The organism is Ruegeria atlantica (genome assembly GCF_013032455.1).
GTDB lineage: Bacteria > Pseudomonadota > Alphaproteobacteria > Rhodobacterales > Rhodobacteraceae > Ruegeria > Ruegeria atlantica_B.
In genome coordinates, this window is the sequence record NZ_WQCF01000001.1 from 740,683 (window position 1) to 828,921 (window position 88,239).

Consider the following 88,239-nt stretch of genomic DNA (forward strand, 5'->3'; position numbering starts at 1 on the left):
CGGTCAGCTTTTCGATGGCCAGACACCAGGCATGTTCCTGGTTCATCGGTGCCACATAATCCAGACGGTCGAAATACGGCAGGTTCTGCAGATACGTCCGGCTTTCCATCAGTTTTTCGGTGCCACGGTGCAGCAGGCCGATATGCGGGTCGCAGCGCTCGACAATCTCGCCGTCCAACTCCAACACCAGACGCAAAACCCCATGCGCCGCAGGGTGTTGCGGGCCAAAGTTGATGTTAAAGTTGCGGATCTTCTGTTCTCCGCTCAGCGCGTCTGTGCTGCCGTCATCGTATCTTGAGCCGTCCATCAACGCCCTCGTTTCTTCTTTTTCGCCTCGGCCCGTACCCGGACCTTTTCGGCTTCGGCTGCTTTGACAGCAGCCCCTGCAAGCAAGACGCCCAACGCGCCCAAAACGATCAGTTCGCCCATCATGTCAACGGCGCTCCATCTCTTGCAGCTTCATCGCCATCATCCACAGTAGGACAATCACAACCGGAGAGATGATGCATGCAAACGCCCAGTTCTTGTTGATCCCGAAATGCGGTAGCAGCTTGATCATCGGAACGACCGTTGCAACAACCAGAATTATCCAGATCAGGAACTCCATGATTACGTCTCCTGTTTCTCATCCCCTGGCAAAATGTAGTTCGCACCTTCCCATGGAGACATGAAATCAAACTGCCGGTATTCCTGCACCAGACTGACCGGTTCGTAGACCACGCGCTTCTGCGCTTCGTCATACCGAACCTCGGTATAACCGGTGGTTGGGAAATCCTTACGCAGCGGATGGCCGCGGAACCCATAGTCGGTCAGAATACGCCTCAGGTCCGGATGGCCCGAGAACAGGATGCCGAACATATCGAACACCTCACGCTCGAACCAGTTAGCCGAGGGGTGCACATCCACGATCGAAGGCACCATGTCCTCTTCACGAACCGATACCCGCAAGCGGATACGCTGATTCTGGTACATCGACAGCAAGTGGTAGACCACGTCGAACCGCTTGGCCCGCTCGGGGTAATCCACGCCTGTGATGTCTACGAGGGTCGAAAATCTGCAGTTCTGATCCGACTTCAGAAATTCCACAAACTCGACAAGGTTCGACGGGGCCACATCGATGTTCAGTTCTCCGTGGGTCACGTCCCAAGACAGAACGCAATCGACTCGTTTCAGTTCCAGTTGCGCGCCGAGTTCCTTGAGTGCTTCGCTCATCTGCCCTCTCCTCAGCGTACAATGGTGCCGGTACGGCGAATTTTGCGTTGCAGCTGCATCAGCCCGTACAACAGAGCCTCGGCAGTCGGGGGACAACCGGGCACATAAATATCAACCGGAACAATGCGGTCGCACCCGCGCACTACGGAATAGGAATAGTGATAATACCCGCCGCCATTCGCACATGACCCCATCGAGATCACATAGCGCGGCTCAGGCATCTGGTCGTACACCTTGCGCAGCGCGGGGGCCATTTTGTTGGTCAGCGTACCAGCCACGATCATAACATCGGACTGACGTGGAGAGGCGCGCGGAGCGATACCAAACCGCTCTGCATCGTAACGCGGCATCGAGGTGTGCATCATCTCAACCGCACAGCAGGCCAGACCAAATGTCATCCAGTGCAGCGAGCCGGTGCGCGCCCAGTTGATGATGTCCTCAGTCGAGGTCAGCAGGAACCCTTTGTCCTGCAGCTCGGCATTCAGGGCCTGAGTGGCGACTTCCTTGTCGACACCAGCGGTGTTTGCGCCCGTCATCACTCCCATTCCAGGGCCCCCTTCTTCCATTCATAGGCAAAGCCGATGGTCAGCACCGCCAGGAACACCATCATGGACCAGAAACCCACATCGCTGATGTCCTTGAAGCCCACGGCCCAAGGGAACAGAAAGGCGATTTCCAGATCGAAGATGATGAAGAGAATCGAGACGAGGTAAAATCGGACGTCGAATTTCATCCGCGCATCATCGAAGGCGTTGAAGCCACACTCATATGCGCTGACCTTTTCGGGGTCGGGATTGCGGACTGCCAGAACCACAGCCGCCAGAATCAGGACGATTCCAAGGCCGACAGCAACGGCCAGAAACACCAGGATCGGGAGATATTCCCGCAACAGGTCTTCCACGAATAGCTCCTTTCCCGCGCACCTCAAATCGGGAGCGCCGTCAATTGGCGTGTTGACTGGACATTCTCTATCCGCGCCGGGTCAGAGGGTCAACCGAACACAAACGCGCAGGGCTGAATATTCCGCTTGCCAAGGCTTGCCGAAAACTAAGGAGATTGGCGAATCTGTAGCGGGGTATCTTTGAATTAAACCTAACTATTCCATGCAGGTTTTCGCTTTTCGAAAAAGGCACTTATGCCTTCTTGCGCTTCTTCAGTTTCCCAGCGGTCGACCAGTGCCTGGATCGTTTGATCGATCACCTTATTGTCAATGGTCGGTCCCAGTGCCCGCACTAATCCCTTGGCCGTGCCCACGGCCCCCGGCGCGCAGGATAAATAGGGCAGAATTTCAGCTTCGATAGCCTCGTGCAGATCGGTGACCGGGACAGCTTTGGCCAACAGCCCAAGCTCGACCGCTTCGGCAGCTTCGAACACCCGCGCGGACATAAACACGCGCCTCGCACGGGCCTCGCCCATACGCGCGATAACATAGGGGCCTATGGTTGCTGGAATCAGGCCAAGCCGCGTTTCGGTCAGAGCCATCTTTATTCCGTCCACACCGATTGCCACGTCGCAGACCGCAGCCAGACCGACGCCGCCGCCGAAGGCATTGCCCTGTAAAGCTCCGATCAATGGACGGGGCATGGTGTTCAGCGCCTGCAACATTTCCGCCAGCTTGCGTGCTTCGGAGAACCGGGTATCGGGATCTGCGGCCATTTGGTCCTGCATCCAGCCCAGATCTCCGCCAGCGCAGAAACTCTTACCCGCGCCAGTCAACACAACGGCGCGAACCTTGTCATCGGCACCCAACCGGTGCGCTGCCTGTGTCAGTTCAGAGATCATCTGCGCCGACATCGCGTTGTGCTTTTCCGCCCGGTTCAGGGTAAGGGTTGCAACCCCACGCGCATTGGTAGTGACCGAAATCGTTTCAAACATGCCCATCCCTCACTCTGGCCTCATGGCCCGCGCCATCTGCGCAGCCTCGTCCACAATCCCCAGATCAAGCCCAGTTTGGTAGCCCAACCGCTCAAGATGGGCGGCCACGGCTTCGGTGGCGACATTCCCGGCGGCTCCGGGCGCATATGGACAGCCACCAAGACCACCTACGGCGGCATCAAAGGTCCGCACGCCCAGCGCCAGCGCGGCGTCGATATTGTCGATGGCTCGACCGTTTGTGTCGTGGTAATGACCGGCGAGGCGCGTCACTGGCACACGCTCACGCACCGCCAAAAGCATATGCGCGATGGTATCCGGCGTGCCCTGCCCAATCGTGTCGCCCAGCGAGATCTCATAACAACCAAGCGAGAATAGTTTGTCGGCCACCTCGGCCACCTTCTCGGGCGGCGTCGGGCCATCGTATGGGCAATCAGTAGCACAGGAGACATAGCCCCGTACCGGCAGGTCAATATGACGCGCGGCTTCAAGGATCGGCGTGAACCGTTCAATGGACTCTTCAATTGTCGCGTTGATATTTGCTTTTGAAAATCCCTCGGAGGCGGACGCAAAAACAGCGATTTCATCCGCTTTGGCCGCCAGGGCGTCCTCGTAGCCACGCATATTCGGTGTCAGCGCGGCATATCGCACCCCGTCTGCCCGCTTGATCCCGGCAAGCACCTCTGCGCTGCCTGCCATCTGCGGCACCCACTTGGGAGAAACGAAACTGGCCACCTCGATGCGGTTGAAACCGGCACGGCTGAGGCAATCGACCAGCGCCACCTTTTCGGCCACCGGAATCTCACGCTGCTCGTTCTGCAAGCCGTCGCGCGGCCCTACTTCGAAAATCTCGACCCGCTCGCCCATGGCTGCGCTCCTCCCGGTTTTGTCACGTTCTTCAAATGGATGACCTGACTGTGCCACGTGATGTTGCGCAGGAACAGGTTACTCTTCCTCCAACCTGATCAGGGCAGCTCCGGCTTCAACCTGAGCACCATCATCAGCCAGCACTTCGGCAACGATGCCATCACGGGCGGCTAGCAGAGAATGCTCCATCTTCATGGCTTCCAGAATGGCAAGCCGGTCGCCTTCCTGCACCGTCTGTCCCACGGTAGCAAACACAGCCTTGACCAGGCCTGGCATGGGTGCCTCGATCACATTGGTATCACCCGCGGCGCTGGTATCGCGGTCGAGTGGATCAACGACGTCAAACGCCTGCCCATAGTTTTCAAATACCGTGACCCGCCCGCCTGAAATCGCAACACGCGGCATCGGCGTCCCATCAATGGACCAGGTACCGCCATTACGCTCGGCAATGACGGTTTCTCCTCCCACCGTCCAAGTCTGACGGTTCGGACCTTCAACCTGCACATCCAGATCAATGACGTCCCCGGCCGCCAATTGGACCGCCCGGTGCAATGGAGCCCAGAGGTAAAAGCCGGTCTGTTCAGTTGTCTCGATAAGATCCAACGCCGTCATTGCAGCGGCCACGCTGGTCGCAGCCGAGACACGAGCGCCCCGCGTCAATGCCTCAAGATCGCGTCCGATCAGCCCGGTATCCACGTCACCTGTTGCAAATCCTGCATGCCGGGTCAGCGCACCCAGAAAGGCAAGGTTCGTGACGGTGCCCGCGACTTCGGTCTGATGCAAGACGCGGTGCAACTGCTCCAGCGCAACCGCGCGCGTGGGACCGTGGACGATAACCTTTGCGATCATTGGATCATACCACGGGCTGATCGTGTCCCCCGCACGTACACCACTGTCGGCGCGGCATGCTGGCGGAAACTGCAGATGGGTCAATGTCCCGGTCGCAGGCAGGAACCCCTTGGGTACATCCTCGGCGTAAAGCCGGGCTTCGAACGCATGGCCATTGATCGACAATTTATCCTGCGATTTCGGCAGCGTCTCACCCGAGGCGACCCGCAATTGCCACTCGACAAGATCGACGCCGGTGATCGCCTCGGTCACCGGATGTTCGACCTGCAGGCGGGTGTTCATCTCCATGAACCAGAACCGATCCGGGCGCAGACCGTCCGAGGCATCGACGATAAACTCAACCGTCCCTGCCCCTTTGTAGCCAATCGCCTCAGCCGCGCGCACGCCAGCCTGCCCCATCGCCTCGCGCATCTCGGCTGTCATACCGGGGGCTGGAGCTTCTTCGATCACTTTCTGATGGCGGCGCTGCAGCGAGCAATCGCGTTCAAACAGATGCACAGCATGGGTGCCGTCACCAAAAACCTGCACCTCGATATGGCGTGGTTTTGCGACGAATTTCTCGACCAGCACCGCATCATTACCAAAGGCAGTGCGCGCCTCACCTCGTGCACTGTCCAGCGCGGTGGCAAAATCTGCTGGGTCTTCGACAAGGCGCATCCCCTTACCGCCACCACCTGCAACCGCCTTGATCAGCACCGGATAGCCGATGGTATCTGCAGCACCGGCCAGATGCTCGGGATCCTGATTGTCTCCGTGATAGCCGGGCACCACGGGTACACCGGCCTGCTCCATCAGAGCCTTGGCGGCATCCTTCAGGCCCATCTTGCGGATCGCATTCGCCGAGGGGCCGATAAAGGTCAGACCCGCGACTTCGACCGCATCCACGAAGTCCGGGTTTTCGGATAAAAACCCGTAGCCTGGATGGATCGCCTGCGCACCAGTATCCAGCGCAGCCTGAATGATCACATCCCCCTTCAGATAACTTTCTGAGGGAGCCGCACCGCCGATATGGACAGCTTCATCGGCCATCAGTACGTGCTTAGCGGAAGCATCCGCATCCGAATAAACCGCGACGCAGGACACACCCATCTTCTGGGCGGTTTCCGTCACCCGACAAGCAATCTCGCCTCGGTTGGCAATCAGAATTTTGTTAAACATTTTTTTCATCCTTCCGCTGCCAGATCCTCGATCAGATGAAACCGCTCGCAGACCAGTTCCATCTTGGGGTCAAACCCGCCATTGCGTTCGAAATACCGGCGGTGCCCATCGCGCCAACCGTCCAGCGTGTCATTTTCACCCTCTGCCAACGCAAAATCCTCGGTCACGTCACAAAACCTGCGTATCGAAACATCCGCCGTTTCGATGACGAGAGCCGGTCGTCCATCCCACTCCAAAGCGATGTCGCGCCGACCGGGCTTAGGCATATCCGCACTGCCCTCGGGAAAATCCCTAAGAGCGCCACACGTGGCCGTCTTCGCCCCAGATCGAACCAATGTAAGCAATTCGTCACACAAGGTTTGACTGTCACCGAATTTGAATGTCTGAGCTTCGGGATAGCGCGCTATTATTCTGTCTAGTTCAGCGTTCATGCTACATCCTGAACACGCCGAAACGTGTCTCCTCTATCGGGGCGTTCAGTGCGGCGCTCAGCGACAGGGCCAACACGTCGCGGCTTTTGCGCGGGTCGATGATGCCGTCATCCCACAACCGCGCCGAAGCATAAAGCGGGTGCGACTGTTCCTCGAACATCTCCAGCGTCGGGCGTTTGAATTCGGCTTCTTCCTCGGCAGACCAAGTGCCGCCCTGCCGCTCGATCCCGTCACGTTTGACAGTGGCCAAAACGCCTGCGGCCTGCTCACCCCCCATCACGGAAATCCGCGAGTTCGGCCATGTCCACAGGAAGCGCGGCTGATAGGCGCGACCCGACATACCGTAGTTTCCGGCCCCGAATGAGCCTCCGACAAGCATTGTGATCTTGGGCACTGAGGTCGTGGCAACCGCCGTCACCATCTTGGCCCCGTGCCGCGCGATACCCTCGTTTTCGTATTTACGGCCCACCATGAACCCGGTGATGTTCTGCAGGAAGACCAGCGGGATGCGGCGCTGAGAACACAGCTCGACAAAATGCGCGCCCTTCTGCGCCGACTCGGAAAACAGCACACCGTTATTGGCGATGATCCCGACCGGACAGCCTTTGACATGGGCGAAACCGGTCACCAGAGTTTCGCCAAAGCGCGGTTTGAACTCATCGAACCGGGACCCATCGACCAACCGTGCGATGACTTCGCGAATGTCATACGGCGTGCGCAGGTCCGCCGGAACAACGCCGAGGATTTCATCGGGGTCATAGGCCGGGTCCTCGGGGCTGGCCCAGTCCACCGTCTGAGGTTTGCGCAAGTTCAGCGATCCCACCGCGCGGCGCGCCAAGGCCAGCGCGTGGGCATCATCCTCGGCCAGATAATCCGCGACGCCGGACAGGCGAGTGTGGACGTCGCCGCCGCCCAGATCCTCGGCGCTGACAACCTCTCCCGTCGCGGCCTTGACCAGAGGCGGCCCAGCCAGAAAGATCGTGCCCTGTTCTTTCACGATGATGGTCACGTCCGACATCGCGGGCACATAGGCCCCGCCTGCAGTACATGAGCCCATCACGACGGCGATCTGGGCGATCCCCTTGGCACTCATCCGCGCTTGGTTATAGAAAATTCGGCCAAAATGGTCGCGGTCAGGGAAAACCTCATCCTGATTGGGCAGGTTCGCACCGCCGCTATCCACCAGATAGATGCAGGGCAGATGGTTTTCCTCGGCAATCTCCTGCGCGCGGAGGTGTTTCTTGACGGTCATAGGATAATAGGTGCCGCCCTTCACGGTGGCGTCGTTGCAGACCACCATAACCTCACGCCCCTGCACCCGGCCAATGCCTGCGATAACCCCGGCACAAGGCGCAGCGTCCCCATACATCCCATGCGCCGCTGTCGCCCCGATTTCCAGAAACGGAGACCCCGGGTCCAACAGGTTCGCCACCCGCCGGCGCGGCAACATCTTGCCCCGCGATTCATGCCGCGCGCGAGATTTTTCACCGCCCCCCATACGGGCCGCTTCGGCAGCGGCTGAGATTTGCGCTAGCGCGTCCAGATGGGCGGCTCGGTTTGCCTTGAAGCCCTCAGAGGCGGGCATGGCTTTGGATGTGAGTTTCATGTCTAAGGCACCTGTTTTTCTTCAGCGCGTTCAGCCGCGCGTTGGAGCATTCTCAGCGTGAGCCAGCCAGCCATGGCATCCGCATAGCCACAAACAACCTGCTCAGAGACACCTTGGACTTGAACGTCTTCACAATCAGGTATCGCTGGTGCAAATTGGGCCAATAATTCATTGTCGAATATTCTCTTTGCATCTCTTGTTAACTCTTGCGCTGTAGGAGGGTCTTCGTGGCCAAAACGGTTTTTTTCTGGGATTTGAGACCACTCCGAAATCGTTTCGTTACGCATCCACTTTGACACCACCAAAACGCATCTTTCGGCCTCAGCACTTGGGTCCGCCAACTCACACATCCTGAGGCTTTGACTGATACATTCCACGTCCATAGGAAGCGCATAGTCGACATCTGGAACCAGATCAGTGCAAGCTCGCAAAAATGCGACTGTATCAAACCTGTCGGGGTCCGCTGCCTCGGTTTGCGTTGCTATGTTGATTGCACTCAGCACTGTCGCCAGAACAAATAAGCTTCTCAATTCGAATATCACTTGTTCAATTCCTCCGCCGCCCGCGCCTTTAATTCCTTGCGAATCACCTTGCCCGTCACCGTCATCGGCAATTCCTCCAGAAAGGCCACCTCACGTGGGTAGGAGTAACGCGCCAGACGGTCCTTGACCCAATCCTGCAACTCCTGCTCCGAAGCCTCGGTCCCCGGCTTCAACACCACATAGGCCTTCACAATCTCGGTTCGCAGCGGATCGGGCTTGCCGACCACGCCCACCGTCGCCACCGACGGATGGGTCAGCAGGCAATCCTCGATCTCGGCAGGGCCAATGCGGTATCCGGCCGAGGTGATCACGTCATCATCACGGCCGACGAAGCGCAGATAGTCGCCCTCCCACACGCCGCGGTCGCCTGTGATCAGCCAGTCGCTACGGAACTTCTCAGCCGTTGCCTCGGGCCGATTCCAGTATTCCAGCAGCATCGAGGCCGAGCCGCGCCGGATGGCCACATCGCCCTCCTCGTCGGTCGGGTTGCCATCCTCATCAATCACAGCCACCTCGTGCCCCGGCACCGGCTGACCGATACAACCGGGCCGCACCGGGAAATCCTCGGCGCAGGAGGAGACAACCATGTTGCATTCAGTCTGGCCGTAAAACTCGTTGATCGTCAGGCCAAACGCCTGTTCACCCCATGCCAGCATCTCTGCCCCCAATGGCTCACCACCCGAAGCCACCGAGCGCAAGCCAGGGATTGCTTGGTCCGCCGCCTTGAGCATCCGCAAAGCGGTCGGCGGAAAGAACACATTGCGCACCTCACCCCGCGCGATCACATCAGCGCAAGCTTTAGGCGAGAATTTCTCAAGACGCGCGGCGACCACAGGAATGCCCAGCGCCAAACCGGGCATCAACACATCGAACAACCCTCCGATCCAGGCCCAATCGGCGGGCGTCCAAAGGCAATCGCCATCGCGCAAATGATTATGGCTGATCGACACGCCCGGCAAGTGACCAGTCAGCACCCGGTGACCATGCAGAGCGCCTTTTGGTTTACCCGTCGTCCCCGAAGTATAGATCAACACTGCTGGGTCTTCCGGCCCTGTATCGACAAATGGCATCGGACTATCCGATGGCATGATCTGATCAACCAGCAACGAATGGGCGAGACCGCCCAGCAACGCGGCCCCCTCAGCATCCGTGACCACCAACTGCGCTCCCGCATCCCCGACGCGCGAAGCCAGTGCATCCCGTTTGAACAGCTTGAACAGCGGCACCGAGATCGCCCCCAGCTTCCAAATCGCTAGATGCGCTGCTGCGCACCAAGGCGACTGGCTTAGCAACACACCGATGCGGTCCCCAGCCCGAACCTGTGGCTGAAGTACACGCGCGAGCCCATCAGCCATGCGCGCCAACTGACCATAGGTGACACGCTCGGTTCCATCATTGGTCAGGTCAATGATCGCCACGCGCTCACCAGGATGCGCGAGACACTGCCGCGCCATGTTGAGCCTGTCTGAAATGGCCCAACCCCCGGAATTTCGCATACCGGGTATGCGCTTATCGGGACACATGGCGAGAAACCCTTGTTTTTATAAACTTAATCCGCACCGGAAGATCTCTTTCCCTTACAAGAACTTGATGCAGATCAGAGTTCCCGGCGGTCTTGCCTTGCAGAAGCGACCCATCAACAAATTCAAAGGCCATAAAATGACTAAAACACTCGCCGCTTTGACATTCTCGACCGCGCTTGTCGCGCTTGCCGCCCCTGCAATGGCCCAGAACCAAGGTGACTGGACCGTGGGTGTCGGTGTTGGCTACCTTGAGCCGAAATCCGACAACGGCACTCTGACCGGCGGCCTCGACGTCGAAGTGGATTCGGACACGCGCCCGATCTTTACCGTGGAATATTTCGTCCGCGACAACCTCGGCATCGAACTTCTGGCTGCTACCCCGTTCGAACACGACATCACTTTGAATGGCAGCATTGACGCGGGCAGCGTCAAGCACCTGCCGCCCACCCTGTCGCTGAACTACCACTTCCCGACCAACAGCGTTTGGAAGCCCTATGTCGGTGCAGGTCTGAACTACACAATTTTCTTCGACGAAGAGCTGCCCGGACTCGAGCTTGACAACTCCTTCGGCATCGCGCTGCAGGCTGGCCTGGACTACATGGTCACCGAAAAAGGTGCCGTACGTCTGAACGTCCGCTGGTTCGACATCGACTCGGACGTTTCGCTGGGCGGCACCGATATCGGCACCGCCGAAATCGATCCTTGGCTGGTCGGCGTATCCTACGTCCATAGCTTCTGATCCCTTTCAGGCCACGCCCCGCCATCCTATGGCGGGGCGTTTTCCTTTCAGACCATCTCGTTCATCATTTCCCGCCCGATCAGCATCCGGCGGATTTCACTGGTGCCTGCTCCGATCTCCATCAACTTGGCGTCTCGGAAAATCCGGCTGACAGCCGAATCTGACAGGAACCCGGCACCACCCATCGCCTGCACAGCCTGGTGCGCCTGCGTCATTGCCTGCTCCGAGGCATAAAGGCAGCACGCTGCCGCGTCCTGACGGGTCACGTCGCCCCGATCGCAGGCCTTGGCGACCTCATAGACATAGGCACGTGCTGAGTTCATCGCGGTGTACATATCCGCAATCTTGCCCTGCATAAGCTGAAAGCTACCGATCGGTTTGCCGAACTGCTTGCGTTCAGCCAGATAAGGCATGATTTCATCCAGACAGGCAGCCATGATCCCTGTGCCGATCCCGGCCAGCACCACGCGCTCATAGTCCAGTCCGGACATTAAAACCGCCACACCCCTGCCTTCTTCGCCCAGAACGTTCTCGAAGGGCACCTCGACATCTTCAAAGATCAACTCGGCCGTATTCGACCCACGCATCCCCAGCTTGTCGAAATGGGGCGAAGTCGAAAATCCCGCCATCTCCTTCTCAATCAGAAAGGCTGTAATCCCTTTCGAGCCCGCATCCGGATCCGTCTTGGCGTAAACAACCAGAGTATCCGCGTCCGGCCCATTTGTGATCCAATACTTATTGCCGTTCAGACGATAGTGATCGTTGCGCTTTTCCGCGCGCAGCTTCATCGAAACCACATCAGACCCAGCCGATGCCTCGGACATTGCCAATGCGCCGACATGCTCACCCGAAATCAAACGCGGCAGGTACTTCGCCTTCTGTTCGTCGGTTCCGTTCAACTTGATTTGATTGACGCACAGATTTGAATGCGCCCCGTAAGACAGAGAAACCGAGGCCGAGGCCCGCGCGACCTCTTCCACCGCGACTGTGTGGGCAAGATAAGACATGCCAGCGCCGCCATACTCCTCGGGTACGGTTATGCCAAGCATCCCGAGATCACCCATCTCTTTCCAAAGCTCATTGGGAAATGCGTTGGATTTGTCGACCTCGGCAGCCATCGGCTTGACCCGCTCCTGCGCCCAGCGATGCACCATTTCACGCAGGGCATTCACGTCTTCGCCCAGATCAAATTGCATTGTAGCTGTGAACACGTCGCGGCCTCCTCACCAACTTAATGAACACTTGTTCAATAAGTTGGTAGCAGCGAATCCCCTACAGGTCAATGCGCAGGTAGCGGGCACAAAAAATGCCGCCCTGCACAGGGCGGCATTTCACAGGAAACGAGCGTGCGCCATCGGCGCACACCTTTGGATCACGCTTGGAACACAGCCCCGACCTCGGCCCGAATGATCCGTGCGATCAATCGGCAATCGTCCAGTGAGAAAGTCAGCGGCACGCGCATATCCATCACCCCAGCTAGGATGCGATCACTGGCAGGCAAAGGCTCGCTGTCGGCATAGCGCCAACTGTCATAACGCGAGGTGAACCCGGTCGGTTCAGCACCCCCGAACCATTTCAGTTCAACCCCCCGCGCAGCGCAACGCCGGATAACCTCGGCAATACGCTCGGGCGACCAACCCAGCAGCAAGAATTGGATCGACGAGCCGACATAGGTCTCTTCTTCGGGGCGCTCCACAATAGTTAAGCCGGGTGTGTCTAGCAAACCGGCTGCGATCTCGTCATAACGCTCATTCCACCGCTGCACCTGCTGGTCCAGATCGCGCAGTTGCGGGCGCAGGATCGCCGCACGCAGGTTGTCCATGCGACCAGACACGTTGGGGGTTGTGTATTTGATCTTTTCGAACACCTCTGGCCCCGGCGCAGCAAGGTGACGTTCATACAGCATATACGACCCCGACAGCATCGTGGCCTTGGCCGCAAGTTCTTCATCATCGGTGATCAGCAACCCACCCTCACCGGAATTGACGTGTTTGTAAGTCTGGCAGGAATAGCACCCTATCGCCCCCTGACGCCCCGACAACAGGCCGCGCCACGCGGCCCCCATCGTGTGGGCGCAATCCTCGATCACCGTAACGCCCGCCGCGTCGCACATCTGCATCAGACGATCCATGTCGCAGAGATGCCCTCGCATATGACTCAGCATCAGAACACGAGCCTGATCCAACTTGGCTGCCAGATCATCCAGATCAATCGTCAGGTTTTCGGTCACACCCACGAAAATCGGCCTTGCCCCGACCGAGGCGATCGCCCCCGGTACTGGTGCCAGAGTAAACGCGTTGGTCAAGACCGGATCACCCGGCTTTACCCCGACCGCTCGCAACGATGTCGCCAATGCATATCCACCAGAAGACACCGCTAAGCAGTATTTCGCCCCCATCTGCGCCGCGAATTCCTGTTCCAGCAGAGCAGTTTCGCCCAACTCACCGGGCACCACGTTATAGCGATGCAGGCGCCCATGGCGCAGAACGGCCATCGCGGCCTCTATCGCATCGTCGGGAAGGGGTTCTTGTTGGGTGAAACTACCAGTGAATATCTCGCTCATAGGCTCGTTCTGATCCTACTTTAGGTTGGGGTCAAGAGATCACGCCGCCGCGCCGATCAGGCCAGTGACCAGCTCGGGCAAATCATCGAAGTGATGCAACAGCGCTTCGGGCTCCAACGCTGCCATGTCTTCGCCGGACGGGCCGAATGTCACCAGCACCGAAGGCACACCCGCCGCCCGCGCCGTGTTGCGGTCGGTGTCTGAATCGCCAATCAGAACGCATAGCTCGGGATGCCCACCCGCCCGACGCGCGGCTTCGCGCAGGGGCTCAGGGTCGGGCTTGCGCACTGGCAGGGTATCTGCCCCGACCAGAGATGCGAATTGATCCCGCACTCCCATCTGGATCAGCAACTGTTCAGCCAGTGCCTCGGGCTTGTTGGTGCAGATACCCACACCGTAACCTGCCAATTTCAACATTTCGACGGCCTCAAGTGCGCCGGGATAGAACTGCGTGTGGGTATCGATGGCTTGCGAATAGGCCCTGAGCAACGTCGGATAGTAGGCATGAACCGTATCTTCATCATAGGCCCCAAGCCGCTTGAGCCCATGAGTCAGCATCATTCGCCCACCCCGTAGTGCAACGGCTGCATCCTGCTCGTGGATCAGCACATCCCCATGCCCCATCTCACGGAAGCAATGGTTGGCAGCGGCCAGCAGATCACCCGATGTATCGGCCAAAGTTCCGTCCAGATCGAAGATAACCGTGCGCATTGTGTCTCCTGTCTCGGCGGGTTTTTGCCGCGTCATGTTGCAAACGGCAATCTTGTTTGATGGCTGAACCGCTTGCGCCTTTGTCCTCAGCGGATAAAACGGACCGCAACAAAACACAAAGAGAAATCGGTTTCATGAGCACTGCCCTTGTCATCCTTGCCGCTGGAAAAGGCACCAGGATGCATTCGGATACCCCCAAAGTTCTGCACCCCATCGCCCAGGCCCCCATGCTGATTCACGCCATGCGCGCGGGTGCCGTGCTGTCGCCCGAGCGCACCGTGATCGTCACCGGACATGGGGCCGAGGCCGTGGCAAAGGTTGCCACTGCCGAAGATGAAGGCGCACAGATCGCGGTTCAGGAAGAACAGTTGGGAACAGCCCACGCCGTCGCACAGGCCCGCGACGCCTTGGACGGATTCATGGGTGATGTCGTGGTTCTATATGGTGATACACCATTTATTTCGCCCGACACACTAGAACGCATGATCGCTGCACGGGCGGAAAATGATCTGGTCATTCTGGGGTTCGAGGCCGCTGATCCCGCGCGCTATGGCCGCTTGGTCATGAAAGGCGACAATTTGGAACGGATCGTCGAATATAAAGACGCATCGGATGAAGAACGTGAAATAACCTTCTGTAACTCAGGTCTTTTAGCATGCAATGCACAGACGCTGTTTTCGCTGATCGACGCGGTCGACAATAACAATGCTTCGGAAGAATACTACCTGACTGATGTTGTCGAAATCGCCCGCGAGCGTGGATTGCGGGTGACGGCAGTGGCCTGTGATGAAACACAAACAATGGGCGTCAACTCGCGCACTGATTTGGCCGCAGCAGATGCCGTGTTTCAGGCCAGTGCGCGCGCCGAACTGCTGGATCTTGGTGTGACCCTTATGGCCCCGGATACCGTCTATCTGGCCGCCGACACCATTATCGGCCGTGATACGGTGATCGAACCTAACGTTGTCTTCGGCCCCGGTGTCACCGTCGAAAGCGGTGCAACGATACGAGCATTTTCGCATCTGGAAGGCTGCCATGTCAGTCGCGGCGCCGTTGTTGGCCCCTACGCCCGCCTGCGCCCCGGAGCGGAGCTGGCGGAAAACACCCGCATCGGCAACTTTGTCGAGATCAAGAACGCGGAAATCGCCGAAGGCGCCAAGGTCAATCACCTCAGCTATATCGGCGATGCTTCGGTCGGTGCGGCTTCGAATATCGGCGCGGGTACAATTACCTGCAACTATGATGGGGTGATGAAGCACCGCACCACGATTGGTGAGAATGTATTTGTCGGCTCGAATACCATGCTGGTTGCTCCGGTGACTCTGGGCAACGGCGCGATGACGGCGACCGGCACAGTGGTAACGCGTGATGTTGACCCGGATGCGCTGGCCGTGGCTCGCGCCAAGCAGGACAACAAGCCCGGCTACGCACGTAAATTATTTGAAATGTTGAAGGCGAAGAAGGCTCGCCGCGACAAAGGAGCCTGATCCATGTGTGGAATCGTAGGTGTACTGGGCGAGCACGAGGCCGCCCCCATTCTAGTCGAAGCCCTGAAGCGGCTGGAGTATCGCGGATATGACAGTGCGGGCATCGCCACGGTCAATAACGGCGCGCTTGGTCGCCGCCGCGCGGTGGGCAAGCTGGTCAACCTTAGCGATTTGCTGGTGCATGATCCGCTGCCCGGCAAATCCGGTATCGGGCACACCCGTTGGGCCACCCACGGTGCGCCCTCTGTCACCAACGCGCACCCGCATCAGGCGGGGCCGGTCGCCGTCGTACACAATGGCATCGTCGAAAACTACCGCGAATTGCGGGCCGAACTTGCCGAGCATGGTGTAAAATTCGTCACTGAAACGGACACTGAAACGGTGGCCCTGATGGCCGCGCACTACCTCGACAGCGGCCTTTCCCCTGTCGACGCTGCATTCAAGACCATCAACCGCCTTCAGGGCGCCTTTGCACTGGCCTTTTTGTTTGACGGCGAGGACGACCTGATCGTCGCCGCGCGCAAGGGCTCGCCACTCGCAATCGGGCACGGAACTGGCGAGATGTTCGTCGGCTCGGACGCGATTGCCCTGGCTCCACTGACCGACCGCATCACTTATCTGGAAGAAGGCGATCGAGCGGTGTTGACCCGCACTTCGCTGGAAATTCGCGACGAGGCCGGAGAACTGGCCAACCGCGAGACCCGAAAAATTAAACTGGATCAAACGCGTGCGGACAAGGCTGGCCACAAGCACTTTATGGCCAAGGAAATCGCCGAGCAACCCGTTGTGGTTGCCGAAGCAATTCGATCCTACCTGCCAACTGGCGGGGATGAGGTCGTCCTGCCCGGTGATCTGGACTTCACCAAGCTGGACCGTCTGACCATGGTTGCCTGCGGCACAGCGTTCTACGCCTGCCTGACCGCAAAATACTGGTTCGAACAGTTGGCGAAGATACCCGTCGAAGTCGATATCGCCAGCGAGTTCCGCTATCGCGAGCCTCCGATTCCTGGCCGCACGGCGGCTCTGTTTGTCAGTCAATCGGGCGAAACTGCAGATACGTTGGCCGCGTTGCGGTATTGCGAGGGCAAGGCCGACAAGATCGTGTCGGTGGTCAATGTCCCCGAAAGCTCAATCGCGCGGGAAAGCGATATCGCACTCCCCATCTATGCTGGGGTCGAGATTGGCGTGGCCTCGACCAAGGCTTTCACCTGCCAGCTAAGTGTGCTGCTGATGCTGGCGCTCAAGGCTGCTGCGGATCGCGGAACGCTGAGTGACGAAGAACTGGCAGATCACGCTGCAGCCCTTCGCGGGTTACCCACGGCTTTGAACACAGCCCTGGATCAGAACCGCGCCATTAAGAAATCCGCTCAGCGCCTGTCCGAGGCCCGCGATGTGCTGTTTCTGGGCCGCGGACTGATGTATCCTCTAGCGATGGAAGGTGCACTGAAGCTCAAGGAAATCAGCTACATCCACGCCGAAGGTTACGCATCCGGCGAACTGAAGCATGGCCCGATCGCCCTGATCGACAAGCACATGCCGGTGGTTGTCATGGCCCCCCGCGATGCGGTGTTCGACAAGAGCGTCTCAAATATGCAGGAAGTCATGGCGCGCAAAGGCAAGGTCATTCTGGTCTCGGATGACGACGGCATCGCCGAGGCCGAGGACGGCGTCTGGAGCATCATTCGCATGCCCCATATCCACCCCAGCCTGGCACCGATCCTCTATTCGGTACCGGCACAGTTGCTTGCCTATCACACAGCGGTTGCCAAAGGGACGGATGTGGACCAACCTCGTAATCTGGCAAAATCCGTTACGGTAGAGTGAGACATGTCCAAGAAATTCCCGGAACTGGACGCCAACCAGCGCAAGTTCATCGAAGAGCAGCACATCTTTTTCGTTGGCACTGCAGCGTCCGAGGGGCAGGTAAATATCTCGCCAAAGGGCATGGATTCCTTGCGTGTTCTGGGGCCGAACCGGATTGTCTGGATGAACCTGACAGGAAGTGGCAACGAAACCGCCGGGCATTTGCTCGAGGCCAACCGCATGACGCTGATGTGGTGTTCTTTCACCACGCGTCCGCTGATCCTGCGTACCTACGGGACGGCGCACACATTTCATGTCGGCGACGAAGGCTGGGACGAACTGGCCAGTCTGTTCCCTGTTCACCGCAGCGCACGTCAGATTTATGATCTGAAGGTTGATCTGGTCCAGACCTCCTGCGGCTATGCAGTGCCCTTCATGGATTACCATTCCGACCGCGACACCATGCAAAAATGGGTAGACGGCAAGTCGGATGACGACATCCGCGCCTATTGGGTAGAAAAAAACCAGCAAACCATCGACGGCAAGCCCACCCGCCCCGCCGACTGAACCGTAGATGCTGAATACCTATCTCGACCAGATCAAGGCGCACGCCGAACCCGAGCGCGCCAAACAGATGTTGGCCTATCACAAGGTTGACCGCCCCTATCTGGGCGTCGCAAATCCTGTTCTGAACGACCTGACCAAAGCCTGGCGTCAGGAACTGGACATACCCTTGCGCGTGAATCTGGCGGACGCTCTTTGGCAGACCAATATCCATGAGGGTCGTGTAGCGGCGGCAAAGTTGCTCACGCAGGCGCGCATTCGGCCCGACGAAACGGTTTGGCAGTTGCTGCAAAGCTGGCTACCCGATTTCGACGGGTGGGCCGTGGCCGATCACACGTGTATCGCGATCCAAAAACGGCTTTCGGCCGACCCGACCCGGCTGGACCAGGTGGAAACCTGGACAAATTCCGACCATATGTGGACCCGGCGTGCGGCACTGGTGGCCACCCTGCCATGGACCAAACAAAACCACCCCAAGCCCGATGATCTGGCGCGGCGCGACCGTATCCTGAGTTGGACAGCGGGCTATGTGCCCGACCGCGACTGGTTCATCCAAAAGGCCATCGCCTGGTGGCTGCGTGAACTGTCGAAACACGACGCCCCAAGAGTAATCGCGTTTCTTGATAAGCACGGCGATGCAATGAAACCCTTTGCCCGTCGAGAAGCCGGAAAATACCTGAAAGGTCAGTTGGAATAGACCTGTAGTTCGACCAATTCGTCGAACGGCAGCAGCAGTTCTCGCATCGCGTCCAGCGACAAACGGCTGCCTCCGCTTTCTGGCCCCGGCGCTGGCACAAGGGTGATATAGGCCTGCGCGCCAGTTCTGGGCACAACCACGCGTCCTGTAAATTCCGTATCGACCAGCGGCGTCTCTAACCAGCGCCCCGGTGTCGTTGGATCACCCAATGCAGCAATCGTGGTCTTTGCACCAACCCAACTGGCAGCAGTGGCTGCTACGGGCTCTGGCTCGAAAACCTCTTCTGTCACGACCTGTTCTTGCTCGGCGGCTACGTCGTCCTTTCCAAAAACGCGATCCGTCGTCGACCGCACGGTGTCGCAACCCGCAATAAGAACACACAAAGCCAAAAGCATATATCTCATGCCTAAAGCCTACCGTCCTGCGCGCATCTGTACCAGCGCAAAGGAAACTTCGCCCTTGTCGGAGGTAGGTCCCGGCTTTACCTATGTCGCATGACTGCTCCGCTTATCGACCCGTTCGCCCGTGCGATTACCTATCTCCGCGTCTCCGTCACGGACCGCTGCGATTTCCGCTGTGTGTACTGCATGTCCGAGGACATGAAGTTCCTACCCAAAAAGGATCTGCTCACGCTGGAAGAGTTGGATCGCATGTGCTCAACCTTTGTAAAGATGGGGGTTGAAAAGCTGCGGATCACCGGGGGCGAACCGCTGGTGCGCCGCAATATCATGACATTTTTCAACAGCATGACCCGGCATCTGGACAGCGGCGCATTGAAAGAGCTGACGCTGACCACCAATGGATCTCAGCTGCATCGCTTTGCTGACGATCTCTATACCGCAGGTGTGCGCCGGGTGAACGTATCTCTGGACACGCTGGATGAGGACAAATTCGCCCAGATCACCCGCTGGGGTCGCCTGAAACAGGTGCTGAACGGAATTGATGCGGCCCAAAAGGCCGGACTGCGGATAAAGATCAACGCGGTGGCCCTGAAGGGATTTAATGAAGAAGAGCTGCCCACCATCACAAACTGGTGTGCTGAGCGCGACATGGACCTGACCTGGATTGAGGTCATGCCGATGGGGGATATCGGCAACGAAGATCGGCTGGACCAGTACTGGTCACTGAAAGACGTGCGCAAAGAATACGAAAACCACTATACCGTCACCGACCTTGCTGAACGAACCGGTGGGCCAGCGCGCTATGTGCGGCTCGAGGAGACCGGGCAAAAGATCGGCTTCATCACGCCGCTATCTCATAACTTCTGCGAAAGCTGCAACCGGGTGCGCCTGACCTGCACTGGTGAGCTTTACATGTGCCTCGGTCAGGAGGACATGGCTGACCTGCGCGGCGCTCTGCGCGACCATCCTGACACCGAGCAACCGCTCGAAGACGCAATCCGCGCGGCGATCAACCTCAAACCCAAGGGCCATGATTTCGATTATTCCCGCCAAGCGGTCGACGGAAAGATGAGCCGTCATATGAGCCACACCGGCGGCTGATATGCCGAATCAAACTGGTCGAGCGACGCTGCTTTATCACCTGTATTGCGGTCTGACTGCCGTAGCAGGCCCATTGGTCTGGCGAACAGTTAGGAAGAAATTGCAGGCAGCTGGTGTCTCCGCGGACCGTCAACGTGAACGCTTGGGCCATGCCAGCCTGCCCCGCCCCGACGGTCAGCTAATCTGGTTTCATGCAGCCAGCGTAGGCGAAACGCTATCGGTCATCAGCCTAATCACGCGGCTGGGTAAGCGGCTGCCTCAGGCCGAGTTCCTGATCACCTCCGGCACGCCCACCTCTGCCGCCTTGATCGAAAAACGCATGCCACCGCGTGCGCGTCACCAGTACCCGCCGTTGGACACCTCCGGCCCCGTGCGCCGTTTTCTGGATCATTGGCAGCCAGACGCCGCCATCTTTGTCGAAAGCGAACTCTGGCCTCGTCTGATTGTCGAAGGTGCCGCGCGCGGCATTCCTTTAACCTTACTGAACGCGCGTCTGTCGGACAGGTCGGTTGAAGGCTGGAAGAAACGACCCAACACGGCGCGGTTCATACTGGATCATTTCCGCCTGTTTCTGACTCAGAATGACAAGACGGCGCAAAACCTTATCGACATGGGCGCGCGCGCCGAGCGCGTGCAGCCCGGTACGAACCTCAAAGCCATGTCCGACCCTCTGCCGGTGGATCAGATCACGCTGTCTGATATTCGTGCACAGATCGAAAACCGCCCCATCTGGATCGCCAGCTCAACACACGCGGGCGAAGAGGAAACCGTACTGGCCGCACATACCGAGCTTCTCAAACGCTGGCCAGACCTGCTGTTGTTGCTGATCCCGCGCCACCCGGAACGCCGGTCCGAGGTCGCAGCCTTGGTAGAACGCGCCGCGCAGGCCGTGGCCATCCGATCCGATGGTGATAAAATCACTAAAGAAACACAGGTCTACATTGCCGATACGCTGGGTGAAACCGGCACATGGTACGCGCTCTGCCCCATCGTGTTTCTGGGTGGTTCATTAAAAGAAATCGGCGGCCATAACCCTTTCGAACCCGCACAAGCGGGCGCAGCAGTGATCACCGGCCCCGGTTATTTCAACTTCGCCGAAACCTTCGCCCCGCTGATCGAAACCGGCGGCGCACTGCAAGTCCAAACTGCCCCCGAACTGGCCAAGGCTGTTGCAACCTGGCTATCAGATCAATCCGCTTTGGACACAGCGCGCATGGCGGCGAAATCCTGCGTAAACACCCAAAAATCGGCACTGGATGCAATCGTCGAAACGCTCTGTGCCCAACTCGACCTGACAGACCCGGATCCAGCTTCATCTGGCTAAAAATATCTCGGGGGTGCGGGGGCAGAGCCCCCGCCCTTTCCATCAAGCAGCCGGCATACGCTGTTCGACAATCTCAGCCCACCAACTGCACCCAGCCGGAATAGCTTCGTCGTTAAAATTATACTCCGGATGATGCACTGCGGCCGTATCGCCATTACCGACCAGAATATACGCTCCCGGCCGCTCTTCGAGCATAAAGGCGAAATCTTCACCACCCATGATCAAAGGCGCCTCATCACAGTTACCCGAAACAGACCGGGCAACATCGGCGGCGAAATCGGTCTGCTCATCGCTGTTTACCATCACAGGATAACCCCGGTAGTAAGTCACCTCGGCAGCCCCGCCGAATGTCGCAGCAACACCCTCGCAGATTTCCTTGATGCGTTTCTCCGCCAGATCCCGCATCGCTGTACTCATCGTGCGGACGGTGCCTTTGATCTGCACCCGTTGCGGGATCACATTGAAGGCCGTAGACGACGTCTCAAATGACGTGACCGAAACTACGACCTGATCTACCGGATCGGCATTGCGCGACGCGACCGTCTGCAGCGCCAGAACCGCCTGCGCCGCCATCACGGTCGTATCCACAGTTTCATGCGGTTTGGCAGCGTGGCCGCCCTTCCCTTCGAATGTAACGTCGAACTGGTCCGTGGCCGCAAAAAACGCACCGGGACGAATGGCAAAACTGCCTACGGGACGTCCGGGCCAGTTGTGCATGCCGTAGACTTCCTGAATGCCCCAGCGATCCATCATTCCGTCTTCGCACATCTCGCGGCCGCCACCGCCGCCCTCTTCGGCGGGCTGAAAAATCACAACAACTGTGCCGTCAAAGTTCCGGGTTTCCGAGAGGTATTTCGCCGCCCCAAGCAACATCGCCGTATGCCCATCATGACCACAGGCATGCATCGCCCCATCCGTCTTTGAAGCATAGTCCAACCCCGTGGCCTCATGTATCGGCAGAGCATCCATATCGGCCCGCAAACCGATCACCTTGCCGCGTGTATCAACCTTGCCCCTGATCACCCCAACAACCCCGGTGCGGCCGATACCGGTGACCACCTCATCGCAGCCAAACTCCTTCAGCTTCTCGGCAACCAGAGCGCTGGTTCGATGCGTTTCGAACAGGATCTCCGGGTTTTCATGAATGTCACGCCGCCATTCAGTGATTTCACCCTGCAATTCAGCGAACCGGTTTTTGATCGGCATTGTTTTCTCCCATTTTATTTTGTTGCTCGGGGTACTGCCCCGATGAGCAATCGTAATTTCAATTTGCCGACGCAGGCCGCAGCGCTCCAGACAGAAGGACAATCAGTACGGCCAACGGCAACAAAGCTGCAAACGCCAAGCGCAATGTAAGCATTTCGGCCAGAAACCCAATAAGCGGTGGGCCGATCAGCAACCCTCCATAGCCCAGCGTCGCCACACTGGCGATCGCCTGACCCGGCGGTACATGCGGGTCATTGGCAGCCCGGCTAAAGGCCAACGGCATGATCACCGCATAGCCGATGCCCATCAAGGCGAAGCCCGCCAGCGCAATCTCGGCCTCCGCAGCAGAGACCACAGCGAGCACACCCAATGCGGCGCAAACACCCCCGAAACGCGCAGTGGCAGCGGGTCCGAACCGAGCAATGACCAAACCACCCGCCAGCCGGAAAACCACCATCGCCACCGAGAACACAGCATAGCCCAACGCCGCGACGCTTTCTGCTGCCCCGGTCTCGTCGCGCATGAAAATCGCGCTCCAGTCCGCCACAGCCCCCTCTCCCAACGCTCCGCAAAGCGCGGTGAAACCAACAAGGATCAGTGCACCCGAAGGCAAGGCAAAGACGGCACCGCCTGCAGATACAGCCTTGCGAGATGTCCAGTGTACCCAAGACAGAGCCAACGCCGAGATCACGACAAGCCCTCCTGCCAGCAGGAAATGCTGCATCACCGTCAACCCTGCTTGCACCGCTCCGTACCCGCTGAACGCACCCAACCCGGCCCCAAGGCTCCACATCGCGTGAAACGAGGACATGACGGGCTTTTCATAGGCTTGCTCAACTTCCGCCGCCCAGGCGTTCATGGCAACGTCCATCGAGCCGTGAAAAGCACCGAAAACAAACAGAAAGGCCGCCAAGGACCAAAACCCATCGGCCATGGCCAGCAGGATCAAAGACAACGTGTAAACCACAGCAATGACGCGAGTGATCGTTACTGCGCCGAACCAGTCTGTCAGCCGACCTGTAACCGGAAAAGAACACACAGCCCCCGCTGCCATGAACAGCAAGCCATAACCCAAAGCTTCATGCGATAGGTCCAACCTGTCCCGCACGGCGGGGATACGAGATGCCCAGATGCCAAACAGCGCACCATTCAGGATGAACATGGCCGCAACGGCCCGCCAAGCGGCCAACAATCCGATCAAAAGGCATCCTTCGCAACTAGCGCCAAACGCGCCTGTTTTACAGGCTTTCAACGCATTGGCAAAGACGCCTATTCCAACCGCTTGCGTATTCGGCGAATGGCCAGCCAAACACAAAAAACAACCGGAATTGTTACCGCTGAAGTCAGCATTCCTTTGCTTAGCTGGTCCTCAGCAAACGGGTGCAAAAGATCGCGAACCAGCGAGACTGCATAGTAGCTGATCGCAACGACCGACAGCCCCTCGACGGTGTATTGCAACCGCAACGCAATATCAGCGCGACGGTCCATGCTCTCCAGCAGTGCTTGGTTTTGGGCGCTCCGCTCGACATCCACCCGCGTTCGCAGCAACTCGCCCGCGCGAATGGCGCGGTCAGACAACGCCTGCAAACGGCGCTCCGTCGATTTCACCGTACGAATGGCCGGGTCATAGCGGCGCATCATGAAATCAGCAAAGCTCTGACCGCCTTCGAAACGCTCTTCCCGCAAGACCTCGATCCGCTGATTTACGATAGCCTCATAAGCGCCTGTTGCTCCGAAGCGGAAAGAACACTGGGCTGAAAGTGTCTCAAGTTCGGTCGAGATCGACAACAAATCAGGCAGCAACTCGTCGGGATGGGCCGTATTATCGGTCATTTGACCCATCAGCTCTGTCAGTTTCGCATCCAGCTCGCCAATCCTGGGGGTCAGTTTCTTGACGCGAGCAAAGCCTAGCATCGACATGGCTTTGTAGGTCTCGATTTCACAAAGACGTTGGATAATACGTCCCGTTCTGCGCCGTCCGGCACCTTTGGAAACGAAAAGCGCAAAACGCATATGCCCCGCCGGGTCGATGCGAAAATCGCTGGCGCAAACCGCAGCATCGTCTAACACACGAGCTGCTGCCAGGCTTTCAGGCTCGAACCAATCAAGCAGCGAAGCTTTGACTGCATCATCCTCTTGCCGCTCAACCACCCGGATCATGGCCGAGGTGATACGCTGACCTTCGCTGGCCTTCAGCCAATCAGGGGGGAACACCTCAAAATCCGCCGGGTTGAAGGGGCGGTCGCTCACGTTCTTCGTAATTGCTGTAAAGGTCACGAATTCGGTGTGCTGTTCCCATTTCAGCCAATGACGCCCAATCTGGCCAGCATAGTGTGTGGCCTGAGGTTGCGGATGTTGCGCCCCGTGACGATCCAACAGATTTATCAAATGCGCCAGATCCTTGTCCCGATCCCGAGCTACAGCGGCCACCGGCTTTTTGATCGCCAAAAAGGTTACAGTGCAAGGCGTATCAGCCACAGGAAATGGGCGCGCGTGCAGTTCATTGGCCAGAGAATAGCGCAAAGGATGATCGTCGATGGTCGTCATAAGGGGCTCCGGTTCGTCCACCGCACTATACGGCACACCAAGAATACATCAATTATCTTTTTATTTCATGCACTTACAAGGATACAACGGTATACATTCCAGCTATCCTATTGATTTGGTTGCCACAGCTCGACGGGATTTCCTTCGGGGTCGTGAATGCGGGCGAATTTTCCAACCTCACTGTCCCATTCGGCACGAGTTTCAACCGGAATCCCCGCTGCTTCTAACTGAAAGATCATGGCCTCCAGATCATCGACACGAAAGTTGATCATCCATTGCCGATTAGTCGGCCCAAAATACGTCGTGTCCTGCGCGAAAGGGGCAAACACAGTGTACCCTTCGCGCTGCTTCCACGGAACAGACCCGCAGGGATCAACTCCAAGATTTTCTTCATACCAAGCGCTCAAGGCTTTAGGATCATTGGCCCGAAAGAACACGCCGCCTATGCCGTTCACCTTCTGCATTGCCGTCCCCCAGTTGTACTCAGGTTGAACATAACACACCCCGCCCGCTTCATCTGGCCGCAAATATCTTGGGGCGACGCCTTTTGATGCACCATTGGTTCAAGCATCCAATGGCGGCGAGCAAAGCCCCCTACCAAAACGAAAAAAGAAAAGGGCGCCCGCAGGCGCCCTTTGCAATTTGATAAACCTTAACGATCAGTCGATCATCGGCAGAAGCTTGTCCAGCGACTCCTTGGCGTCGCCATAGAACATGCGGGTGTTCTCTTTGAAGAACAGCGGGTTTTCGATGCCCGAGTATCCAGTGCCCTGTCCACGCTTGGACACGAACACCTGCTTGGACTTCCAGCATTCCAGAACCGGCATCCCGGCGATGGGGCTGTTGGGGTCTTCCTGCGCTGCAGGGTTCACGATGTCGTTCGAACCGATGACGATGGCCACATCCGTCTCAGGGAAGTCCTCGTTGATTTCGTCCATTTCCAGAACGATATCGTAAGGAACCTTCGCCTCAGCCAGCAGCACGTTCATGTGGCCCGGCAGACGACCGGCAACGGGGTGGATCGCGAAACGCACCTCTTTGCCCTTGGCGCGCAGCTTGCGGACCAGTTCGGAAACCGACTGCTGTGCCTGCGCAACGGCCATACCGTAACCCGGGATGATGATAATGCTGTCAGCGTCGTTCAGAGCTGCGGCAACACCATCGGCGTCGATGGCCACCTGCTCACCTTCGACCTCCATCTGCGGCCCCGAAGTGCCGCCAAAGCCACCCAGGATCACGCTGACAAAGTGGCGGTTCATTGCTTTACACATGATGTAGGACAGGATCGCACCCGACGAGCCCACCAGCGCTCCGACCACGATCAGCAGATCGTTGCCAAGGCTGAAGCCGATCGCAGCAGCCGCCCAGCCCGAGTAGCTGTTCAGCATCGACACAACCACCGGCATGTCGGCGCCGCCGATGCCCATGATCAGGTGATAGCCGATGAACAGAGCAGCCAGCGTCATCAGGATCAGCGGCAGCAGACCACCGGATGCGGTGTACCAGACCAGGCAGATCAGCGAGAGACCCGCAGCAGCTGCGTTCAGCGCATGGCCACCGGGCAGCTTGGTCGCCGCCGAAGTCACCTTGCCTGCCAGCTTGCCATAGGCCACGACCGAACCGGTAAAGGTGATCGCACCGATGAAGATGCCCAGGAACAATTCCACATGCAGGATTGCCAGTTCCGCCGAGGATTTCTTGGCGATCAGTGCAGCGAAGGTTCCAAAACCTTCCTTGGCCAGTTTCGCATCAGCAGAAGCAAGCGCCTGCGCCACGTTTCCGATCTCGAAATGCGCATTGAAGCCGACGAAAACAGCCGCCAGACCAACCAACGAGTGCATTGCGGCCACCAGCTGCGGCATCTCGGTCATCTGGACACGCTGCGCCACATACTGACCGATCAGACCACCGCCGATGATCAGCAGCAGCGACAGTAGCCAATAACCCGAACCAGGGCCAACCAGCGTGGCAAAAACCGCCAGCGCCATACCGACAATGCCGTACCAGACCGCGCGCTTAGCGCTTTCCTGGTTCGACAGACCGCCGAGCGAAAGGATGAAGAGAACAGCCGCAACAACATAGGCGGCAGTAGTGAAGCCAAATTCCATCTACCCGGCCTCCTTAAGATTTCTGGAACATGGCGAGCATGCGCCGGGTGACAAGAAAACCGCCGAAGATATTGATCCCGGCCATGAAAACGGACAGCGCCGCCAGCAGAATAACAAGGAACGAGCCCGATCCGATCTGCATAAGCGCCCCGACGATGATGATCGACGAGATCGCGTTGGTGATCGCCATCAGCGGCGTATGCAGGCTGTGCGCAACATTCCAGATCACCTGGAAGCCAACAAAGATAGCCAGCACAAAGACGATGAAGTGCTGCATGAAGCTGGCCGGAGCGATCAGCCCCACCAGCAGCATCAGCGCACCGCCGACACCCAGCAGGGTGAACTGCTGCTTGGTCTGCGCCTTGAAGGCCGCGATCTCCTGCGCCTTTTTCTCTTCCGGGGTCAGTTCCTTGACCTCAGGCTTTTTCTGCGCCGCGATCGCCTGAATTTTAGGCGGCGGCGGCGGGAAGGTGATCTCTCCCTCATGGGTCACGGTTGCGCCGCGGATCACGTCATCTTCCATGTTGTGATTGATCTGACCGTCCTTCTCGGGTGTCAGGTCAGTCATCATGTGACGGATGTTGGTCGCATAGAGCGAAGAGGATTGTGCCGCCATCCGGCTGGGGAAGTCGGTGTAGCCGATGATGGTCACGCCATTGTCAGTTACGATCTTCTCATCCGCCACGGTCAGCTTGCAGTTGCCGCCCTTTTCCGCAGCAAGGTCAACGATAACCGAGCCGGGCTTCATGCTTTCGACCATATCCTTGGTCCAAAGCTCAGGAGCCTCACGGTTCGGGATCAGCGCCGTGGTAATGACGATGTCCATCTCGGGCGCCAGCTCGCGGAACTTGGCCAGCTGCGCGTTACGGAATTCTTCAGACTGAACCGAAGCATAACCACCGGTCGCCGCGCCGTCCTGCTGGTCTTCTTCAAAATCCAGATAGACGAACTCGGCCCCCATCGATTCGACCTGCTCGGCCACTTCAGGGCGCACGTCGAATGCATAGGTGATCGCACCCAGAGAGGTCGAGGTCCCGATCGCTGCCAGACCAGCCACACCAGCACCGACAATCAGCACTTTCGCAGGCGGTACTTTACCGGCAGCCGTCACCTGACCGGTGAAGAAACGGCCAAAGTTGTTACCGGCCTCGATCACCGCGCGGTAACCGGCGATGTTCGCCATCGACGACAGCGCGTCCATCTTCTGCGCGCGCGAAATACGCGGCACCATTTCCATGGCGATAACGTTGGCACCTTTGGACTTGGCCAACTCCATGCCTTCTTCATTGCCTGCAGGGTTAAAGAAGGAAATCAGTGTCTTACCAGCAGACAACCGCTTCAGCTCGGCCTCGTCGGGCTGGCGAACCTTGGCGATGATATCCGCAGTTTTCCACAGCGATGCAGCCGTCTTGACGACTTCAACACCTACGGCTTCATAAGCTGCATCAGAAAAGCCCGCAGCTGCGCCAGCGCCCTTTTCGATCAGGCATTCATAGCCCAGTTTCTGTAACTGAACCGCAGAGTCAGGCGTCATCGCGACCCGGTTCTCTCCGTCCAGTATTTCCTTTGGTGTGCCTATCTTCACTGGCAGATCCCCCTAATTTTCACTCAGACTGAGCGGGTGGTCGGTATTGTTTGTTAAGCGAACGTGTATCCTGCGCAACATTATTTCGCAAGCGCAGCATTTGCTGCGTTGCATCATGGTCACGGTTCCTTCATATCCAGCGCCGCGTCCGGCGTTCATAGCGGGCGAAATCAGCGCGAAAAGCGCGACGCAAACGATCCTCTTCCGGCAGGATGAAACGGCGCTCAAGCACCCACACAAACATGGGTACGAGCACCAGAGACAGGACCGCATCGAACCGTAGAACCAAACCTGCAAGGATTAGGACGTCACCAAGATAGATTGGATTGCGGCTACGCTTATATATGCCCGATTGCACCATGGCAGTTGGCGTTTCATGCGGAATTACTGTTGTTTTGTGGCGGCGAAACTCAACAATAGCCAATACCGCAACCAGGATACCAGCGCCGATCAGAAGTCCGCTGAGCAGATCGGTCAGCCCGCTATCCAGCGACAACCCTAGCGGAAAATGACGCGCCTGCAGCCAAGCCAGCAATGCAAATCCAATCAGCCATACGGGCGGTATGTCGATCCAGCGCATGCGCACTCTCCGCAAGTGGCGCCACGCAAAGCACGTGTCGCTTCTGACCGATGTCCTACCGCTTTCAGACCCAAATGGCAAAGCTTCGGTTGTCGCATCAATGGACAGGCATAAATGGATCGGATAGGCCGAATCAAAGCACTGACCCAGATCAAAAGATTGTGAGCCCCCGATGACCGATTTTGCCGCGACAAAAGCCATGTTCGACCTGCCAGATGGCGTCATCTATCTGGACGGAAATTCACTGGGTCCGCTGCCCAAGGCAGCAGGAGACCGGGTAAACGACATGATGGTCAAGGAATGGGGGCAAATGTTGATCACCGGCTGGAACAAGGCCGGGTGGATGGCTTTGCCGACAGGGTTGGGCGACCGCATTGGCCGCCTTGTCGGAGCGGAACCTGGTACTGTGGTGACCGGGGATACACTCTCGATCAAGGTCTATCAGGCCGTGGCCTCGGCCCTTGAGCTGCGCCCGGATCGCAAGGTTGTGCTGTCGGACAACGGCAATTTCCCTTCGGACCTTTATATGGTGGACGGTCTGTTGCGCTCTCTGGGCCCAGATTACGAACTGCGCGTCGTTGCACCTGAAGAGGTCGCCGCAAGCATCACCGAAGATGTCGCTGTTCTGATGCTGACCGAAGTCGACTATCGCAGCGGAAGAATGCACGACATGAAGGCGTTGACCGAGTTGGCTCATGCGAATCGGGTGGTCACTGTCTGGGATCTGGCCCACTCTGCCGGAGCTGTTCCAGTGGATCTGTCCGCCTGCAACGCAGATTTCGCGGTTGGCTGTACATATAAGTACTTAAACGGCGGCCCCGGTGCGCCTGCCTTTATTTATGTCGCGCCGCGTCTGGCCGACCGCGCGCGCCCTGCCCTGTCTGGCTGGCTGGGACACGATGCCCCCTTTGCCTTCGATCTGGATTACCGCCCCGGCAGTGGGATCGAGAGAATGCGTGTCGGCACCCCTCCGATCATCCAGATGACCGCCCTCTCTGCTGCAATGGACATCTGGGACATGGCCAACATGACCGACGTGCGCGCCAAGTCCATCGAACTAACCGAGTTGTTCATCTCCCGCTTGGAAGCGACCTGCCCCGAGTTAGAACTGGCCAGCCCGCGCGACCCAAACCAGCGCGGCAGTCAGGTCTCTTTCCGGTTTACTGAGGGCTACGCGGCTATGCAGGCGCTGATCGCGCGCGGTGTGATCGGAGATTTCCGCGCGCCTGATATCATGCGGTTTGGTTTCACGCCGCTTTATATCGACGAGCAGGACGTAGAACGTGCAGCCGGCATCATGGCCGACATCATGGGCAACCGCTTGTGGGACACGCCAGAATACAAGGTGCGGCAGCGGGTTACTTAACCTCAAGCCCTGCGCTGATCAGCGCCGCGATCTGCGCGACCTGCTGTTCATAAACATCAGCCCCCGCGCCGATCAGCTTAAGACCTTTCAGCGTGGCCGTGATCGTCCGGCCGGTCTCGGCCGCACTCGTCAGCAGACGCACGCGCCCCAACCGTTCCTGCTGCGACAGCCACTCGGCATAGACGCCCGCCAACCCGGCTTCTCCCTCTGCAATGATTTCAGAGGACATGGACTTGGTGTTATCCAGCATCTCAAGCCCGTGAGGCGACGCCAGTATCTTTGCGATCCCTGCCGTCTGGGTCTGAATAGCATGGGTCAGAACCTCGGCCACTGAACCCTGCGTCGCTAGCGCTGCGGCAACTGCTGCCGTTTTTTCAACGTAGTAAAACTCAGTCAGTTTGCTGACGATCGCCTCTTTGTTCTTGAAATGCAGATACAGCGCTGGCCGGGACATCCCCGCCCCGCGCGCTATGTCATCCATCGAGGTCTTTCGATACCCATAAGTAGAAAAGGCCTGAAACGCCGAGTTCAGGATCGCCTTTTGCCGTGAATCGTCAACTGCTTCCACCATACCTGAACTCGTGACATTTTTTGTTTGTATTGTCAATTGACACGCTGACACTTTTCGACAATTATGTCAGCAACAAGCCACAGATAAATGAGGTGCGCAATGGCGACCGCTCTGAAGATCAACGGAAAGCAACATCAGATTGACTTGCCCGATGACGTCCCCCTGCTTTGGGTACTGAGGGATGAGGTCGGGTTGACCGGAACCAAGTTTGGCTGCGGCGTCGCCGCCTGCGGCGCGTGCACCGTGCATATTGATGGCGAGGCCGTACGTTCGTGTCAGGTGGCCTTGTCAGATGTTTGGGGTGATGTGACCACGATTGAAGGCATCGGAACACCAGACGCTATGGCTGCAATCCAACAAGCCTGGGTCGATCATCAGGTGGCACAGTGCGGATACTGTCAATCGGGCCAGATCATGCAGGCCGCCGCATTGCTGGCAGAAAACCCCGCACCATCGGACGCGGACATAGACGAAGCGATGCAAGGCAACCTGTGTCGCTGTGGCACCTACCCCCGTATTCGCGCTGCGATCCACGACGCAGCCGGCAAATTGAAGGAGGCCTAATCAATGGCTTCTGTTGGAAAAATCCTCCGTCGCACTTTTCTGATCGGGTCCGCCGCAATTGTCGGCGGCGTGGCTTTTGGTGCCTATTACGTGAACCGCCCCGCCGCAAACCCGCTGAAACCCACCGAAGGTCAGACAGCACTGAACCCATTTGTTCTGATCGACCAGAACGGCGTGACCCTCTTTGCCCCCCGCGCCGAGATGGGACAGGGGGTGAAAACAACATGGGCTGCGCTTATTGCCGAGGAACTGGACGTTGATCTGGACCAGATCAACGTTCTGCACGGCCCGGCGGCAGCTGCCTACTACAACTCGGCGCTGATGAGGGAAAGCCTGCCCAACAAGGGTTATGACATCTCGAACTTCCAGCACAATCTGGGTGAAGCGCTTGGGGTGCTTGGCAAGGTGCTGAGCCTGCAAGTCACCGGTGGCTCGACCTCGATGAAGGACGGGTTCGAGCGTATGCGTCAGGCCGGAGCCTCGGCTCGTGAGACGCTGAAACGCGCGGCGGCCAATCGTCTGGGCGTCGACCCGTCCGAGCTAAAGACCGCTTCGGGGCACGTGATTTCCCCGAGTGGCGATAAGATCGCCTACACTGATCTGGCTGTAGATGCGGCGGGGCTTGAACCGGTCGAGGTGCCGCTGCGCGATCCGTCCGAATGGCGCTATCTGGGCCAGACCCAACCGAGACTGGACATGGTCGAAAAGGTGACAGGTACGGCCGGGTTCGGTGTCGACGTACGCTTGCCGGGCATGAAATTCGCCGCCGTCCGGATGAACCCAAAACTCGGCGGTGCGATGAACGGTTTTGACGACAGTGCCGCCAAAGCCATGCCCGGGGTCGAGAAAATTGTCGATCTGGGCACTGGTGTCGCGGTTATCGCAAACAACACTTGGCTCGCCAATCAGGCAGTTGAGGCAATAGATGTGGATTGGGGCGACGCCCCCTACCCACCCGACACCGCGGGCATCTTTGCCAAAATTGCTGAAGCTTTCGACGACGCTCCGAACTCGACCATGCGCGACGATGGCGATGTGAGCGTCACGCCCGATGGCGCAACCGAGATCACGGCGGAATATCAGGTGCCCTATCTGGCCCACGCCACGATGGAGCCAATGAACACAACCGCACTTTACACAGGCGACGCGTTGGATTTGTGGTGCGGCAATCAGGCCCCGACGCTGATCCGGTTCCGCGTAGCCAACACAGCCGGTCTGGACACCGAGGCAGTGCAGATCCACACCACATATCTGGGCGGCGGATTTGGCCGACGCGGTGAGCTGGATTTCGGCGAGATCGCCACCAAGGTCGCCATGGCCATGCCCGGCACTCCGGTTCAGACAACTTGGAGCCGCGAAGAAGACATGCGCCACGACTATTTCCGCCCAGGTGCCATCGCCCGGCTGCGCGGAGCGGTTCAGGATGGCAAAGCGGTGCTGATCGACGGTAGCGTCGCATCCCAATCCAGCACTCAGCAAGCCGTTACACGCTATACTGGTCTGCCCGGTTCAGGCCCAGACAAGGTGCTGGTCGAAGGGTTCTTCAACCAACCCTACGCGGTGCCGAATTACAGGGTAAGCGGACACATCGCTGAACTTGATGTTCCCGTCGGGTTCTGGCGCTCAGTCGGTAACAGCCATAACGGCTTTTTTCATGAAACCTTCATGGATGAGATGGCCCATGCCGCAGGCCGCGACCCGCTGGAGTTCCGACTGGAGTTGATGAAGGACGAACACGCGCCGTCGGCAGGTTGCCTTGAAGCTGTGAAAGAGATGTCGGGCTGGACAGGTCAGACACCCGAGGGTGTTGGGCGCGGCGTGGCCTTCACCTACAGCTTCGGCACTCCGGTTGCGCAGGTGATCGAAGTGGTCGATGAAGACGGCACCATCCGCATCAACAAGGCATGGATCGCCTGTGATATGGGGCTGGCTTTGGACCCGGAAAACGTCAAGGCGCAGATGTTCGGCGGCATGATGTACGGGTTGTCGGCGGCCTGCTATGGCGAGATCACCTTTGCCGACGGCGAGGTCGAACAGTACAACTTCCCTGACTATGATGCGCTGCGCATGCACACTGCCCCGCAGGTCGAGGTGCGCGTGCTGGAAACCAACCGTCATATGGGCGGCGCAGGCGAGCCGGGAACACCTCCGTCAATGCCCGCGCTCGGTAATGCTCTGTTCGATTTGACCGGAGAACGCGCCCGCACCCTCCCCCTGATCAATCAGTTTAACTTGCTGGTCTGATCGCAACGCGCCGGTCCGGTCCCCCTCTTGCGGATCGGCGCGAAATTCACGCTGTCTGCTGTATCAGGCTGACATCCGATCCGGTCGCCCATGCGCGTACAGCCGCGCCGAACGCTTCGAATAAAGGTCGGGAAACAGGATCGTTGATCGCATCCCATTCCGGGTGCCATTGCACCGACAACGTAAACCCGGGTGCATCCTTGACATAAATTGCCTCGGGCGTGCCATCCGGCGCGTGTCCGTCTATAACCACGCGATCACCGACTGTCTTGATACCCTGCCCGTGAAGGGTGTTCGTCATCACCTCAGGCGCGCCGAATAGTTGGTGAAACACGCCGCCCTCGTCCAATGTTACCACATGGCGCAAAGCGAATTTCTCTTCCAGCGTGCCGTCCGGCGGCATGCGGTGGTTCATTCGCCCCGGTAGATCACGAATTTCGGGGTAAAGCGTCCCCCCCATGGCAACGTTCACTTCTTGGAACCCACGGCAGATCCCCATGAACGGCTGCCCTCGCTCAACGCAAGCCCGAACCAGAGGCAGCGTGATAGCATCCCGTGCCCGGTCGAACTCGCCATGGGCGTCAGTGGCGTCTTCGCCATATTCCTCGGGGTGTACATTTGGACGCCCGCCAGTCAGCAGGAACCCGTCGCAGACCTCCAGCAATTCTTCGACCGTGACATATCGCGGGTCAGATGGGATCAAAAGCGGCAGGCAGTGGGAAACATTTGCCACGGCGTCCGAATTCATCGTTCCGCCCGCATGGGTCGGATATTCATCGTTCATGAGATAAGAGTTGCCGATGATACCGACGACAGGTCGAGACATTCCGCTTTCCTTACTGGTTCCCTGATTAAAAAGAAAGCTATCCGCAGCGAGGAGAACGTGCAACAGAGCACGCCCTGCATGACAGCGCAAGGACGTGTTCAGTTCTGCACGCATCTTTCAGCGTAAGTTAGAGAAAATCAGATTTCTCCGGTCAGGCCCGCCGCCTCAATCCCGGCCATGCCTGCAACCGCGTCATTGTCCGACGTATCGCCGGTAACACCCACGGCACCAATCACGGCACCTTTGCGATCCCGCAACAAGATACCGCCCGGAACCGGAACGACCTGACCACCATAAACACCATTCACCGCGGCCATGAAATAAGCTTGCGCCTCGGCCCGCTGCATCTGCGCAGTGCCCGCCATGCCCAGCATGACCGATCCATACGCCTTGCCATGCGCGATCGGGAACCGACCCGGTGCCGCGCCATCTTCACGCTCAAATGCGATGACGTGGCCTCCGGCATCCAGCACAACAACCGAGAGAGGCTTCAGTTCCATCTCGCGCCCCTTCTCAAGGGTTTTCCGGATGATAGTGCGAGCTTTGCGCAGATTGACTGCCATGTTGTGTCCTCTCGTTCCTTGGGATTAAAGGCTGGCTTTCAGTTCCAGACGGCGGGCATGCAGAACCGGCTCGGTATAGCCCGAGGGCTGAATGCGCCCCTTGAAAACCAGATCGCAGGCCGCCTGAAACGCGATGCCGTCGAATCCCGGCGCCATAGGTGAATAAGTCGGGTCGTCTTCATTCTGGCGATCCACTACAGCGGCCATCTTCCGCATTGCTGCCATCACCTGGTCTTCGCTGACAACGTCGTGGTGCAACCAATTGGCCAGCGCCTGTGACGATATCCGGCAGGTTGCCCGGTCTTCCATCAGGCCAATATCATTGATGTCTGGCACTTTCGAGCACCCCACCCCCTGATCGACCCAACGCACCACATAGCCCAGAATGCCCTGCGCGTTGTTTTCGATCTCGCGCGCGATTTCATCTTCGCTGAGGTTACGGCCACCCAGCAGTGGAATGGTCAGCAAGTCGTTCAGCGTACCGCGCGCGCCACCGGCAGCCAGTTCGTCCTGACGGGCCAGCACGTCGACCTTGTGATAGTGCGTCGCGTGCAAAGTCGCGGCAGTTGGCGACGGCACCCAAGCGCAAGTGGCACCCGATTGCGGATGGCCGATCTTGGCCTCCAACATATCGCCCATCCGGTCGGGCATCGCCCACATACCTTTGCCGATTTGCGCCTTGCCCTTCAGACCGCAAGCCAGACCGATATCAACGTTGCGATCCTCATAAGACGCAATCCACGGCGTGTTCTTGATGTCACCCTTCGGCAGCATCGGGCCTGCTTCCATGGAGGTATGGATCTCATCCCCCGTCCGATCGAGGAACCCGGTGTTGATGAAAGCCACACGCGATTTAGCAGCGCGGATACATTCCTTGAGGTTCACCGAGGTGCGGCGCTCCTCATCCATGATGCCCAGCTTCACGGTGTTGCGCGGCAGGCCCAGAACGTCTTCGACCATGTCGAAAATCTCGACCGAGAACGCAACTTCTTCCGGCCCGTGCATCTTGGGCTTCACGACATAAACCGAGCCTTCGACCGAGTTGCCCCCATCGCGCTTGAGGTCGTGCATGGCGATCAGCGTGGTGCAGAGCGCGTCCATCAGGCCCTCACCGATCTCGTTGCCGTCGCCGTCCAGCACCGCGGGGTTGGTCATCAGGTGGCCCACGTTGCGCACCAGCATCAGCGAACGGCCTTTCAACGTGGCCTGTTCGCCGTCAGCGGTGGTGTATTCCACGTCACCCGCCAGTTTTCGAGTGAAGGTTTTGCCGCCCTTGGAGACCTCTTCAGTCAGATCGCCTTTCATTAGGCCCAGCCAGTTACCATAGGCCACAACCTTGTCAGCAGCATCGACGCAGGCGACCGAGTCCTCGCAGTCCATGATCGTGGACAGGGCCGATTCCAGTCGCACATCCGCGATACCTGCCGGATCGGAGGACCCGATATTGCTGCTCGGGTCGATCATGATCTGCACGTGCAGGCCGTTGTTTTTCAGCAGTACAAAGTCGGGCTTGTCCGCAGCACCGCCAAAGCCCGCGAAAGCCGCGGGATCAGCGAGCGCTGGAACCAGCGCGCCGTCCTCGACGCGCAGGCCGGTGACGTCCGCCCACGACCCTTCGGCCAACGGCGCGGTGTCATCCAGAAACGCTTTGGCCCACGCGATTACACGCGCGCCACGCTCAGCGTTATAAACACCCGCCGGAGGCAGATCGCCCATCGCGTCGGTGCCATAAAGCGCATCATACAGGCTACCCCAGCGCGCATTGGCGGCGTTCAGCGCAAAGCGGGCGTTGGTGATCGGCACCACCAATTGCGGGCCGGGCGTCAGCGCGATCTCCGGGTCGACATTGGCGGTTTCGATCTGGAACGCCTCGCCTTCTTCGACAAGATAGCCGATCTCACGCAGGAAGGCCTGATAAGCGGCGGCGTCATGGTCCTGACCCTTGTTGGCCAGATGCCAGCCGTCGACCAGGCCCTGAATCTCGGTGCGTTTGGCTAGCAGAGATTTGTTCTTTGGCCCCAGTTCTTCAACCATGCGGGACAGACCGGACCAGAAAGTTCGGGACGAAACGCCAGTTCCCGGCAGCGCCTGATTCTCGATGAAATCCGCCAGCTCAACGGCAATCTGCAAGCCGTTCCGGGTTTCTCTGCTGCTCATGTTCGACCTCTCCCGCATTTGTACGCCACTGTATGCAGCCTCCAATTAGGGTGGATGTTTCCGATAGGCAACTCTTCTTGGCTCATTTCACTGCCAATCCGCACGCCACCACGGAAATCATCACGTATCCGATGCTGCACCCCTGCTTGCAGGCGGGCGCCGCACCTCATAACGTCGCGCCAGACATCTACCGTTACGAGGCCCCCGATGCGCGACGCTGCCCCTACCACGATCTACCTCAAAGACTACACGCCCTTTGGCTATCTGGTGGACAGTGTGCATTTGACCTTTGATTTGGCCGATCACGCCACCCGCGTCACCTCGCGCATTGCCTTCCGACCGAACCCCGATGCAACCGACCGCACGTTTTTCCTGCATGGTGAAGAGTTAACCCTGATCCGCGCGGTCATCGACGGGGTCGAGATCACGCCAGAGGTCACCGAAAAAGGCCTGACCGCAAATGTTCCCAACGCCCCCTTCATCTGGGAAGCCGTGGTCGAGATCGACCCCGGCAACAACACCGCGCTTGAGGGGCTATACATGTCGAATGGCATGTACTGCACCCAATGCGAGGCCGAAGGGTTTCGCAAGATCACCTATTACCCGGATCGTCCCGACGTGATGTCCACCTTCACCGTGCGCATCAATGGCGACCTGCCGGTGCTGCTGTCCAACGGCAACCCTTCGGGCAAGGGAGACGGTTGGGCGGAATGGACTGATCCGTGGCCCAAACCGGCTTACCTGTTTGCATTGGTGGCCGGAAACCTGATCGCCCATCCCGACCAGTTCACCACCATGTCCGGTCGCGATGTGGAACTGAACCTCTGGTTCCGCCCTGGCGACGAGGGAAAATGCGCCTTTGGCATGGAGGCGCTGAAGAAGTCGATGAAATGGGACGAAGACGTTTATGGCCGTGAATACGATCTGGACGTGTTCAACATCGTGGCCGTCGATGACTTCAACATGGGCGCGATGGAAAACAAGGGGCTGAACATCTTCAACTCCTCCGCCGTTCTGGCCAGTCCCGAAACCTCGACCGATGCCAATTTCGAACGAATCGAAGCAATCATCGCGCATGAGTATTTCCACAACTGGACCGGCAATCGGATCACCTGCCGCGACTGGTTTCAGCTATGCCTCAAAGAAGGGCTGACTGTCTTCCGCGATGCGCAGTTTACATCCGACATGCGCTCGGCCCCGGTCAAACGCATACACGACGCGATCGATCTGCGCGCACGGCAGTTTCCCGAGGATAACGGGCCGCTGTCGCACCCTGTCCGGCCTGAGAGCTTTCAGGAAATCAACAATTTCTACACCGCGACCGTCTACGAGAAAGGCGCCGAGGTCATCGGCATGTTGAAGCAGTTGGTGGGCGATGAGGCTTACTCCAAGGCACTCGATCTATATTTCGACCGCCATGACGGGCAGGCCTGCACCATCGAAGACTGGATCAAAGTTTTCGAGGATACGACCGGCCGCGATCTGACCCAGTTCAAACGTTGGTATAGCCAGTCCGGTACACCTCGCGTTTCGGTCACCGATGATTGGCAGGACGGCACCTATACCCTGACTCTATCACAGCGCACCGAACCCACCCCCGGACAAACGGAAAAGCTGCCGCAAGTAATCCCGGTCGCCGTCGGCCTACTGGGTCCAAACGGCGACGAAGTGCGCGCGACTGAGGTTCTGGAACTGACCGAGGCCGAACAGCGCTTTGAGTTTACCGGGCTGGCGGCCAAGCCTGTGCCCTCGATCCTGCGGAATTTCTCGGCTCCGGTCATTCTGGAACATGATCACACGGATGCCGAGCGCGCGTTCCTTCTGGCTCATGACACCGATCCGTTCAATCGCTGGCAGGCCGGGCGCTCGCTGGCGCAAGATACGTTGCTGCGCATGATCCGCGAGGACACAGCACCCAGCTCCGACTACCTGGACGGTATTCTTGCCGTGTTGCGGGATGGCGATCTGGATCCGGCCTATCGCTCTTTGATGCTGGGCCTGCCAACGCAAGCCGAACTCGCAGCAGCCCTATTTGAAGCCGGGGACACACCCGACCCGATGGCGATCTGGACCGCAGTTGAAACCCTGCGTCAGGCGACAGCGCAGCATGTGCAGGATTTGCTGCCCCGGCTACACAGTGAAACGCTGATCGAAGCGCCATTCAACCCTGACGCCGAACAGGCAGGAAAGCGCGCGCTTGGCGGCGCGGCTTTGGCCCTGACATCGCGCCTGGACGGTGGCGCAAAGGCAGCCGAGGACTATGCCGCTGCAGACAACATGACGCTGCAACTGACCGCATTGTCCTGCCTGCTGCGTGCTGGCAAAGGACAAACGGAACTGAGCGCCTTTTACGACCAGTGGCAGCACGATCGTCTGGTGATGGATAAATGGTTTGGCCTGCAGGTCTCAATGTCCACCCCCGAAGCGACCGCCGACACCGCCCGCGACCTGACGGAACACGCTGACTTCAACTGGAAGAACCCGAACCGGTTCCGCGCAGTTATGGGTGCATTGGCGATGAACCATGCGGGTTTCCATCGTGCGGACGGTGCTGGTTACGCGCTGTTGGCAGATTGGCTAATCCGGCTGGATCCGGTGAACCCGCAGACTACGGCGCGGATGTGCTCGGCCTTCCAGACATGGAAGCGTTACGACGCAGATCGCCAGTCGCTTATGCAGGCTCAAATGACCCGTATCGCCGACACGCCGAACCTGTCCCGCGACACCACGGAAATGGTGTCTCGTATCCTTGACGCATGACCCCATTCCGCTTTACACGCCACAACAGAACGCCACGCACGATCCTGATCCTGCTCGCCGTCTACGTGGCGCTGGTGGCCCTGCAGGTTATGTTTGATGCGGCTTGGTGGCTCGTCGGCCTGTTGGCGTTAACCACTCTTCCCGCGCTTTGGGACATCGCACGCGACACCCGCGCCGGGATATCCGTGGACCACGACGAGGTACGCTGGTTCTCGGGAAATCGCGAAGGCCACGTCGATTTAGCGGATATTGACTATGCGCGGTTTGACACACGCTGGGACTTTTCGGTGCGCATTTCGTTGGTGCTGAAGTCTGGCAAGCGGATTCGGTTGCCCGATGAATCCACGCCCCCCAGCAAGGATTTGGAAGAGGTCTTTCAGCAGGCCGAGCTGCGTGTTGAACGCCACCATTTTAGCATTTTGTGAAACAATCAACACGGGTGTGGTCCATTGCGCCACATCCGCGCTCAAATTCTTATGCAAAGCTTGAGTTGGAGGATCGTTTCAGTAAAATTTAAGACCACCTGTTTGTTACGGTTTCGAGTGTTACCATGTTTCGGTTTTTCAAGGCGCGTCACGCCCAGTCTTCTCTGCCCTATCCTCATCCCGCGCAAGAATTGTGCGCTTTGGATGGGTCTGCAACGGCGACTTTGCCGGATAAAGGGCAACTGAATATTCCTCTTGGCGATATCCGGGCCGAAGACCTAGCTGCACACGAAACCATTGAACATGGTCGCAAGCTGGCAAGGCAGGATCAGTGGTCCGAACTGTCCCAACTGATGCGAAAGGCTGATGAAGCGCGCGAGACGGCACCAGATGGTACGCCAATCGCGGACTTGCTGGCCTTTGGCGCCAGATCCGACGTTGTTCTCGCGGTTGAGCATGCGCTGGCTGACGTAAATGCTCTACGCGAATACGACCTGCTGAGCGGCATTTCCGAGCTTGAAGATGAAATGCGCGCGCATCCGGAGGATCCGATGATTACTCTGGTCGTTGCCTTGGCGCATATCGACCTGGCTTGGGCTTGGCGTGGGACAGCAACGAAGGCGACATTGCCGCCGCTGCACCAATCGCGCTGCGCAGCGCATTTTGACCGGGCCGCGGCACTTTTGCCGAAATGCCGTGCGGTTGCTCCGAACAGCCCCATGGTCGCTGCAGCAGGATGTGCCCTGCTGGCGGGCCAGCGGAAATCCAACCTGCGTGTTGCGGACGAATACGAACGGCTGATCACGCTGGACCCGCAAAACCAGCGCCACATGCGGGCAATGGGCACGCATCTATTGCCGCGCTGCTTCGGCAGCTATGAAGAACTTGAGGTTCAGGCCCTGCGCAACGCCGCGCGCACCCAGGATATCTGGGGAGCCGGTGGATATACCTGGGTTCAGTTTGACGCCATCGCACTGGATGAAGAGGCCTGCGCACGGCTGGATGTGGAATACTTTCTGGAAGGCCTGCACGACATCCTGCATCGCCGACCAGACCAGCCGACCGTCAACATGCTGTCGGCCTATTGCGCCATCACGATTCAAAACGGGTTGGGCTTGAACGACAAGGCCGATCAGGTGCGTGCAGAAATTCATGAGGCGGCCAATTGGCTGATCCGTGATCATTTGACCGAATTGCACCCGCTCCTCTGGGCTCATGCTGCAAACGGGTTCAACAACAGCGCCCGTATCAACTCGCCAGAGCGATTCGCGGCTCGAGGCCATCGCGACGCGCTGCGGGCCATCGGTGATCTGTTTCGGGAAGAGCTGCGCAGCGGCATGGACGTGACGTTTACTCCGTCGGGGCTGCGCCTGTCTCAGCACTGATTCCCCCTTGCCCCTTTGGCGCGGCACGCCTAATACGCAGGCTTAAACTTCTGCGGAAATGAGGCGCGCCATGCTCGACCTGACATACGAAATGCCCAAACCCAAGACCATTGCCGGGGCCAAGCACGACTGGGAACTGGTGATCGGGATGGAGGTGCATGCTCAGGTCTCATCCAATGCCAAGCTGTTCTCGGGCGCGTCGACCCAATTCGGGGCCGAACCGAACTCGAACGTGGCTTTCGTGGACGCGGCGATGCCCGGCATGTTGCCCGTAATTAACGAGTTTTGCGTTGAGCAGGCCGTACGCACTGGTCTGGGCCTGAAAGCGGATATCAACCTGAAATCGGCGTTTGACCGCAAGAATTACTTCTACCCCGACCTGCCGCAAGGCTATCAGATCTCCCAGCTGTACCACCCCATCGTGGGTGAAGGCGAAGTGCTGGTCGAGATGGGTGACGGCACCGCGCGTATGGTTCGCATCGAACGCATTCACATGGAACAGGACGCGGGCAAATCGATTCACGACATGGACCCGCATATGTCTTTCGTGGACCTGAACCGGACCGGCGTTTGCCTGATGGAGATCGTCAGCCGCCCCGATATTCGTGGCCCGGAAGAGGCCGCCGCTTATATCGCCAAGCTACGCCAGATCATGCGGTATCTGGGCACCTGTGATGGCAACATGCAGAACGGCAACCTGCGCGCGGACGTGAACGTCTCGATCTGCCTGCCGGGCGCATATGAGAAGTATCAGGATACACAGGATTTCTCGCATCTGGGTACACGTTGTGAGATCAAAAATATGAACTCGATGCGCTTTATCCAGCAAGCGATCGAGGTCGAGGCCCGTCGTCAGATCGCCATCGTCGAGGCTGGTGGCAAGATCGATCAGGAAACCCGCCTGTATGACCCGGACAAAGGCGAGACCCGCTCGATGCGGTCCAAGGAAGAAGCACATGATTATCGCTATTTCCCCGACCCCGACCTGCTGCCGCTGGAGATCGAGCAGGCGTGGGTTGACGACATCGCAAACAACCTGCCTGAGTTGCCGGACGACAAGAAAGCCCGCTTTATCAGCGAGTTTGGCCTGACCGACTATGACGCTTCGGTACTGACTGCCGAGGTGGAATCTGCCGCATATTTCGAAGAGGTCGCACAGGGCCGCAACGGCAAACTGGCCGCGAACTGGGTGATCAACGAACTGTTCGGTCGCCTGAAGAAAGAAGATCATGACATCACCGAGTCGCCGGTTTCTCCGGCACAGTTGGGTGGGATCATTGACTTGATTTCATCCGATGCAATCTCGGGCAAGATCGCCAAGGATCTGTTCGAGATCGTCTATACCGAAGGCGGCGACCCGGCGCAGATCGTCGAAGAGCGTGGCATGAAACAGGTGACCGATACCGGAGCCATCGAATCCGCTCTGGATGAGATTATCGCCGCCAATCCAGCGCAGGTTGAAAAGGCCAAGGTGAACCCGAAACTGGCGGGCTGGTTTGTAGGGCAAGTAATGAAAGCCACCGGCGGCAAGGCCAACCCAAAGGCCGTGAACGAGCTGGTGAGCAAAAAGCTGGGTTCTTAAGTCGATCAGAATTTACGTCATGGGCGGCAGGGGTTGCGAAAACCTCTGCCGTTTTTGTCTGTGAATTGCATTTCAACGGCAGTTCCGGCGGAATTCGGCATGTTTGTGATGATGACTTTCCCAAAATCCTCAACATGTTAGATTGTCAGGTATCGGCAACCGGGAATATCTGATGCAGCGCTACGAATACAAAGTGATCCCCGCCCCTCAAAAAGGCACCAAAGCCAAGGCGGCGAAAAACGCCGAGGATCGGTTTGCGGCTTCGATTGAGCACGTGCTGAACCAGATGGGAGAAGACGGATGGGAATATCAGCGCGCAGAATTACTGCCTAGCGAAGAACGCTCGGGCCTGACCAGTTCGACGGTGAACTGGCGCAATGTTCTGGTCTTCCGGCGGAAAGTTGAAGTTACGTTTGCGACTACCCGAAGTCCATCAGAAACGCCCGAGGGCGTGGCTCTGGCGCAACCGGTGCCGGGCCCAGAGTCTGTTGTCGCCCCGGCTCCTATTTCGCAAGCGGTCAAAGAACCGCCACTGTCGCTGAAAGGTTCCGAGGCCAATATAGACCCTGAGGAAAAACCCTAAAGCCCAAGCAGGCCACAAAGATTCACGTGCAGCAGGATTTACCTTCTTGAATCGGGGGGCATGGCACAGTGCCAAAAGAACAATAAACGCAACAATCGCCTTCCAATGGTTTCAGAACCGCATGGCACGACTTGCATTCGTAAAACCACTGGCACGCATCCGTTGGCATCACTTCAATCTCAACATGACCACACAATGGGCAGGTCAAAGCGGATTCTAATGTGATGGCATGTTTTTCTTCTGCCATTGCTTCCCTCTAACCCTATATTCCGCCTGTATATTTCAAGGATGTCAGCCGCCGATATCCAGCGCCAGGGCGTGTATTCGCGGAACGATGTCGCCCAGCGCCTTGTGCACTGCGCGGTGGCGAGCTACGCGAGATTGGCCCTCGAACGCGCTGGCACGAATGAAAACGTTGAAATGGCTCTCACCACCATCTTGGTATCCTGCGTGACCGCGATGGCTCTCGCTATCGTCAACCACCTTCAACTCGCGCGGATTGAATGCCGCATCAAGGGCTTTATGGATTTCATCGGCCACGGTCATTTTTTCGCTCAGCGGTAAAAAATTTACCGCTCCCCCTCTTCTACTTTCGGCTACTTAGACTAAACTGCTGCCTCCGAGTCGAAAAGATACCTTCGAGAGGTTCAGAGCATGGTGAAGTCAGACCCCTTCGGATTCGATATGTCCGTTTCCAGCGCCAAGAAAAAGAACCCGCGCGGGCGCCGGGGCATGTCGGGTGCGTCGGAAACCTCGGTGCGAATCTGTGACCACGAGGGCTGTGAAGAGGCCGGAAAGTTCCGTGCGCCCAAAGCACCCGACGTTCTGGATGATTTTTTCTGGTTCTGCCAGCAGCACGTGCGCGAATATAACCAGAAATGGAATTTCTTCGACGGCACGACCGAAGCAGAGTTGAATGCGCAGCGATCCAAAGACAAAGTCTGGGAACGTGAGACAAAGCCCATGGGTGATCCCGAGGCACGTGCCTGGGCCCGTTTGGGCATCGAAGATCCGCATCAGGTATTGGGCGAGAACGCAACCAAAAACCCCGGCCGCGCCAATTCAGGTGGTCGCCGCCTGCCCCCGACCGAACGCCGCGCAATCGAAATTCTCGAAGCTCAGGACAGCTGGTCCAAGGCCGAGGTGCGTAAGGCCTACAAAAAACTGATCAAGGTGTTGCACCCGGACATGAACGGGGGCGACCGCTCGCAGGAAGAACAGTTACAAGAGGTTGTCTGGGCCTGGGATCAGATCAAGGATAGCCGGAACTTCAAATAAGCTTCGCTTTAATGTTGAAGCATGTCCTGCAGCGCTTGCGCTTCGGGACGTTTCAAGCAGCGCAAACTGGTTTGCGGCATTGGTGCGCCACTGCTCAACTCGGGAAAAAGCGCGTGCAGTTCGTCAAGGTATTCCCGGCCAAACGATCTTACCGCTCTATCGCCAAGATACAGGCTTTCGCTCTGCAAGCCATGTGATGTCAGAATGGCGTGCCGTTCACAGGCAATGTGATAGTACGTAACGGCTTCGTCCTTCTGCAATTGGCGGATCGTATCATTATTGACCAAGTGAATCGCGGCAGAAAAAACCATCGGTTCGCCAAACAGCAACTCGGCACGCCAACCTTCAATAACGATCCGATGTTGCGGGGACACGTACAGATCACGATCCGGCAAGCCTTTGCCCAGCGCGTCACGCGTGATCAATACGGGCCGGAATTTTGACTGGAGGCGTAAAGTCTGAGCACTGAGCGTTCGGTTACCAATCCAGATTATCGGCAGTGTCTGGCCGTTGGACACACAAACCCTGTCGCCAACCTCCAATTCTTCGACTGGTCGCGGGCCTGTGTCAGTTTCGATCAAAGTACCAGCGACAAAACACGGTGGGTTATCCGGGTTGAGGTCACCCTCGGTAATCTGCCAATTCCCGGTGCTCATCGAACTAGTGGGATCTTCTGTATTCCAAGCGTAAGTCTGCCCGCCTACCCGTATGAAATCCCCGGATTCGCTTGACCCCGACCTGAAACCTTGCCCAAGGAATTCATATTCCTCAAACGTCAGCCCCCCATCAAACGAGATCATGTCACCATCAATAATGGCTGGCTGTGTCTCACCCTGAACAACCAAGTCGCCCGGGCCAGTTACATTTACAGTGTGGAGAAGGACATCAAACGCCATCACACGCACCGTGGATAATTGCGGCAATCAAAATAGGCATACCATATTGTAGGGATGGCGCGAGCATACTCTTGCAGTAAGTTCTATTCTTCATCGCCCTCTCGCACAAACTCACTCACACAGAACCAATAGGGATAGTTTACGAGAACTCAGGTGAACCCAAAATTAATATTTTTACTATCGCATCCATGAACTCAAAAAAGTCGGCATCGCTGTCACCCAATGCCAGCGACTGGCTGTTTCGCTACAGCCTGATGCAGGTCCGCGATGCAATTCTCGACTGACCCGCACACGATAAGGCCAGTTTCAAAGAAAGACTTGCCGACTTCATAACCTGCGCGGCTTTCCCTTGCCCTTGCCCGCAATATGTTGCACCACACACAGGTTCAAACCCGGCAATGCGGGCCATAGGATAAGGACAAGGCGAATGGCTGACGGATCGATCGATATCAACGCAAAACCCACCGAGGAAATCTCGGTCCGTGACGTGTTCGGCATTGATACCAACATGGCTGTCAAAGGCTTCGCCGAACGCAGTGACCGGGTTCCGGCCATTGACCCGACCTACAAGTTCGACCCGGAAACAACATTGGCTATTCTGGCTGGTTTTTCTCATAACCGCCGCGTGATGATTCAAGGCTACCACGGCACTGGTAAGTCTACACATATCGAACAGGTTGCCGCCCGTCTGAACTGGCCCGCCGTACGTGTGAACCTGGACAGCCATATCAGCCGGATCGACCTTATCGGTAAGGACGCAATCAAGTTGCGCGATGGCAAGCAAGTCACCGAGTTCCACGAAGGCATCCTGCCATGGGCGCTGCGCAACCCCGTTGCCATCGTGTTCGATGAATATGACGCGGGCCGCGCAGACGTGATGTTCGTGATCCAGCGCGTGCTTGAGCATGACGGGAAACTGACTCTGCTGGACCAGAATGAAATCATCACGCCGAACCCAAATTTCCGCCTGTTTGCCACCGCAAACACAGTCGGCCTGGGCGACACCACCGGCCTGTATCACGGTACGCAGCAAATCAACCAGGCGCAGATGGACCGCTGGTCTCTGGTCTCAACGCTGAACTACCTTAGCCACGATGCTGAGACGATGATCGTCCTGTCCAAGGCGCCGCATTACAACACCGCAGAAGGCCGCAAGAAAGTCAGCCAGATGGTAACAGTCGCCGATCTGACCCGGACTGCCTTTATGAACGGTGACCTTTCGACCGTGATGAGCCCCCGGACCGTGATCAACTGGGCCCAGAATGCCGAAATTTTCCGCGACGTGGGCTATGCCTTCCGCCTGTCCTTCTTGAATAAATGTGACGAACTGGAGCGCCAGACTGTCGCCGAGTTCTATCAGCGCTGCTTTGACGAAGAACTGCCGGAAAGCGCGGCGAGCGTGAGCTTGGGGTAACCCGCAGAATTGCGCCCGTGCCGGGCGCAATGCCTCCGGCGGGGATATTTTTAGCCAGATGAAGGCGGATCCGGTTTCACGGTTGTTGAAATTTGGGGCCGCGATGTGAAAGGCTTGGGGACATGGCACAGAAGAACGACAACCCTGCTGATCCGTTTAAGAAGGCTCTGGCTGAGGCCACAAAAGTTATGGCCGACGACCCGGATCTGTCGGTTAGCTATACCGTCGACCCTTCGGGCTTGTCTGGCGAGTCGATGCGTTTGCCTCAGGTCTCACGCCGGATGACCCGTGAAGAAGTGCTGCTGGCACGTGGAACAGCGGACGCACTGGCATTGCAGCGCAAGTACCACGACGATGCGACGCATGCGCGCTATATCCCGCCGGGCGATATGGCACGAGATCTATATGAAGCGATGGAAGTTGCCCGTTGTGAGGCGATGGGCGCGCGGGATATGCCCGGCACCGCCTCAAATATCGACGTCAAGATCGGGCACGAAGCGATCCGGCGCGGCTATGATCAGTGTAAGCAGCCCGCAGATGCACCGCTTGCGGTTGCTGCCGGTTATCTGATCCGCCACTTGGCAACAGGGCGCGATCTGCCACCTGCTGCTGATAATATAATGAATCTGTGGCGCGGCTTCATTGAGGAACAGGCTGGCGGGACGCTGGAAAACCTTGATGAGATCCTCTCGGATCAGGCTGAGTTTGCCAAGTTCGCACGCCAGGTGATCAAGGATCTGGGCTATGGCGACCAGCTGGGCGAAGACCCGGATGAGCTGGACCAGGAACAGGAAGATCAGGCCGAGGACGACGCTGAGGAACAGCCGGACCCCGACAGCACCGGCCAGGATGATCAGGATGAACAGGACGCTGACGCCACGCCTGAGCAGACACAGGAAGAGCAACAGGACCAGTCTCAGGCGCAGGTCTCAATGGATGAGATGGCCGAGGACGAGATGGGCGATGAGGCAGAGATGCCTGACGGGGAAGCTCCTCTGGAACCCCCTGCCCCACAGCCTGCATCTGAGGCCGACCCGGACTATAAGGTCTATCTGGACACGCATGACGAAGAGATTGCGGCCGAGGATCTGGCCGAGCCTGCCGAGCTGGAGCGCCTTCGCGCCTATCTGGACCAGCAATTGGAGCCATTGAAGGGCGCTGTGAGCCGTCTGGCCAACAAGTTGCAGCGTCGTTTGCAGGCACAACAGAACCGCAGTTGGGAGTTCGACCGCGAAGAAGGTATTCTGGATGCGGGCCGTCTGGCGCGTGTGGTTGCCAACCCGACCACTCCGCTGAGCTTCAAGGTCGAGAAAGACACCGAGTTCCGCGATACCGTGGTGACATTGCTGCTGGACAATTCCGGTTCGATGCGCGGGCGACCGATTTCCATTGCGGCCATCTGTGCGGATGTTCTGGCGCGGACGCTGGAGCGCTGCAATGTGAAGGTCGAGATTCTGGGCTTTACCACCCGTGCGTGGAAAGGCGGACTGGCGCGTGAGGCGTGGCTGAATGATGGCCGCCCGCAGCAGCCGGGACGTTTGAACGATCTACGCCACATCATCTACAAAGGCGCTGATGCGCCGTGGCGACGGGCGCGGCCAAACCTGGGTCTGATGATGAAAGAGGGCCTGCTGAAGGAAAACATCGACGGTGAGGCGCTTGAATGGGCGCATCGCCGGATGCTGGCGCGGCGCGAGCAGCGCAAAATCCTGATGGTGATTTCCGATGGCGCCCCGGTCGATGATTCAACTCTGAGCGTTAACCCGGCCAATTATCTGGAAAAACATCTGCGTGATGTGATCGCGATGGTGGAAAAGCGCAAGATGGTGGAGTTGCTGGCGATTGGTATCGGCCATGACGTGACGCGCTATTACGACCGTGCGGTAACGATCACGGATGTGGAACAACTGGCAGGCGCCATGACCGAGCAGCTGGCGGCGCTGTTTGACAGCGATCCACGTGCGCGGGCCCGCGTGATGGGCATGAAAAAGGCCAGCTAAGGCTGGCCTTGCCTCCGGCGGGAGTATTTTCAAAAAGATGAAGGGGTAAACCCCGCATAGGAGAGGTCCGAGATGTTTCAATCCTTTGAGGTAACCGCACGCCCGGAACAAGGGCCGCCACGGCTGGTCGCTCTGCGGAGCGAGATGGTGAAAGAAGGGTTGGATGGTTTCCTGATCCCGCGCGCTGATGTGCATCAGGGTGAATACGTGGCGCCCAGGGATGAACGGCTGGCGTGGTTGACGGGATTTACCGGCTCGGCCGGGTTTTGTGCAGCGCTTGCAAATGTGGCCGGTGTTTTCGTCGATGGCCGCTATCGGACACAGGTCAAGGCACAGGTCGCGGCTGATTTCACCCCAGTTCCATGGCCAGAAGTCAGTCTGAGCGCATGGTTAAAAGAGCAACTACACGGCGGAGGCAAGGTGGGGTTTGACCCATGGCTACATGCTGCGGGTCAAATCGCCAGCGCGCAGAAAGACTTGGCAGACAGCGGTATCGAATTGGTGCGCGTTGAAAATCTGGTCGACCGGGTCTGGCAAGATCAACCCGCGCCGCCAATGAACCCGGTCAAGGCGCATCCGATTGAGTTTGCCGGTGAAGCGGCGAGCAGCAAAATCACGCGTCTCGCAAAAGTTCTGCAAGAGGCAGGTTGCACTGCAGCAGTGATTACCTTGCCGGATTCGATCATGTGGCTACTGAACATTCGCGGTTCGGACATCGGGTACAACCCGGTCGCTCATTGCTTTGCCATTCTGCGCGCCGATGGCCGGGTCGATCTGTTCATAGCCAAAGAAAAGCTGACTATGTCTTTGGGTGATCAGGTATCCGTTCACGCGCCAGAGGCTTTTCTGGACGCCGTAGCGGCGCTGGAAGGGAACGTTCAGGTCGATCTGGGAACGTTACCTCAGGCCATAGCAGATGTGCTGGCAGATCGGATGATCGATAGCGGGGATCCCTGCGCCCTGCCCAAAGCCTGCAAGAACGACGCTGAAATCGCGGGCAGTGCCGAGGCGCATCTGCGCGATGCCGTAGCGGTGATCGAAACGCTGTGCTGGTTGGATTCGCAGCGCCCCGGCACCGTGAAAGAGACGCAGGTTGTCACCAGACTTGAAGAGAACCGTCGCAAAGACAACGCGCTGCAGGATATCTCATTCGACACCATCGCTGGCACCGGCCCGAACGGCGCAATCATGCACTATCGCGTGACCGAGGAAACCGACAGCACGTTGGAAGATGGGCACATTCTGGTTCTGGACAGTGGCGGGCAATATCTGGACGGCACCACCGACATCACCCGCACTATTGCCATCGGTGACGTTGGCGATGAGGAAAAAGCCTGTTTCACCCGCGTACTGAAAGGCATGATTAACCTGTCTATGCTGCGCTGGCCTGTGGGGTTGGCCGGACGTGATATCGAAGGGGTCGCAAGAGCACCGCTTTGGGCCGCTGGGCAGGACTTTAATCATGGCGTGGGGCATGGCGTCGGCGCATATCTCAGCGTTCACGAAGGCCCGCAGCGCCTGTCCAAAACCAGTCATATACCGCTGCAGCCGGGCATGATCCTGTCCAATGAGCCGGGCTATTACCGCGAGGGCGCCTTTGGGATTCGCATCGAAAACCTTGTTGCCGTACAAAAAGCCCCGGCCCTGCCCGGGGGTGACGACGAACGCGCAATGCTGAATTGGCGCACTTTGACCTTCGTACCCATTGACCGGCGGCTGATTTTGGTCGACATGCTAACCAGAGCAGAACGGGACTGGCTGAACACTTATCACAAAGAAGTGGCTGAAAAGCTCCGGCCTAGACTGGGCGATCAGGCGCAACTGTGGTTGGATGCCGCAACCGCGCCGATCTGACATCGGACTGTTACAATCACCGGGCAGAGGAGAAGCCCAGACTAAAGACGAGGGAAGAAAAATGGTCGAGATTACAATTCGCAAGGCTCCGGGCAAATGGAGCGTCCGCTCCGGTGGTGCGGTTCTGGGCGAAACCACGGCTGCGCTGGAACTGGCCGAGGGCGACCTGCCCCCCGTGATCTATTTTCCTCGTAAAGACATTGCGATGGCTTTTCTGGATACAACGGACAAGATTACCCATTGTCCGCACAAAGGGGACGCCACCCATTTCTCGATCGTCAACAAGTCTTCGGTGACCGAAAACGCCGCGTGGAGCTATGAAGCTCCGGTTCAGGCCATGGCCGAGATCAAGGGCTATGTGGCGTTCTATCCAGTAGAGTCTGTCAAGGTCGAGCAGATCTAAGGTCTGGCCTCTGATACATTGAAACTTCAGGCGACGGTGGGTCCTGCGACTTGGCACCTGTCAGGCCAAATATCGGTTTTCGTCGGGCTGTGGCCTGAGGATAGCTAGGAATGCTCCTCGGCCGCAGTCGCCGCCAGCGCCCGGTTATAGGCCTTGAGCGCGTCAATGTGATACAGCGCACCGACTGGTGTTTCGTTCCCCTCACTATCGAGTATCACGACAGGGATGCAGGGTATGTCGTCATGGTCGAAATAGGGCATTGCGGCTTCCAGCGTGGCATCGGCCTGCACGCAGAGGCCCTGCTCAATCAGTTCCTGTGCCTGTTCTCCGGTAATCGAACGCGCATCTCCAATTGGGCGCATGACCGCTCCTGCGCTCAGCATCGCCAGCAAATAGGCCTGCGGCCCAGCTGCCAAGTGTACGTTGCGCCGTTCCAGCTGTGTCAGGAAGAAGGACCGGTCCACAAGGCGCGACGCCAACGCGGTGGACATCGAAACTGAGGCCATCACGGCGATCCCGATCTGCCAATCTCCGGTCAACTCGAAAACAATCATCGTGGTTGAGATCGGCGCGCCCAGCACGGCGGCGGCCACAGCCCCCATTCCTGCAAAAGCATAAAGTGTATGGGTACCCGATACATCAGGCAGTAGCCCCGTTGCGATTAGACCAAAGGCCAACCCTGTCAGTGCACCTATCATCAGCGAAGGTGAGAATACCCCGCCACCCATACGCCCCCCCATGGTTATGGCCAAGGCAACTGTCTTGATCACCGCAAACAGGATCGCCACGGTCAGTGTCAGATCTCCGGCCAGTGCACGGATTGTCGTCTCATAACCGACGCCGATGATATGCGGAAACCAGATGGCGATCAGTCCCAGCAACGCTCCGGACACGGCTGGTCGCAACCATCGCGGCAAGGACAAACGGTTTTGGATATGGGAACCAATATCTTCGGCAAAGAAAATCGAACGCATCAGCAGCAGGGAGACGAGCCCGCAGATCAGGCCCAGGATCAGAAATGCGGGCAATTCCACATAGAATTGCAGCGAACCCGGAGTTTCCAGAACGAACTCGGTCACATCACCATATTCCAATCGGTTAATCACCGTGCCCGCAACCGAAGCGATGACGATGGGCGCGAAAGCGTGCACCGCGAAGTGACGCAGCACGACCTCAAGTGCAAATAGAGCGCCCGCGATGGGGGAGTTGAAGCTGGCCGACACAGCCGCCGCAACGGCACAACCCAATAGATCGCGGCCCGTGATACCATCCGCATGGATACGGTCACTGACCCAGGTTGAGATTACACCGGCCATATGCACCACCGGCCCTTCTCTCCCGCTCGACCCCCCGGTGCTGAGTGTGATCAGCGAAGCGAAGAACGAGGCGATCCCCGCCTTCCCCTCGACCCGGCCATTCGTCAGCGCCGCACCTTCGATCACGTCCGCAACCGAGCGTACCCGCCCGTCGTCCGTAAATTTGTGCAAAATGACCCCCACGACCAAACCGCCGATAGTCGGTATGATCAGGATCATAACCCAAGGCAGCTTTTCGGCATGGCTGTGCAACAACAGAATATCATCTGTGTCATAGACATAAGCCTGCAACGCGCTGATTGCCTTGCGAAAGCCTAGTGCCATGAACCCCGCAGCAATCCCAATTGCCAGAGCAATAAACCAGAATTGGATCTGGCTTGGTCCACGCCGCAACATCACCCGCCACGCATCCTTCATCGCGGCCAGAGCCTGATTGAGCTGGTTGCGCAAAACGGTGCGGGTCGATTGGGTCATTGGCCCTCTGAGATCAATTCATAACCCTTAGTAAGCCACGGGGCGCCCTTATAAAAGTGAGATCGCGACGGATTGCGAACCAGAAAGCGGCAGAATGGCTTCAGGCGTCCAACAGAGCACGAGCGGCGGCGCGGGCCTCTTCGGTTATTGTGTCGCCTGCGACCATGCGGGCGATTTCGTCCACCCGGTCAGGATCAGCCAGCGGGATCACGGTCGAAAGTGTTTGCCCGTCGCTCACCTGTTTCTGCACCCGCCAGTGGTGCGCCGCTCGCGCAGCGACCTGCGGTGAATGCGTGACCACCAGAACCTGCCCGCCCTGCGCCAGCGAGGCCAGGCGGCGACCTACCGCATCAGCAGTGGCGCCACCGACGCCCCGGTCAATCTCGTCAAAGATCATGGTTCGGGCGCTGTCATCCCCCGTCAGACACACCTTGAGTGCGAGCAGAAACCGACTGAGTTCACCACCCGAGGCTATCTTGTTCAACGGCCCAGACGGTGCCCCGGGATTGGTGGCGACGGTAAAGGCTACTGCATCGGTCCCCTCGGGCCCTGGGTCAGCTACTGTGATTTCAGTTCGAAACACTGCGCGTTCCATTTTCAGCGGTGCGAGTTCCGCCATGACCGCAGCATCCAATTGTCCTGCAGCCTGCTGACGCACGGTGCTAAGTGCGGCTGCAGCTTTGTCATAAGCCATCTGAGCGGCCTCGACCGAAGCGCGCTGATCTGCCAGATCGGCATCGCCAGCGTCCAGTCGGCTCAATCGCTCGCGCAACGTGTCTGCAAAAGCCCCAAGATCGTCCGGTGTCACATCATGCTTACGAGCCAACGCACGGATTGCAAACAGGCGTTCTTCAGCCGCCTCCAGCTCTGCGGGGTTGAAATCCAGCGCTTGTAGACAGGCATTAACACCATCCTGCGCCTCACCGAGTTCAATTAAAGCGCGGCCAAGCGCGGCAATCGGTTCCTCCAACTGACCGCCTGCAGTGTCAGAGACGCCCTCTAGCCAGCGGACAGCATCGGACATAGCACCCTCAGCCGCATCCGCGCCCAAAAGGTCAAAGGCGCGCGCAACATCATCGCGGATGCGCTCAGCCCCCTGCATCACCCGGCGGCGGGCGTCCAGTTCGGCATCCTCGCCCGGCTGCGGGTCCAACTTGTCCAGTTCGGCAACGGCGTGACGCAGGTATTCCTCCTCGGCACGCATGGCAGCGAGGCTCGCCTCAGTCTCGGCCAGCGCCTTTCTGACACGGGACATCTCTGCCCAGGCGGCTCTCACAGCGGCCAAGTGATCTCCGGCATCGGCATAATCGTCCAACATTGACCGATGGCCGCGCGGGTTCAGCAAACCACGGTCATCATGTTGGCCATGCAATTCGATCAATGTCTCGGAAAGCGCGCGCAGCACCTCGCCCGAGCAACGCCGGTCATTGACCCACGCCGTCTTGCGCCCCTCGGCCGTATTCACGCGGCGCAGGATCAATTCCTCCCCGCCGGGAAGGCCAGCCTCGGCCAGTACAGTGTGGGCCGGATGGCCATCAGGCAGCTCAAACTCGGCCACAACCTCGCCCTGCGCTGCCCCCTGGCGGACCAGTTCGGCGCGGCCACGCCAACCCAGTACAAAGCCCAGCGAGTCCAATAGAATCGACTTGCCCGCGCCGGTTTCCCCGGTCAACGCGTTCAAACCCGGCTGAAACGTCAGTTCCAGCCGGTCGATGATCAGCATGTCGCGGATATCAAGGGCGCGCAGCATCGGGTCTTAAAGTCCCACGCCTTTAAACATGGCGATTACAACCACTCACCTTTGATCGTCTGGCGGTAAATCGTGCTCAGCCAGTTGTTACCGCGGCTCTTCAGCTTCAGCCCGCGCGAGGTCAGCAGTTTGTAGCCCGCATCATACCACTCGGACGACTGGTAGTTGTAACCCAAAATAGCACCGGCCGACTGCGCCTCGTCCACAAGTCCCAGCGACAGATAGGCCTCGATCAAACGATATAGAGCCTCAGCCGTATGCGATGTGGTCTGGAAATCCTCGACCACGACGCGGAAGCGGTTGATGGCTGCCGTATAGTGGTCCTGACGCAGGTAATAGCGCCCGATCTCCATCTCTTTTCCGGCCAAGTGGTCGAAAGCCAGATCGAATTTCAGAACAGCCGAAGTGGCGTATTCACTGTCAGGGTAAACTTCAATTACCGTGCGCAGCGATTGCAGAGCCTGAAAGGTAAGGCCTTGATCGCGCCCGACCTCGTCTATTTGGTCATAATAGCTGAGCGCCAGAAGATATTGCGCATAGGCCGCATCTTCGTCCGTAGGATAGAAGTCGATATAACGCTGCGCGGCAGCCCGGCTTTCTTCGTAATTCTTGTCCGTGTGATACGAAAACGCCTGCATGATCAGCGCGCGTTTCGCCCAATCGGAATAAGGATACAGACGCTCAACTTCCGAGAAGTACCACGCTGCATCATCCGAGCGATTCTGCGACAGCTCAAATTCACCGCGTGTGAAAATCTGTTCCGGCGTATAGCCTTCCAGATTCTGGTTGCGGTCTGCGCCTTTGCCACTGCACGCCGTCAAAACTGCTGCCAGAAGAATCGCTCCTGCGAATCTGACTGCCGCTTTGGTGCCAACCATTCCGCCTATCCTTGTCGTATTACCTTGCGGGGCAAACCCCGGATTGGCCTTTGGTCTAGCATATAAAATTCCAGGGCAAAACGCCTTAGTACGCCACCTGACGGAATTGTCGGCCGACTTGATCCAATCAGGCAACTTCGGGGATTTCATCCCAAACAAGACCCTGCCCCGGCAGGCGCGCGGCTTGTTCCGGGGTGCACAGCACAGGGCGCACAGCGCCGGGAGTTTCAAACAGCTTGCGCAGCAGTGTGTTAGTCATGGCATGGCCAGATTTGTCGCCGGTGAAGTGACCCAGAATCGGGCCGCCCGCCAAATAGAGGTCACCCAGAGCGTCCAGCATCTTGTGACGTACAGCCTCATCCGCGTGACGGAAACCGCCCGGCGTCAGCACTTCGTCACCCTGTACGACAACGGCATTTTCCAGCGTACCGCCCAAGGCAAGGCCGTTTTCACGCATTGCTTCCACATCGGTACGGCGGCAGAAGGTGCGGCTATCGCTAAGTTCACGCGCGAACGAGCCATTCCGCATGTCCAAAGTTTTGGTCTGCGTACCGATAGCGCCATCCTCAAAATCGATGTGAAAGTCGATGATCAGACCATCTGCCGGAGCGATCGACGCGCTGGCACCTTCACGCGTGGCGGTGACGGGCTTGAGAACCTCAAAGGCCAGAACCGGGCTAGCCTGACGGCGCACGCCCTTGGCCATGATGCCACGCACAAATTCAATCGAAGATCCGTCCATGATCGGTACTTCGGGGCCATCAATCTCGATAAGGGCATTGTGCACGCCACACCCGGCAAGCGCGGCCATGATATGTTCGACGGTCGACACCGAAACGCCCGCATCGTTCACCAGACGAGTGCAAAGCGGGGTGCGCTCGACCACATCGTAAATCGCCGGAACCAAGGCATTGCCCAACTCAATGTCCGTACGTTTGAACCAGATCCCATGACCGGCGGCCGCTGGCTTCAGGACCATCGTTGCGGGTTTGCCGCTGTGCAGGCCAACGCCTGTAAACGTGATCGGAGATTTGAGCGTATGTTGCAAGGTGAACCTCGGTGAGTGGTGTCCGGCCTATGCGGTCCGTGTTGGGCACTCAGTTAAGGAAGCAAACGCCAAGGCTCAACTCACTCTTTGTAACTGAATGAAACATGTTTGTAACAGATCGGCAAAAGCCTGCTTAGAACCCGGTAAATCCATGTAATTAAATGAAAAAGGGTCGCCAAATGGCGACCCTTTCTTTCGATTTTGTTACCAGGGTTAGTTGGCCTGACGGCGCAAGAAGGCAGGAATTTCGATCCGATCCTGCTCGGGGTCGACTTCATCATGCGCAGGTGCCGTAGCGTCAGCTTGGCGCATCGGAGGCTGCTGGCGCACCGGCTGGGCCGGGGTATCTGCGGCGTGACCGGTCATCCGATCGATCAGGCGATTGAAGCCGAACCGGGAACGATCCTGTGCATCAGATTGTGGAGCCGGGACAGGTTGCGGAGCCTGCGGACGAGGTGCTGCGTGGCTACGCTCAGACGCGGGAACGTTCTGCACAGCGGCCTGCAATCGCTGCAGCGCCTCCGGTGACGGAGTGCCTGCTGCCGGTTGAGGCTGAGGTGCAACATAGCTTTCAGGTGCGGGTTCAACCGGTTCAGGTGTCGGCTCGAACTCAGCAACGCGGGGCTGATAGGCTGGCGGTGGCAAACCATCGTCATCCTGCTCGGCCTGCGGCTGGAATTGCGCCGGTTCTTCGGTTGCTTCGAACAGCGACGGCTCACGGTTCATCTCGGCTTGGGGCGCCGGAGCGGTTTCTTCTTCCGCAACAACAGGTGCCTCTTCCTGCTGAGGCTCTTCTGCCGAAACAGTGCGTGTCAGCGGTGCCGACATGGTACGGCGCGCAACCGGCACGTCTTCGGTTTTTTCGCTGGCGTCGATGCCGGTGGCAACAACCGATACACGCATGCCGCCTTCCATCGCTGTGTCCAAGGTCGAACCCACGATGATGTTGGCTTCGGGATCCACTTCTTCGCGAATGCGGTTGGCCGCTTCGTCCAGTTCGAACAGGGTCAGGTCGTGCGAACCGGTGATATTGATCAGCACGCCCTTTGCGCCTTTGAGGCTGATTTCGTCCAGCAGCGGGTTGGCAATCGCTTTCTCAGCCGCCTGAACCGCGCGATCTTCGCCCGTGGCTTCACCGGTGCCCATCATCGCCTTGCCCATCTCGTCCATAACGGCACGAACGTCAGCAAAGTCGAGGTTGATCAGGCCCGGACGGACCATCAGGTCGGTCACACCTTTGACGCCCTGATACAGAACGTCATCTGCCATCGAGAACGCCTCGGTGAAGGTGGTCTTTTCGTTGGCCAGACGGAACAGGTTCTGGTTCGGGATGATGATCAGCGTGTCGACGACCTTCTGCAGCGATTCAACGCCGTCTTCAGCCTGACGCATCCGCTTGGCGCCTTCGAACTGGAAGGGCTTGGTGACAACGCCCACGGTCAGCACACCCAGTTCCCGCGCAGCCTGTGCGATGATCGGGGCAGCACCAGTACCGGTACCACCGCCCATACCAGCAGTGATAAAGCACATATGTGCGCCAGCCAGATGATCGACAATCTGCTCGATGCTTTCTTCGGCAGCTGCGGCACCGACGGTCGGGCGGGCGCCTGCCCCAAGACCTTCGGTCACTTTCACACCCAACTGTACCCGCGCAGAAGCCTGGCTTTGCTGCAGCGCCTGCGCGTCAGTGTTCGCGACGACAAAATCCACGCCGTCCAATTCTTTTTCAATCATGTTGTTGACAGCGTTGCCGCCCGCACCGCCAACGCCAAATACTGTAATCCGAGGCTTCAGTTCGTCGTGCCCGGGCATCGAAAGATTCAATGTCATGCTCTGTCCGCCTGTTTTATTGACCCGCCAAAGCGGTGTTTTTCTTACCTATCCACTAACAATCCTACCGATCGAAACGGCAAACGTCACGCCAAAAATCGTCGAATTCCACAAAATATGGAGTAAATAAGGCGGTGCTAAGCGGTATTTCGTATTTATCGCCAGATGTTGCGGAATGAACTCAATGCACCACAAAGCACGCGACCCGCGCGCCACAACTGACGTGCGCGTCACCTGACTCTTTTCAAACCTTTACGCTGCGGAAAACTGCTCAAGTCCTGCCGCGAGGCCTCTGACGGGCCTTGTGGATATCTTGCTGGAAACTCAAGCGCGCTGCAACCCATTTATTTAGCTAATTGGGGTACTTGGGCAATTTAGACCGTCTTCAGTAACACTGCGCACCTCTTGGATTTCGCTTTGGTTTAAACTGGCTAGACGTACCATGAGCCGACCTTCGTACTGAAAGGTCCACCAACATACCGGCAAACCATCACTGTCGTCATCATACAAAAAGCAAAGTTTGCCGTCCGGAGTGGTGATCTGCCCATAGACACAGCCCCGCCCTTCCATTCGCCAGACCGACAGAGTCGGGCTGAGAAACTCTTCGGTTCCCACCAACATGCCAGTTGGAAATTCATGGAACATGACAGTTTTGCCCTGAACAGCATCTAAAAACGCCTCGGGCGTGATCCGCGTTTGGGCGAAAGCGACAAGCGGACACGCGGCGACAAGCGCCGCGACCCCGATCGCCTTACCAATTGTCACGGAACCAGCGCATAGCGCGCTTGAAAGGCCGCGTGGCATATGTGTCGACCGGGATTTCGAAATCCCACCACTCATCCTGCGGATGCGCCGCAAACAGGCTGAGACCAACCGCCGACGAGAATCCCGGCCCCGTCGCCGATTGCGGAAGGCCATGCACGCGCAGCGGGCGGCCCAAACGCACGCGCTGACCCAGTATGCGTGTAGCCAAGCCATCCAGGCCCATGATCTGACTGCCACCCCCGGTCAGCACGATCTGCTGGCTTGGCATATGCTCGAAACCAGCGGCATCCAGTCGGACACGCACCTCTTCCAGAATCTCTTCGACCCGAGGACGCATGATGCCGATCAACTCGGCGCGGCTGACGGTGCGACGGTCATGCTCCCAATCTCCGGTGTCGCCACCGATATCAATCAGGTCACGATCATCGGCCCCAGTTGCGTGGACACCGCCATTGAAGGTCTTGATCCGCTCGGCCACCGAGGCCGGCACCCCAAGCCCCATCGAGATGTCAGAGGTCACATGGTCGCCGCCCATGCGCACGCAATCGGCGTAGATCATGTGTTTTTTCATGAAGATCGAAACGCTGGTCGTGCCGCCCCCCATGTCGATACAAGCTGCGCCCAGCTCCTGCTCGTCCTCGACCAAAGCCGAAATGCCCGATACGTAGGCCGAGTTCGCAATCCCCGCCAGCTCCAGATCACAACGCTTGATGCAGCGGACGATATTCTGGATCGCCACCGCATCTACAGTCAGCATATGCATGTCCACAGCAAGCGTCTGGCCCATCTGCCCGCGCGGATCAATCAAGCCCGAACGGTTGTCTAGCGCAAAGTTCACCGGCTGGGCGTGCAGCACCTCGCGCCCTGCCCCGTAATCTGGAACGTCGCAGGCATTGAGAACACGCCCGACCTCGGCCTCGGTCACCTCCTGACCGCCAAGATCAACCTGCGCATCCAAACCATAGGACCGCGGGTTTGCGCCCGAGAAACTGGCAATGACGTGATCCACGCGGATATCAGCCATCTTCTGCGCCGCCTGCAATGCGGTGCGAATGGCGCGCTCGGTTTCCTGCATGGCGGTGACTTCGCCAAACTGCACACCGCGAGACCGCGTTGTGGCCGCACCGATGACGCGAAATCCACTCTGACCGGCCAGCGAGCCGATGCTGTTGTCCTCGCTCAACCGACTTGTACCGTCGAACCGCAACACAAGGCAGGCAATCTTGGAACTGCCAACGTCCAGAATGGCGACAACACCGCGTTGCATCGCCTGCCTGCGCATCTGCCGCATGGCACGTTGGGACTGATAAAGATCGGTCATCATGGTCGTTATTGCCCGTTACCCACTGTCACTTTTGTATTCCACCAGTCTTCGCTGGCAGCTTTGGTCATTCTGATTGTCGGACGCTGCCCAAGGCGCATGTCCACTACTGCCACATCGCGGTCCAAAAGGTCCTGCACCTCGTTCACCGCAAGCACACGTTCAAGTGCACGCACCGGTTTCTCGGTCGGCAGCATGACACGCTGGCCGCGATCCAGAACAAGATCCCAGCGTCGCTCACCTATACGAACCAGACCACGCACCCGACCGCCCAGGCTACGGGCAGTGGTCAGTAAAGCCATTGCCTCGGCCACATGACCATCCGCCCCCTTGCCCGCGATCAGTGGCAAGTTCGGATGATCCTTTCGGGACACAATTCGCTCGACATGCGCGCCAGTTTCGTCCAGCAACTCGATCCCGCTCCGTGTCCGCCAAACGACAACCGGCTGCCGCTCGACCACATCCACTTGCAGAATACCGCCAGGGCGCACGCGCACGGTCGCGGATTTAACCGGATTCAGCCCTGTGATCGTGTCGCGGATCTGCTCAACATCCAGATCCCAGGAACTGATCGGGAAATCCAGCGGCACCACCTCGCGAATATCTTCGGACAGGTTCGTACCTGCACCGTCAATTGCCATCAGGTTGACCATGAATTCCGGCCGCTGCTGGATCGAGGTCTTTACGTCTGCGACATACGCCACCACTGCCTCGCGCCGTTCCTCTGAACCAAAATAGACGCCAGCCGCGGCGCAGACCGCCAGAACTGGCAGCCCGACCCGCAGCCCCCGCCTCACACCGGGCGTCAGCATCCAGCGCTGTAGGCGGTAGCTCAGCCGCGACGGTGCGGGATCAAACCGCTGCGACTTGCGCCCAAAGAGTTTAACTCCACTCAAACGCAGCTTGGGCTCGACCTCACGCTCCGCACCCGACGCAAAATCGGCATCCGGTCCAGCCAGCGGTTTCGAGCGATGAATCACTGGTGCTCGGGTGGCCCTCAGCGGTCGCATGATGCATCCTCCACCATCCACGCGCAGAGTTGACCGAAGGTCATGCCGTTATGCTCGGCCTGTTCGGGCGCCAGCGACGTCGGGGTCATACCTGGCTGTGTGTTGGTTTCCAGCAGAAACAGCCCATCAGCGCCCATGCTGTCATCCCAGCGAAAATCTGTTCGGGTTACACCTTTGCACCCCAGCGCGTTATGGGCCTTCAGCGCGTAGTCCATGCAGCGGTCAAAAATGTCCTGTGGGATGTCAGCAGGCAGCACGTGCCAAGATCCGCCAGGTTTGTACTTGGCGTCATAGTCATACCAACCGCCATCCGTCATGATCTCGGTCACCGTCAGAGCCCGATCACCCATTACGGTTACAGTCAGCTCCCGGCCTGCGACGTATTTCTCGACCATCACATGTTCGGGCATGTCATCCGATAGCTGCGGAGGCCCGTTCGAGCCTTCATGCACGATATAGATGCCAACGCTGGAGCCTTCGTTATTGGGTTTGGCCACATAGGGCGGCTCCATAACATGGGCTTTGGACACCTCAACCTTGGGAACGATCACGCTGGGCACAACAGGTAATCCTTCGGCCTGATACACCTCTTTACTGCGCTGCTTGTCCATTGCCAGCGCCGAAGCCAGCACCCCGGAGTGCGTGTAGGGAATGCGCATCCATTCCAGCAAGCCTTGAACACAACCATCCTCACCCCAACGACCGTGCAGTGCGTTGAAAACCACATCCGGTTTAATGTCCAATAGGCGCGCGTAGAGGTCGGGACCTGCGTCCAGCTCGACCACTTCAAAGCCTTCTCCCACAAGGGCGGCTGCGCATTCGCGCCCAGAGCTGAGAGACACCTCGCGTTCCGCCGAGGGGCCACCCATCAATACCGCCACTTTGGGGTTTGTCCTGCTCGACTTACCCACTTCGTGCGCCTCAATGTACTCGGACCTTATGTCGTGGTCCGTACTGTGTTATGCCTTTGATCCGTCGCCTGAATTTGCCTGTTATGGTCTGACGGTTGGGGCTTTATTCTTTCAGCGGTTCTCCGACCCGCATGATTTCCCATTCTAGCGTAATGCCGCTTGTTTCGTAAACCTTTTTTCGCACATCTTCACCCAACCCTTCGAGGTCAGCGGCTGTGGCGTCACCGGTATTGATCATAAAATTTGAGTGCTTGGGGCTCATCTGTGCACCGCCTCTGGTGGCGCCGCGCATCCCCGCGTTGTCGATAACCTTCCACGCCTTGAGGTCATGCACATCATCCTCACGGCCAGTCGAGGAAAACCCTGCCGGATTGCGGAACGTGGACCCGGCGCTACGGTCCTTGGTGGGTTGGGTTTCGTCTCGTTTCTGCAACTGTGCGGTCATTCGGGCATGCAATTCTTCGGAATCACCCATCCGCCCTTCAAACGTGGCCGAAATTAGCACCGCGCCCTCGGGCATGTCCGTCTGGCGATAACGGAAATTCAGATCCTCGGGGGTTAGATCCTCGATCTTTCCTTGTCGCGTGACGATGGTAGCCTTGCGCAGAACATCCGCAGTATAGCTGCCATAGCAGCCCGCATTCATCCGAACCGCCCCACCGACAGAGCCGGGGATGGTACGCAAAAAGGTCAGATCCACGCCCGCATCCGCCGCCTTGCGCGCAACATGCGCATCCAATGCGGCCGCACCGGCAATCACAGTGTTGCCTTCGACAGAAATGCCATTGAAACCACGTCCCAAACGGATCACGACAGCGCGCAGGCCACCATCCCGCACGATCAGGTTCGAACCGACGCCCATCGGGAACACCGGCACTTCCGCGGGTAAATCACGCAGAAAACTCTGCAAATCTTCAGTATCAGCGGGCTGAAACAGATAATCCGCCGGACCGCCAACGCGGAGCCAGGTGAGATCGTTCAACGCGCGAGCCTGAATTAGGCGCCCCCGGACGACCGGCAGATCAATCATGTGCTGCCCTTCCAGCCAGACTGCGCCCACCGACACCGCCCATGATGACTGCGAAAAGGAAAGGCAGGACCGCTCCGGTCAACCATACGAAGGGACCAAAGGCTTGCTCCTCTTCTCCGGTACCAACCCCTGTCAGCATTACGATCAGCACCAGCGCACCGGCAGAGGTCAGGCCGATCAGCCAAAGCAGCCCCTTCGTGCCGATCCAGCGACCGGCAACAAAACCGGAAAGAGCGCCAAGGATCAAGGATACCAGCGGTAAATAAGCGAATGTGGCGATGTCGACCATGGGGGCCTCCTGAAAATGGCCGTTACTTCTTTGCCGCCTTCATGCCCTGCATTTTCGCCTTTGTCCAACGGGTGAAGTAAATCACGGGCCATCGGAGCACCGACATGCCCATCGCCATCACAAGCAAACCAACCCAAGGCCCGTTTTGAAGCGTTACATAACCAATAATCGGGATACCCACTGCGATCAGAATATAGGCGCGGGTCCAGTGGTTATCTTTACTGGGGATCATGGCCAAAACGTTCGCAGCAACCCCCCAAAGTGCAGCCAGAGCGATGGAAAAGTTCATTGCTCGACCTCCCGGCCGGTCCAACGGCGCCAGTAGTAGCGGATGGGGTTACGGAACATGGATACAAAGCCCGCCAAGGCCAGCACTGAGAAGAACCAACCGTAATCGAAACCCAACCAGATGATCAGCACAGGCGCGGAAGCGAACAGAACAATCCCAGGCGGGAACTGCAGGCGCATTGGCAACATAGCCACAATGGTCGAGGCCACGACCCACAAGGCTGCGAACACCACAGAATATGCCAATTGCCCCTCCGAGGACGTCATCTTTGCGGTTGCGACGCTACTCTTTAGAGTTGCATCGCAGAAATGTCCATCACGTCAAACAGCCTGTTTCTGCTGCAACCGAGCCGGCAATCCGTTGGCCCAGGCGCTGATCGTACCCGCTCCGAGGCAAACGACCATATCTCCTGGGCGTGCCTGTTCACGCACCAACCGTTCGAGATCGTTTTCATCCAGCAGAGCGCGGGCGTGGCGGTGGCCGTGGCGGATCAAACCTTGCACGAGGTCATCGCGGCTCGCCCCTTCGATCGGTGTCTCTCCGGCCGCGAAGATGTCAGCAATTGCCACGACGTCGGCATCGTTGAAGCAGGTGCAGAAATCATCAAACAGGTTTGACAGGCGTGAGTAACGGTGCGGCTGATGCACGGCAATAACACGGCCTTCCGTTGCCTGACGCGCAGCTTTGAGAACAGCGTTAATTTCAACTGGATGGTGGCCATAATCGTCAATTATTGTGACACCATCGATCTCACCCACCTTGGTGAAACGCCGGTTGACGCCCCCGAAATTGGCCAGAGCGTCGCGAATTTCGCTGGCTTTCATGCCCAGATGACGTGCCACAGTAGCGGCAGACAACGCGTTCGAGACGTTATGATCCCCCGGCATCGGCAGCGTGCAGCCCTCGATCACCGTGTCTTCGTATTGCAGGTGAATGTCGAAATGCGCGACACCGCCTTTATAGGTCAGGTTCACCGCCCGCACATCCGCCTGCGCGTTGAAGCCATAGGTGCGCACACGCCGGTCGGTGATGCGACCGACCAACGTCTGAACTTCGGCATGGTCGGTGCAGCAAACGGCAAGGCCATAGAACGGCAGGTTCGTGACGAATTCATAAAACCCGTCGCGCAGAGTGTCGAAATCACCCCAATGCTCCATATGCTCGGGGTCGATATTGGTGACGATGGCGATGGTTGCGGGCAGGCGGTTGAACGAACCGTCCGATTCATCGGCCTCGACCACCATCCATTCGCCCTGCCCCATCCGCGCGTTCGATCCATAAGCGTGGATGATACCGCCGTTGATCACGGTCGGATCGAAATCACCCGCCACCATCAACTCGGCCATCATCGTAGTCGTGGTGGTCTTGCCGTGAGTTCCGGCGATGGCAATGTTGGATTTCAAGCGCATCAGTTCGGCCAGCATGTCGGCGCGGCGCACCACCGGAAGGCCGCGCCTGCGGGCGCCGTCCAGTTCCGGGTTGCCGGGTTTAATTGCGGTCGAAACCACTACAACGGCGGCGTTATCCAGGTTCTCGGCCCGTTGGCCGACAAAAATTTCGCCACCCAAACTGGCCAGCCGGTCGGTGATCTTAGATGCTTTCAGGTCCGATCCCTGCACCCGGTAACCCAGGTTCAACAGCACCTCCGCAATGCCTGACATACCGATCCCGCCGATCCCCACAAAGTGAATCGGCCCTACGTCTTGCGGCAGTTTGGTTGCAGGATTCATGCGGTCTCCTTCTGCGCCAATTCTTCGACAAGGTGCACCAGACGATCTGTTGCGTCGGGGGCACCGGCCGAGAGGGCCGCATGGGCCATCTTTTGCGCGGCTTCGGGGTTTGTCAGAACTGCGGTGATTTGCTCGGTCAGGGACGAAACGTCAAGGGCGTTTTCAGGGATCATAATCGCACCGCCCGCCTGAACCAGCCCACGGGCATTGGCGGTCTGGTGATCTCCGGCAGCGGCTGCAAAGGGGATCAGGATCGAAGGCCGCCCGATCACCGAGATATCGGCAACACTGGATGCGCCCGAACGGCTGATCACCAACTGCGCATCCGACATGCGGCGCGGAACATCCTGAAAGAAAGGTTTGACCTCGGCCCGGATACCGTGATCGGCATAATAAGCTGCGACCCGCTCACCATCTTCGTCACGCGCCTGATGGGCGACACGGATATGGCTGCGCAATTCATCGGGCAATGCTGCAATCGCACCCGGCACTACATCACTCAGAATGCGCGCGCCCTGAGATCCGCCCATCACCAGGATCGACATCGGATAGTCGCCGGGCGGAATATAACCCGCCGCGGCGCGCTCGAGCACTGCAGCGCGAACAGGGTTTCCGGTATGGATGCCCCTGGCCCCATCGGGCAGATCGGTCGGCCAGATACCGCAAGCCACCTGAGACACACGGGTTGCGAACAGTTGATTGACCCGGCCCAGAATACCGTTCTGTTCATGGATCATGCGCGGGATTTTCAGCATAGTCGCCGCGCCTAGCGCCGGGATTGAAGGATAGCCACCAAAACCCACCACCACGTCAGGCCGGTCGCGCATCATCTGCAATGACATGCTGGTCACTCCACCCGCAATCTTGGGTCCGACCAGGGCCTTGGCAGCCAGCCCTCCGCGCGCGAATGTGGCCGATGACGCCTCGACAATCTCAGTCGAATGCGGAAACCCGCTGGTATACCGGGCACCGCGCGGATCGGTAGACAGACGCACGCGCCAGCCTTTGTGGAGCATCGCCTCGGCCAGCGCTTGTGCCGGGAACATGTGGCCCCCGGTGCCGCCTGCTGCAATCAGTAAATAAGGTTTGCTCATCACCCTCGTCCGCGCAGAATATCTCCAAACTCGCCCTGTGGACGAGTCCGGGTGAAGGCCAGCAACATACCGACCGCAATGCCGCCCGCAATCAGGGACGAACCACCATAGCTGACAAAAGGCAGCGTCATACCCTTGGCGGGCAGCAGGCGTACCGCGACACCCATGTTGATCATTGCTTGAACGCCGAACATGCAGGCCAGCCCTGTACCCGCCAGACGGATAAACATATCCCGTTCACGCATCAGGCGTAGAAGCGAGCGCACTACGATGATCGAATACAGCGCGATGATGATCAGCACCAGGATCAGGCCATATTCTTCGGCAGCGACAGCAATGATAAAGTCCGTATGCGCATCGGGCAGAGACCATTTCACCTGTCCCTCGCCGACGCCAACACCAAACAACCCACCCTCCCGGATTGCGTTGGTAGCATAACCGATCTGAGTGGTCGGATCGACCTCTTGGTTCAGAAAGCCATCAATACGGCGGGCAAAATGTTCCGAATTCGAATAAGCCAGCATACCGCCCAGAACCACCGCTCCGGCCATGCCCACCAGCAGCAGCATCGGCGCGCCGGCCACGAAATACATCACGCCCCAACCGAACAGGATCAGACAGGCTTGACCGAAATCAGGCTGCAGCACCAACATCCCGACAATGGCCATACACAACGCAAACGACCATAGCCGCCCCGGCGGGCCGTTGATCTCCTGCGACGCGGCCAGCAGCCATGCGGCCACGACGACAAAGCCGGGCTTCAGGAACTCTGATGGCTGCAGCGATGCAAAGCCCAGCGAGTACCAGCGCACTGCGCCCTTGCCGAAATCAGTGCCAAAAACCGGTAGAAAGGCCAGCGCCACGAACGCGCCCAGAAAACCCAGCACCGCCAGACGCCGCACCAGCGTCGGTGACATCATCGAGGTCAGCAGCATCGCAATAAGCGCCAATCCGCCGAAAATCGACTGCCGCTCGACATAATGGAACGGATCAAACCCATTTCGCCCGGCCAGCGGCGGAGATGAGGCCAGCCCCAGCAACAACCCGATGACAAACAGGATCAGCACGCAGGACATCGTCCAGCGATCAATTGTCCGCCACCACTTTGGTAGAATCGGTTCGCCGCGCTGGTCCTGGACCGCGCCATACACCATCTCAGTCATGAGATACCGCCACTTACTGCCTCGTTCACGTCCCGTTTTCGGGATCTGATTGAGAGTCTACAGGGATTTTGACGTTTGGGCTAGCACAATGACAGAGCGTTTGCGGAATTCGGCCCCCTCCCAAAGATTACAATCTGAACATTGGCTTCTCTAGTTCGGGCTGTCCGGTTGCTAACCAACAAGATCGTAGTGCTTGATTTCTCTGAACTCGACTAATTCCGCTTCAGCCGGATCAATATGCGGGCTTTTGTAGTCCTCGCCAACAAACGCCTTTAGCGCGTCCAGGCTGCTCCAAACCATTACGAAACTGAACTCGCGCGGTGTGTCAGAACGCGGCGCACCCGGCAGCACCTGAACAATACCATCGGTGTTTCGCATCAAAGGTATCGCGGTTTCATGGAAAAACTTTGAGAACTCGGCTTCTTTGCCGCGCCGAACCGTGACTTGGAAAATCCGCATGATCATTTTGGCGCCCCTTTGCAATGAAAAAACTTGAGATCTTCGATGGCAGAACTTTACCACATGCCTACCTGCTTTTTTGCGCTGAGTTTCGGTTGCTCTTGCCATATTCGGCAATCCACGCCATCCCCCGCCCATGACTTATGACACGATCATCCTTGGTGCCGGTGCTGCCGGTATGATGTGCGCCGCGCATTGCGGCGGGCGTGTGCTGGTGATCGACCACGCCAAGGCTCCGGGTGAGAAAATCCGCATCTCGGGCGGTGGGCGCTGCAATTTCACCAATATGTTTGCGGGTCCGGGTAACTTTCTGTCGCAGAACCCGCATTTCTGCAAATCCGCTCTGGCGCGTTTTACGCAGTGGGATTTTGTCGATCTGGTCGGACGTCACGGCATCGCGTGGCATGAGAAGACGTTAGGGCAGCTCTTCTGCGACGGATCCTCGAAACAGATCATCCAGATGCTGCTGGCTGAGATGGAGCGCGCCGGGGCCGAGTTGTGGGTGCGAACCGAGGTGAAGGACCTGCGCAAGACCGAGGTCGGGTTCGCGCTGGAGGTTGACCGCGAAGGCCAGCGCCACAGCCTTACTTGCACCAATCTGGTGCTGGCCACCGGCGGCAAATCGATCCCCAAGATGGGCGCAACCGGGCTGGCCTATGACATCGCAAAACAGTTCGGCTTGCGGATGACCGAGACACGCGCGGCCCTGGTGCCGTTCACCTTCTCGGACGGGAAATTCAAGGACCTCTCGGGCGTGTCCCTGCCCGCTCGCCTATCGAACGAACGCACCAGCTTTGACGAGGCACTGCTGTTCACCCATCGGGGCCTCAGCGGGCCTTCCGTGCTGCAACTATCGTCATACTGGCGCGAGGGTGAGGCAATCCGAGTCAACCTGATCCCCGATCTGCCCCTGTTCGACCTGCTGCGCGATCAGCGCCATTCCGGAGGCCGTAAAGCCCTGACCACTGAACTTGCCCGTCATCTGCCGGGGCGACTTGTGGATTACCTCTCGCAATTGATCCCCATGCGGGGCAATCTGGCCGACCAGTCCGATGCTGCGCTGGCTGAGTTGATCGACGCACTCTCGAACTGGCGGCTAACCCCTTCGGGCACCGAAGGTTATCGCACCGCCGAAGTCACGCTGGGAGGGATCGACACTGATGGCCTGTCTTCAAAAACGATGGAGGCCAGGGAAGTCCCCGGCCTCTATGCAATTGGTGAAGCGGTGGATGTCACCGGCTGGCTGGGCGGCTACAATTTCCAGTGGGCTTGGTCCTCGGGCCACGCCGCAGGAATTGCAATCGCGGGCTGTTAGCCTACGACGTTGTAACCACGACCGCGCATGCAGTTGCGCACGATGACTTCCTGATTCTGAGTGTTATTGACCGCGCTTGCACCAGCCCCGACTAGCGCACCTGCTACGGCCGCACGACCCAAGTCGCTGGCGCTGTCGTCAATGATAGCTTTCGCGCCCGCCGCACCAGCGGCACCAATCGCCGCAGCACCTGCAGTGTTGCTGTTGACCACCGGCTGCGACCGCGCGAGAGCCTGGCATTGCGCCAAATCTGCGTTGTAATTCGGGCCAACCGGTCCATCGACAATCGGCTGGTAATTCGCGCCAACATTCGTGCAGGCACCAACCACCAGAATGGCAGGCAGGATCAAAGATAATTTACGGTATGACATATTCATGACCTCGTGTTGAATTTGCAGGCAAGCAAAACCAATAAGTATGGCGCGTCAAGTTGATAGCTTCTCAACTTGGCTCAACCGGCGATCTATTGCAAATCACTAGTCTTCTAGCCTCTGACGAACCTGTTCGGCGAAGTCCTCTCCGCGCTGTTCGAAATTGTCATACTGGTCGAAACTGGCCGCCGCCGGGGCTAGCAGAACGGTCTCTCCCGGCTGGGCATCTGCCATGGCTTGCGAAACAGCATCTGCCATAGTGGTGCACACCTGCGCATCGACGGTCAGCTGCATGGCAAAACCAGCCGCCTCACGTCCAATCACATATGCCCTGACTACTTGGTCGCCGGCACTGTTCAGCGCACCCAGCCCCCCTTCTTTCTCTAGCCCCCCGCAAATCCAGCGGATTTTTTTGAACGCACTGAGCGCTTTCAGCGCACTGTCCACATTGGTGGCTTTGGAGTCGTTTACATAGGTCACACCGCCCGCCTCGGCAATGATCTGGCTGCGATGCGGCAGCCCCGGATAGCTGTGCAGCGCGCCCTCGATCACCCGAGGCGCAAGCCCCAGCGCGCGGCAGGCCGCATACGCGGCGCAGGCATTTTGATGATTGTGCGCGCCGGGGAGCCCCTTGATCTCACGCAGGTCAATGGAACCGGTCTGACGCCCTTTGCGGTATTCAGCCAGATACCCTTTGCGCGCAAAGACCTGCCAGCCCGGACCAGTTAGCTTCCGTGCAACCGAAATACGGATCACCCGATCATCCGCAGGTCCTTCGGACAGTTGCCCGGCCAGAAACGCGCCTTCGTCTTCATCCACACCGATCACCGCGCGATCCGGACCACCCTCGGCAAACAATCGGCGCTTGGCAGCAAAATAGCCGCCCATCCCACCATGCCGATCCAGATGGTCGGGCGACAGGTTGGTGAACACTGCCACATCCGGCGTCAGCGCACGCGCCAATTCGGTCTGGTAGCTGCTGAGTTCCAGCACCACTACCGATCCGTCCCCACCCGGATCAATATCCAGAACACCCCGGCCTATATTGCCCGCCAACTGCGCCTCTCGCCCGGCCTCGGTCAGAATGTGGTGGATCAAGGCAGCCGTGGTCGACTTACCGTTTGAACCGGTCACCGCAATCACACGCGGAGGGATGTCGTAGTTGTTCCATTCTGGCCCAGCAAAAGATCGGAAGAACAGGCCAATATCGTTGTCCACCGACACACCAGCATCCAGCGCCGCTGCCACGACAGGGTTCGGTTCGGGATAGAGATGCGGAATACCCGGAGAAACGATCAGCGAGGCGATCTCGTCAAACGCTCCATGGCGGCGCAGATCAACACAGGTAAAACCTTCGGCCTCGGCCTTTTCCCGTGCGGCAGGATTGTCATCCCAGCACACCGGCTCGGCCTTGCCCGCCCGCAACGCGCGCGCGGTCGCCAGACCTGACCGGCCAAGCCCCAGAACTGCAACTTTCTGCCCTGAAAACCCTTTGACGGGGATCATGCCGACCACCTTCTTCTGACGTCCAATTGGCCGTCACACTGCGCAGAAGAAATCCCCAAAGGCAAGGGCGACAAAAGGCTCGCGCGGCAGCGCGAGCCCGGCCCAAAAGGTGACAGGCGGGCCCCAGGCCCGCCGAACCTGGCGGGAGCGTTACCGAACTTTCAAAGTCGCCAGACCAATCATCGCCAGGATCAGCGAAATGATCCAGAACCGGATCACAATCGTCGGCTCGGCCCAGCCCTTTTTCTCATAGTGATGATGGATCGGTGCCATCAGGAACACGCGGCGACCGGTGCGCTTGAAGTAGAGGACCTGAATGATCACGCTCAGCGCCTCGACCACAAACAAGCCACCGACAACAGCCAGCACCAGCTCGTGCTTGGTTGCAACCGCAATCGCCCCCAAAGCACCACCCAAAGCCAAGGATCCGGTGTCGCCCATAAAGACAGCGGCAGGTGGCGCGTTGTACCAAAGAAAGCCCAACCCACCTCCGAACAATGCTGCGGTGAAGATCAGAATTTCTCCGGTGCCTGGTACGTAGTGCACGTCCAGATACTCGGTAAAGTCGACCCGCCCGACCGCATAGGCGATGATACCAAGAGTAGTCGCCGCGATCATTGCGGGCATGATAGCCAACCCATCCAGCCCGTCCGTCAGGTTTACCGCATTGGCTGCCCCTACGATTACGACAATCGAGAAAGGAATGTAGAAAATCCCCAGATTAACCAGCGTATCCTTGAAGACCGGCACAGCCAGTTGGTTCTGCAACGCCTCGGGATGATGCAGAGTCGCCCAGGCCGAGGCCAGAACCGCGATGATCACGCCCAATGCCAGTCGCATCTTACCCGACAGGCCTTTGGTGTTTTGCTTCGACACCTTAGCATAATCATCGGCAAAACCTATTGCCGCATAGGCCAGAGTCACAAACAGTACCATCCAGACATATGGATTGTCCCACCGCGCCCAGGCCAACGTTGATGTCACCAGCGCACCGACGATAAGCAGCCCACCCATGGTCGGTGTGCCCGCTTTCGAAAAATGCCCCTCGGGGCCGTCCTCGCGGATCGGCTGACCCTTGCCCTGCTTGCGGCGCAGCACATTGATCAGCGGCTTTCCAAAGATAAACCCAAAGATCAGCGCCGTCAGAAAGGCTCCGCCCGCACGGAAAGTGATGTAGCGGAAGAGGTTAAAGAAATCCCCCCCATCCGACAGGGCGGTCAACCAATAGAGCATATTAAAACCTTTCTCGTGCCGCGATCATGAGTCAAGCGCGCTCACTTGCCCCATTTCCCGCAAACCGTCAACAATCTGCGCCAGCGCCATGCTCAAGGAACCCTTGGCCAACACCGTATCCCCGGCACTGATCAACTCCGGCAGGTGTTCGGCCATTTCGGCACTGGTTTTAAACCACAGCCCGCGCTTGGCGGCAGGCAATGCCTCATGCAGCGCCTTCATGAGCGGACCTATGCAATGCACCCGATCCACGTTCGCCATCGCAGTGACATCCGCCATTCCTGCGTGCATGGCAATTTCCTGTGCACCCAACTCTTTCATGTCGCCCAGAAAAGCGATCCGGCGTGCACCATGCGTTGCAGCTAGAACATCCAGCGCGGCCTCCATCGAGGTTGGGTTGGCATTGTAGCTGTCGTCCAGCAACTCGATCTGCCCACCAGTCGCCAGAGATAAAACCTCACGCACGCCGCGCCCCTTGACGGGGGACCACTGGCGCAAGCCGCTGATGGCTGCATCAAGATCAACGCCCATTTCCACACAGGCCGCCAAAGCACCCAGCGCGTTCATGGCGAAATGTGTGCCCGCCGACTGCACGTCATAGGTGACCGAAACATCACCCACCATGGCTTCGGCCTGAACCGAAACATCCCCTTGCGTCACGTTGGTCAAGATATAGTCGACAGCCTTTCGGCCAAAATCGACGATACCGGCGCCATGCTCTATCGCGGTCTGGCGCAGGATATCCGTATGCTCGATATCGGCGTTTGCGATTGCAGCTCCACCGGGCTCAAGCCCTTCAAAAATTGCAGCTTTTTCATGAGCAATCCCTGCAACCGACTCGAATGCCTCTAGGTGTACCGCAGCTACGGTCGTCACCAGCGCCACATGCGGGCGGGCCTGCCGCGCCAACGGAGCAATCTCTCCGGGGTGGTTCATCCCGATCTCAATCACGGCAAATTCAGTGTCGCGCGGCATCCGCGCCAATGTCAGCGGTACGCCCCAGTGATTGTTGTAGCTGGCGACACTGGCATGGGTTTTACCTTGCGCTTCCAATATGGTCGCCAACATTTCCTTGGTTGACGTCTTCCCGACGCTGCCTGTGACGCCGATCACGCGTGCGCCGGTTCTTGCCCGGCCTGCCTTACCCAAGGCCTCGAGTCCGGTTTGAACGTCATCGACAATCAACAGAGGGGCATCTTCAGGCACACCCTCTGGAATGCGGGACACCAGCGCAGCACCTGCGCCTTTTTCCAAGGCTTGCGCTACAAAGTCATGACCGTCTCGTGCTGCCTTCAACGCAACGAACAAGTCGCCGGGCTGAAGAGTTCTGGTGTCGATCGACACGCCATTCACTGACCAATCGGTCGTGGCGCGCCCGCCCGTTGCCTCGGCGGCCTCTGTCGCAGTCCAAAGTGTCATGCAACCCTCCCATCCAAAGCGGCTACGCTAATAGAGGCTTGCTCCACGTCATCAAACGGCAGGACCTGATCACCAACGATCTGGCCAGTCTCATGCCCTTTGCCCGCAATCAACAAAGCATCACCCGGCTGCAAAGCATCAATTCCGCGCAGGATGGCTTCGGCCCGATCACCGACCTCGGTGGCCTCCGGTGCGCCAAGCAGGACGGCGGCGCGGATTGTAGCCGGATCCTCGCTGCGGGGGTTATCATCCGTGACAAAGACAAGATCCGCATGATCAGCAGCAGCCTTACCCATCAGCGGGCGCTTGGTGGCATCGCGATCTCCGCCAGCCCCAACAATAGCAATCAGGCGCCCCATGACATGCGGTCGCATCGCCTTGAGCGCCGTGGCAACCGCATCTGGAGTGTGGGCATAATCGACAAACACAGTCGCGCCGTTTTCCCGCGTGGCCGCCAGTTGCATACGGCCCCGAACCGTCGTCAGATGCGGCAGGGTTTCGAACACGCGTTCGGGCTCTTCCCCCGCGGCAATGACCAGACCGCAGGCGAGCAGGATGTTTTCGGCCTGAAACCCGCCGATCAGGTTCAGGCGGGTCTGGAACACCTTACCCTGCCATGAAAAGCGCAGGTCCTGTCCGGTTGCGTCAAAGCGTTGGTTCATCAGGCACAGATCAGCATCACCCAACCCAACAGTCAGAACCGATTGCCCGCGCGCCTTGGCAATTTTGCGAACCTCAGCGCCTTTGGGATCGCTCATGTTGATCACTACAGTGCCGTCCTGAGGCAGGACGCGGTCGAACAAGCCGGCCTTGGCGGCAAAATAAGCCTCGAAAGTTTCGTGATAGTCCAGATGGTCCTGCGTGAAGTTAGAAAACCCTGCGGCTGTCAGATGCACCCCGTCCAAACGACGCTGTTCCAGACCGTGCGAGGACGCCTCCATCGCGGCATGGGTCACGCCGTTTTCCGCGGCCTCAGCCAGACAGCGGTGCAGTGTGATCGGTTCGGGCGTGGTATGCGCCAATGGTGCCGTCCAGGCCCCCTCGACCCCCGTTGTCCCAAGATTCACCGCAGCGTGGCCAAGCTCCATCCAGATCTGTCGCACGAATGTGGCAACCGAGGTTTTTCCATTGGTCCCCGTGACGGCCACGATGTTCTGCGGCTGCGCTCCAAACCACAACGCGGCACATCCGGCCAGCGCCTGCCGGGGGTCTTCGACCACGATCAAGGCAGCGTCTGACGACGCCAATTCATCAACGGCGATTTCAGAACCTTCGGCATCAGTCAGAATTGCAACCGCACCCATTCGCAGGGCGTATTGAATGAACTCTCCACCATGTACGCGGGTGCCGGGAAGCGCTGCGAACAGGTAACCTTCTTTGACTTCGCGACTATCAACGGTCAACCCGGTAATGTCAGGATTCGCACCACCCCGAGCGGTCAGGGCCAGTTGGCTAAGTGTTTTCGTCCTTGCGCCCATGCCCCACCTCTTTCCGGACAGCCTAATTCGAGGTCAGCGTTATAGCAGCGCCGACCTCAGGCTCAAGCCGTGGGCGCAGCCCTAGCAATGGTGCGATCCGGGCAATCAACTCTGCCGCAACCGGAACGGCGGTCCAACCCGCCGTCCGGCGTTTTTCGCCATAGGCGACAATGGAAGGCTCATCCAGCGTGACAATCAGCACATATTTCGGATCGTAAGCTGGGAAGATCGTCGCAAAGGTGGCAATGACCTTGTCATCATAGTAACCGCCGCGCGGTTTGGGCTTATCCGCCGTACCTGTTTTACCGGCCACGTCATATCCTGCCACGTCGCCGAAGCTGGCGGTACCGTCCGTCACCACCTTCCGAAGCATCTTTTGTGCCTGCGTCGCCGCGCTTTCAGACATAACCCGCGGTCCGTATTGCGGACCGTTTTTACGCAGGATGGTCGGGCTGACATAGTTCCCACCATTGGCAATCGCAGCATAGCCAGCCGCCAGGTGCATCGGACTGGTCGAAAGCCCGTGGCCATAGGAAATGGTTACTGTGCTGAGTTCACCCCATTTTTTAGGCTTCAGCGGCTCGCCGCCTGCGGCCTCAACAATTTCAAACGGTGTAGGCTCGAACATACCCAGGGCCTTCAGAAAGTTCTGCTGCCGTTGGGCACCGATCTGCAGCGCAAGCCGCCCGGTACCTCGGTTCGAGCTGTGAACGATGACATCCGCCACACTGATCTTACCATAATTCTTGCCATTGAACTCGCCAATCGGAAAGCGCCCAATCCGCATCGGTCCAGAGGTGTCGATTATCGTTTCCGAATTCACTAGTCCCAGCTGCACGGCCTGTGCGGCTGTGAAAATCTTGAACACCGACCCCAGTTCATACACACCCTGCACATAGCGGTTAAACAGAGGGCTGTCCGACGGGTCAAACCCCGAAGTCGGCGGGCGCGGTCGGTCATTCGGGTCAAACGACGGCAGCGACGCGGCCGAGACGACTTCTCCTGTATGCGCATTCATCAGAACAGCCGATGCACCTTTGGCGTTCATGATCTTCATGCCACCATAAAGCACCTGCTCGACCGCCGCCTGAACAGTCAGATCAAGCGACAACTGCAATGGCTTATTGCCATTTGCCGGATCACGCAGATAGTCGTCGAATTGCTTCTCAACTCCCGCAACGCCGATCACTTCGGCAGCACTAACCCCTTCGCGCCCAAAGCCGGACCCGCCCAAAATATGCGCAGCCAGACGGCCATTCGGGTACAGTCGCATTTCCCGCGGACCGAACAGAATGCCGGGATCGCCGATGTCATGCACCGCCTGCTTCTGCTCGGGTGAGATACGTTTCTTAATCCACAGGAACTTGCGGTTGCCAGTGAAATCCTTAACCAGTCGTTCTTTATCCAGATCCGGGAAGATTGCCACCAGCTGATCTGCGACGGCAATCGGATCTATCATCATGGGCGGTTGGGCATAGACCGAATATGTGTCCAGGTTGGTCGCCAGAATACGGCCTTCCCGGTCGACGATATTGGCCCTTTGCATGGCAATCGCTGCACCCGGCGCGCTGGCCAGAGGCTCTTGAGCTTCGGACGTGGCCAGCATGCCCATTCGTACACCCACGACAGAAAACGCGCAAAAAAAGAACAGGCCCAACACCAAAAGACGCCCTTCGGCGCGGGCGCGGGCGCGATCCTTCATGTCTTCGTGACGCTGGCGGATATTTTCCCGTTCAATAGTCTTAGGATTCTCGCCCCGAGCACGGGCATCGAGAATACGCGCCAGTGGACGCAGAGGCGTACGGGTCATGGGATCTGCACCTCACCAAAGGCTTGAATGTTGGTGATAGCCTGCAACTCGATTGGATCAACGATGGGCAGGTCCGGGTCCTCAGCATAAGAAATCTGGTCGGCGCGCCCGAACTGTTCCGCGCGCAGCGGCAACAGACCCAGACGTTCAAAGTTTAAATCGGCCAGCTCACGCAGCCGGTCCGGACGGTTCAGGTACGCCCATTCCGCATTCAGAACGGCCAGCCGCACCTGTGCCATGCCGATCTCGCGCTGCAAGCTCTGCGTTTCCTTCACCACCTGCTGGGTGCGGTAATTTTCCTGATACGCCCAAAGTGCCAACCCAAATACGGACAGAGCAGTCAACACATACAAAATACTCTTCATTTTGCCCTTCCCCCAAGTTGCGGCATCCCGATAGCACGGGCATCAATTTCCCCCGCAGGAGCCTCGGTCCGTACCCCCACGCGCAGTTTGGCCGAGCGCGCACGCGGGTTTTCCTGCAATTCCTGTTCATCCGGACCCACCGCCTTGCGAGTCTTGAGCGTGAATTGCGGCTGTTCCTGTTCCATTTCAGGTGCATAGCGATTGGCACGCCCGGTTTTCCCTGCACGAGATTGAAAGAACCGTTTGACCATCCGATCCTCGATGGAGTGGAAGGTCACGACAGCCAGTTGCCCGCCCGGTTTCAACGCCCGCTCAGCAGCCATAAGGCCCTGAAACAGCTCTTCATATTCCGCATTTACAGCAATCCGCAGCCCCTGAAAGCTGCGCGTCGCGGGATGCGATTGACCCGGTTTCGGGCGCGGCAAACAGGATTCGATGATCTCGACCAAACGCAGAGTCGTCGTGATCGGCTCATCAGCCCGCGCTTTTATAATCGCCTTGGCGATCCGGCGACTGGCACGCTCCTCGCCGTAATGAAACAGAATATCCGCCAACTGCGCCTCTGTCGCTGTATTGACCAGATCGGCTGCGCTTTCACCTTGCTGGCTCATCCGCATGTCAAGCGGGCCATCCTTCATGAAGGAAAACCCGCGCTCGGCCTGATCCAGTTGCATCGACGACACACCGAGATCCAGCACGACGCCATCCAGATCCTGCGCATATTCATCCATGCGCGAGAACACACCGGGCTGCATTACCAGCCGATCGCCATATTCACCCGCCCAATCAGCTGCCATCTCAAAGGCCAGCGGATCGCGGTCCACGCCAATTACCTTGTCGGCCCCGGCCTCTAGCAGGCCACGGGAATATCCGCCTGCACCAAAGGTGCCATCCAGCCAGACACCCGACACCGGCGCCACAGCGGCCAGTAACGGGCGCAGCAGAACAGGGATATGAGGTTTGTCGGAAGGGGTCTCAGCGCCGGCCATGCCGTTACGCGTCCCTGACGCCGTCTAAGAACTCCAGAGGGTCGAAATCCTCGGGCTGTTCATCCAGCCATTCCTCAGATGCGGCCAGTTCCTCGGACTCGTAAGTCTCTGGCTTCCAGATCTGGAACGTATCACCCGCGGCGATAAAGAACGCCTCGCCCTCAAGCTCGATCTTGTTTCGCAATTTGGCGGGCAGCACCAGGCGACCGGTTTCATCCACGGTGGTCGGAAAGGACTGACCATGGAACATGCGCTGCAACATCTTCCGCTGCATCGAGCCGCGCGGCAGCGCGTCAATTTTGCTGTCGACCTCGTCGATCGCCTGCATCGTGTAACATTCAAGGAACTTGCGGCGGTGATCACCGTAGACAATCACCAGTTCGGGGCTATCACCAGGCTGCCAGTTGGGGTCCGAGGCTTCAAGCACACGGCGAAACGAGGCCGGGATCGACACCCTGCCCTTTGCATCCACCTTGTGGTGGCTTTCACCTCTAAACCTACGCGCCAAGACGACTGTCCCTTTCGCTTGCGCCCCACCTAAATTTCACGCCCCCGGATGAAAAACGGCGGGTTGATCTGCTGCCACCGATCAACCCGCCGCATTGACCCGCCTTGCGGGATGTCCAGCTGCGCGCGCCACCTGGGGGGATGTCTGCTCGCCCGCGCGCCGGATCTCTTGAGTGATGAAAGCGAGATGCCTGTATGAAACCTGTTTTTGTTGGTTCGGGGTCGTTTGGCGCCCCATGTGCCTCGTCCTCATCGGATGTATAAGGGATGACATGGGAATTCATGGAAATCAACAGGAAATTTCAGATTCCTTTTTCAAGAATCGCAACGATATCAAATACACAACAAAAGAAAATAGTAGATTTATACCACAAATAGAAAAACTTCAAAAGGCAGGCACTACATATAGTCTATTTTGCCCACACCCTTCACTTCCCATGATTTCCCAAAAAAATTCTTAGAGCGCCACAAAAACTTAGAACAGCCGGAAGTGTGGCGCAGCTTTATGACGAATCATCCATTCCAAAATGAATAATGACTGCAGATATATGCCCACCTCATACTAAGCCCATGAATTCCCATATCGGCAATCCGCACCTACATCCTTTGAATTCTTTAAACAGAAAGTAGGTCACAGGGCCTTACACAAGGGAGCAGCCCGCTCTCTAGACATGCTCGGAGCGTCTCAGAACAGGCGTAAAAAACGCCCGAACTCCCTCAAATTAAGTACTACGCGATCATCATACCGACAAAGCGTTGATATCCATGCAGTTGCTGCATAGCAGCATTGACAACACGTGTATTGTGCACCTGCAGCATTTCCTTATTTTCATTCTCAAGCAAACGCCGGAACAAACCGGCAGCAACGAAAGAAATCGAGTAACGGACATGGCTGTAGCAACACATCAGACAGCGCTCAAAGGCGCACCGGTAACTGGCCTGGCTTTCCTGATCGAAGCTGCAAAGACCCGGTTTATCCGGCACCGCATCTACCGCCAGACAGTCAACGAACTGTCCGTGCTGTCGAACCGCGAGTTGGCCGACCTGGGTCTGCACCGCTCGATGATCCGCCGCGTAGCTATGCAGGCGGCGGAAGAAAACACCGCGCTGTAATCGCGCAACGATTTACCGAGATCAGGTCCACCTCCTCCCTATAGGACCTGTATTTCAGCGGCGATATCTCCTCCTCCCTGATATCGCCGCAGATTATACCGGCCTTGAACGCCGGACGCAGACACACCGGGTATTCCTCCTCCCTTACCCGGTGTTGAAAGCGCGCGGCGACGTCTTCCTCCTCCCTGACGTCGCCGCGTCTTACACATACCGGGGTCGAACCCGGGTTCGGATACATCGGGGCTTCTCCTCCTCCCTGCCTCGATGTTGAAAAGAACGGCGGTTCCCTTTCCTCCTCCCTGGGAACCGCCGTTTTTCTTTTTTCCCAGACGTGTAGAATGAAGCTCCGAGGTGAATTTCAGGAGTTCCCAATGGCCGCTTATTTCATTGCCCAGATTTCAATTCACGATCCGGATGGGTATCAAAAGTATCTTGAAGGATTCATGCCGATATTCGACCGCCACGGCGGCAGGCTTCTGACCGTATCGTCCAAGCCTGTAGAGTTAATTGAAGGAAATTGGACGGAAAACGGCGTTGTCCTGATGGAATTCCCGTCTATCGAAGCCGCCAATGCGTGGAAAGACGACCCCGACTACGTCGAGCTTGCCAAAATCCGTCATCAGACGGCCACAACGAATATGGTCTTGGTCGAAGGCCTATAGCCGTTCAGAACGGCACGTCATCCTTCGCGGACAGAAAACGCGAGACCACCTTTTTGGTGCCCGCCTTATCGAAATCGACTTCAACCTTATCACCTTCGATGCCGATCACCGCGCCGTACCCGAATTTCTGATGGAACACCCGCTCACCCAGCGTGAAGCTTGCCATGGCAGTCGCGTCAATCACCGTATTGCGGGCTTCACGCGGCTGAGACGTTCCATATTGCCCTTGCCGCGCCTGCATGCGTTTCCAGCCTGGCGAATTATAAACATTCGCCTCGGCCGCGCGAGTTTCGATCCCTGCCGTCGGTTGCCCGCCGCCATATAGCCCCGGAGGCGTCAGTACCTCCACATGGTCTTCGGGTAATTCGTCGATAAACCGTGACGGCATTGCGTTCTGCCACTGCCCGAACACCCGTCGGTTGGCGGCGAAGGAGATCGTACAAACCTCTTCCGCGCGGGTGATGCCGACATAAGCCAGCCGCCGCTCTTCCTCGAGGCCCTTCAGTCCGGATTCGTCCATGGACCGTTGCGAGGGGAACAAGCCATCCTCCCACCCCGGCAGGAACACGGCAGGAAATTCCAACCCCTTGGCCGCGTGCAGAGTCATGATTGAGACCTTGGCCCCATCGCCCTCCTGCTCATTGTCCATGACCAAGCTGACATGTTCCAAAAACCCCTGCAGATTCTCGAAATTGTCCAGTTGGTTGACCAGTTCCTTGAGGTTTTCCAGCCGCCCCGGCGCCTCGGGTGTCTTTTCGTTCTGCCAATGGGCGGTATAGCCGGATTCGTCGAGGATGATCTGTGCCAGTTCGATATGCGAAACCTCGGGCTCACCGAACCGCATGGGCGCGCCATCATCAATCACCGACTCGTCGTCCACTTCGATTCGCGGCCCGCGCGTCATCGTGTTCCATCGCGCAAGCCCGTCGATCAACTCGCGCAGCGCCTTGCCGCCTTTTCCTTTGATCAACCCGTTATCGACCGCAATCCGCGCGCCATCGACCAGCGACACGCCGTTTTCCCGCGCTGTCATCTGGATCGTCTGCTGCGCTTTATCACCCAAACCGCGTTTCGGAGTGTTTACGATCCGCTCAAAGGCCAGGTCGTCACCGGGGCTGACCACCAGCCGGAAGTAGGCCATGGCATCGCGAATCTCCATCCGCTCATAGAACCGAGGGCCGCCGATCACCTTGTAGGGCAAGCCAATGGTCAGAAACCGGTCCTCGAACGCGCGCATCTGGTGCGAGGCACGCACGAGGATGGCCATTTCATCCAGCCCCATCGGACGCACACCGCGCGTCCCACCTTGCATCGCGTCGATTTCCTCACCGATCCAGCGGGCTTCTTCCTCTCCATCCCAATGGCCGATCAGACGGACCTTTTCGCCCTCTTTCGCGTCGGTCCACAGCTCTTTGCCCAAACGGCTTTCATTGCCGCGAATGACATTCGACGCCGCCGCTAGAATATGCGGGGTCGAGCGGTAATTCTGCTCCAGCCGCACCACATACGCGCCGGGAAAGTCCTTTTCGAACCGCAGGATGTTGCCCACTTCGGCTCCTCGCCAGCCATAAATCGACTGATCGTCATCCCCCACGCAACAGATGTTCTTATGCGCTCCGGCCAGTAGCCGCAGCCAGAGGTATTGGGCGACGTTGGTATCCTGATACTCGTCCACCAGTATGTAGCGGAACCAGCGCTGGTATTGCTCCAGCACATCCTGGTGGGCCTGGAAAATCGCCAGGACATGCAAAAGCAGATCGCCAAAGTCGCAGGCGTTTAATTCTTTGAGCCGCGGCTGATATTGCTCGTAGAAGTCGATACTGGACATGACTTCTTTACGCCTTGATCCAGCCTCGCCGGGCGAATACTCGCGCCCCGTTTCAAGGTCGATCAGTCTTTCTTGCGCGCGCGGGACTTGCTCAGGCCTCCAGCCTTGATTTTTATACTTGTCTATGATCGCTGCCAGCCAACGATCCGTAGAAGCTCTTACTTCGACCCCATTCAAACTCGCCAGCTGCTTAATCACGCGCCTCTGATCGTCAGTGTCGAGAATGGTGAAGTTGGATTTCAGCCCCACAAGCTCGGCGTGGCGGCGCAGCAGCTTGACACAGATCGCGTGGAAGGTGCCCAGCCACGGCATCCCCTCGGCCGGTTGGCCCAGAAGGCGGCCCACACGCTCTTTCATCTCGCGCGCCGCTTTGTTGGTAAAAGTCACCGACAGAATCTCATTCGGGCGCGCTCGCCCGGTGCTGAGAAGATGCGCAATACGGGCGGTCAGCGCCTTGGTCTTACCAGTCCCTGCCCCGGCCAACATAAGTACCGGACCGTCCAGCCGCTCAACCGCTTCACGCTGCGCCGGATTTAGCTCATCCAGATAAGGCGTAGGGCGCGCGGCCATAGCCCTCTGCGATAGCGATGCACCCTCAAAGGCGTCCATTTCGTCAAAACTGCTCATCCGCACAAACTACGCTGAATACGCAGGAAGGGAAAGAGTTTGTTCACGCCTTGTTCGCTCAATTTTTCCACCCACTTGCAGTCAATTGTAGGCAAATCGCTCCGCCTTGCCGAGCAGCGTTAACCCTCTGTCAAAGCTTGCCTTCGATGCTGGGGCCAAAGCTGTGGGAGCGCGGATCATGAAGAAACGTACTGCATCGGGCATCGCGTCCCGCCTTAAAATAGCGGTTATCGTCCTGATAATCGGGCTTCTGGCCGCCTTGTCAGGCTGGGGCATATATTCGATCCCCGCCCCTGTGGTTGACCGAATGCTGGAATCAGACATGCGCCATGCCGCAATGCAGTTGAACCGCCAGGTGACCTCGCACCTGGAAGACGTTGATGCCACCTTCCTGACGAGTGTGATGGGCGATCATGACGAAGAATTCCTAGAACTGCTGCCCGCAACGTCGGATATCTATCGCTTCAAGCTTTTTGACACATCTGGACGCGTGTTCTGGTCAACGCGCGATTCTGACGTCGGCACACTCAATATGAAGCCATACTTCAAGGATGTGATCGGAAAAGGGAATCTATACTATGAGCATGAAGAAAAGCCTCTGACCGAAGTCGATAATCTGGATCGCGACATGGCCGCGGGGGCGCAAACCCGGCACGTTGCCGAAATCTACACACCCGTCATCCGCGAGGGGCGCTTTGTTGGCGCAATCGAGTTCTACTCGGACATAACCCAGGTCCGGAACCTTTTTATCAATCGGGTGCGTTGGTCACTGGCGCTGCTCAGCGGTGTCGCATTACTGGCAGTGCTGGTGGTGACACTGGTGATTTTCCGCGCGAACCGGCGGCAGGTGCGCGACTTGCAGGGCCGTGCAGCCAAGGAACGGGCACTGATGGATGACCAACTGCGGCTGGCTCGAGAAGTGCGGCTGCTGGGTGAGTTGAACGAATGGCTGCAATCCAGCCGGTCACTGGATGAGCTGTTTGACATGGTGTCTCGCTTCATGACTCATATCCTGCCTGAGGCCGAGGGCAGCGTGTATGTCTACTCCAACTCGCGGGATGTGCTGGATGGGTGTGCCAGTTGGAATGACGGCACTCATAAGTCGCATATTCACCCCGAAGGGTGCTGGGGTCTGCGGCGGGGGCGGACATATGAATATGGCGCGTCCGAGATTGATTTTGTTTGCGAGCATGCCGAGCCGCATGACGGGCGACCCTATTTCTGCTTTCCCATACTGGCGCATGGCGAGACGGTTGGGCTGCTGCATCTGCGGGCCCATGAAGGCAGCTACGAAGTGTTTCATTCCAACAAGAAACTGGCCCAGCTTTGCGCCGAACAAATCAGTATGGCGATCGCGAATGTACGGATGCGGGATCAGTTGCATGACCAGTCGGTCCGCGACCCGCTGACCGGGTTGTTTAACCGTCGGCACATGACTGAGACGCTGCGCAAATCCATCAGCCGCAGCCAGCAAACCGGCGCACCGCTAAGCTTGATCGCCGTCGACGTGGACCATTTCAAGAAATTCAACGACACCCATGGGCATGATGCCGGAGACATGGTGTTGCGCGCCGTCGGTTCAGCGCTTGAACAGGGCTGCGACCGGGACGAGACTGCTTGCCGGATCGGCGGGGAGGAATTCATGCTGATCCTGCCCGACAATACCCCAGAAGACACAATGACCCGAGCCGAGCAGCTACGCCAGGCGGTTGAGGCCATTTCGGTTCGGTATGGTGAAAAATCCCTGCCGCGCATCACGATTTCTGTCGGTGTGGCCCATTACCCTGCGCATGGCACCATGCCGCAGGACCTGATGCGCGCTGCAGATGACGCCTTGTATATGGCCAAGGACAAAGGGCGCAATCAGGTGCAGATCGCCAATGGGGCAGCCTCTATTTCTTCTGCGCCCGTGAAAAATGAAGGCCAGCCGAAACAAACACCTCGGACATCAGCGGCCTGAAAACCTTGCAGAATCGCGTCGTAGGTCGGATCAATTCTTATGGACCTGCACAGCTCATTCCCCGGCATAGCCGATCTGAAACGCCGCGCGCGGCGCAGAGTTCCGCATTTCGTCTGGGAATTTCTGGAAAGTGGTACAGGGGCCGAGGCCACTGTGCGCCGAAACAGGACCGCGCTGGATGACATAGAGTTTTTGCCTTCGATCCTGCACGGCCCAATCGAATGCAATACCAGCACACAATTTCTAGGTCAGGATTTCCCCCTGCCCTTTGGAGTTGCGCCTATTGGGATGTCAGGGCTGATCTGGCCAGATGCAGAAAGACTGCTGGCACACGCAGCAGCTCAAGCCGGGTTGCCTTATACTCTGTCGACCGTCGCCAGCCAAAGCCCCGAGGATCTGGCCCCTCATATCGGTGAGAATGCGTGGTTTCAGCTTTACCCGCCGAAAGACCCTGACATTCGCTCTGATCTGCTGCGCCGAGCCAGAACTGCTGGATTCTCGACGCTTGTCCTAACAGTTGATGTTCCGGTCGCTTCGCGGCGAGAGAGACAGGTTCGGTCTGGCCTTACGAACCCTCCCCGATTGACCCCCCGTTTGCTGGCTCAGATCGCACTGCGCCCGTCATGGGCCGTTGGCATGGCCCTGGGCGGGATGCCGCGGATGCGAACACTAGACAAATACATCGACAGTGACAGCGCCCTGTCTCCCACGGCTCATGTTGGGTACCTACTGCGCACCTCACCGGACATGGACTACGTCAAATGGCTGCGCGACGCGTGGGATGGACCGTTTATTGTCAAAGGCGTCATGCGCGCTGAAGATGCAGATCGGTTAGAACAGGCCGGTGTTGATGCCCTCTGGATCTCGAATCATGGTGGGCGACAGTTTGACGGTGCTCCGGCCAGTATTTCTGTTCTTCCCGCCATTCGTACGGCCACGGACTTGCCACTAATCTTTGACGGCGGAATCGAAGGCGGGCTCGACATCCTCCGCGCCCTGGCTCTTGGGGCGGATTTTGTCATGTTGGGACGCGGGTTTCTTTATGGTCTGGCTACCCTTGGTTCGGGCGGCCCAGCCCATGTAATCGACATCCTGCGACAAGATATGTTGGCGAACATGGGCCAGATGGGTCTTGAACAGTTAAATCAGCTAGTGACAAATCAACACAATTGATGCTGCAGCGCAGAATTGCTAATAGGATTGCGCCAACAAGCGGCGTTTGCGAGCGTTAACATGCCGGTTCTACCCAGAACGACTGATATACGAGCGCGTATTGTCTGCCTATGAACACGGCCAAACCACAAAGACCGGGACCTGATATGACCGACTTCACCAAGATCCTGATCGCCAAT

83 protein-coding genes (1 of these 83 only partly in view) are annotated in these 88,239 nt (G+C 58.1%); 25 read left to right on the top strand and 58 right to left on the bottom strand.

The genetic code is table 11. From position 1 onward, the window contains the following. From GOW93_RS03630 to GOW93_RS03685, 13 genes are all read right to left on the bottom strand, one after another. On the bottom strand, positions 1–307 hold the 5' portion of the coding sequence (locus GOW93_RS03630; protein ID WP_170381681.1) for an NADH-quinone oxidoreductase subunit D. 917 nt of this gene lie to the left of the window's left edge; 307 of the gene's 1,224 nt are visible here — the first part of the coding sequence; the start codon lies at positions 305–307; its stop codon lies off the left edge, out of view. Beyond that, on the bottom strand, positions 307–432 hold the full coding sequence (locus tag GOW93_RS20830; protein ID WP_302476981.1) for a hypothetical protein: 126 nt from the start codon (positions 430–432) through the stop codon (positions 307–309). The genes GOW93_RS03630 and GOW93_RS20830 overlap by 1 nt, the downstream gene beginning before the upstream one ends. A 1-nt stretch (position 433) precedes the next feature. After that, complete coding sequence (locus tag GOW93_RS03635) at positions 434–607, bottom strand: hypothetical protein (RefSeq protein WP_170381682.1); 174 nt, start codon at positions 605–607, stop codon at positions 434–436. Between the two features lie 2 nt (positions 608–609). Next, entirely contained in the window at positions 610–1,212 is a 603-nt protein-coding gene (locus GOW93_RS03640; RefSeq protein WP_170381683.1) for an NADH-quinone oxidoreductase subunit C, read from the bottom strand. A gap of 11 nt (positions 1,213–1,223) precedes the next feature. Further along, positions 1,224–1,757, bottom strand: coding sequence for a NuoB/complex I 20 kDa subunit family protein (locus GOW93_RS03645; protein WP_037307875.1), 534 nt, complete (start codon positions 1,755–1,757; stop codon positions 1,224–1,226). Continuing rightward, a complete protein-coding gene (locus tag GOW93_RS03650) occupies positions 1,748–2,113 on the bottom strand; it encodes an NADH-quinone oxidoreductase subunit A (protein WP_170325678.1) in 366 nt (121 codons plus the stop codon). Before GOW93_RS03650 ends, GOW93_RS03645 begins: the two co-directional genes overlap by 10 nt. A 191-nt stretch (positions 2,114–2,304) precedes the next feature. After that, a complete protein-coding gene (locus GOW93_RS03655) occupies positions 2,305–3,087 on the bottom strand; it encodes a crotonase/enoyl-CoA hydratase family protein (RefSeq protein ID WP_170381684.1) in 783 nt (260 codons plus the stop codon). Between the two features lie 9 nt (positions 3,088–3,096). Continuing rightward, a complete protein-coding gene (locus GOW93_RS03660) occupies positions 3,097–3,951 on the bottom strand; it encodes a hydroxymethylglutaryl-CoA lyase (protein ID WP_170381685.1) in 855 nt (284 codons plus the stop codon). Positions 3,952–4,029: 78 nt separating this feature from the next. Continuing rightward, the gene (locus tag GOW93_RS03665; protein WP_170381686.1) at positions 4,030–5,958 is read right to left on the bottom strand and encodes an acetyl/propionyl/methylcrotonyl-CoA carboxylase subunit alpha; all 1,929 of its coding nucleotides are present in this window, start codon (positions 5,956–5,958) and stop codon (positions 4,030–4,032) included. Between the two features lie 5 nt (positions 5,959–5,963). Beyond that, entirely contained in the window at positions 5,964–6,389 is a 426-nt protein-coding gene (locus GOW93_RS03670; RefSeq protein ID WP_170381687.1) for an ASCH domain-containing protein, read from the bottom strand. Between the two features lies 1 nt (position 6,390). Next, positions 6,391–7,995, bottom strand: coding sequence for a carboxyl transferase domain-containing protein (locus tag GOW93_RS03675; RefSeq protein ID WP_170381688.1), 1,605 nt, complete (start codon positions 7,993–7,995; stop codon positions 6,391–6,393). Positions 7,996–7,997: 2 nt separating this feature from the next. Next, on the bottom strand, positions 7,998–8,537 hold the full coding sequence (locus GOW93_RS03680; RefSeq protein ID WP_170381689.1) for a hypothetical protein: 540 nt from the start codon (positions 8,535–8,537) through the stop codon (positions 7,998–8,000). Next, positions 8,534–10,060 (bottom strand): AMP-binding protein, encoded by a 1,527-nt coding sequence (locus GOW93_RS03685; RefSeq protein WP_170381690.1) that lies wholly within the window; start codon positions 10,058–10,060, stop codon positions 8,534–8,536. The genes GOW93_RS03680 and GOW93_RS03685 overlap by 4 nt, the downstream gene beginning before the upstream one ends. A gap of 136 nt (positions 10,061–10,196) precedes the next feature. Between GOW93_RS03685 and GOW93_RS03690 the strand changes: the two genes are divergently transcribed. Beyond that, a complete protein-coding gene (locus tag GOW93_RS03690) occupies positions 10,197–10,799 on the top strand; it encodes an OmpW/AlkL family protein (protein ID WP_170381691.1) in 603 nt (200 codons plus the stop codon). 47 nt (positions 10,800–10,846) lie between these two features. Here GOW93_RS03690 and GOW93_RS03695 read toward each other — a convergent pair whose 3' ends face one another. The 3 genes from GOW93_RS03695 to GOW93_RS03705 all read right to left on the bottom strand — a co-directional run bounded on the left by GOW93_RS03695 (position 10,847) and on the right by GOW93_RS03705 (position 14,073). Beyond that, entirely contained in the window at positions 10,847–12,010 is a 1,164-nt protein-coding gene (locus tag GOW93_RS03695; RefSeq protein ID WP_170381692.1) for an isovaleryl-CoA dehydrogenase, read from the bottom strand. A gap of 161 nt (positions 12,011–12,171) precedes the next feature. Continuing rightward, the gene (locus GOW93_RS03700; protein WP_170381693.1) at positions 12,172–13,362 is read right to left on the bottom strand and encodes a DegT/DnrJ/EryC1/StrS family aminotransferase; all 1,191 of its coding nucleotides are present in this window, start codon (positions 13,360–13,362) and stop codon (positions 12,172–12,174) included. A 39-nt stretch (positions 13,363–13,401) separates the two neighbouring features. Beyond that, the gene (locus tag GOW93_RS03705; RefSeq protein ID WP_170381694.1) at positions 13,402–14,073 is read right to left on the bottom strand and encodes an HAD-IA family hydrolase; all 672 of its coding nucleotides are present in this window, start codon (positions 14,071–14,073) and stop codon (positions 13,402–13,404) included. A 134-nt stretch (positions 14,074–14,207) separates the two neighbouring features. On the opposite strand from GOW93_RS03705, the gene glmU reads away from it, so the two are divergent. Genes glmU through GOW93_RS03725 form a run of 4 tightly spaced genes read left to right on the top strand, consistent with a single transcriptional unit; the run spans position 14,208 to position 18,624 of the window. Continuing rightward, on the top strand, positions 14,208–15,560 hold the full coding sequence (glmU, locus tag GOW93_RS03710) for a bifunctional UDP-N-acetylglucosamine diphosphorylase/glucosamine-1-phosphate N-acetyltransferase GlmU (protein WP_170381695.1): 1,353 nt from the start codon (positions 14,208–14,210) through the stop codon (positions 15,558–15,560). 3 nt (positions 15,561–15,563) lie between these two features. Beyond that, positions 15,564–17,384: a glutamine--fructose-6-phosphate transaminase (isomerizing) gene (gene glmS / locus GOW93_RS03715; RefSeq protein ID WP_170381696.1), complete on the top strand. Its 1,821-nt coding sequence runs from the start codon at positions 15,564–15,566 to the stop codon at positions 17,382–17,384. 3 nt (positions 17,385–17,387) lie between these two features. Beyond that, positions 17,388–17,930, top strand: coding sequence for a pyridoxamine 5'-phosphate oxidase family protein (locus GOW93_RS03720; protein ID WP_170381697.1), 543 nt, complete (start codon positions 17,388–17,390; stop codon positions 17,928–17,930). 7 nt (positions 17,931–17,937) lie between these two features. Next, a complete protein-coding gene (locus tag GOW93_RS03725) occupies positions 17,938–18,624 on the top strand; it encodes a DNA alkylation repair protein (protein WP_170381698.1) in 687 nt (228 codons plus the stop codon). Here GOW93_RS03725 and GOW93_RS03730 read toward each other — a convergent pair. Further along, entirely contained in the window at positions 18,612–19,028 is a 417-nt protein-coding gene (locus GOW93_RS03730; RefSeq protein ID WP_170381699.1) for a hypothetical protein, read from the bottom strand. The genes GOW93_RS03725 and GOW93_RS03730 overlap by 13 nt on opposite strands. A gap of 90 nt (positions 19,029–19,118) precedes the next feature. On the opposite strand from GOW93_RS03730, the gene moaA reads away from it, so the two are divergent. Together moaA and GOW93_RS03740 are read left to right on the top strand one after the other, a co-directional pair. Continuing rightward, positions 19,119–20,126 (top strand): GTP 3',8-cyclase MoaA, encoded by a 1,008-nt coding sequence (moaA, locus tag GOW93_RS03735; RefSeq protein WP_170381700.1) that lies wholly within the window; start codon positions 19,119–19,121, stop codon positions 20,124–20,126. A gap of 1 nt (position 20,127) precedes the next feature. Then, complete coding sequence (locus GOW93_RS03740) at positions 20,128–21,450, top strand: 3-deoxy-D-manno-octulosonic acid transferase (RefSeq protein WP_170381701.1); 1,323 nt, start codon at positions 20,128–20,130, stop codon at positions 21,448–21,450. A gap of 42 nt (positions 21,451–21,492) precedes the next feature. Here the strand turns inward: GOW93_RS03740 and GOW93_RS03745 are convergent, their stop codons facing one another. From GOW93_RS03745 to GOW93_RS03775, 7 genes are all read right to left on the bottom strand, one after another. After that, positions 21,493–22,656, bottom strand: coding sequence for a M20 aminoacylase family protein (locus tag GOW93_RS03745; protein ID WP_170381702.1), 1,164 nt, complete (start codon positions 22,654–22,656; stop codon positions 21,493–21,495). A 58-nt stretch (positions 22,657–22,714) separates the two neighbouring features. Further along, positions 22,715–23,857, bottom strand: coding sequence for an MFS transporter (locus tag GOW93_RS03750; RefSeq protein WP_254443442.1), 1,143 nt, complete (start codon positions 23,855–23,857; stop codon positions 22,715–22,717). 68 nt (positions 23,858–23,925) lie between these two features. Next, positions 23,926–25,203: a DUF3422 family protein gene (locus GOW93_RS03755; RefSeq protein ID WP_170381703.1), complete on the bottom strand. Its 1,278-nt coding sequence runs from the start codon at positions 25,201–25,203 to the stop codon at positions 23,926–23,928. A 107-nt stretch (positions 25,204–25,310) separates the two neighbouring features. Then, complete coding sequence (locus tag GOW93_RS03760; RefSeq protein ID WP_170381704.1) at positions 25,311–25,667, bottom strand: VOC family protein; 357 nt, start codon at positions 25,665–25,667, stop codon at positions 25,311–25,313. A gap of 195 nt (positions 25,668–25,862) precedes the next feature. Further along, positions 25,863–27,311, bottom strand: a complete 1,449-nt coding sequence (locus GOW93_RS03765; RefSeq protein WP_170381705.1) for an NAD(P)(+) transhydrogenase (Re/Si-specific) subunit beta — start codon at positions 27,309–27,311, stop codon at positions 25,863–25,865. A gap of 13 nt (positions 27,312–27,324) precedes the next feature. Continuing rightward, the gene (locus GOW93_RS03770) at positions 27,325–28,896 is read right to left on the bottom strand and encodes a Re/Si-specific NAD(P)(+) transhydrogenase subunit alpha (RefSeq protein ID WP_170381706.1); all 1,572 of its coding nucleotides are present in this window, start codon (positions 28,894–28,896) and stop codon (positions 27,325–27,327) included. Positions 28,897–29,026: 130 nt separating this feature from the next. Beyond that, positions 29,027–29,476, bottom strand: coding sequence for a methyltransferase family protein (locus tag GOW93_RS03775; protein ID WP_170381707.1), 450 nt, complete (start codon positions 29,474–29,476; stop codon positions 29,027–29,029). Between the two features lie 172 nt (positions 29,477–29,648). Between GOW93_RS03775 and kynU the strand changes: the two genes are divergently transcribed. Beyond that, complete coding sequence (kynU, locus tag GOW93_RS03780) at positions 29,649–30,842, top strand: kynureninase (RefSeq protein WP_170381708.1); 1,194 nt, start codon at positions 29,649–29,651, stop codon at positions 30,840–30,842. Here the strand turns inward: kynU and GOW93_RS03785 are convergent. Further along, positions 30,835–31,413 (bottom strand): TetR/AcrR family transcriptional regulator, encoded by a 579-nt coding sequence (locus GOW93_RS03785; RefSeq protein ID WP_170381709.1) that lies wholly within the window; start codon positions 31,411–31,413, stop codon positions 30,835–30,837. The two genes, kynU and GOW93_RS03785, sit on opposite strands and share 8 nt — an antisense overlap. A 99-nt stretch (positions 31,414–31,512) precedes the next feature. On the opposite strand from GOW93_RS03785, the gene GOW93_RS03790 reads away from it, so the two are divergent. Together GOW93_RS03790 and GOW93_RS03795 are read left to right on the top strand one after the other, a co-directional pair. Further along, positions 31,513–31,977 carry a (2Fe-2S)-binding protein gene (locus GOW93_RS03790; protein ID WP_170381710.1) on the top strand — a complete coding sequence of 155 codons (465 nt, stop codon included), beginning with the start codon at positions 31,513–31,515 and terminating at the stop codon, positions 31,975–31,977. Positions 31,978–31,980: 3 nt separating this feature from the next. Next, positions 31,981–34,221, top strand: a complete 2,241-nt coding sequence (locus GOW93_RS03795; protein ID WP_170381711.1) for a xanthine dehydrogenase family protein molybdopterin-binding subunit — start codon at positions 31,981–31,983, stop codon at positions 34,219–34,221. A gap of 46 nt (positions 34,222–34,267) precedes the next feature. On the opposite strand, the gene GOW93_RS03800 is transcribed toward GOW93_RS03795, so the two are convergent. The 3 genes from GOW93_RS03800 to GOW93_RS03810 all read right to left on the bottom strand — a co-directional run bounded on the left by GOW93_RS03800 (position 34,268) and on the right by GOW93_RS03810 (position 37,767). Beyond that, positions 34,268–35,047: a gamma-glutamyl-gamma-aminobutyrate hydrolase family protein gene (locus GOW93_RS03800; RefSeq protein ID WP_170381712.1), complete on the bottom strand. Its 780-nt coding sequence runs from the start codon at positions 35,045–35,047 to the stop codon at positions 34,268–34,270. Between the two features lie 137 nt (positions 35,048–35,184). After that, positions 35,185–35,610, bottom strand: coding sequence for a GlcG/HbpS family heme-binding protein (locus GOW93_RS03805; RefSeq protein ID WP_170381713.1), 426 nt, complete (start codon positions 35,608–35,610; stop codon positions 35,185–35,187). 24 nt (positions 35,611–35,634) lie between these two features. Beyond that, a complete protein-coding gene (locus GOW93_RS03810) occupies positions 35,635–37,767 on the bottom strand; it encodes a malate synthase G (protein WP_170381714.1) in 2,133 nt (710 codons plus the stop codon). A 207-nt stretch (positions 37,768–37,974) separates the two neighbouring features. Here GOW93_RS03810 and pepN point away from each other — a divergent pair, with 207 nt between their 5' ends. The 5 genes from pepN (at position 37,975) to GOW93_RS03835 (ending at position 44,502) form a co-directional block, all read left to right on the top strand. Next, positions 37,975–40,527, top strand: a complete 2,553-nt coding sequence (pepN, locus tag GOW93_RS03815; RefSeq protein ID WP_170381715.1) for an aminopeptidase N — start codon at positions 37,975–37,977, stop codon at positions 40,525–40,527. Further along, on the top strand, positions 40,524–40,952 hold the full coding sequence (locus tag GOW93_RS03820) for a hypothetical protein (protein WP_170381716.1): 429 nt from the start codon (positions 40,524–40,526) through the stop codon (positions 40,950–40,952). Before pepN ends, GOW93_RS03820 begins: the two co-directional genes overlap by 4 nt. A gap of 125 nt (positions 40,953–41,077) precedes the next feature. Then, positions 41,078–42,337, top strand: coding sequence for a hypothetical protein (locus GOW93_RS03825; protein ID WP_170381717.1), 1,260 nt, complete (start codon positions 41,078–41,080; stop codon positions 42,335–42,337). 70 nt (positions 42,338–42,407) lie between these two features. Then, entirely contained in the window at positions 42,408–43,919 is a 1,512-nt protein-coding gene (gene gatB / locus GOW93_RS03830) for an Asp-tRNA(Asn)/Glu-tRNA(Gln) amidotransferase subunit GatB (RefSeq protein WP_170381718.1), read from the top strand. 172 nt (positions 43,920–44,091) lie between these two features. After that, positions 44,092–44,502 (top strand): DUF4177 domain-containing protein, encoded by a 411-nt coding sequence (locus tag GOW93_RS03835; RefSeq protein ID WP_170381719.1) that lies wholly within the window; start codon positions 44,092–44,094, stop codon positions 44,500–44,502. A 22-nt stretch (positions 44,503–44,524) separates the two neighbouring features. On the opposite strand, the gene GOW93_RS20730 is transcribed toward GOW93_RS03835, so the two are convergent. Continuing rightward, entirely contained in the window at positions 44,525–44,749 is a 225-nt protein-coding gene (locus GOW93_RS20730) for a GDCCVxC domain-containing (seleno)protein (protein ID WP_254443443.1), read from the bottom strand. 44 nt (positions 44,750–44,793) lie between these two features. Continuing rightward, positions 44,794–45,048 (bottom strand): BolA family protein, encoded by a 255-nt coding sequence (locus GOW93_RS03840; RefSeq protein WP_170381720.1) that lies wholly within the window; start codon positions 45,046–45,048, stop codon positions 44,794–44,796. 108 nt (positions 45,049–45,156) lie between these two features. Here GOW93_RS03840 and GOW93_RS03845 point away from each other — a divergent pair, with 108 nt between their 5' ends. Then, positions 45,157–45,780, top strand: coding sequence for a J domain-containing protein (locus GOW93_RS03845; protein WP_170381721.1), 624 nt, complete (start codon positions 45,157–45,159; stop codon positions 45,778–45,780). A gap of 8 nt (positions 45,781–45,788) precedes the next feature. Here GOW93_RS03845 and GOW93_RS03850 read toward each other — a convergent pair whose 3' ends face one another. Continuing rightward, positions 45,789–46,676: a Hint domain-containing protein gene (locus GOW93_RS03850; RefSeq protein WP_170381722.1), complete on the bottom strand. Its 888-nt coding sequence runs from the start codon at positions 46,674–46,676 to the stop codon at positions 45,789–45,791. A 427-nt stretch (positions 46,677–47,103) separates the two neighbouring features. On the opposite strand from GOW93_RS03850, the gene cobS reads away from it, so the two are divergent. The 4 genes from cobS to GOW93_RS03870 all read left to right on the top strand — a co-directional run bounded on the left by cobS (position 47,104) and on the right by GOW93_RS03870 (position 52,347). Beyond that, on the top strand, positions 47,104–48,090 hold the full coding sequence (cobS, locus tag GOW93_RS03855) for a cobaltochelatase subunit CobS (RefSeq protein WP_170381723.1): 987 nt from the start codon (positions 47,104–47,106) through the stop codon (positions 48,088–48,090). A gap of 122 nt (positions 48,091–48,212) precedes the next feature. Next, the gene (gene cobT / locus GOW93_RS03860; RefSeq protein WP_170381724.1) at positions 48,213–50,090 is read left to right on the top strand and encodes a cobaltochelatase subunit CobT; all 1,878 of its coding nucleotides are present in this window, start codon (positions 48,213–48,215) and stop codon (positions 50,088–50,090) included. Between the two features lie 72 nt (positions 50,091–50,162). Beyond that, positions 50,163–51,944: an aminopeptidase P family protein gene (locus GOW93_RS03865; RefSeq protein WP_170381725.1), complete on the top strand. Its 1,782-nt coding sequence runs from the start codon at positions 50,163–50,165 to the stop codon at positions 51,942–51,944. A gap of 61 nt (positions 51,945–52,005) precedes the next feature. Beyond that, positions 52,006–52,347 (top strand): DUF427 domain-containing protein, encoded by a 342-nt coding sequence (locus GOW93_RS03870; protein WP_170381726.1) that lies wholly within the window; start codon positions 52,006–52,008, stop codon positions 52,345–52,347. A 104-nt stretch (positions 52,348–52,451) separates the two neighbouring features. Here GOW93_RS03870 and GOW93_RS03875 read toward each other — a convergent pair whose 3' ends face one another. The 17 genes from GOW93_RS03875 to GOW93_RS03955 all read right to left on the bottom strand — a co-directional run bounded on the left by GOW93_RS03875 (position 52,452) and on the right by GOW93_RS03955 (position 69,710). Continuing rightward, complete coding sequence (locus tag GOW93_RS03875; RefSeq protein WP_170381727.1) at positions 52,452–54,137, bottom strand: chloride channel protein; 1,686 nt, start codon at positions 54,135–54,137, stop codon at positions 52,452–52,454. Between the two features lie 100 nt (positions 54,138–54,237). Further along, complete coding sequence (recN, locus tag GOW93_RS03880; protein ID WP_170381728.1) at positions 54,238–55,887, bottom strand: DNA repair protein RecN; 1,650 nt, start codon at positions 55,885–55,887, stop codon at positions 54,238–54,240. 35 nt (positions 55,888–55,922) lie between these two features. Then, positions 55,923–56,765, bottom strand: coding sequence for an outer membrane protein assembly factor BamD (locus GOW93_RS03885; protein WP_170381729.1), 843 nt, complete (start codon positions 56,763–56,765; stop codon positions 55,923–55,925). Positions 56,766–56,892: 127 nt separating this feature from the next. Then, positions 56,893–57,813 carry a UDP-3-O-acyl-N-acetylglucosamine deacetylase gene (lpxC, locus tag GOW93_RS03890; RefSeq protein WP_170381730.1) on the bottom strand — a complete coding sequence of 307 codons (921 nt, stop codon included), beginning with the start codon at positions 57,811–57,813 and terminating at the stop codon, positions 56,893–56,895. A 213-nt stretch (positions 57,814–58,026) separates the two neighbouring features. Further along, positions 58,027–59,643, bottom strand: coding sequence for a cell division protein FtsZ (gene ftsZ / locus GOW93_RS03895; protein WP_170381731.1), 1,617 nt, complete (start codon positions 59,641–59,643; stop codon positions 58,027–58,029). 348 nt (positions 59,644–59,991) lie between these two features. Beyond that, a complete protein-coding gene (locus tag GOW93_RS03900) occupies positions 59,992–60,408 on the bottom strand; it encodes a hypothetical protein (RefSeq protein WP_170381732.1) in 417 nt (138 codons plus the stop codon). Then, the gene (gene ftsA / locus GOW93_RS03905) at positions 60,395–61,729 is read right to left on the bottom strand and encodes a cell division protein FtsA (RefSeq protein ID WP_170381822.1); all 1,335 of its coding nucleotides are present in this window, start codon (positions 61,727–61,729) and stop codon (positions 60,395–60,397) included. Before ftsA ends, GOW93_RS03900 begins: the two co-directional genes overlap by 14 nt. 8 nt (positions 61,730–61,737) lie before the next feature. Continuing rightward, positions 61,738–62,739 carry a cell division protein FtsQ/DivIB gene (locus GOW93_RS03910; RefSeq protein WP_170381733.1) on the bottom strand — a complete coding sequence of 334 codons (1,002 nt, stop codon included), beginning with the start codon at positions 62,737–62,739 and terminating at the stop codon, positions 61,738–61,740. Beyond that, on the bottom strand, positions 62,727–63,650 hold the full coding sequence (locus GOW93_RS03915) for a D-alanine--D-alanine ligase (RefSeq protein ID WP_170381734.1): 924 nt from the start codon (positions 63,648–63,650) through the stop codon (positions 62,727–62,729). Before GOW93_RS03915 ends, GOW93_RS03910 begins: the two co-directional genes overlap by 13 nt. A gap of 103 nt (positions 63,651–63,753) precedes the next feature. After that, positions 63,754–64,680 carry a UDP-N-acetylmuramate dehydrogenase gene (gene murB, locus GOW93_RS03920; RefSeq protein WP_170381735.1) on the bottom strand — a complete coding sequence of 309 codons (927 nt, stop codon included), beginning with the start codon at positions 64,678–64,680 and terminating at the stop codon, positions 63,754–63,756. Then, positions 64,673–64,969, bottom strand: a complete 297-nt coding sequence (locus tag GOW93_RS03925; RefSeq protein ID WP_170381736.1) for a hypothetical protein — start codon at positions 64,967–64,969, stop codon at positions 64,673–64,675. Before GOW93_RS03925 ends, murB begins: the two co-directional genes overlap by 8 nt. Positions 64,970–64,991: 22 nt before the next feature. Beyond that, the gene (locus GOW93_RS03930) at positions 64,992–65,258 is read right to left on the bottom strand and encodes a DUF2484 family protein (protein WP_170381737.1); all 267 of its coding nucleotides are present in this window, start codon (positions 65,256–65,258) and stop codon (positions 64,992–64,994) included. Further along, entirely contained in the window at positions 65,255–65,503 is a 249-nt protein-coding gene (locus GOW93_RS03935) for a DUF2484 family protein (protein WP_170381738.1), read from the bottom strand. Before GOW93_RS03935 ends, GOW93_RS03930 begins: the two co-directional genes overlap by 4 nt. A 75-nt stretch (positions 65,504–65,578) precedes the next feature. After that, positions 65,579–66,988 carry a UDP-N-acetylmuramate--L-alanine ligase gene (gene murC / locus GOW93_RS03940; protein ID WP_170381739.1) on the bottom strand — a complete coding sequence of 470 codons (1,410 nt, stop codon included), beginning with the start codon at positions 66,986–66,988 and terminating at the stop codon, positions 65,579–65,581. Next, entirely contained in the window at positions 66,985–68,082 is a 1,098-nt protein-coding gene (locus GOW93_RS03945; protein WP_170381740.1) for a UDP-N-acetylglucosamine--N-acetylmuramyl-(pentapeptide) pyrophosphoryl-undecaprenol N-acetylglucosamine transferase, read from the bottom strand. Before GOW93_RS03945 ends, murC begins: the two co-directional genes overlap by 4 nt. Then, positions 68,082–69,245 (bottom strand): putative lipid II flippase FtsW, encoded by a 1,164-nt coding sequence (gene ftsW / locus GOW93_RS03950; RefSeq protein ID WP_170381741.1) that lies wholly within the window; start codon positions 69,243–69,245, stop codon positions 68,082–68,084. Before ftsW ends, GOW93_RS03945 begins: the two co-directional genes overlap by 1 nt. A gap of 171 nt (positions 69,246–69,416) precedes the next feature. Then, positions 69,417–69,710, bottom strand: coding sequence for a putative quinol monooxygenase (locus GOW93_RS03955; RefSeq protein WP_170381742.1), 294 nt, complete (start codon positions 69,708–69,710; stop codon positions 69,417–69,419). 130 nt (positions 69,711–69,840) lie between these two features. Between GOW93_RS03955 and GOW93_RS03960 the strand changes: the two genes are divergently transcribed. Next, complete coding sequence (locus tag GOW93_RS03960) at positions 69,841–71,019, top strand: NAD(P)/FAD-dependent oxidoreductase (protein WP_170381743.1); 1,179 nt, start codon at positions 69,841–69,843, stop codon at positions 71,017–71,019. On the opposite strand, the gene GOW93_RS03965 is transcribed toward GOW93_RS03960, so the two are convergent. The 9 genes from GOW93_RS03965 to mraZ all read right to left on the bottom strand — a co-directional run bounded on the left by GOW93_RS03965 (position 71,016) and on the right by mraZ (position 80,698). Then, positions 71,016–71,390, bottom strand: a complete 375-nt coding sequence (locus GOW93_RS03965; RefSeq protein WP_254443444.1) for a glycine zipper family protein — start codon at positions 71,388–71,390, stop codon at positions 71,016–71,018. The two genes, GOW93_RS03960 and GOW93_RS03965, sit on opposite strands and share 4 nt — an antisense overlap. A 105-nt stretch (positions 71,391–71,495) precedes the next feature. Then, positions 71,496–72,896 carry a UDP-N-acetylmuramoyl-L-alanine--D-glutamate ligase gene (gene murD / locus GOW93_RS03970; protein WP_170381745.1) on the bottom strand — a complete coding sequence of 467 codons (1,401 nt, stop codon included), beginning with the start codon at positions 72,894–72,896 and terminating at the stop codon, positions 71,496–71,498. A 150-nt stretch (positions 72,897–73,046) separates the two neighbouring features. Beyond that, positions 73,047–74,129 carry a phospho-N-acetylmuramoyl-pentapeptide-transferase gene (mraY, locus tag GOW93_RS03975; RefSeq protein ID WP_170381746.1) on the bottom strand — a complete coding sequence of 361 codons (1,083 nt, stop codon included), beginning with the start codon at positions 74,127–74,129 and terminating at the stop codon, positions 73,047–73,049. Between the two features lie 24 nt (positions 74,130–74,153). Next, positions 74,154–75,548: a UDP-N-acetylmuramoyl-tripeptide--D-alanyl-D-alanine ligase gene (locus GOW93_RS03980; RefSeq protein WP_170381747.1), complete on the bottom strand. Its 1,395-nt coding sequence runs from the start codon at positions 75,546–75,548 to the stop codon at positions 74,154–74,156. After that, positions 75,545–77,026 carry a UDP-N-acetylmuramoyl-L-alanyl-D-glutamate--2,6-diaminopimelate ligase gene (locus GOW93_RS03985; protein ID WP_170381748.1) on the bottom strand — a complete coding sequence of 494 codons (1,482 nt, stop codon included), beginning with the start codon at positions 77,024–77,026 and terminating at the stop codon, positions 75,545–75,547. Before GOW93_RS03985 ends, GOW93_RS03980 begins: the two co-directional genes overlap by 4 nt. Before the next feature lie 22 nt (positions 77,027–77,048). Further along, positions 77,049–78,836 carry a peptidoglycan D,D-transpeptidase FtsI family protein gene (locus tag GOW93_RS03990; protein WP_170381749.1) on the bottom strand — a complete coding sequence of 596 codons (1,788 nt, stop codon included), beginning with the start codon at positions 78,834–78,836 and terminating at the stop codon, positions 77,049–77,051. Beyond that, positions 78,833–79,201 (bottom strand): cell division protein FtsL, encoded by a 369-nt coding sequence (gene ftsL, locus GOW93_RS03995; protein WP_170381750.1) that lies wholly within the window; start codon positions 79,199–79,201, stop codon positions 78,833–78,835. The genes GOW93_RS03990 and ftsL overlap by 4 nt, the downstream gene beginning before the upstream one ends. After that, entirely contained in the window at positions 79,198–80,190 is a 993-nt protein-coding gene (gene rsmH, locus GOW93_RS04000; protein WP_170381751.1) for a 16S rRNA (cytosine(1402)-N(4))-methyltransferase RsmH, read from the bottom strand. Before rsmH ends, ftsL begins: the two co-directional genes overlap by 4 nt. A gap of 4 nt (positions 80,191–80,194) precedes the next feature. Further along, positions 80,195–80,698: a division/cell wall cluster transcriptional repressor MraZ gene (mraZ, locus tag GOW93_RS04005; protein WP_170381752.1), complete on the bottom strand. Its 504-nt coding sequence runs from the start codon at positions 80,696–80,698 to the stop codon at positions 80,195–80,197. Between the two features lie 887 nt (positions 80,699–81,585). On the opposite strand from mraZ, the gene GOW93_RS04010 reads away from it, so the two are divergent. Both GOW93_RS04010 and GOW93_RS04015 read left to right on the top strand, forming a co-directional pair. Beyond that, positions 81,586–81,810 (top strand): DUF1127 domain-containing protein, encoded by a 225-nt coding sequence (locus tag GOW93_RS04010; protein ID WP_170381753.1) that lies wholly within the window; start codon positions 81,586–81,588, stop codon positions 81,808–81,810. A gap of 371 nt (positions 81,811–82,181) precedes the next feature. Then, on the top strand, positions 82,182–82,472 hold the full coding sequence (locus tag GOW93_RS04015; RefSeq protein WP_170381754.1) for a DUF1330 domain-containing protein: 291 nt from the start codon (positions 82,182–82,184) through the stop codon (positions 82,470–82,472). A 4-nt stretch (positions 82,473–82,476) separates the two neighbouring features. On the opposite strand, the gene GOW93_RS04020 is transcribed toward GOW93_RS04015, so the two are convergent. Further along, a complete protein-coding gene (locus GOW93_RS04020; RefSeq protein ID WP_170381755.1) occupies positions 82,477–84,927 on the bottom strand; it encodes an ATP-dependent helicase in 2,451 nt (816 codons plus the stop codon). Positions 84,928–85,105: 178 nt separating this feature from the next. Between GOW93_RS04020 and GOW93_RS04025 the strand changes: the two genes are divergently transcribed. Together GOW93_RS04025 and GOW93_RS04030 are read left to right on the top strand one after the other, a co-directional pair. Continuing rightward, complete coding sequence (locus tag GOW93_RS04025; protein WP_170381756.1) at positions 85,106–86,887, top strand: sensor domain-containing diguanylate cyclase; 1,782 nt, start codon at positions 85,106–85,108, stop codon at positions 86,885–86,887. 39 nt (positions 86,888–86,926) lie between these two features. After that, on the top strand, positions 86,927–88,060 hold the full coding sequence (locus GOW93_RS04030; RefSeq protein WP_170381757.1) for an alpha-hydroxy acid oxidase: 1,134 nt from the start codon (positions 86,927–86,929) through the stop codon (positions 88,058–88,060). The last annotated feature ends 179 nt before the right edge of the window (positions 88,061–88,239 follow it).

Coding starts and splice junctions, on each gene's coding strand:
- ftsA (WP_170381822.1), bottom strand. CDS start 61,729: ATGACCGATCTTTATCAGTCCCAACGTGCCATGCGGCAGATGCGCAGG.
- GOW93_RS03885 (WP_170381729.1), bottom strand. CDS start 56,765: ATGGTTGGCACCAAAGCGGCAGTCAGATTCGCAGGAGCGATTCTTCTG.
- GOW93_RS03745 (WP_170381702.1), bottom strand. CDS start 22,656: ATGCCGATCAAAAACCGGTTCGCTGAATTGCAGGGTGAAATCACTGAA.
- GOW93_RS03805 (WP_170381713.1), bottom strand. CDS start 35,610: ATGGCAGTCAATCTGCGCAAAGCTCGCACTATCATCCGGAAAACCCTT.
- GOW93_RS03755 (WP_170381703.1), bottom strand. CDS start 25,203: ATGACGACCATCGACGATCATCCTTTGCGCTATTCTCTGGCCAATGAA.
- ftsW (WP_170381741.1), bottom strand. CDS start 69,245: ATGACTGAGATGGTGTATGGCGCGGTCCAGGACCAGCGCGGCGAACCG.
- GOW93_RS03810 (WP_170381714.1), bottom strand. CDS start 37,767: ATGAGCAGCAGAGAAACCCGGAACGGCTTGCAGATTGCCGTTGAGCTG.
- GOW93_RS03955 (WP_170381742.1), bottom strand. CDS start 69,710: ATGATCATGCGGATTTTCCAAGTCACGGTTCGGCGCGGCAAAGAAGCC.
- kynU (WP_170381708.1), top strand. CDS start 29,649: ATGACCGATTTTGCCGCGACAAAAGCCATGTTCGACCTGCCAGATGGC.
- GOW93_RS03990 (WP_170381749.1), bottom strand. CDS start 78,836: ATGACCCGTACGCCTCTGCGTCCACTGGCGCGTATTCTCGATGCCCGT.
- GOW93_RS03930 (WP_170381737.1), bottom strand. CDS start 65,258: ATGAACTTTTCCATCGCTCTGGCTGCACTTTGGGGGGTTGCTGCGAAC.
- GOW93_RS03765 (WP_170381705.1), bottom strand. CDS start 27,311: ATGGAATTTGGCTTCACTACTGCCGCCTATGTTGTTGCGGCTGTTCTC.
- GOW93_RS03705 (WP_170381694.1), bottom strand. CDS start 14,073: ATGCGCACGGTTATCTTCGATCTGGACGGAACTTTGGCCGATACATCG.
- GOW93_RS03945 (WP_170381740.1), bottom strand. CDS start 68,082: ATGAGCAAACCTTATTTACTGATTGCAGCAGGCGGCACCGGGGGCCAC.
- GOW93_RS03985 (WP_170381748.1), bottom strand. CDS start 77,026: ATGGGCGCAAGGACGAAAACACTTAGCCAACTGGCCCTGACCGCTCGG.
- GOW93_RS03850 (WP_170381722.1), bottom strand. CDS start 46,676: ATGGCGTTTGATGTCCTTCTCCACACTGTAAATGTAACTGGCCCGGGC.
- cobS (WP_170381723.1), top strand. CDS start 47,104: ATGGCTGACGGATCGATCGATATCAACGCAAAACCCACCGAGGAAATC.
- GOW93_RS03675 (WP_170381688.1), bottom strand. CDS start 7,995: ATGAAACTCACATCCAAAGCCATGCCCGCCTCTGAGGGCTTCAAGGCA.
- GOW93_RS03835 (WP_170381719.1), top strand. CDS start 44,092: ATGCAGCGCTACGAATACAAAGTGATCCCCGCCCCTCAAAAAGGCACC.
- murB (WP_170381735.1), bottom strand. CDS start 64,680: ATGATTGATCTGCCGGTCGTCCGGGGGCGCCTAATTCAGGCTCGCGCG.
- GOW93_RS03875 (WP_170381727.1), bottom strand. CDS start 54,137: ATGACCCAATCGACCCGCACCGTTTTGCGCAACCAGCTCAATCAGGCT.
- GOW93_RS03785 (WP_170381709.1), bottom strand. CDS start 31,413: ATGGTGGAAGCAGTTGACGATTCACGGCAAAAGGCGATCCTGAACTCG.
- GOW93_RS20730 (WP_254443443.1), bottom strand. CDS start 44,749: ATGGCAGAAGAAAAACATGCCATCACATTAGAATCCGCTTTGACCTGC.
- GOW93_RS03725 (WP_170381698.1), top strand. CDS start 17,938: ATGCTGAATACCTATCTCGACCAGATCAAGGCGCACGCCGAACCCGAG.
- GOW93_RS03760 (WP_170381704.1), bottom strand. CDS start 25,667: ATGCAGAAGGTGAACGGCATAGGCGGCGTGTTCTTTCGGGCCAATGAT.
- GOW93_RS03845 (WP_170381721.1), top strand. CDS start 45,157: ATGGTGAAGTCAGACCCCTTCGGATTCGATATGTCCGTTTCCAGCGCC.
- GOW93_RS03960 (WP_170381743.1), top strand. CDS start 69,841: ATGACTTATGACACGATCATCCTTGGTGCCGGTGCTGCCGGTATGATG.
- glmS (WP_170381696.1), top strand. CDS start 15,564: ATGTGTGGAATCGTAGGTGTACTGGGCGAGCACGAGGCCGCCCCCATT.
- moaA (WP_170381700.1), top strand. CDS start 19,119: ATGACTGCTCCGCTTATCGACCCGTTCGCCCGTGCGATTACCTATCTC.
- GOW93_RS03655 (WP_170381684.1), bottom strand. CDS start 3,087: ATGTTTGAAACGATTTCGGTCACTACCAATGCGCGTGGGGTTGCAACC.
- GOW93_RS03840 (WP_170381720.1), bottom strand. CDS start 45,048: ATGACCGTGGCCGATGAAATCCATAAAGCCCTTGATGCGGCATTCAAT.
- GOW93_RS03775 (WP_170381707.1), bottom strand. CDS start 29,476: ATGCGCTGGATCGACATACCGCCCGTATGGCTGATTGGATTTGCATTG.
- GOW93_RS03665 (WP_170381686.1), bottom strand. CDS start 5,958: ATGTTTAACAAAATTCTGATTGCCAACCGAGGCGAGATTGCTTGTCGG.
- murD (WP_170381745.1), bottom strand. CDS start 72,896: ATGATCCCCGTCAAAGGGTTTTCAGGGCAGAAAGTTGCAGTTCTGGGG.
- mraY (WP_170381746.1), bottom strand. CDS start 74,129: ATGCTCTATTGGTTGACCGCCCTGTCGGATGGGGGGGATTTCTTTAAC.
- GOW93_RS03635 (WP_170381682.1), bottom strand. CDS start 607: ATGGAGTTCCTGATCTGGATAATTCTGGTTGTTGCAACGGTCGTTCCG.
- GOW93_RS03980 (WP_170381747.1), bottom strand. CDS start 75,548: ATGACACTTTGGACTGCGACAGAGGCCGCCGAGGCAACGGGCGGGCGC.
- glmU (WP_170381695.1), top strand. CDS start 14,208: ATGAGCACTGCCCTTGTCATCCTTGCCGCTGGAAAAGGCACCAGGATG.
- GOW93_RS03925 (WP_170381736.1), bottom strand. CDS start 64,969: ATGGTCGACATCGCCACATTCGCTTATTTACCGCTGGTATCCTTGATC.
- GOW93_RS03720 (WP_170381697.1), top strand. CDS start 17,388: ATGTCCAAGAAATTCCCGGAACTGGACGCCAACCAGCGCAAGTTCATC.
- GOW93_RS03820 (WP_170381716.1), top strand. CDS start 40,524: ATGACCCCATTCCGCTTTACACGCCACAACAGAACGCCACGCACGATC.
- GOW93_RS03800 (WP_170381712.1), bottom strand. CDS start 35,047: ATGTCTCGACCTGTCGTCGGTATCATCGGCAACTCTTATCTCATGAAC.
- pepN (WP_170381715.1), top strand. CDS start 37,975: ATGCGCGACGCTGCCCCTACCACGATCTACCTCAAAGACTACACGCCC.
- GOW93_RS03790 (WP_170381710.1), top strand. CDS start 31,513: ATGGCGACCGCTCTGAAGATCAACGGAAAGCAACATCAGATTGACTTG.
- GOW93_RS03795 (WP_170381711.1), top strand. CDS start 31,981: ATGGCTTCTGTTGGAAAAATCCTCCGTCGCACTTTTCTGATCGGGTCC.
- GOW93_RS03660 (WP_170381685.1), bottom strand. CDS start 3,951: ATGGGCGAGCGGGTCGAGATTTTCGAAGTAGGGCCGCGCGACGGCTTG.
- GOW93_RS03645 (WP_037307875.1), bottom strand. CDS start 1,757: ATGGGAGTGATGACGGGCGCAAACACCGCTGGTGTCGACAAGGAAGTC.
- GOW93_RS03870 (WP_170381726.1), top strand. CDS start 52,006: ATGGTCGAGATTACAATTCGCAAGGCTCCGGGCAAATGGAGCGTCCGC.
- GOW93_RS03910 (WP_170381733.1), bottom strand. CDS start 62,739: ATGCGACCGCTGAGGGCCACCCGAGCACCAGTGATTCATCGCTCGAAA.
- ftsL (WP_170381750.1), bottom strand. CDS start 79,201: ATGAAGAGTATTTTGTATGTGTTGACTGCTCTGTCCGTATTTGGGTTG.
- GOW93_RS03730 (WP_170381699.1), bottom strand. CDS start 19,028: ATGAGATATATGCTTTTGGCTTTGTGTGTTCTTATTGCGGGTTGCGAC.
- rsmH (WP_170381751.1), bottom strand. CDS start 80,190: ATGGCCGGCGCTGAGACCCCTTCCGACAAACCTCATATCCCTGTTCTG.
- GOW93_RS04030 (WP_170381757.1), top strand. CDS start 86,927: ATGGACCTGCACAGCTCATTCCCCGGCATAGCCGATCTGAAACGCCGC.
- GOW93_RS03640 (WP_170381683.1), bottom strand. CDS start 1,212: ATGAGCGAAGCACTCAAGGAACTCGGCGCGCAACTGGAACTGAAACGA.
- GOW93_RS03700 (WP_170381693.1), bottom strand. CDS start 13,362: ATGAGCGAGATATTCACTGGTAGTTTCACCCAACAAGAACCCCTTCCC.
- GOW93_RS03825 (WP_170381717.1), top strand. CDS start 41,078: ATGTTTCGGTTTTTCAAGGCGCGTCACGCCCAGTCTTCTCTGCCCTAT.
- GOW93_RS03865 (WP_170381725.1), top strand. CDS start 50,163: ATGTTTCAATCCTTTGAGGTAACCGCACGCCCGGAACAAGGGCCGCCA.
- ftsZ (WP_170381731.1), bottom strand. CDS start 59,643: ATGACATTGAATCTTTCGATGCCCGGGCACGACGAACTGAAGCCTCGG.
- GOW93_RS03670 (WP_170381687.1), bottom strand. CDS start 6,389: ATGAACGCTGAACTAGACAGAATAATAGCGCGCTATCCCGAAGCTCAG.
- GOW93_RS04010 (WP_170381753.1), top strand. CDS start 81,586: ATGGCTGTAGCAACACATCAGACAGCGCTCAAAGGCGCACCGGTAACT.
- GOW93_RS03965 (WP_254443444.1), bottom strand. CDS start 71,390: ATGTCATACCGTAAATTATCTTTGATCCTGCCTGCCATTCTGGTGGTT.
- recN (WP_170381728.1), bottom strand. CDS start 55,887: ATGCTGCGCGCCCTTGATATCCGCGACATGCTGATCATCGACCGGCTG.
- cobT (WP_170381724.1), top strand. CDS start 48,213: ATGGCACAGAAGAACGACAACCCTGCTGATCCGTTTAAGAAGGCTCTG.
- GOW93_RS03685 (WP_170381690.1), bottom strand. CDS start 10,060: ATGTGTCCCGATAAGCGCATACCCGGTATGCGAAATTCCGGGGGTTGG.
- GOW93_RS03740 (WP_170381701.1), top strand. CDS start 20,128: ATGCCGAATCAAACTGGTCGAGCGACGCTGCTTTATCACCTGTATTGC.
- GOW93_RS04020 (WP_170381755.1), bottom strand. CDS start 84,927: ATGAGCAGTTTTGACGAAATGGACGCCTTTGAGGGTGCATCGCTATCG.
- murC (WP_170381739.1), bottom strand. CDS start 66,988: ATGAATCCTGCAACCAAACTGCCGCAAGACGTAGGGCCGATTCACTTT.
- GOW93_RS03690 (WP_170381691.1), top strand. CDS start 10,197: ATGACTAAAACACTCGCCGCTTTGACATTCTCGACCGCGCTTGTCGCG.
- GOW93_RS04015 (WP_170381754.1), top strand. CDS start 82,182: ATGGCCGCTTATTTCATTGCCCAGATTTCAATTCACGATCCGGATGGG.
- gatB (WP_170381718.1), top strand. CDS start 42,408: ATGCTCGACCTGACATACGAAATGCCCAAACCCAAGACCATTGCCGGG.
- GOW93_RS20830 (WP_302476981.1), bottom strand. CDS start 432: ATGATGGGCGAACTGATCGTTTTGGGCGCGTTGGGCGTCTTGCTTGCA.
- GOW93_RS04025 (WP_170381756.1), top strand. CDS start 85,106: ATGAAGAAACGTACTGCATCGGGCATCGCGTCCCGCCTTAAAATAGCG.